Source organism: Gemmatimonadota bacterium (assembly GCA_040882465.1).
Taxonomy (GTDB): domain Bacteria; phylum Gemmatimonadota; class Gemmatimonadetes; order Longimicrobiales; family Gaopeijiaceae; genus JBBEBG01.
In genome coordinates this window covers 57,672-149,663 of sequence record JBBEBG010000009.1, presented here as the reverse complement: position 1 = coordinate 149,663, position 91,992 = coordinate 57,672, and the positions used below count along the sequence as shown (strand labels likewise).

General features: G+C 66.3%; 76 protein-coding genes (1 of these 76 cut by a window edge). 44 read left to right on the top strand and 32 right to left on the bottom strand.

What is annotated here, in order from left to right:
- Positions 1-204: 204 nt before the first annotated feature.
- Both WEG36_03585 and WEG36_03580 read right to left on the bottom strand, forming a co-directional pair.
- Entirely contained in the window at positions 205-2,085 is a 1,881-nt protein-coding gene (locus WEG36_03585) for an ATP-binding protein (protein MEX1256683.1), read from the bottom strand.
- Positions 2,086-2,136: 51 nt separating this feature from the next.
- Positions 2,137-3,315 (bottom strand): EAL domain-containing protein, encoded by a 1,179-nt coding sequence (locus tag WEG36_03580; GenBank protein ID MEX1256682.1) that lies wholly within the window; start codon positions 3,313-3,315, stop codon positions 2,137-2,139.
- Between the two features lie 1,321 nt (positions 3,316-4,636).
- Between WEG36_03580 and WEG36_03575 the strand changes: the two genes are divergently transcribed.
- From WEG36_03575 to WEG36_03565, 3 genes are all read left to right on the top strand, one after another.
- Positions 4,637-5,473, top strand: a complete 837-nt coding sequence (locus WEG36_03575; GenBank protein ID MEX1256681.1) for a carboxypeptidase-like regulatory domain-containing protein — start codon at positions 4,637-4,639, stop codon at positions 5,471-5,473.
- A gap of 73 nt (positions 5,474-5,546) precedes the next feature.
- A complete protein-coding gene (locus WEG36_03570; GenBank protein MEX1256680.1) occupies positions 5,547-6,713 on the top strand; it encodes an FAD-dependent oxidoreductase in 1,167 nt (388 codons plus the stop codon).
- A 42-nt stretch (positions 6,714-6,755) separates the two neighbouring features.
- A complete protein-coding gene (locus tag WEG36_03565; GenBank protein MEX1256679.1) occupies positions 6,756-8,642 on the top strand; it encodes a hypothetical protein in 1,887 nt (628 codons plus the stop codon).
- A gap of 15 nt (positions 8,643-8,657) precedes the next feature.
- Here the strand turns inward: WEG36_03565 and WEG36_03560 are convergent, their stop codons facing one another.
- Positions 8,658-9,107: a hypothetical protein gene (locus tag WEG36_03560; GenBank protein MEX1256678.1), complete on the bottom strand. Its 450-nt coding sequence runs from the start codon at positions 9,105-9,107 to the stop codon at positions 8,658-8,660.
- A 99-nt stretch (positions 9,108-9,206) separates the two neighbouring features.
- On the opposite strand from WEG36_03560, the gene WEG36_03555 reads away from it, so the two are divergent.
- From WEG36_03555 to WEG36_03545, 3 genes are read left to right on the top strand one after another with little or no spacing between them, the layout of a single operon-like run.
- Positions 9,207-9,569: a PadR family transcriptional regulator gene (locus tag WEG36_03555; protein ID MEX1256677.1), complete on the top strand. Its 363-nt coding sequence runs from the start codon at positions 9,207-9,209 to the stop codon at positions 9,567-9,569.
- A gap of 9 nt (positions 9,570-9,578) precedes the next feature.
- Complete coding sequence (locus WEG36_03550) at positions 9,579-10,082, top strand: cytochrome C oxidase subunit II (protein MEX1256676.1); 504 nt, start codon at positions 9,579-9,581, stop codon at positions 10,080-10,082.
- Between the two features lie 19 nt (positions 10,083-10,101).
- Positions 10,102-11,388, top strand: a complete 1,287-nt coding sequence (locus tag WEG36_03545; GenBank protein ID MEX1256675.1) for an amino acid permease — start codon at positions 10,102-10,104, stop codon at positions 11,386-11,388.
- 36 nt (positions 11,389-11,424) lie between these two features.
- Here the strand turns inward: WEG36_03545 and WEG36_03540 are convergent, their stop codons facing one another.
- The 6 genes from WEG36_03540 to WEG36_03515 all read right to left on the bottom strand — a co-directional run bounded on the left by WEG36_03540 (position 11,425) and on the right by WEG36_03515 (position 20,757).
- Entirely contained in the window at positions 11,425-13,884 is a 2,460-nt protein-coding gene (locus tag WEG36_03540; protein MEX1256674.1) for an ADOP family duplicated permease, read from the bottom strand.
- 545 nt (positions 13,885-14,429) lie between these two features.
- The gene (locus WEG36_03535) at positions 14,430-14,918 is read right to left on the bottom strand and encodes a carbohydrate binding family 9 domain-containing protein (protein MEX1256673.1); all 489 of its coding nucleotides are present in this window, start codon (positions 14,916-14,918) and stop codon (positions 14,430-14,432) included.
- Between the two features lie 90 nt (positions 14,919-15,008).
- Entirely contained in the window at positions 15,009-15,791 is a 783-nt protein-coding gene (locus tag WEG36_03530) for a GNAT family N-acetyltransferase (protein ID MEX1256672.1), read from the bottom strand.
- A gap of 364 nt (positions 15,792-16,155) precedes the next feature.
- A complete protein-coding gene (locus WEG36_03525) occupies positions 16,156-16,380 on the bottom strand; it encodes a hypothetical protein (protein MEX1256671.1) in 225 nt (74 codons plus the stop codon).
- A gap of 7 nt (positions 16,381-16,387) precedes the next feature.
- A complete protein-coding gene (locus WEG36_03520) occupies positions 16,388-19,042 on the bottom strand; it encodes a DUF5916 domain-containing protein (protein ID MEX1256670.1) in 2,655 nt (884 codons plus the stop codon).
- A gap of 38 nt (positions 19,043-19,080) precedes the next feature.
- Positions 19,081-20,757 carry a M1 family metallopeptidase gene (locus WEG36_03515; GenBank protein MEX1256669.1) on the bottom strand — a complete coding sequence of 559 codons (1,677 nt, stop codon included), beginning with the start codon at positions 20,755-20,757 and terminating at the stop codon, positions 19,081-19,083.
- Positions 20,758-20,883: 126 nt separating this feature from the next.
- On the opposite strand from WEG36_03515, the gene WEG36_03510 reads away from it, so the two are divergent.
- Positions 20,884-21,234: a type II toxin-antitoxin system prevent-host-death family antitoxin gene (locus WEG36_03510; protein MEX1256668.1), complete on the top strand. Its 351-nt coding sequence runs from the start codon at positions 20,884-20,886 to the stop codon at positions 21,232-21,234.
- The gene (locus tag WEG36_03505) at positions 21,231-21,641 is read left to right on the top strand and encodes a PIN domain-containing protein (GenBank protein ID MEX1256667.1); all 411 of its coding nucleotides are present in this window, start codon (positions 21,231-21,233) and stop codon (positions 21,639-21,641) included. The genes WEG36_03510 and WEG36_03505 overlap by 4 nt, the downstream gene beginning before the upstream one ends.
- A 154-nt stretch (positions 21,642-21,795) precedes the next feature.
- Here WEG36_03505 and WEG36_03500 read toward each other — a convergent pair whose 3' ends face one another.
- Both WEG36_03500 and WEG36_03495 read right to left on the bottom strand, forming a co-directional pair.
- Entirely contained in the window at positions 21,796-23,580 is a 1,785-nt protein-coding gene (locus WEG36_03500; GenBank protein MEX1256666.1) for a M14 family metallopeptidase, read from the bottom strand.
- On the bottom strand, positions 23,577-25,415 hold the full coding sequence (locus WEG36_03495; protein ID MEX1256665.1) for a M14 family metallopeptidase: 1,839 nt from the start codon (positions 25,413-25,415) through the stop codon (positions 23,577-23,579). Before WEG36_03495 ends, WEG36_03500 begins: the two co-directional genes overlap by 4 nt.
- A gap of 302 nt (positions 25,416-25,717) precedes the next feature.
- Here WEG36_03495 and WEG36_03490 point away from each other — a divergent pair, with 302 nt between their 5' ends.
- Both WEG36_03490 and WEG36_03485 read left to right on the top strand, forming a co-directional pair.
- Positions 25,718-25,924 (top strand): cold-shock protein, encoded by a 207-nt coding sequence (locus tag WEG36_03490; GenBank protein MEX1256664.1) that lies wholly within the window; start codon positions 25,718-25,720, stop codon positions 25,922-25,924.
- 109 nt (positions 25,925-26,033) lie between these two features.
- Entirely contained in the window at positions 26,034-27,059 is a 1,026-nt protein-coding gene (locus WEG36_03485; GenBank protein ID MEX1256663.1) for a fatty acid desaturase, read from the top strand.
- A gap of 317 nt (positions 27,060-27,376) precedes the next feature.
- On the opposite strand, the gene WEG36_03480 is transcribed toward WEG36_03485, so the two are convergent.
- Genes WEG36_03480 through WEG36_03465 form a run of 4 tightly spaced genes read right to left on the bottom strand, consistent with a single transcriptional unit; the run spans position 27,377 to position 33,063 of the window.
- On the bottom strand, positions 27,377-28,045 hold the full coding sequence (locus tag WEG36_03480) for a methyltransferase domain-containing protein (GenBank protein MEX1256662.1): 669 nt from the start codon (positions 28,043-28,045) through the stop codon (positions 27,377-27,379).
- 29 nt (positions 28,046-28,074) lie between these two features.
- A complete protein-coding gene (locus WEG36_03475) occupies positions 28,075-29,433 on the bottom strand; it encodes an amino acid permease (protein ID MEX1256661.1) in 1,359 nt (452 codons plus the stop codon).
- A 37-nt stretch (positions 29,434-29,470) separates the two neighbouring features.
- Complete coding sequence (locus WEG36_03470) at positions 29,471-31,714, bottom strand: DUF6351 family protein (GenBank protein ID MEX1256660.1); 2,244 nt, start codon at positions 31,712-31,714, stop codon at positions 29,471-29,473.
- 23 nt (positions 31,715-31,737) lie between these two features.
- On the bottom strand, positions 31,738-33,063 hold the full coding sequence (locus WEG36_03465; protein MEX1256659.1) for an OmpA family protein: 1,326 nt from the start codon (positions 33,061-33,063) through the stop codon (positions 31,738-31,740).
- 168 nt (positions 33,064-33,231) lie between these two features.
- Here WEG36_03465 and WEG36_03460 point away from each other — a divergent pair, with 168 nt between their 5' ends.
- Complete coding sequence (locus tag WEG36_03460) at positions 33,232-33,849, top strand: hypothetical protein (GenBank protein ID MEX1256658.1); 618 nt, start codon at positions 33,232-33,234, stop codon at positions 33,847-33,849.
- Positions 33,850-33,855: 6 nt separating this feature from the next.
- On the opposite strand, the gene WEG36_03455 is transcribed toward WEG36_03460, so the two are convergent.
- The 3 genes from WEG36_03455 to WEG36_03445 form a co-directional block, all read right to left on the bottom strand.
- A complete protein-coding gene (locus tag WEG36_03455) occupies positions 33,856-35,067 on the bottom strand; it encodes an amidohydrolase family protein (protein MEX1256657.1) in 1,212 nt (403 codons plus the stop codon).
- A gap of 161 nt (positions 35,068-35,228) precedes the next feature.
- On the bottom strand, positions 35,229-36,209 hold the full coding sequence (locus WEG36_03450) for an aldo/keto reductase (GenBank protein MEX1256656.1): 981 nt from the start codon (positions 36,207-36,209) through the stop codon (positions 35,229-35,231).
- Between the two features lies 1 nt (position 36,210).
- On the bottom strand, positions 36,211-39,054 hold the full coding sequence (locus WEG36_03445) for a 2-oxoglutarate dehydrogenase E1 component (protein ID MEX1256655.1): 2,844 nt from the start codon (positions 39,052-39,054) through the stop codon (positions 36,211-36,213).
- A gap of 205 nt (positions 39,055-39,259) precedes the next feature.
- On the opposite strand from WEG36_03445, the gene WEG36_03440 reads away from it, so the two are divergent.
- The 8 genes from WEG36_03440 to WEG36_03405 all read left to right on the top strand — a co-directional run bounded on the left by WEG36_03440 (position 39,260) and on the right by WEG36_03405 (position 46,916).
- A complete protein-coding gene (locus WEG36_03440) occupies positions 39,260-40,102 on the top strand; it encodes a methyltransferase domain-containing protein (protein ID MEX1256654.1) in 843 nt (280 codons plus the stop codon).
- Positions 40,103-40,108: 6 nt separating this feature from the next.
- Positions 40,109-40,894, top strand: a complete 786-nt coding sequence (locus tag WEG36_03435; protein ID MEX1256653.1) for a lipopolysaccharide kinase InaA family protein — start codon at positions 40,109-40,111, stop codon at positions 40,892-40,894.
- An 88-nt stretch (positions 40,895-40,982) separates the two neighbouring features.
- Positions 40,983-41,966, top strand: a complete 984-nt coding sequence (locus tag WEG36_03430; protein MEX1256652.1) for a MoxR family ATPase — start codon at positions 40,983-40,985, stop codon at positions 41,964-41,966.
- A gap of 49 nt (positions 41,967-42,015) precedes the next feature.
- A complete protein-coding gene (locus WEG36_03425; GenBank protein ID MEX1256651.1) occupies positions 42,016-42,960 on the top strand; it encodes a DUF58 domain-containing protein in 945 nt (314 codons plus the stop codon).
- On the top strand, positions 42,957-43,952 hold the full coding sequence (locus tag WEG36_03420) for a hypothetical protein (protein ID MEX1256650.1): 996 nt from the start codon (positions 42,957-42,959) through the stop codon (positions 43,950-43,952). Before WEG36_03425 ends, WEG36_03420 begins: the two co-directional genes overlap by 4 nt.
- Complete coding sequence (locus WEG36_03415; protein MEX1256649.1) at positions 43,949-45,010, top strand: VWA domain-containing protein; 1,062 nt, start codon at positions 43,949-43,951, stop codon at positions 45,008-45,010. Before WEG36_03420 ends, WEG36_03415 begins: the two co-directional genes overlap by 4 nt.
- On the top strand, positions 45,007-46,071 hold the full coding sequence (locus WEG36_03410) for a VWA domain-containing protein (protein MEX1256648.1): 1,065 nt from the start codon (positions 45,007-45,009) through the stop codon (positions 46,069-46,071). Before WEG36_03415 ends, WEG36_03410 begins: the two co-directional genes overlap by 4 nt.
- Positions 46,068-46,916, top strand: coding sequence for a hypothetical protein (locus WEG36_03405; protein MEX1256647.1), 849 nt, complete (start codon positions 46,068-46,070; stop codon positions 46,914-46,916). Before WEG36_03410 ends, WEG36_03405 begins: the two co-directional genes overlap by 4 nt.
- A gap of 7 nt (positions 46,917-46,923) precedes the next feature.
- Here the strand turns inward: WEG36_03405 and WEG36_03400 are convergent, their stop codons facing one another.
- The 7 genes from WEG36_03400 to WEG36_03370 form a co-directional block, all read right to left on the bottom strand.
- Positions 46,924-47,781: a hypothetical protein gene (locus WEG36_03400; GenBank protein MEX1256646.1), complete on the bottom strand. Its 858-nt coding sequence runs from the start codon at positions 47,779-47,781 to the stop codon at positions 46,924-46,926.
- A gap of 209 nt (positions 47,782-47,990) precedes the next feature.
- Positions 47,991-49,352, bottom strand: a complete 1,362-nt coding sequence (locus tag WEG36_03395; protein MEX1256645.1) for a cytochrome c — start codon at positions 49,350-49,352, stop codon at positions 47,991-47,993.
- A 297-nt stretch (positions 49,353-49,649) separates the two neighbouring features.
- A complete protein-coding gene (locus WEG36_03390; GenBank protein MEX1256644.1) occupies positions 49,650-50,981 on the bottom strand; it encodes a hypothetical protein in 1,332 nt (443 codons plus the stop codon).
- 297 nt (positions 50,982-51,278) lie between these two features.
- A complete protein-coding gene (locus WEG36_03385; protein MEX1256643.1) occupies positions 51,279-52,349 on the bottom strand; it encodes a hypothetical protein in 1,071 nt (356 codons plus the stop codon).
- A gap of 165 nt (positions 52,350-52,514) precedes the next feature.
- A complete protein-coding gene (locus tag WEG36_03380; protein ID MEX1256642.1) occupies positions 52,515-53,867 on the bottom strand; it encodes a cytochrome c in 1,353 nt (450 codons plus the stop codon).
- A gap of 248 nt (positions 53,868-54,115) precedes the next feature.
- Positions 54,116-54,847, bottom strand: a complete 732-nt coding sequence (locus tag WEG36_03375) for a cytochrome c biogenesis CcdA family protein (protein ID MEX1256641.1) — start codon at positions 54,845-54,847, stop codon at positions 54,116-54,118.
- A 106-nt stretch (positions 54,848-54,953) separates the two neighbouring features.
- On the bottom strand, positions 54,954-56,117 hold the full coding sequence (locus tag WEG36_03370) for a DUF6503 family protein (protein ID MEX1256640.1): 1,164 nt from the start codon (positions 56,115-56,117) through the stop codon (positions 54,954-54,956).
- Positions 56,118-56,419: 302 nt separating this feature from the next.
- On the opposite strand from WEG36_03370, the gene WEG36_03365 reads away from it, so the two are divergent.
- The gene (locus tag WEG36_03365; GenBank protein MEX1256639.1) at positions 56,420-57,865 is read left to right on the top strand and encodes a hypothetical protein; all 1,446 of its coding nucleotides are present in this window, start codon (positions 56,420-56,422) and stop codon (positions 57,863-57,865) included.
- Here the strand turns inward: WEG36_03365 and WEG36_03360 are convergent.
- On the bottom strand, positions 57,862-59,751 hold the full coding sequence (locus WEG36_03360; protein ID MEX1256638.1) for a class I SAM-dependent methyltransferase: 1,890 nt from the start codon (positions 59,749-59,751) through the stop codon (positions 57,862-57,864). The genes WEG36_03365 and WEG36_03360 overlap by 4 nt on opposite strands.
- Positions 59,752-59,973: 222 nt before the next feature.
- Between WEG36_03360 and WEG36_03355 the strand changes: the two genes are divergently transcribed.
- The 3 genes from WEG36_03355 to WEG36_03345 all read left to right on the top strand — a co-directional run bounded on the left by WEG36_03355 (position 59,974) and on the right by WEG36_03345 (position 64,990).
- On the top strand, positions 59,974-63,117 hold the full coding sequence (locus WEG36_03355; protein ID MEX1256637.1) for a transglycosylase domain-containing protein: 3,144 nt from the start codon (positions 59,974-59,976) through the stop codon (positions 63,115-63,117).
- Between the two features lie 120 nt (positions 63,118-63,237).
- Positions 63,238-64,410 (top strand): fumarylacetoacetate hydrolase family protein, encoded by a 1,173-nt coding sequence (locus WEG36_03350; protein ID MEX1256636.1) that lies wholly within the window; start codon positions 63,238-63,240, stop codon positions 64,408-64,410.
- Positions 64,411-64,519: 109 nt separating this feature from the next.
- The gene (locus WEG36_03345; GenBank protein ID MEX1256635.1) at positions 64,520-64,990 is read left to right on the top strand and encodes a MaoC family dehydratase; all 471 of its coding nucleotides are present in this window, start codon (positions 64,520-64,522) and stop codon (positions 64,988-64,990) included.
- A gap of 16 nt (positions 64,991-65,006) precedes the next feature.
- Here the strand turns inward: WEG36_03345 and WEG36_03340 are convergent, their stop codons facing one another.
- Together WEG36_03340 and WEG36_03335 are read right to left on the bottom strand one after the other, a co-directional pair.
- Entirely contained in the window at positions 65,007-65,939 is a 933-nt protein-coding gene (locus WEG36_03340; protein ID MEX1256634.1) for a cyanophycinase, read from the bottom strand.
- Positions 65,936-66,520 carry a NifU family protein gene (locus WEG36_03335; GenBank protein MEX1256633.1) on the bottom strand — a complete coding sequence of 195 codons (585 nt, stop codon included), beginning with the start codon at positions 66,518-66,520 and terminating at the stop codon, positions 65,936-65,938. Before WEG36_03335 ends, WEG36_03340 begins: the two co-directional genes overlap by 4 nt.
- Before the next feature lie 286 nt (positions 66,521-66,806).
- On the opposite strand from WEG36_03335, the gene WEG36_03330 reads away from it, so the two are divergent.
- From WEG36_03330 to WEG36_03290, 9 genes are all read left to right on the top strand, one after another.
- The gene (locus WEG36_03330; GenBank protein ID MEX1256632.1) at positions 66,807-68,141 is read left to right on the top strand and encodes a glycine--tRNA ligase; all 1,335 of its coding nucleotides are present in this window, start codon (positions 66,807-66,809) and stop codon (positions 68,139-68,141) included.
- A 99-nt stretch (positions 68,142-68,240) separates the two neighbouring features.
- Positions 68,241-69,755, top strand: a complete 1,515-nt coding sequence (locus WEG36_03325) for a sodium-dependent transporter (GenBank protein MEX1256631.1) — start codon at positions 68,241-68,243, stop codon at positions 69,753-69,755.
- On the top strand, positions 69,752-70,630 hold the full coding sequence (locus tag WEG36_03320; GenBank protein MEX1256630.1) for a hypothetical protein: 879 nt from the start codon (positions 69,752-69,754) through the stop codon (positions 70,628-70,630). The genes WEG36_03325 and WEG36_03320 overlap by 4 nt, the downstream gene beginning before the upstream one ends.
- Positions 70,627-71,481: a hypothetical protein gene (locus WEG36_03315; protein MEX1256629.1), complete on the top strand. Its 855-nt coding sequence runs from the start codon at positions 70,627-70,629 to the stop codon at positions 71,479-71,481. Before WEG36_03320 ends, WEG36_03315 begins: the two co-directional genes overlap by 4 nt.
- 8 nt (positions 71,482-71,489) lie before the next feature.
- Entirely contained in the window at positions 71,490-72,152 is a 663-nt protein-coding gene (gene nth, locus WEG36_03310; protein ID MEX1256628.1) for an endonuclease III, read from the top strand.
- Positions 72,153-72,199: 47 nt separating this feature from the next.
- A complete protein-coding gene (locus WEG36_03305) occupies positions 72,200-72,766 on the top strand; it encodes an HD domain-containing protein (protein ID MEX1256627.1) in 567 nt (188 codons plus the stop codon).
- Between the two features lie 8 nt (positions 72,767-72,774).
- Entirely contained in the window at positions 72,775-74,874 is a 2,100-nt protein-coding gene (locus WEG36_03300; GenBank protein MEX1256626.1) for a M6 family metalloprotease domain-containing protein, read from the top strand.
- The gene (locus WEG36_03295) at positions 74,871-75,359 is read left to right on the top strand and encodes a hypothetical protein (protein ID MEX1256625.1); all 489 of its coding nucleotides are present in this window, start codon (positions 74,871-74,873) and stop codon (positions 75,357-75,359) included. The genes WEG36_03300 and WEG36_03295 overlap by 4 nt, the downstream gene beginning before the upstream one ends.
- Positions 75,360-75,369: 10 nt before the next feature.
- Positions 75,370-75,480 (top strand): MetS family NSS transporter small subunit, encoded by a 111-nt coding sequence (locus WEG36_03290; GenBank protein MEX1256624.1) that lies wholly within the window; start codon positions 75,370-75,372, stop codon positions 75,478-75,480.
- A 78-nt stretch (positions 75,481-75,558) separates the two neighbouring features.
- On the opposite strand, the gene WEG36_03285 is transcribed toward WEG36_03290, so the two are convergent.
- Positions 75,559-76,233, bottom strand: coding sequence for a lectin (locus tag WEG36_03285; GenBank protein MEX1256623.1), 675 nt, complete (start codon positions 76,231-76,233; stop codon positions 75,559-75,561).
- A gap of 263 nt (positions 76,234-76,496) precedes the next feature.
- Between WEG36_03285 and carB the strand changes: the two genes are divergently transcribed.
- The 6 genes from carB (at position 76,497) to WEG36_03255 (ending at position 85,619) form a co-directional block, all read left to right on the top strand.
- Positions 76,497-79,799: a carbamoyl-phosphate synthase large subunit gene (gene carB, locus WEG36_03280; protein MEX1256622.1), complete on the top strand. Its 3,303-nt coding sequence runs from the start codon at positions 76,497-76,499 to the stop codon at positions 79,797-79,799.
- A gap of 33 nt (positions 79,800-79,832) precedes the next feature.
- The gene (locus tag WEG36_03275; protein MEX1256621.1) at positions 79,833-80,804 is read left to right on the top strand and encodes a histone deacetylase; all 972 of its coding nucleotides are present in this window, start codon (positions 79,833-79,835) and stop codon (positions 80,802-80,804) included.
- A 122-nt stretch (positions 80,805-80,926) separates the two neighbouring features.
- Positions 80,927-81,445, top strand: coding sequence for a cytochrome c-type biogenesis protein CcmH (locus tag WEG36_03270; GenBank protein ID MEX1256620.1), 519 nt, complete (start codon positions 80,927-80,929; stop codon positions 81,443-81,445).
- 16 nt (positions 81,446-81,461) lie between these two features.
- On the top strand, positions 81,462-82,370 hold the full coding sequence (locus WEG36_03265; GenBank protein MEX1256619.1) for a methyltransferase domain-containing protein: 909 nt from the start codon (positions 81,462-81,464) through the stop codon (positions 82,368-82,370).
- 40 nt (positions 82,371-82,410) lie between these two features.
- Positions 82,411-84,879, top strand: coding sequence for a primosomal protein N' (gene priA / locus WEG36_03260; GenBank protein MEX1256618.1), 2,469 nt, complete (start codon positions 82,411-82,413; stop codon positions 84,877-84,879).
- A gap of 104 nt (positions 84,880-84,983) precedes the next feature.
- Complete coding sequence (locus WEG36_03255) at positions 84,984-85,619, top strand: HNH endonuclease (GenBank protein MEX1256617.1); 636 nt, start codon at positions 84,984-84,986, stop codon at positions 85,617-85,619.
- 70 nt (positions 85,620-85,689) lie between these two features.
- On the opposite strand, the gene WEG36_03250 is transcribed toward WEG36_03255, so the two are convergent.
- Genes WEG36_03250 through WEG36_03240 form a run of 3 tightly spaced genes read right to left on the bottom strand, consistent with a single transcriptional unit; the run spans position 85,690 to position 88,675 of the window.
- The gene (locus WEG36_03250; protein ID MEX1256616.1) at positions 85,690-86,163 is read right to left on the bottom strand and encodes a hypothetical protein; all 474 of its coding nucleotides are present in this window, start codon (positions 86,161-86,163) and stop codon (positions 85,690-85,692) included.
- Positions 86,156-86,518 carry a hypothetical protein gene (locus tag WEG36_03245; protein ID MEX1256615.1) on the bottom strand — a complete coding sequence of 121 codons (363 nt, stop codon included), beginning with the start codon at positions 86,516-86,518 and terminating at the stop codon, positions 86,156-86,158. Before WEG36_03245 ends, WEG36_03250 begins: the two co-directional genes overlap by 8 nt.
- Before the next feature lie 9 nt (positions 86,519-86,527).
- Entirely contained in the window at positions 86,528-88,675 is a 2,148-nt protein-coding gene (locus tag WEG36_03240; protein ID MEX1256614.1) for an acetate--CoA ligase family protein, read from the bottom strand.
- Positions 88,676-88,873: 198 nt separating this feature from the next.
- Here WEG36_03240 and WEG36_03235 point away from each other — a divergent pair, with 198 nt between their 5' ends.
- From WEG36_03235 to WEG36_03210, 6 genes are all read left to right on the top strand, one after another.
- Complete coding sequence (locus WEG36_03235) at positions 88,874-89,230, top strand: hypothetical protein (GenBank protein ID MEX1256613.1); 357 nt, start codon at positions 88,874-88,876, stop codon at positions 89,228-89,230.
- A gap of 276 nt (positions 89,231-89,506) precedes the next feature.
- Positions 89,507-89,707: a hypothetical protein gene (locus WEG36_03230; GenBank protein MEX1256612.1), complete on the top strand. Its 201-nt coding sequence runs from the start codon at positions 89,507-89,509 to the stop codon at positions 89,705-89,707.
- Between the two features lie 173 nt (positions 89,708-89,880).
- Positions 89,881-90,459 (top strand): sigma-70 family RNA polymerase sigma factor, encoded by a 579-nt coding sequence (locus WEG36_03225; protein ID MEX1256611.1) that lies wholly within the window; start codon positions 89,881-89,883, stop codon positions 90,457-90,459.
- Entirely contained in the window at positions 90,456-90,833 is a 378-nt protein-coding gene (locus WEG36_03220) for a hypothetical protein (protein ID MEX1256610.1), read from the top strand. The genes WEG36_03225 and WEG36_03220 overlap by 4 nt, the downstream gene beginning before the upstream one ends.
- Before the next feature lie 10 nt (positions 90,834-90,843).
- Positions 90,844-91,272, top strand: coding sequence for a hypothetical protein (locus WEG36_03215; GenBank protein ID MEX1256609.1), 429 nt, complete (start codon positions 90,844-90,846; stop codon positions 91,270-91,272).
- A 243-nt stretch (positions 91,273-91,515) separates the two neighbouring features.
- A protein-coding gene (locus WEG36_03210; protein ID MEX1256608.1) for an ABC transporter ATP-binding protein crosses the window boundary here: on the top strand, positions 91,516-91,992 show its 5' portion. Its footprint extends 279 nt past the window's final position; only the first 477 of its 756 coding nucleotides appear in the window; the start codon lies at positions 91,516-91,518; its stop codon lies off the right edge, out of view.

Here is a 91,992-nt window from a genome sequence, read left to right as displayed (position 1 = left end):
TGAGATCATCCAGAAGATCGAACGTGGGCTAAGAACTTTAGAGGCGGTACACTAGTATTCCGACCGTGCACGGATGCCAATACGTTGCCGGCCAGCTCTTCTATTCATGGATAATGCGCTTCGGCGCTCACAACATGTGAGTCGGCTCCGGCGCTAGCGCGCCTCTCCTGTAACCCTTCGCGCTGTCATGGCTCATCAGGCTCCTTAGGGAACTCCAGCTCCATTGGCGGCAGCGTCCACCGGAGACCTAAACGCCTGGTTGATTGCTGCGGCGAGCTCATGTCGCACCCACGGTTTGCGAACTACGGTGGACTCTGTTCCCGGCCCCGCCATTTCAACCAGCGAGGTCCCCTCATACCCGGCGGTCGTGAAGATCACGGGAACGCTGCAACCCTGCTCCCGAAGTCTATGGAAGAGCTCGATGCCACCCATGCGAGGCATTACGATATCGGTGAACACGAGGTCGATCGATTCCGGTCGGCCTGCGAAGAACTCCAGTGCTTCCTCGCCGTTTCCTACCGTCATCACCGAGTAGCCCAACGACTCCAGATTTCGAGCGGCGGATCGCCTGAGGGAGTCGTTGTCCTCGACAACGAGGATCGTACCCGTGGTTTTCACCCCGGGCGTGTCGACCTGCAGGGGACGCGCGTTGATTTGAGACTCCGAAGCTGGGAAATAGACTTTCACCGTCGTGCCTATTCCCACCTCGGAATAAACATGCACGAATCCCTTGTGCTGACGCACGAGTCCGTAGGTCGATGTCATTCCAAGGCCAGTACCCTTGCCCGTCGGCTTGGTAGTAAAAAATGGATCGAAGATCTTCTGGCGCGTCGCCTCGTCCATCCCAACGCCGGTGTCAGTCACCCCGAGACAGAGGTACGCACCGCGGCGGGCGTCCGGATGATAGTCCAAGTCGTGGTCGTCGAGCTCCACGGATCGTAGCGAGATCGTGAGACAGCCGCCCTCCGGCATTGCATCGCCCGCATTCGACACAAGGTTCAAGAGGATCTGTTGAAGTGCTGTCCGATCGGCGATGAGGGGTGGAAGGCCATCGGGGACAACCAGCTTCAATTCGATCGCGGCAGGAAGGAGGCGCCGAATGACCTCGCCCTCATGCCGGACGAAAGAGGCCGGTTCCACGTTCTCTTTGACCGGCACGCTTTCCCGACTGAAGCCGAGGAGCTGTCGGGTCAACGCAGCCCCGTGGTGCGCCGCGTTCACGATGTCACTTGAGAGTCCGTGAATATCCTGATTCTCAGGTCCCACGGCCTCCTGGATGAGCTCGGCGTTACTAAGAATGACGCTGAGATTGTTGTTGAAGTCGTGCACGATCCCTGCAGTGAATCTCCCGACCGCCTCCATCTTCTGCGTTTGTCGAAGGTGGTCTTCCACTGCCTTTTTTTGAGTCATGTCGCTCACCACGGCATAAATCAACTCTTCACCCGGAACAGGCACGCAGTTCCAGGAAAACCATCTTACGGAACCGTCTCGGCAGACATACCGGTTCTCGAACTCAAGCGCTTGGTCCGGCGTGGTCGCGAGTCGTGATCCCTCCGCGATGGTGCGCTCTCGATCATCGGGGTGAACGAAGTCTAACCAGGGTCGAGAGGTCAATTCTTCGACGGAATATCCCAGGACTCGCTCCCACGCCGAATTGACTCTCCTGAAATATCCGTCGAAGCCCGCGATACAAAGAAGAGTGTTGGACAGCGAAAAGAATCGCTGTTCACTTTCCAAGATCTGGTTTGCCTCGTCCGCCATGGCATTGAACGAAGCCTCCAGCGTTCCGTACTCGTCAGCGCTGGCCACCTCGATTCGGTGGTCGAGCTGACCACGTGCCCGCCGCTTGCATGCCTCGAGGAGCGGCTTCAAGCGGGCCAGGGGTCGAAATGCCCCCAACGCGAGGAACGCCAATCCGATGAGAAACAAAATCGTGAGGAGTAAAAGTCGACCGACGCCCGCGCCCAGTAACAGAGATTCGCGTGCCTGCTCGATCCCGGCGTACGCGACCAGGGCCGTCCCGACCACGAATGCGACTCCAGACCGGATCGCGGTCCTCTGATACCAGACTGTCAGAATTCTCATTAGTGGCGCTCGTCGTCGTTGAAAAGAACTTCGATCACTGAACCCGAACGGCTACTCAAGTGGCTCCGGTCTGCCGATGAAGTATCCTTGAAAAAGATCGCAATCAAGGGCCAAAAGCATGTCGAAATCTTTCCCGTCCTCGATCCCCTCCGCGACTACTTGGATCCCAAGTTCGTGGCAAAGCTTGTTGATCCCGTATATGACGCGCTGTCTTTCTGCCTCACGACTGGCGCCATGGACCAGATTGCGATCCAGCTTGACGAATTGCGGACCGATTCGAGCGAACGACGACAGTCCGGAATAGCCCGCGCCGAGATCATCCACGGCAAGCCTGTATCCAATGGATTTGAGCTCGAGAATCGTTGCCTCGACGTTGCCAACGCCCCTCACGGGACTGTGTTCGGTCAACTCCAAGACCACTCGGTCAGCCATTTGGGCCAGTTGATCGTCCCTACGCGTGATGTAAGCACGGTCAATCTGACTCGGGTCGAGATTCAGAAAGAGGTGCAACTCCGGCCGTGAAACGAAGGGTTGAGGAGCCAAGCTTCGGATCTGCTTCCCCAACTCGTCTCCCGCGTCCACTTGGTCCGCCGCGGCCAGAAGTTCAACCGGGCCCCTGAACTCTCCATCCCGCCACCTCATCAGAGCTTCGTATGCGACGACTACTTTTCCCCGGTTCACGATCGGCTGGTATGCCAGCCAGAGCGTCCGGCGCGCACGCTCCACCTCATCCCTCAGCTTCTGAATCCCGTTGGGATCAGGCTGATTCGCGATGATGAGCGCTTCGCGTCGAATCTGCGCCATGCGGGCGTGGTGACTCGCGTCTCGTACGGTCTCTCTGAGAATCTCAGCAGTGAAGGGCTTCTGCAAATACTTGAAGGCGCGCAGCCCGACGGCATCGATGGCCGAATCCATCGACGGACTCCCCGTCACGAGGATGACGGGGATGTCGTCGGAGAGCCGACGAATCTGTTCCAATAGCACCAAACCGTTCATCGTCGGCATGGCGAGGTCGGAGATCACGACCTGGAAGTCCTCGGATCGGAAGGCTTCCATTGCGGCGTGACCGTCCGCAACCGTCGTCACATCCCACTCCGAGGAGAGGATGCGAGCGATCGTGCGACGCATCGCGTCGTCGTCCTCTACGACCAGGATCCGACCCCTGGCAGGAGGTCTCTCCGGTGTTGCAAGGACTGTCAAATGTTCTGTCGGCGCCAGCCGTGTGCTCATCTGGCTCTCCCTTGATCTGGGAACCATCGGGCGCGCGTGGACATTTCCCCCCAAATTGACTTCCCGGACTATTAGGAATGCACGAAACAGGCCACTAGGAATGCACGAAACAGGCCACGGCCGTGGAGGCAGCAGTGACACTCCGGACTCATTCCCTAGAGGCACGGATGGCAGGCCGCGGAGTGATTTTCCACAAGATCGAGGTGGGGGTCCACCAAAAGTTCGGAAGGAAGTTCGCAGGACCGGCGGAATTTCCGCGTTTGATGGCCTAACGCGAATGAATAGAGTAATTTACATAATCCATTACAAGCGGCACGTCGGCGGTTGGATCCGGGGTGGCTCCGCCCGGCAGGGGGTGGGGTCATGCTCGTGAGAAACTCGAGCTACCCCGGGGTCATCCTCGTGAGAAACTCAGCCCTTCGGTGGGGTCATGCTCGTGGGAAATGACAGGATCCGGGGTGGCTCCATATGGAATGCGTCACACGAGACCGCTTCGCCCACGTCGGCTTGCGGCTACGGCTGCATCTGGGGAGGGCCTTCAAAGTGATCACGACGAGTTCTTCACGGATCGCGAGCGCTTCAAGGCCTCGTTGTTCTTGCGGTTGTTGGGTGTGTGGCGGTGCCTAGACGTAGGGCCGCGCTCGAAGTCCAGATAGACACGATTGGCGATACCGTGATCGTGCATACTCGAGGAGGAAGCGGTTGGTCAGGTAGGGCGAGGCTGGAACCTGCGCAATGCGTTTTCTTGAATCGGAGGCTCCAATGGCGCCACGCGCGATGACTCTGGCCATGGTTTGGGTGTTCGCGGCCATGTCGGCAGAAGCTCAGAAGCCGCTCCACGATGTACAGGTCGTACCGATTCCTCCGACAAGTGGTTTCAACTCTCGCGCTTTGATCTCTTGGAACGCCGACGTCCAAGGAGCCAGCATTAACAGTCCGGAGGAGCTAGGCGAGAGAGCCGCAGAACTATTTCGCCAGTTGTTGAGAATGAGCGGCGTCGAACTGACTTCCTCCGATTCAAGGTTCGTTGCATGCAAAATTGAGCTCGGACGGGCGAACCGATCCGTTGTTGTGGCTTCGCGCGTGCAGCTAACGGAGGTCACGGTAGGCCCGCGCGCGCCCAATGCACAGCCGCACACTGCAATGCGGAGAAGGGAACAGGCAGGCACGAGCGGGCGGGACCGAGAACGCGCTGCGCTTGACTTCGCGCGTGCCGGCTCCAGGCCTAACGGCCCTCCGCTGTAGCCCCGCCTCCGCCACCCTCCGTGCGGCGCACGGGGTAATGAGCTGAGAGCTTCGGGCCCCCGTGTGGAGGCGTAGCGTGACACGAGTTCTTTGCGTGGTGTTGACCCTCGTCGCATTGGGTGCGGAGGCGGCGACGGGGCAGGCCATTTCCGGTCGTGTCGTCAATCCGGATCGCGAAGGAATTCAGAACGCGTTTGTCGAGCTTCTCACGGCGGATGACGAACAGCTTGCTGGGGTCTTCACCGACGGGAACGGGCGGTTTCGCATTCAATTAATGGGGCCGGTCGCACGGCACGTGTTGGCGATAGGTGCGATCGGGCACTCTCCGAGATCATGGGAGGTGCCCCAGGTCGCGCCGAACGATCTCTTAGACCTCGGAGACTTGCAGTTGCAAATACAACCGATTGCGCTTTCTTCTCTCGACGTTCGGGTGACCCGATCACGGCTCACGCCCGGCCGCGAATGGATACGGCGACGACAGCTCCTGGGGCGCGGCAAGTTTTTTCCGGGAGCGGTTCTGACAGCAGCTAATCCTCGTTCTCTCTCGGTCTATCTCTCCGAGCGGACGGAGCTCTGGGTTGAGTATGACATGCGTGGCACACCGTCCGTGTACGTCCCATCGGCCGACTGTACCCTGGTTTTCGTCAACGAGTGGCCCATGAATGCCAACGTTGGGAACTCCGTGCCTCGCCCAAGGGTCGGAGTCGAGTCCATCGATCGTCCTCCGGCGAACACGGCTCTTGAATTGCAGAACATGGGATTTCCCTCTCTGGACCACGTTCCATTGGAGTGGATCGCAGCCGTTGAGGTCTATGAGAGCCTGAGGGATGTGCCGCCGGGCAGGCTGCAATTCAGTTCGTCCGGCGCTCATTCCTGTGCGATCGTGAACGTCTGGACCTGGAATTCCTGGTAGGAGTTCTTCACGAATGCCGCGACATTGAGAGCCCCCTCAGCGAATGAACTACGCGAAGCCACGGAGTGAGCGAATGGGCGGGCGGACATTGATTTTGGGCGGTGGTTTCGGCGGCATCGCGGCAGGCATCGAGTTGCGGCGCCTGCTGGGCCCTGGACACACCGTGGTGCTCGTTGATCGCAAGCCTATGTTCGCGATGGGGCTGCGGAAGCTGTGGGAACTCGTCAGACTCGGAACGATCGCGGACGGGAGCCGGCATCGCAGCCTGCTCGCGCGGCACGGGATCGAATTCGTCGAGGCCGAGATCACTTCGATCGACGCCTCGGGACGCACCGCGGAGACTAGCGCGGGGAAGCTCGCCGGCGATCACCTCCTGATCGCACTCGGCGCGGTGTCTCGCCCCGATCTCGTTCCCGGGCTTCTCGAGCACGGACACGATGTCTGGACGTTCGCCGGCGCGACGGCCGCCGCCAAGGCGCTCGCCGGCTTCGACGGCGGTCGCATCCTGGTCCTCGTCGCGGGTGCGCCGTATCCGTGCCCGCCGGCCCCCTACGAATGCGTGCTCCATCTGGACGAGCACCTCCGAAGGCGCGGCCTGCGCGACCGCACCGACCTCGGCGTCACGACCCTGCAGCCGATGCTCATGCCGAACGCCGGCCGGGCGGGCTCCGACTGGATGGCCGCGCAGCTGGACGCACACGGCATCACGAGCCACGTCGGGGCGAAAGTGGAACACATCGAAGCTGGACGCGTCACCTTCGCCGATGGTGGCGAACAGCTGTTCGATCTGCTGGTCGCGGTCCCGCCGCACCGGGCGCCCGACGTGGTCTCCCGAAGCGGGCTCGCCGCCCAGCACGGCTGGATCGCCGTGGACGCCGGCACGCTGAAAACCTCGTACGAAGGCGTCTACGCGGTCGGCGACGTCACCCTGATTCCGCTTGCCAACGGGCTGCCTTTCCCCAAGGCCGGCGTCATGGCGGAACTGCAGGGGCTGAGTGTCGCCCGTGCGATCGCCGCGGAGGTCTCCGGCCAGGGGCCGCCGCCGCCGTTCGACGGCAAGGCATTCTGCCCCGTCGAGCTCGGCACACAATCGGCCGCCCGGGTGGACGGCGACTGGTACGCCACCCCGGAGCCGATCGTCACCATCGCCGGGCCGAGCACCGCACAGGCCGCCGAGAAGGGCGAGTTCGAGCGCGAACACCTCGAACGATGGTTCGGCGACCAGATGGCCGAGGAGTGATCGCTGGATCTCCTTCATGCGACGGGCCCGAAAGAAACCTACTTGGCGCACGAGGCACAGGCCCGGACGGACGCCGAGCGGCTGGAGCGACGGCTGGTCCGCATCGGCCGCTATCGGGTTGCCGCGTTCTTGGGGGCCGTCGTTTTCCTCTTCCTGATGGAGACCTCACCGCGAGAGTGGTGGACGGTACTGATCGGCAGCGCCTCGGTGGCCGGGGTATTGTTCTTCATTCTCGTAAGTCGGTATCGAGGCGCGGGAAAGGAGCTCCGCGTCGCACGCCTACGGGAGACGCTGAATAGAGAAGCCCTGGCGCGCCTGGACCGGAATTGGGACCTCCTTCCTTCGGCTCCCGTGCTCGCCGCTCCCCACGATCATCCGTCCGCGGATGATTTGGACCTCGTAGGACCGGCCTCCCTCTCTCGCCTCATCGGCCGCGTGGGGACAGTTCCCGGGCGGGCCGTGCTCGCGCGACTACTCCTCGATCCCTTTGCGCCTCTTCCTTCGGAGGCATCGGAGCTGCTCGCGCGCGTCGAGTCCGAGCCACGAGTTCCGCGCCAATTCCCGGGGCCGGGTTGGTTGGAGTCGCTCCTCGAACGGCAGGAGGCAGTGAAGGTACTCGCCGAGCACTGGGATATTCGCGAGGGCGTCGAGCGCGCCGCGAGGGAGAGGGAAGGGGGAGCGCGAGCCGACGATACCTCACGGTTCGTGGAATGGTTGACGCAGCCCACCTGGCTCGACCAGCATCGCTTCTGCCTCTATGCGGGTAGCGTCCTCGCGATCGTCACTCCTCTGAGTGCGGTGACTTGGTTCCTCGGCGTCACGCCGGGCGTCCTCCCCCTTCTCGGGGCCTTGGCGGCCCACGCCGTGCACCGTGTGGTTGGCCCCCAGGCAGCGATTCGTTTTGCCGCGGCGGAGTCAGGTGAGGGAGATCTCCGGATCTGGTCGGCCCAACTGGCGCTCGCCGCTCAACTGCCGGAGGGAGTCACTCTCCTTGACCGGCTCAGACGGAGTGTAGGCGAGCCGGCGCCGGGCGCGGTGCGCGCCATTGAGGGGCTGATCCGTATCGTGGACACCTCCCGGGTGCGGCACTCCTCGCTCACCCATTTCCCGTTGGTGACCCTCTTTTCGTGGGATGTGCACGTGCTCCATTCGCTGGAGCGTTGGCACGCGAAGCATGCGGCGGCGTCCGTACGATGGCTTCCGACGGTGGGCGAGCTTGAAGTCCTAGCCGCATTGGGCGGAATGGTACACGACCATCCCGACTGGACCTTCCCGGAGTTCGTTGGCGAACCCTCCGGAGGAATCCGGGCGAATGCCTTGGGACACCCTCTGTTGGCTCCGGAGAGATGTGTTCGAAACGACGTCGAGGTCCCCCCGCCAGGCCGGCTGCTCCTGGTGACTGGCTCCAACATGGCCGGAAAAACGACTCTCCTCCGAGCCATTGGGGTCAACCAGATTCTCGCTCTCATGGGCGCGCCCGTTGCGGCCGACCGGATGAGAACGAGACCCCTCCTCCCGTGGTGTGCGATGCGCGTGCGAGACAGTCTCGAGAGCGGTGTCTCTTACTTCCTGGCGGAGCTTCAGCGTCTCAAGCGGGTCGTGGACGCGGCACGCGCGGGCCCTGCCTTGTACCTGCTCGACGAGGTTCTTCAGGGGACGAACTCGGCGGAGCGTCGTATCGCAGCGCGAATCGTCCTCGGTAACCTGGTTCGAACGGCCGCCGTCGGGGCGATCACGACGCACGACCTCCGGCTCGCTGCGACTCCTGAGTTGGAGCGCCAGGCCGTGGACGTTCATTTCCGAGAGGAGGTCGTCGAGCGGGACGGCGTGCGAACGCTGGAGTTCGATTACCTACTCAGACCAGGGCCGGCGACTTCCCGAAATGCCCTGTTGCTCCTAAAGATGGTGGGGCTGGAAACCGATGAGTGACCTCGGCGCGGCCCTTCACCCCCCATGGTCCCTCGCCACGACCACCAGCGTCTCCACCATCCCCTTCCCATCGTGCCCGGCGATGGTGCAGATGACCTCGTATTCGCCGGGTTCGAGCGTGAGCTCGAGGAAGCGGTACTGCGCAGGATCTATGTCTTCGTCCATCTCGTAGACGACCGAGTCGCCCAGATGGAAGTCGAGGTTGTGGTGCTCGAATCCGAGGTTCTGGATGTGAAAGACCACCCGGCCCGCGGGAATCGTGTCCACGGCGAATCCAAATATGTATTCGTCCATCTTGACCTCGACGGTATCCCCACGCACTTGCAGGACCTCGCCCAGGTTGCCCGGACGGCTCGGGACCGCACCCCCGGCCTGCCCCGAGCCCTCGTCTCCCGAGCCGCACGCGACGAGGAGAAGGGTGAGGACCGAGGCGGAGTCCAGGATGAGGCGATGGATCGTGTTCATACGCGCGCGACTCGTCTCGGACTGGACGTGGGGTGGCGAACTCGTGTAATATCGAGGTGCGATATCGAATTACGATAACGAAGGCCGGCTTCTTCGGGAATGCTACACGGCTTCTTTGGCGGATTCATCCGGATCCATGTTCTGCACCACGCGGCGGAGGCCCCCATTTACGGCCTCGCCATGATGGACGAGTTGCGCCGTCACGGGTACGAAGTCGGCCCCGGCACCTTGTACCCACTCCTCCACGAAATGGAGGAGGCGGGGTTCCTGGCGCAGGAGGAACGTGTCGTCGAAGGAAGGGTCCGCAAGTACTACCGTGCGACTCCGGCGGGGACTCAAGCGCTCAGGGAAGTTCGCGAGAAAATCCGTGAGCTGGTCGGAGAGGTGCTGGAGGGGGAGGGACCGGTCCTTTTCGACGACTCGGTTCCCGCGAAAGTCCGGCCGACGACCCAAAAGGCCTGAGGAGATACGATGAGGGCGAAGATCTCTAGATTTGCGCCGGCGTTTTCACGGGGGGCGGCCGTCCTTGCGTCTTCGGTCCTCTTCGGCGCCTGCGGCGGAGAGAGCCCCGCACCGGAGCCCGAGGTGGTGTCCGAAGTTATGCCGCCAACGGAGGCACCGCTCCCCCAGCTCTTGGCCCCGCCCCCGGGCATGGGGGAACCAGGCGTCCGCCAGGTGGCGCCGGGCCGGTTTGAGGCCGTGATCTACGCTTCGGACCTGGGCTTCGAGCCGACCGAGATCCGGGTCCCCGTGGGTGCGGAGGTCATCTTCAAGCTGACTTCGCGCGATCAGCCCCACGGCTTCATGATCGAGGCCACTCCGGTGGCCTTCGACGTCTTCCCCGAAGGAATCGCAGAGGCGACCCACACCTTCACGGAGGTCCGCGAACATCTGGTGATCTGCCATGTGTACTGCGGTGGAGGCCACGAAGGGATGCGTGCCAAGGTGATCGTGGAGGCCGCGGACGACGGATGAGCGCTTCGCTTCGGGCCCCTTGAGCGGGGATCCGAAAGCTTCGGGCCCGGGATCGGGTCCTCGGGGCGAAAAGCTTCCGCGGAGCCTCGGTCTCCTCGACGCGGTCGGCATCGGATTCGGGGCCATCGTCGGGGCCGGCATCTTCGTCGTCACCGGCGTGGCCGCGGGGATCGCGGGTCCGGCCATGGTTCTCGGGCTGGCGCTCGCCGCGATCCCGGCTACGGCCAACGCCCTCTCTTCCGCCGAGCTCGCTGCCGCGTATCCCGAGTCCGGCGGGACCTACGAATATGGGTACCGTCTCCTCACTCCGGCCGCGGGGTTCGCCGCCGGGTGGATGTTCCTCGCGAGCAAGATCGCAGCGGCGGGGACGGTGGCGCTGGGGCTGGCCGGCTACCTGGAGTGGATCCTTCCCGGCCTTCCGCCCCGCGTCGTCGCCTTCGGATTCGTGGTCCTTCTCACCGCGCTGAACCTGTTCGGCGTCAAGCGCACGAGCCGGATCAACCTGCTCATCGTCTCCATGTCCGTGGGTGCCCTCCTCCTCTTTTCCTTCGCCGGTGCCTTCTCCTTCGACTCCGCGCGCCTCCGCCCCTTCCTCCCCGAGAGCCCCGCCGCCGTCCTTCAGTCGGCGGCGATTCTCTTTTTCGCGTATACGGGCTATGCGCGCATCGCGACGCTCGGCGAGGAGGTGCGGGAGCCGAAGACTACGATTCCCCGGGCGATCGTCATCACCCTCGCGGGCGCGGTCGTCTTGTACGGAGCGGTCGCCCTGGTGGCCGTAGGAAGTGTGGGCGCTCCCGCTCTCGCCGATTCGGCCGCGCCCCTTCAAGTGGCGGCGGAGGCGGCCGGGGGCAGGGTTCTCGCGGGTGTCGTCTCCGTGGGAGGGATCGCGGCGATGCTCGGCGTCACCCTCTCGCAGATCCTGAGCCTTTCGCGGATGTCGTTCGCGATGGCGCGTCGGGGTGACCTTCCTCGGACGCTCGAACATGTCCATCCCCGCCGTGGAATTCCGGACCGCGCGGTGATCCTCGTGGGGGTCATCGCCGCGGCGCTGGTGGCGGCCGGAACGCTCCAGGGACTCGCCGCCGCGGCCTCCTTCTGCATCCTCGTCTATTACGGGATCGCGAACGTGGCGGCGCTTCGTTTGCCCTCCGACTTCCGGCTATATCCGCAGGTCGTCCCGATCGTCGGGCTGGTCATCTGCGGGATCCTCGCCCTCTCGCTGCCCGTCCGGACGATGGCGACGGGGGCGCTGATCCTCGCGGTGGGTTTCGGGTTCCGGGAAGTGGTGCGGCGGATCGCGAAGTAGCGGGGTGGACGCCTGGGGAGACGCTTGTACCGGCCCTTACTCCTCGGCGAGGGCCGCCACGATCGTCGAGCGCGCGGCCTTCCGGGAGGGGAGCCACGCCGCGACGACGGTCACCGAAAGGAGGAGGGTCGCGCTCAGGAGGTACGAGAGAAGGTCCCGCGGAGGAAGTCCGTCGAGGAACCGCGTGAGAAGAGGCGCGCCGGCCAGGGCGAGAACCAAGCCGACGGCCATTCCCATCGCGGCCGCCGGGAGAGTCGGCACGAGCGAATGCACCATGAGGTCCCGCGGGGTCGCGCCCAGCGCCGCCCGAACCGCGAGCTCCCTGCGCCTGTGCACGGCCGAGCGCAGTGTCACGCCGAAGATTCCCACGGCGACGAGTAGGAGCGCCACCGCCGAGAAAACGTTGATCATGATCGTGCGGTACCGCTCCGAGGCGAGCGACCGGCCGATCAACCCGTCCATGGTGGACACCTCGCTCACGGGGAGTTCCGGATCGAGCTCGGCCACCGCGGCCCTGAGGAGGGCTTCCCCGTCCGCCGCGTTCCCTACCGTGCGGACAACCAAGTGCATCCGCCGTGGCGGTCCGTCGCGCGCGAGGTCTATGGGTACGTAGTACGCCCCTTCAGACACCTCCCTGAGATCGCGATCCCGAAGGTCTCCGACGACGCCCACGACCGAGTAACGCCGGTCTCGGAGCGCGATGCCGCCGTCGAGGGCGGATCCATCGGGCCAGAACCGCCGGGCCAGGGCCTCGCTCACGACGACCGTCGGAACATCGGACGACACCGGACCGAGGCGACCGGTGACCAGGGGCACCCCAAGCGCCTCGAGGGTCCCGGGGAGGATCACCCGCCGCTCGGCCTCCAGGCTCGGCTCATCGGGCGATAGGCCATCGGGACGGACAGACGTCGTTTCCATCCGCCCCGAGAAGGGCACCGTCGAGATCCCTCCGACCGCGGAGACCGTGGCCTCGGATTCGAGCCGCGATTGCAGACGTCCGAAGAACTGGGTGACCTCGAACGACTCGGGGTAACGGCTCTCCGGAATCTCGATCAGGGCCGTGAGCAGCCGATCCGTCGAAAAACCGGGCTCCAGAGCCGCGACCTGCAAGAGGCTCCGACCCAACAGTGTCGCGGCCGTGAGAAGGAGCGTGGCGAGCGCGAGCTGGACTCCCACGAGCGTCGCATGGGAGCGGCCCCGACCCCGAACCGAATGGCGCCCACCTTGCTGGAGCAGCGTCAGAGGGGGCACTCGCGATAAAGCCGCCGACCTCAACAGCCCAAACACCAGGGCGATCGCCACCCCTACACCGGCCGAGAAGAAGAGGACGCGCCCGTCTACCACGACTTCATCCAGTCGGGGCAACTCGGGCGGGGCGAGCAGTACCAACCCCGTCGTAAGCCCCTGCGCGATGACGACGCCGCACGCCACCGCCAGCGAGCAGAGGACGAGCGTCTCGACGAGGAGCTGGCGCAGGATTCGCCCTCGTCTTCCCCCGAGCGCGGTTCTCGTGGCGACTTCTCGTTCACGGGAACCGGATTCGCCGGCGAAAAGTGCGGCGACGTTGGCGCATGTCATGAGGAGCAAAAACGCCGCCGCTCCCATGAGAAGGAGGAGCGGGGGCCGGGCTTCTCCGACGACGACATCATAAAGGGGAACGATCCGGGCACCGAGCGTCTCCGGTGAGCGACCCCGGCGAAGAAGGACCTCGGTCTCTTGGAGCGCCATCTCCAGTTCGACGGGGTCCCGCAGTTTCCCCACCCCCGACAGGAAGTGGTTTTCTTCACTCAGAGGAGTCGAAGTCGAGCCCAAAGGAATCCAGAGGTCGGGGGGATCCGACGCCGCGGCGGCGAAGCGCATCTCCGGCGGCAGGACTCCGACCACGACGAAGGGAATTCCGTCCAGTCCGATCGTCCGCCCGATCGCCTCGTTTGACGCACCCCACAACCGCGCGGTCAGTCCGCTCGAGACGATGGCCACCTGTGGTGCGCCCGGACCATCCTCCCCGGACAGGAACAACCGTCCCTCGGACGGGCGCGTTCCCAGGAGGGGAAACAAAGAGACGGAGGCGAGCCCCACGGAGAGGCGTTCGGGGGAACCACTTCCGAGGGTGACCATCTCTACCGCATCGTAGGCCGCCACCGTTTCGAAGGTGCGTTGTCCAGTTCGCCAGGCATCGTAGTCCGTCCATGCGAGCGCGATCCGGTCCCAGCTGTCCTGGAGAATCGGTCGGCCTCTCCACTCCGGATACGTCTCCCACACCCGCACGATCCGATCGGACCCCTCGTACGGAAGCGGCCGGAAGACCACCCCGTCGAGCACGCTGAAGACGGCCGTACAAACGCCGACGCCGAGTCCAAGCGTGGCGACGGCCACGGCGGTGAATCCCGGTCTTCGCACAAGGATCCGGAGGGCCTGGCGAAGGTCCATCGAGACGCCCGAGAGCGCCCGTCTGACGAAGGCCGTGGAGGGGGATGGCTTTGGGGATTGGGCCACGCAAATCTCCTACGAGGAGAGGCCAGGGACCGCGAACCGCGCGTATCCTCCGAAATCAATCTCGGTGTAAGAAGCGTGCCACGAACGGTGGACCTCACCCCTCGGGGAAAACCCCCATCGCTGCCCGGACTTCTCGACGTACGGTGCGTCCTGGAGATGACCGGTCTCGGACACGGGTGTTCACTTTCGAACAGTGGGGCGTTGATCCTCGCCTTCAGGTCGGCTCCGACGTCGAAGGCTTGCGCCCGTCCGAAGTCACTGGCCCCCAACGCCTCCGTTTCGCTCCTCGCGACGAGATAGGGGGTCACTTCCAGCGTGCGCGAGCTGTTGAGCCCCTGGAGCTCCCCGAGAGTCCCGAGCTGAGATGCGAAACCCGGCCGGTTCCGGCTGAGGGCGGGCCAGCTCACCCGTTCCTTGTAGCGCTCGATTTCTCGAAAGACGCCGAGTCCGAAGGTGTGGGAGGGCGCGTCTGGATAACGAAGCTGAGAGAGCGGAATGCGAAACTCGGCGGTCCATCCCTCTTCGTGGATCGAGGTTTGGACCTCCTAGACCCCGTCCCAGGACGAGTCGCGATTCCCGTCGTTGCAAATGGTGTTGTCTCGTTTCACCCCATCCGGGTTCACCGCGAACTCGTAACCCGTGCGGCGGTCGTGGTACGAATCCACCGCCACGAGGATCTGATCCGACGGCCCGCGCACGTCCCGCCGGCTGAGGGCCCGGAGGATGCTGTCCGGGTCGGGGTCGAAGGCGCGCACGAGCACATAGAGGTTGTCCGCGTCGTAGGCTACCTGAAACTCAGTGGGGTGCGAAGGAGCCGCTCCCTCGTCCGGCTCAACCTGCGTGAAGCCGCCGATCCGCGTCGCGACGGACCAGATGGGGTCGCTCGCGAGACCATCGATCGAAGGCGGAGCGTCGGTGCGGGAAGCCGAAACCGTGACGGTCGGAGGGATGACTGGGGCGGGACTCTGAAGTGCGGAGAGGGGGAAGGGACCGAGGGTCATGAGGAGCAAGACTGAAGACGCGAGCGCTCTCATTCGCTCTCCCTCCGATTTCCGTCACGGGTTCTCAGTTCATGGGTGGCTACTTCCTATGACGAGATGGGGAGGAGAATGGTTTATTCGGAGTCAGGCGGGCTCAGGGAACGTGGGCACCGCACCCAGCTCACGAATCAGATACCGGTAGTCATACGCGAAGGCGAACCCGAGCCGTTCGTACATGCTCCACGCGGCCACATTCGCTCGAACGACTTGGAGGTAGGCCTCTCTCGCCCCGTGCGCAAATCCCCAACCGAGCAATGCCCGCACCAGCTCCGTGCCGAACCCACGGCGCCGGTGTTCCGGACTCGTGACGAGATCGAACAGTCCGACTCGATCGTTCTCGAGCACGGCCATCCCGCAAGCCACCGGATGCCTCACCTCCTTTGCATGGAGTGCGGCGAGCAATCGGGGCGGTTCGATTCGCTGGATGATTTCGCCCAGCGCGCGAGGCGGGTCATCCGTCATGCCGCTCATGCGCGCGAAGTGCGAGAGCCACTCCTCTAGATCGGGCTCGCGAAGCATCGGGTCCTCGGGGACCTCACGGAGAGCGAGATGCATCACCGAGGTGGGCTCGAGGAGCCGGTACCCGACCTCCGTCAGGTAAGGCTCGACCTCCGGATTAGTGAGGGGGGTCAGGCGAAAGATGCACGGGCGGCCCCGGCGGGCATACCACTCCTCGCAGCCGGACACCGCTTCCTTCAGACCGCATTGCGCGGCCCCGATGGGCTGGACCGAGTTCGCGCGTTTCGTGAATCCGTCCGAAAAGCGCACTTCCCATCCGCACACGGACTCGGACTCGCTCGCCGGCCAAGCCCGAAGCGCGGCCCGTTCGAGCCCGGCCACACGGTCGGGGGGGATCACAGGTCGCATCGAGGGACCGACGTTTCAGCTGAAACGCCTCGCGGGCGGCCCGATGTCTGAACAGGCCGCGGGCCGCTACCCCATCCAGAATCCCTTGCGATGACTGACACCGAGCACCTTCGCGCAGTGACTGCAGAAGTAAACGTAGCGCCGCCCGAACGCCGACGTCAGTTGTCGCGTCCAGATTTCGCGGAGCTCCCGTTCGCAGTGGGGGCAAACGGGGCTCCGGTTAGGCGCTTCGAGGCAAGAGATTTTCGGGGAGTCCATGGGCGATTCTCCGGTGCGGGCGGTGCATACGTTCAATCTGGCTACGCAGCGATCGCTCGCGCTCTTCACGCTTTCCCCGACAGGGATCCGCGCCGACGCGCCCTCCCTACGGAAGAACCACCGTCGCACTCACAGTTCCCCCGTTGAGCGCCGAATACTCGATCGTCGTCGGTCCCGAGCCGCGGACCACGCATTCAATCGTCCGCGTGGTCCGTCCCGGCGCCCCGGTGCGCAGGAGGATCCCGTCCAGCTCCTCCTGCCCAATGCGCTGCAGCGGCTCCGTCCGGTAGAGGTTTGCGTGGCCGCGAAGAATGCGAATAACCTCCGCCACCTCGACGTCAGAGTCCCAGCCAGTAGCTCACCTTGACCGCGAAGAAGTTGTCCCCCGATTCCCCGAGCGACCCGAAGACGTCGCCCACGCCGGCGCGCACGTCGCTGGTCAGTCGGCGGGACCTGTCCTGTTGCCAGACGAGGTAGAGGGTGCTCCCCGGGCGCCACTCCCAGCGCAGAACCGCGGTGCTCCGGAAGGAGCGGAGGTTAAAGTCCCGATTGGAGAGGACGAACGAGTCGGCGCCGTCGGTGACCGCCCAGCTGCCGCTCTCCGTCCGTTCGATCGTGGTCCCTTCCGCTTCGCCATAGGTGCGCAGGTAACGGCTGCGGGGCGCGAGGAGCTCGCCGAAGTCGCGGTATCGCCCGCTCGAGGCGAAGGGCTGCGCGTAGATGTCGAGGTTCACATCGGGCTTCAGCGTGAAGTTGACGCGCGTCTGCATGGACAGCGTCGTCCGGTCGATGAAGGCGAAGATGTAGCGTTCCCCGTAGGTGATCTCCGGCCCGCCGTCGAGGGCCGTGAAGTACTGCCGCGAGGTCACCTGACGTGAGAAGGAGGGGCTCACGGTCACCTGCCACCGGTCGCCCGGGAGGAGGGAGAGCTGCCCGTCCGCGCTGGCGCTCCACCCCCCGAACTCGTCTCCTCCGAAGCCGGTCGAAATGCTCCACCGCGTCTCCGCCGATCCGCTGTTCTGGAGCCGGAGCGAAGCACGCCACTCTCGAGGAGTCTCCATGGATGGCCCGCCACGCGTCAGCTGCCACTCCTGCGCGGGGAGGTCCAGGTTCAACGAGGCGCTTGCCGACCAGAAGTTGTCGAAGGTGACGTTTCCGCTGCTGGAGAGTTGGATCCACCGCGCGTCTCCTGCGTAGTTCCACTCCGTCAGGTGGGTGAACTGGATGCGGTAGTTCCGGAAAAGCTCGCCCGGCTGCGTCTCGCGGTAGGTGAGGCTCTGACGGGCCTGGAGGCCGTCCGCTCCGGAGAGGCGTCCGACGTCGTTGAACTCGACTCCCGGAGATTCGGCGTCCAAGAAGATCGCCCAAAGCCAGTGGGTCCCGGCCACCTTGTCCAGGGAAACCGTGGCCTTGTAACCGGAGAGGGAGGTGCGTTCCGGGTCGAGGTTCACGTGAGTCGCGTCGGGACGCTGGTAGTAGCGGGGAGCCGCGCGTTGCACGCGAAGAATGGCGTCGGGGTCGCCGTTCACATGGCTCACCCCGCCACTCACGCCGAGCTCGTATGTCCCGCCCGCCAGCCGCCAGAGCGACTCCGTGGCCACCGTGAGGGCCCGTCGGGGCTCGTATGCGGCGAGAGGATCGTCCTCGCCGAACTCGCGCTGCACCCCCGCGACGAAGAGGCTCGCGGTGGAGCCCGCGGTCCCGAACTCCTGCTGGACCCGTGCGACCCCCCAGGTGGCGAGCGGCTGCACGCGAACTCCTTCGAACAGCTCCTCGCCGGCGTCGTAGATACGGGCGTGCTCCTCGCCCGTCACCGCCGCGAGAACGCCGATGGAGGTCCCGGAGGGAAGCCGTCCGGTCACCTTGGCGGCCCCGAGGATCGGCGTTTCGCCGGGGTAGTCCACGTAGTCGCCGGAGGCTCGCCCGCCCGCGGGAGGAGCGCCGATGCGCCGGGAATAGAAGTAGTTGTTGATGCTTCCGCTCAGGAGCTGGCTTCCTTCGGTGAAGAAGGGCCGCCGCTCCTGATTGAACGTCTCGTTCACGCTCAGGTTCACGACGGCGGGATCCACCTCCACCTGACCGAAGTCCGGACGCACGGTCGCGTCCAGGGTGAGGTTCGGCCCGAGCCCCATCTTCAAGTCGAGCCCCATGCGCGCCTCGAGATTCCGGCCGTCGTCGAAGGGGTCGTCCGGGTCGCGGTCGCCGTGGATGGTCGAGCCCCCTGCCAGGTAGGGGAGGAGCTCCACCCGGTAGGAGCTCGGAATGTCCGCGATCCCCTGGAGGTCGCCGAAGCGCGATGCCCACCCCTGCTCGGTCCTCGGAACGAGGATCCAGTAGTTGTCCTCGTTCTTCGACGGAATCCAGCGGTGGACGTTCAGCCCCCACACCTGATCGTCCCGATCGTCGAAGCGGAGCTGCGAGAAGGGGATCCACATCTCGGCGCTCCAGCCGTCTTCGTCCACCGTCACCCGCGCCTCCCAGATGGGATCGAAGCCGCGGTCCACGTCGCCTTCATTGTCGGAACGGTGGAAGTGATCGATGCGGACGCCGGCGGCGGAGACCCCGAAGCTGTGGGCGGTCCGCCGGTCCAGATAGGTGTCGAGCGAGACGAGGATGTATTCGGCGAGCGCCACCTGGTCGCGGCGGCCCATCGGCGCCTGGATCGAGGCCGTGCCCCCTTCCGCCTCCATCCGCGCGCCCACGTAAAGGGCCTCGCCGTCGTACGCGAAGCGCACCTCGGTCCGCTCCGAAGGCGCGGCGCCTTCCGTCGGCTCCTTCTGGACGAGGTCGGAGAGCGGGAGGGCCGCACTCCACGCCGCCTCGTCGAGGACGCCGTCCACCTCGATGGCGCCGGATTCCACCCGTACGGCGGTGGCGATCCGCCGTGGCGCTGCCGCCTCGTCGGGCGCGGCCTGGGCGAGGACGGGCGACGCCATGCAAGCGGCGAGGAGCGCGAAGAGGACAGGTCCCCACGGGCGCCCTGCCTCCGTCATCGACTCTCGACTCGTCGAGGCTCCAATGTCGCGGACCATCAGGGCACGCGGTCCACGAGAATGTAGAGGTCCTCGTCCACCTGCACCTGGACCGACGATGGCAGCTCGACCGGCTCGGTCTTCCATTCGCCGGTCTCGGGATAGATCCAGGCGAATCGGTCGGGGGCGAGAGTGACGCGCACCGGAAGGTCGAATCCCTCCACCTCCGCCCGCCACCGGTAACTGAGCGTGCCGTCGCGCACGGCGAGCTCGAGGATCGGGAGGGACGCGCGCCGCAGGTACTGGTCGAAGACGGGACCGAAGTCCCGTCCCGCGCGATCGCTGACGTAGGCTTCCACCTCCGCCGACGTCACCGTCTCGTGCCGGAACGTCTCGTTCAGACCCCGCAGGATCGAGCGCCAGAGGTCGGTATCGTCCACCACCTGCCGGATCGTGTGAAGGAGGTTCGCGCCCTTCGGGTACATGTCACCGGATCCCTCGCGGTTCACCCCGTAGGGACCGATGACTGGTCCGTCGTTCGCGATCCCCGCGCGCAGGCCGCGGATGTACCGGGCGCCGGCCTCCTCCCCCTGACGGCACTCCACGAAGATCCCTTCGGCGTAGTTGCCGAAGCCTTCATGGACCCACATGTCGGCGATGTCGTCGGTCGTGACGTTGTTTCCCCACCACTCGTGCGCGGCCTCATGCACGATGATGTAGTCCCAGGAGAGCCCGAGTCCGGTCCCCGAGAGGTCCTGGCCCAGATATCCGTTCACGAAGCGATTCCCGTACGCGATCGCGCTCTGGTGCTCCATCCCGAGGTACGGGGACTCCACCAGCTTGAAACTGTCCTCGTAAAACGGGTACGGGCCGAACCAGGTCTCGAAGCAGGTGAGCACCTCGGGGACCTGCGCGAAGTGCCGACGGGCGTCCGCCAGGTGCGGCTCGAGCACCCAATAGTCCAGGCTGAGGGGACCGGCCTCGCCGTCGAAGGTCTCGCCAAAGCGGACGTAGTCGCCGGCGCTGATCGAGATCGAGTAGGTGCTGATCGGGTTCGAGACCGTCCAGGTGTAAGTGGAGGTCCCGCCCGGATTTGCGACGACGGGCCCGGGACGTCCGTTCGTGACGGCGATCATCGGATCGGGAACGGTCACCCGGATCCGCATGCTGTCTGGCTCGTCCGACTGATGGTCCTTGGTCGGCCACCAGACGCTGGCACCGGTCCCCTGCACGGCCGTTCCCACCCAGGGGGCCCCCCTCGGGTCCCTCGCCCAGACGAATCCCCCGTCCCAGGGGGCGTTCGCGGCAACGAGTGGCTTCCCGCCGTAATGCACCGCCACCCGGTGTACGCTTCCCGCGGCGCCGCCCGGGGCGCGCAGGTAGAGGACGTTTCCGTCGCGCCGCCACTCTGCAGGGGACCCGTTCGCGAGGATACTGTCCACGGTCATCGTCGCGGCCAGATCGAGCTGCATGTCGCGGTCCGGGCCTTCGGTGACCACCCGATACTCGATCACGTTGCTGCCCGCGATGGAGGAGCTGGCGGGGTTCACGTGGACCGCCAAGTCGTAATAGGCGACGTCCCACCAGGCGCGTTCCGGTGTGATGGTCCCCCGGAGGGTGTCGGCGCGGGTGAGCGGCGGCTCCTGCTGGGCTGCCGCGGCGGCGGGGAGTGCCGGGAAGATGACCGCCGCGAGAACGGCGACACGAAGGAGAGAGGCGAAGGGGAGATCAAGCATGGTCAACGCGATACACCGGGAAGGGTTGGACGCTCCGGTCGGCGACGGGGGCCTCGAGGCTGCGGGCACGGGCAACTTGCGCGGTGCACCCGATCCGGGTCGTCCTCCGGGAACGACGAGGACGCCATGCTTCTGTCAAAATGTAGCCTCAGTGGCTACATTATCGGCATGAGGACCGTCGGTATCCGAGAGATGAAGAATCGCCTCTCCGAATTCCTCCGGATCGTAGCGGCCGGGGAGGTCGTGCTCGTCACCGATCACGGACGCGTCGTGGCTCAACTGGGGCCTCCGCCTGCCTTCGCGCCGCCTCCACTCGAGGAAGAAGATGCCCTCCGGAGGCTGGCTGCGGCGGGCAAGATCAGGCTTGCCGCAGGTCGCGTCCCGAGCCCGGGGTCGGCGGCCGTCGAAGGGGTTCCGCGTGGGATCGACACGGGGGCCTTGTTAGACGCCACGAGGGCGGAGCGCTCCGACGCGTGATCTACCTCGACTCATCGATTCTCATCGAGCTCTATCTCGACGGTGCGCGGGCGAAGGAGGCGCGCGCGATCCTCGACGAGCCGGAGCCCAAGATCTCTTCCTTCCTCATGGCGGTAGAGGTACCGATCGTCCTCCGAAGAGCGCTTCACGAGCCAATGCAAGGTCGGGTGCGTGACCGGTGTCTCGCCCGATTCGATGCCGACCTGAGCGACGTTTCGCTTGTGGACTCCCTCACGGACGTGGCGCTTCGGGTGCGATCGGACCGCCGCTTCGCAAAATGCCGAGCCCTCGACGCGGTGCACGCCTGCACCGCCCTCCTCCTCCGCGAGTGGACGGGACATTCCGTCAGGTTTGCGACCTTCGACGATCGGCTCGGGGAGCTCGCTGGGGAGCTGGGACTGGACTAGGGAAGCCGCGCCGTCGCGCTCACCGTCCCGCTCTCGAGCCACCGAGCGTCTCCCCAAGCCCTTCTGAGGCTTGCGAAGTCGCGTTCCACAAACCTATGTTTTCAACCACCTGTGCGACCCTTGGACGCCGGACGTTTGCTTCCTTACCGGGTCTCTACGGGAGCACCACCGTCGAGCTCACCGTCCCCCCCTTCACCGCCGAATACTCGATCGTCATCGGGCCGGAGCCACGCACGAGGTACTCGATCGTCCGCGTGGTCCGTCCCGGCGCCCCGGTCCGCACGAGGATCCGGTCCAGCTCCTCCTGATCAATGCGCTGCAGCGGCTCGGTTCGGTAGAGGTTGGTCACCCACCCCGCCGCGATGACGTCCACGTTCCCATCCACCGTGACGATGTCGGGGCGGACCACCCGGTTCTGCCGCGCCCGCACGGTGACGGTCGGGATGAGGCGATCGTTCCGGAATTCGACCCGCACCCGATGGACCCCGCCGCCGAGCGATTCCACGGAGGTCTCCCCCGCCTGCATCAGGGGCATCTGGTCCGCGTGGTAGAGGGTGAAGGCCATGTTCCGGTGGAAAAGCTCCATGCTCATGAATCGCGGGTTCACACGTCCTTCGAGTTTTCCCCACCCCCCCAATTCGACCGGGCCGTAGTCCGGGTGGTCGAAGGGAGTCCACTCGACGAACGTGTCTCCCATCTCGAGGAAGTCGTTGAAGAAGAAGCGCCCGGGCTGCCCTGCGATCGGGCTGTCGGAGTCTTCCTGCTGCGCCTGGAGGAGGGGCGAGTTGAAGTACTGCCCGCCGTTCCAGAGCTCGTTCGAGAAGGAGACGATCCCGAGCCCGTCGTTGGTCCAGTCTATGGACCCCCCATGGACCGTGTAGAGGCCGCGCCAGACCACGAGGTAGTCGTAGTAGGGAAGCATCCGCTCCCCCCATTCTCCCAGCTCGTCGTAAACCCGGACGTCCTGCGCCGGATACTCGCCCGCCCAGGCGGCGCCGGGCCCGCGAAGGATCATCCCGCCCGAGTTATGGAAGGACTGGAAGCCGGCGATGTTCGGGCGCGCCATCATGAAGTCGTTCAGCGCCCGCGCCTCGGGAAGCTGGAAGGGGTAGTCCATCGAGCCGCCCTGGACGTAGTTCGGCTGCCAGTCCGAGGCGTAGTTCCGGTTTGGGTCGTAGCCGCCGATCGGGTCCTCGTTCACGCGTCCGTCCCCATCGTCGTCCAGGCCCTCGGATCCGAGGAGGACCCAGTCGCCCCGCTCCCAGGGCGCGACCTGCTCCAGGATCCGCGGATCGACCGCGCCCAGCCGGTGCGTCCCTTCCCCCGGGACGTACTTGCGCATCTGCTCGATGACCCCGTTTCCGTTCAGGTCGTTCGGGCCATCCTCGTCGAAGAGTCCGTCTCCGTCGCTGTCCACGGGGACGTGTCCCGTGCGCGCTCCGGCTCCAGTCCCGTCGAGGAAGTAGTCTCGCCCGTCGGGGTTCACGCTCGGGACCATGTAAAAGACCCGCTCGTCCACGAGGCGGGTCACGTCCGCGATCCGGCCGTAGTTTTCCATCAGGTACCAGATCGTGTATAGGATGACCTCGGCCCCCTGGATCTCGTTCCCGTGGACGTTGGCCTCGATGAACATCGCTGTCTTGTCTTCCTCGGGGCCCGTCTCAGGGTTGTTGATCGTCATGAGCCACATTTCGCGTCCACCGTGACTCATCCCGGCCGACTGGAGCGAAAGGAATTCGGGCCAGGTCTCCTCCATCAGTTGGAGGCGCTCGCCGATTTCGTCATGATCGAGCCACCGGTCCCAGGTCAGCGGGAGGGTGTGCGGGGGATCGGAGCCCCTCAGCTGGCCGACTGCAGGCGCCGCGAGGGCGGGAAGGAGGAGTGCCGCCGCGAGGAGGCTGCGGGAACTACCCGCGAGCCGAGAGAAGGCCGTCTTCATTCGTCGCCTCCGAGCAGTACGGTCACCGTGTCAGTGCCTCCCTTCTGCGCCCGTGCCCGAATCTCAATGGACTCGCCGGGAGTTCCCCGAATCACCCACTCGAAGCGCTGGCGGGTCCCCGACCCCGCGAGCGTCGGGATCTGGCTCGACTTCTGGTCCCCCGTCACGAGGTCCTCCAAAGGGACCTCGATCTGGACGGTGACGGGGTCCACCGACCCCGCGACGACGCCGTGGCGAAGCGCGGTCGGGAAAAAGCCCTCGTTCGCGACCTCGGCGGAGATGGTGAAGAGGCCGCCGCCATGGCTTTCGACCTCGGTCTCGACGATGGCGATCCGGGGGAGCAGCTCCGCGAGCCGGAGAAGGAAAGCTCCATGCGAATCGCCGAGCGCGGGAATCTGGTCCGCCGGAGGATTCGTGAGCGCGTATGGCCGGAACCCTCCGATCTCGACCGGGCCGAATTCGGGGTGGTCGAAGGGGGCCCAGTCCACGAACGCATCCACGCCGAGCGCTTCGAGTGCCCTGAGCGCCTCACCTTCGAAGCCCGGCGCGCCCGCTTCCTCCTCCTCTTGGTCCGCTTCTTCTACGTCTTCTTCGGGTTCGGAAAGCGCCCACCCCTGCGTCGTGAACGAGGGGACCCCGAAGTGGAAATAGCCGTATTGGAAAAAGGCGCCCTCGGGTTCGCGATTCAGGCTCACCCGTTCGATCCCGGTCACTTCCCGGTACAGCTCCGAAACCTCGGTGAAGTAAGGGATGTCGTCGTCATGCACCTCGGTCTCGGGACGGCGGCCGGACTCGGGGTTGTTGTCGGCGCCGACCTGGGTGCCGCGGAGCTGGATACCGCCGCTCGCCGTTCCGGCGCCGAAAATGCCTGTGTTGAAGATCTCGTCGAGAGAGGCCTGGGCGAAGGCGGGAAGATCGGGGACGGTGGCGGGGGCGAGCCCCCCGTTGTCCCGCACCGGTGACACGAGGTTGTCCGAGTGCCCGAAGGTGAGGATCGCCGCGATGTTCCGGTGCGCGATCACGAAGTCAATCAGAGCGCGCGACTCGGGTTCGCTCACCATATGAGGGCCGGCATCCCGTTCATAATACGGGTACACATGTTGGAAATTCCGGTTGAGATCCACACCGCCCACGCCGTCCTCATTCAGGAACCCATCCCCATCGGTGTCCGCCCCCTCCCAATAGAGGGTGAGCGTTCCCGCCCTCCCCGCCGCGGGATCCGCTTCCTGCACGAGCCGGGGGTCGTCCTCGTGGACCACGTATGCCCCGAGCGGATCGGGGACGCGCATCAGGGTGATGAGGCCATCCCCGTTCAGATCCCCGGGGGGATCCTCGTCCGTGCGGCCATCGTTGTCGTCGTCGAAGGGGCGGCGGTTCCCGCTCCCGTCCGCGAGGACCGACCCGAACATCCCCTCGGCCCCGTCCGGATTGAGGCGGGGCACGAGATAAACGACCCGGTCCGTCAGCGCCCCGGCGTCACTTCCGTCGCCCTCGACGAGGTCGCGCAGGATCTCCAGGGCGAGCTGGCTCCCGATCAGGTGGTCGGCTTCGAGGTTCGCGACCACGAGGATCCCAGGGCGCTCTGCCGCCGGCGCCGCTCCCGGTCCCAGGACTTCGACGAGCCAGATCTCCCGCCCGCCACCCGAGAGGCCGAGGGAACGTATCGAGGCCCGATTCGACGCATCCACGAGCTCTTCGAGCTCATCCGTGAGGGCCGCGAAGGGGAGGTACGCCGGCGCCTGTGCCGCCGCGGGGAGGGGAAGGGCGCAGGCCGCGAGGATCACGACCGCGGCCGCGACCTCGAGGGATCCGCGATTCCAGCGTGGCTCCAGCATTGCGCGGTCTCCAAACAGGGGGGACGAAGTGGGGCAAGGTGGCGTCTCCCACCCGGAGCGGCAAGCGGGTGGCGGCCCAAGAAAGTGTTGACTTTTCCAACGGAAACCGCGATTCTGACCCGTTAGCCCCGTATGGATCGGGGTGCCAAGTCTTTGATAGGGTGACGGTCCCTTCGAGAGTGGCCGTCACTTTTGAATTGTGGCCAGAGTGGTCACGCACCGCGCGGGGATTCCGCGCACATCGAGTAGTCGGGACGTACGTATCATCGTCACTCCGACTCACCAACCTAGGAGCGCGATCGATGCGTACCAGGGGAAAAGTAAAGTGGTTCAACGACCAGAAGGGGTTCGGTTTCATCACCCCTGAGGACGGGAGCAAGGATTGTTTCGTCCATCACAGCGCGATTCAGGCACAGGGCTTCAAGACCCTTGCCGAGGGCGCCACGGTCGAGTTCGACGTCGTGCAGGGCCAGAAGGGCCCGGCGGCCGAGAATGTGGTTCCGGTCTGAGTGACCGTCGAATCCACCGCACGCAGCGGGCCGTCCCGAGTTATTACTCGGGGCGGCCCGTTGTTTTTTAACGGGCGTCGAGGTCCCGCCCCCGCATGGGCACTCTGATTTGAACGAGCTCTCGCCCGAACGGACGCGCGTCGCGCAGATCAATGCGATGCTCGCTCCCTTCCAGGGACCCGAGCTCAAGCGGAGCGTGACTCAGCTCTCGGTCAGCGCGGCCGGCTTCTTCGGGTTCTGGTACGCAATGCTCCGGAGTCTCGAGGTCAGCTACTGGCTGACCCTTCTCTTAGCGATTCCGGCTTCCGGATTCCTTCTGCGGCTCTTCATGATACAGCACGACTGCGGGCACGGGTCGTTTTTTCGGTCGCGTCGCGCCGCTTCGATCGTTGGACACTGGATCGGAGTCCTCACCCTCCTCCCGTACGACTATTGGCGGAGGACGCACGCCTTCCATCACGCGCACTCCGGCGATCTCGATCTCCGGGGATTCGGAGACGTGGTCACGCTCACGGTGGAGGAATACCTGGCGCGACCCCCGTCCGGGCGCCTCGCCTACCGCATCTATCGGAGTCCCCTGGTGCTTTTCGGCGTGGGTGCTCTCTGGCACTTCGTCATCAAACAGCGTTATCCCCGGGAGGTGCCGAAGGATTGGACGCGGGCATGGCGGAGCATCTGGCTCACGAACCTCTCCATCGCCGCGGTCGTGGCCTTTGCCGTGGCCCTGGTGGGGTGGCAGAGCTTCCTCCTCATCCAGGTGCCGATCATCGTCATGACCTGTTCGGCCGGGGTCTGGCTCTTTTACGTGCAGCACCAATTCGAAAACACCTACTGGGAGAGGAAGCCCGAGTGGGATTTTTACGACGCGGCGCTGAAAGGGAGCTCGCACCTGGTCCTTTCCGCTCCGCTCCGATGGATCACCGCGAGCATCGGCCTTCACCACCTGCACCACCTGAGCCCACGGATCCCGAATTACAGGCTCCAAGAGTGCCTCGACGCGACTCCCGAGCTCGAAGCCGCGACGAAGGTCACCGTCATGACGAGCTGGAAGCTGACACGGCTGCACTTGTGGGATGCGGAAGCCAGCCGGCTCATCGGATTCCGCGAATTAAGAGCGAGGACCGCGGCCAGTTGAGTTGGTGAACCGCCGGGGCTGACGGCGCCCCCCCGGGGACCTCGCCCGACGGCCTCGCCGGACCCGAATTCTGGGTCGCCCCCCCCGCACACCGTCCTACCCTCCGACTGTGCCCGCTATGAGGGAGAGCGGCTGAGCCTAAGCGGGCCGCGCCCCCGGCACGAGCGAACCGACCCAGGCGAGGCCAATAAAGCCACGCGTCGACAGAACGAAGCCGACCTGAAGGAATCCGGCGGTCGAGTCATGCGCCCTCCTTCACGCAACATGCGAATCGGGAATGTCCCTCCACATGCTTGCAAATGAGGTGCCGACGTCGGTCAATTCGCCCGCGAATAAACCGCGAATAACTTCTCCTCGAAGAGGTCGAACTCTTCCGCCAGCTGGTAGCCCGCCGCGGCCATCCACGCCGTGACTTCCTCCTGGGAGATCATGAGCGTCGGATCGCTCTGGTGGGGATTTCCGTCGAGGTTTCGGTCGTAGTCCACGACGACGATGCGGCTCGCGGGCGCCATGTACCCCGCGAGCGTCATGATGTATTCGGCGCGTTTCTCGATGTGATGGAGGACGTCGTGGAAAAAGGCTACGTCCACATCGTTCCGCGGGAGTTTCGGGTCCTCGAACTCGCCGAGCACGGCCTGCACGTTGGCGACCCCCTCGGCGCGAGCCTTCTCCTGGATGATGGGGAGAAAGTCTGCGTCCACTTCCTGAGCGAAGACGACGCCGGAAGGGCCGACGACGTTCGCCATCGGGATGGAAAAGATCCCGGTTCCCGCGCCGATGTCCGCGACGATATCGCCCGGCTGAAGCATCATGCGCGCGACGACATTTTCGATGTCGAGGGTTGCGAGGCGCCGGCCGCTCTCCAGCGTGACTGCCCATTCCTCGGCGGGCCGGCCCCCGAGCTGCGCGGAAAGGGGGAGGGCGCTGACGAACAGGAGGCCCATGATCGTGGCCGTGAGAATCGAGGGACTGCGAGGCGTAAGCATCGAGTCTTTCCTTTGAAGTCGGGTCGCCTTCAGTTGGTCCCAGCCTTTCTCCGAGCGACGGTGACGGAGAAAATCAGCCCTCCGAGGAGGACGGTCAACAAGGAGAGGGTCGATTCCACGGGTCGGCCGCGGAAGGCCCAGTACATCATCCAACTTGATACCCCGAGGAAGAGGATCGGGCTCCACGGATATCCCCACGCCCGAAACGGCCGCTCTGCGGCCGGGCGCCGGAAACGGAGAACGATGAGACAGGAGACCGCGAGGCTCGCGAAGAGCGAAATCGTAAACCCCGCATACTGCTGGATCTGATCGACTCTCCCCGACATGATGATGATCGAGGTTACCACGCCCTGTGCGATGAGGGCGACGGCGGGCGCGCCTCCGCTCCGAACCCGGGCGAGGAAGGAGAAGGGGTGGAAGTCCTTCCCAAGCGCATAATAGACCCGGGGGCCCGCGACGGTCATGGCGGAAGCGGAGGCCAGGATGGACGCGCAGAGGACGACCGTGACGAAGGACACTCCCCACGTTCCGAACAGCGTCCGAGATGCCACGAGGCCCACCTCGACCTGCCCGGCGAGCTCGTCCGCCGTCGCACCATAGAAGTAGACGGCATTCAGTCCCAGGTAGAGGAGGATGACGAGACCCGTTCCGAGGAGGAGGGAGCGGGGAAGGTCCCTCTGTGGTGCCTGCATCTCACCGGCCACGTAGGCAGCCGCGTTCCACCCGGAATAACAGAACATCACGAAGATGAGAGAGGTCCCCATCGCGGAAAAAGTGTCCGTGCGGCTCAGTTCGGCGTACCGCGGTGACACCGTGGTCAGGTTCGCGAAATCTCCGGAACCGACCGCGAAGGCGCCCAGGATGATCGCCGCGATCCCGGCGACCTTGAGAACGGTGATGAGGTCGTTGAAGACCGTCCCCGATCGGACGGCCCGCAAATGCACGCCGACGAGAAGCCAGACGATCGCGATGGCGGTGAGGTCCGTCAGGGCGAGGGGGCCCAACGCGAGCTCGGAGTCGCCCAGGGCGGGCACGAAGTGGGCGAGGTAAAGGACGAAACCCTTCGCCGCCGCCGCGATCGGCGCGGAAAACCCGGCGATGAGCGAGACGAAGGCGCTCATGAATCCGACCGCCGGTCCGTAGGTCTCCCTCAGGTACACGTACTCGGCGCCCGCATGGGGCATCATCGCGCCGAGCTCGGCGAAGCAGAGGGCGCCGAGAAGGGCGAGGGCGCCCCCGACGATCCAGAGCACGAAGATGAGTCCGGGGTGGCCGAGGTCCGCCGCCTGGAATCCCGTGGTCGTAAAGATACCGGCACCGATCATGTTCGCGACGACGAGCGCCGCCGCCGACCTCATCGCGAGGTGGCGGTGGAGCGCGGGCGCCACCGCGGGTCCGGGGGAGGGTTTCGCCAACGCGCTCAGGTCAGGGCGCCGTCAGGTCGTAGACGAGATTCTCCGGTGCGGGCCCGAAGGAGGCCCAGGTGACGACCGGAGTCTGCTCCACGCCCGGCTGCGCCCAGTCGCAGACGCCCTCCGGGAAGATCGAGCGAAGCCTTGCCAACTCGGCGTCCGAGAAGGTCACGTCGTAGCCGGACGCGGCGATGGGCTTGAGGGCACACTTGAGCACATTTCCGTGGAGCGGGCCGCCCGCCTCTCGACGCGTGAACGAGTACGACGGAAATCGCTCGTTACAGGGAGTGCCGGGCTCGCTGGAAAAGGTCTGCGGCTCCGCGACGAAGCGGGCGGGCTCGCCCTCGATGTCGCTCGGAATCCAGCACCCGTCCACCGCTCGTTCAGGGCGGTTTCTCCGGAGCTTCTCCATGGCGCTGTCATCCGAAGGATCGGCGGCGATAGCCGCGAGCCAATCCATCATGACCCCCCAGGTCTGGCTGGCCGGCACGGAGCCCCGCCACAAGAGGTGGTTGTCGGAGTAACCGTTCGAGGCCTGGATCCGTTCGCGGACGGCGAAGTGGAACCACTGGTAGTGGTAGCTCCGCGTATCATTGTATCCGCCCGCATCGACGACCGGGATGGCAGCGAGGCCGCCCCCGCCCCCGAGCGTCACTCCGCTCTGGTAGGCGCGCCGGATCGCTCCGGCGTCTCCCGAGGAGCGGGGAGCGACGTAGTTGGCGTCGTCGTCGTAGCCGCCGATCTGTTCATTCAAGTCGAGGAAAGCGGTCGGCGTAATCGCGCCCGTGTTCAGGGCAGAGAGGCCGTATTGGACGCCGACGTTGTCAAAAGGACGTAGCGCGAAGCCGGTCACCGGGTCGACTCCGTAGACGTTGCGCGCAGCGTCGAAGACGGTGGGACGCGCTCCGGCAGGATTCGTGACGGGGTGATAACGGAGCTCCTCGGGGATGGAGGCGTGCCAGCGCGCGGAGACGTACCCCTCGATGTCTTCCCTCCCGGGGACTGGGTCGGTGCGCTGGCTCTGGTTCGCCGCGTCTTCGAAGGCCTCGACTCCCGAGTACCCGGTGATCGCCACTTTCTGCTCGTCGGTGAAGCGTCCCGGCTCCGTCGCCGCGAAATAGTGGGTCAGGAGGTGGGCGTCGAGCCCCGCGATCGCGATGGAGAGCGCGTCCGGAAAGGTGGAAGTCGCGATCACACCGTCTATGAGACCGGGAAAGGCGTCGGCGACCTGGAGGCCCGTGTAGGCACCCCCCGAACCGCCGATGCTCACCGTGAAGTCGGGCGCCCCGAACGTCTCGATGAAGCGTTCCTTCCCCATCATCGTCGTCTCGCCGGCGAGGAAGGCGTTACAGGAGTTCGTCGGGTGGTTGAGGGTGTTCGTAAAGACCGCATACCCTTCGCCGAGTCGGGCCACGTTCGCGCCCCCGAGCGGACTTACACCCATGGCGGCGCCCTGCCGGTACCATCCGGTCGGGCATCCCGAGCCGTGGACCGCGATCAGCCGCCGATTCCACGCGGGAGGTGCAGAGAAGGGGGTCGGCTCACGATCAGTCCGTGGGTTGTGGAGAATGGCATTCTGGTAGATTCCCCGGTTCATCGGGCCGGTCTCGATCCGCACGATGAAGGGGACCTGGATGCCGTCCGTCGTGGTGGTCATCGCCACGTCCCGCGGAAGTGGCGCGCCGGCGGGGAGGGGCATCCACTCATCCGTCGCCGCGGAGCGAAAGACGTGTTGGACCACGGTTGGGACCGCGCAATTTTCGTCGAGCGGCGCCCCGAGCGACGTTCCGTCGGGAAGGGTGAAGTCCTCGGACTGACAGATGAAGGGTTGGATGTGCGGACCGGACACGATGGGGCCCGACATCGGGTAGTTCGTGACTTCGAGCATCGCGTCGGGGGTGTCGAAAGGCCCTCCATCCACCCGTAGCATGCTCTTTCCGAGGGGGAGGCCGGTCACGAGGCCGACAAAACGGCCGGGCCCGTCCGTGGCATGGAAGGCCTCCGAGATGTCGCGATCGCCCGCGAAGACCGCGATGGGAGTGCCGGTTTCCCCTTCCGCGGACCGCGCCGCATCGACCGGCACGACCACCTCGACCAGAACGTCTCCTCCGCTCACGCGGTCCGGGTGCGTCGAGATCGTTGCGAGACCGACGAGCGAAGCGGACTCTCCCGCATCCCCGAGCTCGGAGCAACCGACGAGAATCGCAATCGCACCCGCCGTGGCCGCCATGCCGCCCACCCACCTGTTTGCGCTCATCGGTTCTCCTGGTCGTGTCGCTCTTAGTTGGGGCTGACTTCGACCCTCCGGTTCAACGCCCGTCCCGCGGACGATTCATTGTCCGCGATCGGCTGTCCTTCCCCACGGCCCACCGGCCGGAGCCGTGCGTCCGCTACGCCCCGCTCCACGAGCCATGCGTCCGCTACGCCCCGCTCCACGAGCCATGCGATGACCGCCTCGGCGCGGCGTTGTGAGAGATCCAGGTTGTGTTCATCGGTGCCGTCCCAGTCCGTATGTCCGGCGATCGTGACCGCGAGGGTTCCCGTCGCCTGGAGTGCCGCAAGGACGCGCTCTAGCGCCGGAGTCGCGTCCGGTCGGAGGACGTCGGAGTCCACGTCGAAGTTGATCCCGTGGATGATCGCGACTTCTCCGGCCTCCAACGCTTCCGCGATCGGGTCGGTCGCCTCGGGCGCCTCCATGCACTGTAGGGCGGCGCCGGGGTCGGGAGAAGCCCAGAAGTCGCTGAAGCCGGCGGTGAATCGGGCGCCCACCAGCTCGCCTGCCTCGGTGACGCTCGCGAGCACGGGTGTCAGTCGCCCGCCTTCGGGCGCGAAAAGGAGCTGGGCCAGACCATTCACGATGCTGCCGGTGACCTCCGCCTGGCGTCCCCCGGCGATCTCACAGCCACGGATCGAGGACCCTTCCTGGATGAGCTCGATCACGTTCGTGCCTGGGACGTCGTTGATTCCGGTCCGCCGAAGGCGCCAGCGGCCGGTGAACTTGTCGTCCGCGTCAGCGATCGGTTCCTGCGTTCCGTAGCCGATGAGCTCCGAAAATACGGTTTCGTCGAAGTCCGCGGGCGGGGGAAGGAGGCGGTCCACCAGTCGGACCCGAAGCCATCGCACGGGACGGGGCTCCGAGACCGGGAACTGCTGAGGTTCGGTCTGGTCGAGCTGGACCGTCAGAGTCGCCAGCGGGGTGAAACCGCCCTCCGGTCCTTCCACCGACCCCTCGATCTCGATCGTGCGGACGTGCCGCCCGCGCGCCGGCCCGAATTCATTGATGACCGGAATCGCGAAGGTGTCGAAGGTCGTGAGAGCGGGGAGCTCGATGACGAATCGGTGGGGGAGGGGCTCCCGCCGCGGAATTCCGATCCCGAGGGTGCGTGTGCTTCCGTCGATCGCGTTGCGAATGGTCTCGTTGGTTCCCGGTGCCTCGAGGCGGACCGCAAAGGCTCCCGTGCCCCAGCTGAGAAGGTCCGTTCTTCCCTGGGACCCGCCCGTCGTCGCCGTCGGAGTCTGCGCGATCGCTCGATCGACTCCGGGTCCGGCGAGGAAAGCGAGAACCAGTGCCATAACTGCGGCTTTCAGGACGGGGCGTCCCGACATTCTATTCTCCACGTGAAGGTCGACCTCGGACGGAGCGGTGGGAGGGCGGCCCGTCCGGTGACGCGGTTCCTGAGCCCCCGGGTCTGGCGCCTTGAGCCGGGAAGGCCCATAGTCCGCTCCCGGCGTGGAAAAGTCCATACCGGGGCATTTATGACGAGGAGAACGTTCATGATTCGGAACAACCGAGCTCTTTGGATCGCGGCGGTCGTGTTTCTGGTGGGTTGCGGCGGATCCGGCCAGACCGATGCCGACACGCAGGACGGTGCGCCGACCACCGTGGCGGAGGCCATGCAGGCGGCAGCCGGCGCGATGCAAGACATGCCCGGAATGGCGGCGAACACGAACGCGCCGAGCTTTACGCCGGAGCAGCTCCGGGACCGGATGCCGGAGACGGCGGCGGGGCTCCCACGGACCGAGCTTTCCCTGACGAACACGGGCATGCCCGGGATGACGATGACCAACGTCCAGGCGACCTACCAAGCGCCAGGCGCCGGCTCGATCGACGTCATGATCACGGACCTCGGTGCGATGCCGGGGATGGCGATGGGGATGGCAGCTTGGTCCATGACGACCTTCGATCGCTCCACCGCCAACGGGTTCGAGCGTACGACAACGTACGAGGGCTACAAGGCGTTCGAGTCTCAGGAAGTTCGGGGAGCAACCACGGACTCCGCGTTTCATGTCGTGGCGGGAAACTACCTGGTGCAGCTGATCGGCGACAACGTCCCGCTCGAAACGCTGAAGGACGTTGCTGGCGACCTCGGCGTGCGCGCGTTGGGGGGGTAAGGTTCCTTACTGCGGGAAGGCGGCCCGCGGAAGGCTGGGGAAGATCCGGAGCGCGTTTTCGTAATAGACCTTCCTGAGCACATCATCGGGGAGGTCCGCCCCATAGAGCTTCCAGAAGGCGTGGTAGTCGCGGTAGTAGTCGAAGTACTCGTCCGCGGTCTCCAACACGCGCCAGTAATAAGGATACTCGCTCGGCTGCCAGGAGTCCTTCCCGAAGAGGATCCGGTCCTGGTAGCGGGTGAAGAAGTCGCGAACCGCCCTGGGTTGGCGGCCCAAGTCGTAAAGAACCGCTCCCATTTCCACCATCACGTTCGGGAACTCATCGAGCATCTGGGCCGCGCGGCCGAGATCGTTCGTGTGCCAACCGAAATGGGCCGCGATGAAGGTGGTCTCGGGGTGGCGGCGGAAGACGTTGTCGCGCTCCTCCATGAGCTGGTCGAAGGTGACGCCGTCCGGGTCGTAATTCCGCCGGTCCGCGAAGAGCGCGAGCTCGAGCCAGCGCTCGTTTTCGAAGCCGATCGGCTGGAAGAATTCCTGCGGCTCGGCCGTGTGGATGAAGGCCGGCACATCCAGCCGGGCGAGCGTCTCCCATAGTGGATCGAGGCCGGGGTCGTCCACCGCGAGCCGCGATCCGTCGGCCTTGAGGGTGGTGAGGCCGAAGCTCTTCGGAACTTCACCCACGCCGATCGCGCCCGCCGCGATGTCCGCCTCGAGCTGCGCGACGGCGCGCTCTTCCCACCCGGGGGCACCGACACCCTGGAGGTCCAGTCCGGCGAGGACGCGGAAGCGGTCGCGGTGGTCGCTCGCGGCAATCGCGTCGAGGGTGATTCGAAGCCTCTCTCCCGAAAGGTTATCCGCGGAGATGTAGAGGCCGATGTTCAGCTCGTCGAGCGAAACGACCATCTCCTCGATCGTGCCCGGGTTGGCGAGCCCCTGGGCGTGCCCGTGAACGTCCACCACGGGATACCGCGCGCGCGGCACGGGATTCTCCTCCACGACCAGCGTGGAGCGCGGGCGGTAGTCCAGGATGCTCGGCGCCTCGAACTCGGGCGCGCGGCACATCAGGGGCCGCCACTCGGTCATTCCGGGAGGGCATTGCTCACCCGGTTGAATCGACGTTCCGCCGCGCCCCCCCTGCGCGAGCGCCGTTTCCGGCGCGAGCGCGATCGCCATGGCGCCGGCGATGAATAAGGCGGCGAAAGTTGGGATGCCGCGCATGATCAAGCTCTTTGGTTCGGGGAGTGTGGCCGATCAGGTTATACGGCCGAAGACGTGCGTTGGATCCATACTTCGAAGGCCCGTCGAAGCTAGACGGCGCCCACGAGGCGGGTCAAGGCGAGTCTCGACGAGGTCCGGTTCGCCGCAAATCACCGGCTCCGCTATCGGTAGCCGTGTCCCAGCACCGGCCTTGGCACGTAGTGGGCCTCCAGCCGTTCGATCTCGGCGGGCGCGAGCTTCACCTCGAGCGCACCCAGGGCGTCTTCGAGATGCTTTATCTTCGTCGCGCCTATGATGGGGGCCGTGATCCCGGGTTTCGCAAGCAGCCAGGCGAGGGCGGCCTGCGCCCGCGTGAGGCCCCGTTCCGAAGCGACTTCCCCGACCGCACCGATGATCCGGTCGGCCTCGGGATACGAATAGAGCTTGACCGCGTAGTCGTCCACCTCGCCACGCGCCGTGGAGGTCTTCTCTCCCGTGGGTCGCGTCAGGTACCCGCGCGCGAGCGGACTCCAGGGGAGTAGTCCAATCCCCTCGGACCGGCAGAGTGGGATCATCTCGCGCTCCTCCTCCCGGTAGAGGAGGTTGTAGTGGTTCTGCATGCTCACGAAGGGCGTGGTCCCGCGGAGGTTCGCCGTGTGGAGCGCTTTCGAGAACTGCCAGGCGTACATGCTGCTCGCTCCGATGAAGCGGGCGTACCCCGCCTTCACCACGTCGTGGAGCGCCTCCATCGTCTCTTCGATCGGTGTGTTGTAGTCCCACCGGTGGATCTGCAGGAGATCCACATAGTCCACGTCGAGGCGCCGGAGCGCGTCTTCGATGGCATGAAGGACGTGTTTGCGGCCGAGCCCGCCCCGGTTCGGGAGCTCTCTCATCGGAAAAAAGAACTTCGTGGCGAGGACGACCTCGTCGCGGCGCGTGAACTCCTTGAGGAGCTTTCCCGTCACCTCTTCGCTCGCGCCCATGGAGTACATGTCGGCCGTATCGAAGAAAGTGATGCCGGCCTCGACCGCGCGCTTCACGAAGGGGCGTGCCTCGTCGGGCGGGAGGACCCAGCTTCGCCACTTCGGGTCTCCGTAACTCATCATTCCCAGGCAGAGGCGCGAAACGACGAGGCCGGTGCGGCCGAGGTTCACGTACTCCATTTCACTCCTCCGGGAGTCGCATGAAGGGCTGGCGCAGGTCGTCGGTCTTCCAGGTGAGCGCCTGCTCCACCAGGAGTTCCTGCTCGAGTTGGTGCACCTTCAGGTGCCCCGTCGCGGGGGAGGCCGCCGCGGGGCGTCCCGCAAAGATCGGTCGCCGCATCTCGCGGCGGCCTTCGTCTTCGTCTTCGAGGATGTATTCGATTCTTCGCATGACGAAGTGCCATCCGCCCATGTTCGCCGGCTCTTCCTGGCACCAGACGATCTCCGCGCGAGGGTACTTGGAGAGCTCGCGGTGCACGCCGTCACGGGGCCAGGGATAAAACTGCTCGACGCGGACGACCGCGACGTCGTCGAGCCCGAGGGCTCGCCGCCGGTCGAGGAGATCGTAATAGACCTTTCCGGAGCAGAGGACGACGCGGCGCACGCCTTCCCCGTCCGCGATGGATTCCGTTTCCCCGATGACCCGCCGAAATCCGGTACCCGGACCCAAGTCTGTGAGCTTCGAAACCACGAGCTTGTGGCGGAGCAGCGACTTCGGGGCCATCACGACGAGGGGCTTCCGAAAGTTTCGCCGCATCTGCCGGCGGAGCGCGTGGAAATAGTTCGCCGGGGTCGTGCAGTTTACGACCTGCATGTTTTCCTGCGCGCACTGCTGGAGAAATCGCTCGAGCCGCGCCGACGAGTGCTCGGGGCCCTGCCCCTCGAAGCCGTGGGGGAGGAGGACGACGAGCCCCGACATACGGAGCCACTTCGTCTCCCCTGAGGAGATGAACTGGTCGAAAATCGCCTGCGCGTTGTTCGCGAAGTCTCCGAACTGGGCTTCCCACGCAACGAGCGTGTGTGGATCTGCGAGTGAGTACCCGTATTCGAAGCCGAGGACCGCAAATTCGGAGAGAGGGGAATCCATCACCTCGAAGGGGGCCTGCTTTCCGGGCGCGATGTTCGACAGGGGGTAATACCGCCGCTCATCCTCCTGGTCCACGATTGCCGCGTGCCGCTGGGAGAAGGTCCCGCGACAGGTGTCCTGCCCGGAGAGACGCACCGGCGTGCCTTCGATGAGAAGGGTGCCGAGGGCGAGTGCCTCGGCCGTCGACCAATCTATCCCGCTCCCGGACTGGATCATCTTCCTCCGATGATCGAGTTGGCGGACGAGCTTGGGATTCGTGTTGACCCCCTCCGGGACGCGGGAGATCGCGAGACCGACTTCCCGGATGATGTCGAGCTCCACGGCCGTCGGGTCGTCGTGCTTTTCCTCTTCCCCGACGAGGCGGGTGAGCCCTTCCCACTGCCCCTCCATCCAATCCGCTTTGCCGGGGCGATACCTGGCCGCGCCTTCGAACTCCGCGTTGAGGTGGGCACGAAACGTGTCGGAGATCGACTGGAGCTCTTCGGCCGTGAGGACCCCCTCCTGCACTAGGCGTTCACCGTAGATCTGGCGAGTCGTGGGATGCTCCGCGATCGCCCGGTACATGATCGGTTGGGTGAACATCGGTTCATCGGCCTCGTTATGGCCGTGGCGCCGGTAACAAAAGAGGTCAATCACGACGTCCCGCTTGAAGCGTTGGCGGAAGCGGGCCGCGAGGTCGGCGACCCGGTTCACCGCGTCGGGGTCGTCACCGTTCACATGGAAGATCGGAGCGTTCAGCCCCTTCGCCACGTCGGTCGCGTACGGGGTCGAGCGCGAGGCGACGGGACTCGTCGTGAAGCCGATCTGGTTGTTCACGATGACATGGATCGTCCCGCCGGTTCGATATCCGCGCAGCTGAGAAAGGTCGATGGACTCGGGAACGACTCCCTGGCCCGCGAAGGCGGCGTCACCATGGATGAGGAGCGCAACGACCCGCTCCCTGGCTTCGTCTCCCCTCTGCGCTTGCTTCGCCCGCACCTTTCCGAGGACGACCGGATTGACCGCCTCGAGGTGGGAGGGGTTCGCCGCGAGGGAGAGGTGCATCGGTCGCCCCTCGATGTCGCGATCGGCCGACGCCCCGAGGTGGTACTTCACGTCGCCGGAGCCGAGGACGGACTCGGGCTGAGCGGGGTTCCCCTGGAATTCGGCGAGGATCGCCTGGTAGGATTTCCCGAGCGTGCGCGCGAGTACGTTCAGCCGCCCGCGGTGGGGCATCCCGATCCCGACCTCTTCGACGCCGAGGGAGGACATCGTCCTGAGGAGCTGTTCGAGGCAGGGGATCGTGCTCTCCCCACCGTCGAGACCGAAGCGCTTTGTCCCCGGATATTTCACATGGAGGTAACTCTCGAATCCTTCGGCATGCGCCAGCTCCAGGTAGATCTGCCGCCTCGCCTCCGGTGTGAGGCGGGACCGCCAATCTGCTTGTTCGACATGCTGTTGGATCCAGGCGCGTTCCTCGATCTCCTGGATGTGCATGTACTCCACGCCGATCGTCGAACAGTAGGATTGGCGGAGGACATCGAGGATCTCGCGGAGGGTCGCCGTTTCGAGGCCCGCCAGGCTCGCGTATCGGTCAATGAAGATCGGGGTATCGAGGTCCCCTTCCGTGAAACCGTAGGTCCGATAGTCCAGGTCCTTGTGGGGCTCAGGCTTACGGATCTTTAGGGGATCGAGGTCAGCTTCCAGATGTCCGAGCATCCGGAAGCACCGGATCAGGATGCGGGCGCGGACGGAAAAGGAGGAGGCGCGCCGGACCGCCTCGGGGGAGACCCCGCCGCCCGCCCGGGCCCGGAGCGCGGGATCCCGCTCGGTCAATTCGGTGAAGAGGGTGCGCCAGTCGCCCTGTACGCTCCACGGGTCTTCGAGGAATCGCTCGTATTGCTCGGCGACGAAGCCGCCGTTGACGCTCGAAAGGAGGGCGTCGAGAGTGTTTGCCATGGATGAATATACGTTAGAATCCCGCGGGCGGGCTGGGAAATGAAGCGTGTCGAAGCGGCCGGCCGGGGTACTTTCGGGGCGCTGAGGAGACTACGTTGAACGGGCTCGGCGCGGTAGTGGGGGAAGGGGGCCGGAATTCCCGCCCCCAAGGGATGGAAAGGTCGAACCCCGGATGAACCTTGAAGTTGCGGAGGATTGAGTCGGCATGGCCTCACCGGACCTCGTTGGCGCGCTTCCCCGGATCCTCGACCGGATGCGTTGCCCCCACTGCTCGGGAGCCCTTTCCGTGGCGGGTGAGGCGCTCGTCTGCGCGGACTGCGGCACCGCCTTTCCCGTTCGGGAGGGGATCCCCCTCCTTGCGGTGCATGGGACGGCCGAGACCTGGGCGGCGGACACCTCTTCCTACACGAGCGCCGACTACCAGCGAACATACGAAGACCTCGGCGAGGCCAGCGGATACAACGAGGCGTATCGGCGGGAGAGGACCAAGCGGTGGAGCACGGAGCGGGAATACCGGATCCTATCCACCTTGCTCGGGACGCAACCCAAGTCTGAGGTCCTCCTCGACCTCCCGAGCGGAGGGGGGCGACTGAGCGCGGCTCTCTCCTCCCACACCGACCTTCTCGTCGAGGCGGACATCGGCTTCGGACAGCTCCTCTACAACCGCGGAAACCACTCCGACCGCGAGGACCGGGTCTGGTTGACGGCGTCGGCGTTTCACATCCCCTTTCGCGATGCCGCCATGGACGGGGTCGTTTGCTGCCGTCTCTGCCACCATCTCCCGACACCGGAAGAAAGAGAGCGGCTCGTCGCCGAGCTCCTCCGAGTGGCCCGCCGCTTCGTGATCATGACTTTCTTCGATCGCCACTCGGTGAAAAATCTGCTTCGCCGGGCTCGGGCGCCCTTCAACAAGAAGCCACCCAAGATGACGATGACCGTCGCTCGCGTGGGCGAGCTGGCCGCGGCGGGCGGGGCGAAGTTGGAGGCGTATCCCCCTCTCTCGCACCTCTTCTCGGGGCATCGGTATGCCCTGATGGTCAAGCGTTGACGAGGAATGCGCGGCCCCGAGCCCCGCGATCTCGTCGCCACGCTGGCGCCCTCCGAGGCGGCTCTCCTCAAGCGCGAGCCGGGGACGCTCGTCTGGCGTGAAACTCGCGCCGACGGCGCTCGCGTCGTCGCGAAGCTCTACCGCCGCCGCAGTCGGCTGACCTTCCTCCGGTCGAAGGTGACCCGCTTTCGGGCGGAACGGGAGTTTCGCCGACTGCGCCACCTGCATCGGGCGGGCATTCCCTGTACGGAGCCGCTCGGTTGGGCGGAGGGGTCGTCCAGGGAACACGGATTCCACGAGCTCCTTCTCATGCGGGAGGTCCCCGACGCGGTCCCGCTGGACGAGGTCCTGCGTGAGCAGGGCGCGGCCGTGCAGCTGGCCCCCCTGTACCGGGTCGTGCGGCGAATGCACGAGTCGGGGTTCTGTCATCAAACGCTCTATGCCGCAAATGTTCTCCTCAGCCGAAGCGCCCCGCCGGGCGCCGAGTTTTTTCTCTCCGACGTTCCCCGCTCCTGGACCTTTCCCAGGAGCCTCGTGGGGACCCGTCTTGCCCTCTGGGACCTCCTGGACCTCGAGGTCACGATCGGGCGGGCTGGGGGGCGCGTGGGCCCGGAGGCGTTGGCGGCGTACGGCCTGGACGACGCGACCGCCGAGCGGCGCGCTCGGGAGATCGGCCGCGACTCCACCACCAAATGGCGCCGCCTTCTCCGCGACCTGGCGGCGCGCGGGCGCTGGATCGGGGCCTGGAGCGCCTTCTGGAAAGGGCGCGGGGCGGTAGCCGAGTCCCGCTGATCCCGCCTCTTGTTTCCCGGAGCCGCTCTCCCTACCGTCCGTCCGATGGGCTTCCCGCCCTCTCCGCTTCCGCCGAGCAACGGACTTCGTGACCGCACCTCCCCGCACCGCTGGACGACAACTCCTCCAGGACGTTTCCGACGCCGTTCACCTGCGGGTGGTCGGCCAGGACGAAACCGTCGAGGGGCTGATGATCGCGCTTCTGACCGGGGGACACCTTCTTCTGGAAGGACTTCCGGGGTTGGCAAAAACTCTTCTCGTGCGGTCCCTCGCCGGCGCCCTGAACACGACCTTCCGCCGCATTCAGTTCACACCGGACCTCCTTCCCGGCGACGTCGTCGGGACGCCGGTTTATCACCAGGGGAGCGGGGAGTTCCGGGTGTACAAGGGGCCCATCTTTGCGCACGTCGTGCTCGCGGACGAGGTGAATCGGGCTCCTCCGAAAGTCCAGTCGGCGCTCCTCGAAGCGATGGAGGAGGAGCAGGTCACGATCGACGGGATCACCTACCCGCTTCCTTCGCCCTTCCTCGTCCTCGCCACGCAGAACCCGATCGAGCAGCAGGGGACCTATCCCCTCGCCGAGGCGCAGCTCGACCGCTTCATGATGAAGCTGAAGATCGGTTATCCGCGGAGGGAGGAAGAGAAGGAGATCTTGCGGCGCGTCGCACTTCACGACCGGAATGGTGCGGCGCCCCTCCCGGAGGGGTCGGTGGGGGAGACGGACATCCTCGCCGCGCGAGACGAGCTCGCGAAGGTGCATGTGGATCAGCGGATCCAGGACTACGTCGTCGAGCTGGCCTTCGCGACCCGTGAGCCGGAGACGGTGGGACTTGGCGATTTCTCGAAACTCGTCGAGTTCGGGATCTCGCCCCGGGCCTCGATTTTCCTCACCCGCGCCGCCCGCGCCCGCGCCTATCTTCACGGGCGGGACTTCGTCCTCCCCGACGACGTGAAGGCCATGGCGCTTCCCGTGCTCCGCCACCGGTTCCGAACGACGTATGAAGCGGATTCCCGAGGCATTGACGCGGACACCCTGATCGGGCGTGTGCTCGGCGCCGTCCCTCCCCCCTGAGCGAGAAGAGTCCTGGGGGCCGCGGGATGCCGCGCCCGGGGCGCCGCGCGTGAGATTCTGGCCCCGGCGATGGCTCCGGAAGTCCGAGGAGCCGACACTCCAGGCGGATGAAGACCTCCTCCGCAGGGTGCGGCGGCTCGAGTTTCGCACGCGCACCTTCGTGGACTCCCTCTTCACCGGAGAGTACCACTCCGTATTCATTGGCCGGGGAACCGAGTTCTCTCACGTCCGTGGATACCAGTCCGGAGACGACGTGCGCACCATCGACTGGAAGGTGACGGCGCGGCGCGGCACCCCCTTCGTGCGCAGGTTCGTCGAGGAGCGGGACCTCCTGGTGACGCTGGTCGTGGACGTCTCCGCCTCGGGCCGTTTCGCCCCGGGGGAGCGTTCCGTTGCCGAAGTCGCGACCGAGATCGTGGCCGCCCTTTCTTTCGCGGCGGCCCGAAACAGCGACCGGCTCTCCCTCGTCCTCGCGAGCGACCGTGTGGAGCGGATCGTTCCCGCCGGATCCGGTCGAAGGCACTCGGTGAAGCTGATTTCCGAGCACCTCTCTCACCACGAGGAGGGGAGGGGGACCGATCTGGTGCCGGCATTGGACCTCGTGGCGCGCGCGCGCGGCGGACGCGCTCTCGTCTTCCTCGTCGGTGACTTCATCCTCAACGAGCCGCTCGATGCCTTCGAAAATGCGCTCGGCCGGGCCGCGAGGGCGCACGACATCGTCGCGGTGCGCATCGCCGGGCCGGCGGAGGCGGAGGAGCTCCCGGCGCTAGGCTGGGTGGAGATGACGGACCCGGAAAGCGGGGCGCGGACGATTCTGAACACTGGGCGGCGAAGCGTTCGGAGGCGGTACCGTGACTCCGTCGCGGGCGCGCGGGATGCGGTGGGGGAAGCACTCGTGCGCGCGGGCGCGGAGGTTGTAGAGGTGGACACGAGCGCCGATGCGCTCGAGGTGCTCGCGCGCTTCCTGACGCGCCGCCGCGGAGCCCCGCGATGAAAAGCCCAGGCGTGAGGGGGCTCGCACTGATGTTCGCATGTCTCGCAGGGGCCGGTGATGCACTGGCGGTGCCCCCGCAGGCCATCGACTCCACACCCGAAATCCTCCTCGTCGAGGTCCGGACCGAACCGGCCCGGCCTCCCTTCGGCACCCCTTTCGACCTCCACTTCGTCCTCCACCTTCCGCGGGCGATGGGCGCCCTCCTGTCGGACACACTCCTTCCGGCGGCGGGCGCCGAGAGCCGCGGAGTGGGGCGATGGTCGGAAGCGCCCCTTCCGGGGGACTCGGTCGAGGTCCGAGCGGTTTTTCCCATCATCGCCTTTGCCGAGGGAACGGTCCTTCTCCCCACGCTGGAGCTCTGGATCCGCCCCCTCGCTCCGGTAGGCTCAGGACGCGGCTCCGGGGGATCCGTGGGAGAACTTCCCGAGCTCGAGCGCCGTACGCTGCGGCTCGGTGCGGTGCAAGTGGATCCGCTCGTCGGAGAGGAGGGAGAGGGGTCTCTCCAGCCGAGGCCCGCGGCAGGTGTGTTGGGAGGAGAGTGGAGCATCTGGCGGATGCTTGCGCTCGGAGCCTGGTCGGCCGCAGGGCTGGCGGCGGCGAGCGCGGTGGGGGTTCGGCTTCGCAAGAAGACGGCGCTCGAGTCCACCCCGGCTCGCAATCCCGGGGCGGAGGCGCTGCTTCGCCTGGACGAGCTTAGGCGCGGCGGGGCTCATCGAGAGGGCCGGCCCGAGGTCTTTTATGCGACTCTCACCAAGATCGTGCGCTATTTTGCGTCCCGCGTGGACCCTGGGGTGGGGAGCGAGCTGACGAGCGGCGAGCTCCTGGGCCGAATCGAGGAGCGGTGGGGACGAGAGGCGGTAGGCTCTCTCGGCGAGGTGATCGAGGTGGCCGAGCGGGTGAAGTTCGGGCTCCACCGTCCGAAGGCAGAGGTGGCGGAGGGGGATTGGGAGCGGACCGCGGCCTGGATTCGCGCCACACCGGAGACGCGATGATCGCCGATTTCATGGAGGGCCTGCGCGCTTTCGTTGGGGCGGTCGCGACCTCCGCTCCCGGCTCTCTCGAGTTCGAATCTCCGGGGGTTCTCTTTTTTCTCCTCGTCCTCCCGGTCTGGTGGATCCTCCTCTGGCCGCGCGCCGGCCACGGGCTCGTGTTCGCGCAAGCGGACACCGCCGCCCGTCTGGGCGGACGGTTCGGGGTCGGGCGAGGCGCACTTCTCGTACTTCCGCGCATTCTTCGGGCCGGGGCCTTCGCCGCTCTCCTCCTGGCTCTCGCCGATCCGCACGGCGTGGAGAGCTACACGGAGGTCTCGGTCGCGGGGCGGGGAATCGCGCTTGCCGTGGATCTCTCCAGCTCCATGCTCGCCCGGGACATGGAGGGAGGGGCGAGCCGGATCGAGGTCGCGCGGGACGCGGCGGTACGCTTCGCTGAGAGCCGCCCTCTCGACGAGCAGACGCTCGTCGGATTCGCCGCGCAGTCAGTCACTCGCGTGCCTCCGACCATGGATCCCCACCTCATCACGGCCGGAGTCGAATCGCTCGACGTCCAGCTCGTGCGCGACGGAACCGATATCTCCGGGGCCGTGCTCACCGCCGCGGCTCGCCTCCTCGACTCGGAGCGGGAGCCGCGAGTGGTCGTTCTTCTTACGGACGGGGCGCACAACGGGGTCAGGGTTCCCCCGCTCACGGCGGCGCGCGCGCTGGCGGCGCTGGACATCAGGGTCCATTCGATCAGTCTTCAGGGACCGGAGAGCCAACTCTCGGCTCTCCTTTCGGCCGGAAGACCCGGGGGGGTCGCCGGACGAATCGCGCTGGAGATGAGGACGGTGCTCGAGGGGATCGCCGAGATCACCGGCGGGCGGTACTTCCATGCATCCAGCGGAGAATCGCTCGACTCCATCTACCGCGAAATCGACCGGATGGAGGCGCCCGTCCAGGAGGTGACCGAGTTCGAGCTTCGATTTCCGCTCCGAGGGTGGCTTTTCGGTATGACCCTTCTCCTTCTCGGTACCGAGGCGCTGCTGCGCGGATCCCGCTGGGGGGTCATTCCATGATCTTCGCGAGCCCCATCTTCCTTCAGATCGGCGCGGGGATCGTGGTTCTCGTGGTCCTCGGGCTCGTGAGCTACGCGCGGCGGCGTAGGAAACTCGGCGACTTCCTGGGCGGACGGCGCGCCGGCGTGCGCCTCGTGGCGTCCGATCTCAATCGGGTTCCTTGGGCGCGTATCATCCTTCTCGTCTTGGCCGCGGGAGGGACAGCTCTCGCCGCCGCCGAGCCGCGCTGGGTCGTCCCCGAGCCCGATGCGGTCGAGCCGGCGCCGATTCGAGAGACGATCGTCGCCATCGACGTCTCCGCGTCCATGCAGGCCGCCGACGGGGCGGCGGAGTCGTCGCGGCTCGCCGGCGCCGTGGGAATGACCGAGACCCTCCTGGACCTCCTTCCCGATCACCGGGTCGGACTCCTTCTTTTTGCCGGGCAGGGATACCCATTGGCCCCCCCAACGGAGGATCACGAGGCGCTCCGGTACCTCCTCTCCGGCGTCGTGCCGACGATCGCGAGCGCGCATGACCCGGGCACCCTTCATTCCATCGCGATCGCGGAGGCCGAGGCGCTTTTCGGTTCCGCCGACGGGCTCGCGACCGATCGGGCCATCGTGGTGATCGGGGACGGAGAGGCCGGAGAGACCGAAGGTGCGGCGCTTGCGGCGGTACGCGCCACGGCCGAGCGAGGCGTGCGGATCCATGCCGTGGGAGTGGGTACGGTGGAGGGCGCTGGAGTCGTCATGCCGGCAGCCCCTTACCAGTTGGGGGGAGTGGTCGTGGACGAAAACCGGCGTCCCGTGGTCTCCCGGCTCCGCGAAGAGACGCTCATCGGAATCGCGGCGGCGGGAGGGGGGCGCTACGCGCGGGCGGACGACACCGCCGCCCTGGACGAGCTTCTTCGTGCGGTGGCGCGTCCTGAAACCGTGCGGGAAGCGGTGGCCGACGCTCCGTCTCCCCGCCGCGACCCCGGACCGGTCCTCGCCCTCACGGCCCTCCTCCTCCTGTGCGCGGAGAGTCTCTTCGATATGCGGCCTTTCCGTCCCCGTACGCGTGGGGAAGGGAAGCGAGGATGAACCCAACCGCGCACTCGAAGGGAGCGGACCCGCGCCTGGGTCCACCGGCTCTCCTGCGGAGCGCGATCCTCGTTGCCCTCGCGCTTGGCGCCCTCTTCTTCTGGCTGGACCGCGGCTCCCTGGAGCGGGGAAACTGGGTCGCTCACGAGGGAGACTTATCCGAAGCGGCCACGCTCTACCGCCGTCATGCCGACGACCCGGAAAACGTGGTGGCCGCCTTCAACCTGGGAACGGTCCTCCTCGACACCGATCCGGAGCAGGCCCGCGAGAGGCTCGCCGCAGTGGCGGGGGCGAGCGTGGACACGCTCGTCACCCAGAGGGCGCACTACAACCTCGGGCACGGCTTTCTCACGGCCTCGGGCGCGGGAATCGAAGCGGACTCCGCGGTCGTCCTCCTCGGCCAGGCCGTCGAGAGCAATCGGGCCGCGATTCGCCTGCGTTCCGGGGACTTCGATGCGCGATGGAATCTAGCCGTCGCCCAGCGGATGCTCGATTCGCTCGGACACCGCCCGCTAGAGCCCGACTATCAGGTCTCCGCGGGAGAGGACGAGACGCGCGTGGACCTGAATGCGCTCGTGCGATCAGAGACCGGGGACGGCGCTTCGGGGCTAGAGCCTGACACGCCGAATCCCGGGGAAGTCTTCGGCGAACGCTCCGCTCCCCGTCAGGGAGCCCGCGAATCCTGGACCAGCCAGGACCCGGGACCCCTCGAGGGCCCCGCGGCCCTGCGCTTCCTCTCCGACGTCCGCGACGGCCCCGAGCAACTGATTCGCGGGCTCCTCTGGTCCCACCGTCCCGACGTCGCCTGGTGGAATTCAGCCCCGTACCCGGGCGGCGGCTGGTAGCGGCGGCCTATTCCGGGGTGACGGTCACCCGATAATAGCCGTTCGACCAACAACACTGGTCGCCGGCCCCGCTGTCCGGAGCGTCGAAGTTGTCGGCCTGCGCCCGGAGGACGTATTCACCAGGCTCGCTGAAGGTGACCGTGACCGTGGCTTCGCCTCCTCCCGGCTCTTCGGTCATCACCTCGTCCGTGAAGGTGGCGACCGCCGGCCCCTGGTGGGTCACCCACGAGACGCCTACGGGGAAGCTAGCGCCGGTCGCCCGCATGGACTCGTCAGTGGCCCAGAGCCGCAACGTGAGCGGGGCACCCGCCGTCGCACGGAAGGTCATCGGCGACATAATCCCTCGCGGCCCCCGTCCTCCCTCGCCTCCAGCCTCGAATCGGATGACGGGCGGAAGGGAGCCCATGGCCATCGGCCCATATGCGAGCTCGTACGAGAGAATGCGCGCGCCGGCGGGGACGGAGAGGGTGTCCCCGCGGTTGATCAGAGTCCAGGTGACCCGCTGTCCGGCCTCCACCATCTCCGCCGGGAGGGTGATGGTGAAGACCCCCCGGACCCGACGGGGCGGGAAGTGCTCGGGTTGGAACCCGTCGAACTCCGCGGGGACGATGAAGTTGTCCGGTCCCCTCGGGATGTAGAGCGATTCGCGCGAGTTCCGATTGAAGTAGCCGAGTGACACGTCGAAGGTCCCGTCGGGGTTCGCGAACCATCCTTCGAAGAAGGGCGAAACCGTGAGTCCCGTCGGAGGATTGGGTGCGAGGGGAAAGGCCGGCTGCTGGGCCTCCACCGTTGCGGCCGAAACGGCGAGCGCGAAGACGAGAGCCGGGGTGGCGGCGGAAACCCGGGCGGCCGGGCGGATGGACATCGACTCCTCCAGCATTTCAGTGTTGTGGGCGTGCGATGGTTCAGTCGAAAAGGCTGTGGGGACCGAAGTCCTCTCTCTGCCTGTCAGATAAAGAGGGCTCCGATCCCCACCGGTGATTCTCGCGCCAACTCTTTTCAGCGCACTACTTTTGACAACCCCTGCCCGCCGGTCTCGGCCTACGGGCCGACGGCCCCCGCGTGAGTTCCGGGTCAGTCCGTCGTGGGCGTGGCCTTCGCCTCACGCTCCGCGACAATCCGCTCGTACCCTTCCTGGTCGAGGTGCGTGACCGCGATCCAGTTGTGGGACATTTCGTCCGTGGTACGCGATCCCCGGCCGACCCAGACCGTCGGGTCGGGGTTGATCGGGTTATTGGCGGTGTTGTCGTACCACTGGGTCAGGACCATCACAGCGCCTGCGGGGAGGAGGGGCGCAACGTCTTCGTCGTACACGTGGCTATGGTGCCAGAGAGCAGTCCACCGGCTCACCATGCTGATGAGCTCGCGCCGTCCCGTTTCCGGATAGAAGAACTCGAGGGACCCCGCGACCATTCGAAAGTGGCCATGCGGCTGCCAGCTGTCGATCCGAACCGGATGGTCGAAGGAGTGAAATCCCTGCGTCATCGCGGTTCCGCCCGGAGCGAGGTCAATGTCGCCCTGCAGACCGTAGGTCCGGAGATCTTGGCGGTAGCTTCCCGCGTAGTCTTCGGGGTAGAGCCAGATGCCCACCTCGACGACATGATCTTCGACGTCGACTCCGCTCGGATAATAGTGGATGTCCCACCGAACCTGAGATCCCGCGGGCGCGGTCCGGCATGCGCCTTCCGGAATAATCTCCCCGAGCTTCCCGAGCGCGTATTCGGAGAGCCGGCCGCCCTGCGATGCTGCGCCATCGTCGTCGTCCGACGCATCCGCATCACCCGGCATGACGAAGACGGAGTTCGCGTGGTGCGTCATCGCGCGTCCGGAGAGGACGGGCTTCGTCTGGATTGCCCGCATGCACCGGCTTTCGGTGATGCCGGTGTCCACCGTCGGCCGCCACCAGGTGTCCTGGCCGTTGGCCGGGATGTCGAAGGGCGCAGAGCGAACAATGATGTCCGGAGGTCCGTACAAGTCCACGTAACCCCATGCCGCCGCATCCGGCCAGGCGACGGGCGGTGGAGCGTCCGCGGGGTCGCCCTGCGGCGCGCCAGCGTCCACCCAGGCCACGAGGGTCTCGATCTCCTCTCGGCTCAGGCGCATGTCGCTCTGGAGCTCCTGAATCCCCACCCCGGTATCGTACTGATACGGGGGCATCTTTTGGCTCAGCACCGCTTCACGGATGAGGGGCGCCCAAGGCCGGACTTCCTCGTAGCTCGTCAGGGCCATCGGTCCGATCGCGTCCGGCTGATGGCAGACCTGACAATTTTCCTGGAGGATGCGCTCCACGTCCTTCGTGAAGGTAATCACCTCGTCACCGGGATCGTTCGCCGCCAGGGCGGAACCCGGAAGGGCCAAGACCGCGAGAAGGGCCAGAATGGAAAGTCGGGTCCATCCACTCAGCCACGAATCACACGGGGGCGTGGTGTGTTGCATGTCGCGCTCTCCGGGACGGGTGTCCATGAATCATCGATGCGCCGTACCAGCGTGCCCGACCCCGCGAAATGCCCCTCAGGGGCCTCCAGGCGCCGCACGGAATCCTAAGGCAAAATGGGGCTGCAAGGGCCCAAAAGTCAACAAAATTCTTCAAAGGTCAGAAGGAGGCAAAAAAACTGGGAGGCCCCCGGTTGGAAGCCTCCCAGTCTCTCGCGCCGAGTTTCCTCAGCGCAACTCCGTCACCAAGCCTGCCGCCGGTTCCAGCCTAAGGGCCGACGGCCAGTTGCCGGGTCCAGCTCAGTCGGTCGTGGGCGTCGCCTGAGCCTGACGCTCGGCCAGAATCTTCTCGTACCCTTCCTGGTCGAGGTGAGTCACCGCGATCCACGAGTGGGACATCTCGTCCGCAGTCCGGTCGCCGATTCCCACCCACTGGTCCGGGTCCGGGTTGTACCGGTTGTTCGCGGTGTTGTCATACCACCCCGTCAACAGGAGCTTGTCGCCCACGTCGAGGAGGGGCGCCACATGGTCCTGATAGATGTGGCTGTGGTGCCAGAGCGCGCTCCAGTTCGAGACCATGCTGACCATCTCGAGGCGGCCGTTAGCCCGGAGGATCTGCATGGACATCGCCACCAGCCGGGTGTGCCCGTGCGGCTGGAAGGAATCGATCCGGACCGGAGTATCGAATCCGTGGAAGCCCTGGGTCATCAGCGTCCCGTGGGGCGCGATATCGAAGCCCCGGCCGCCCTGGAGCCCGTAAAGGCTCAGCGTCTGGCGGTAGGTGCCCTCGTAGTCTTCCGGATAGAGCCAGATTCCGATCTCGACCGTCGCGTCCACGATCTCGACGCCGTTCGGCCAATAGTGGATGTCCCAGCCCACCCGAGAGTTCGCCGGCGCGGTGCGGCAGGCGCCCTCCGGGATGATCTCACCGATCTTCCCGATCGCATACTCGGAGAGCCGGCCACCGGCGCCGCCTTCCACCCGGAAGGAGGAGTTGGCGTGGTGAGTAACCATCCGCCCTTCCACCGAAGGTTTGGTCTCGATCGCCATGATGCAGCGATCCTCCGTGAGCCCGGTCTCGACGACCGGCTGCCACCAACGGTCCTGGCCGATGGCGGGCACCGTGTAAGGCGTCGAGCGAACGATCAAGTCGGGCGCGCGGCCGAACCGCTCGATCAGGCGGAACTGCGCCGGATCGGGCCATTCGACGGGCGGGGGCATTTCGGCGGGATCACCCATCGGCATCCCGTTGTCCACCCACGCCACGATCGTCTGGATTTCCTCTTCGCTCATCCGGGGATCGTACTTCAATTCCTGGATACCGACGTCGGTGTCGTACTGGTAGGGAGGCATATCACGATGTACCACCCGCTCCTTGATCACCGCGCCCCAGGGGCGAACCTGTTCGTAGGTCATCAGCGCCATCGGACCGATCGAGCCCGGCTGGTGGCAGACCTGACAGTTCTCCTGGAGGATCAGGGCGATGTCCGCGGTGAACGTCACATCCTCGTCGTCTCCCGGATCGAGAGCGAGGGCTTCTTGCTGAAGGACGGGGAGTCCCACCAGCGCAAAAGCCACCAATCCCGCCCAGAGCCCCCGGCCAAGCAAAGCGCTCAACCGATGATCGTTCATGTTCCACTCCTTAGGCTGGTGACGGCGACCCACAGCTGCGAGCGGCGCCCGCAATAGCGGATCGCGAGTGGTACAACCTTCATACCCCGACCTATGTATTCTGTGGCGCCTGTCCGGGGCCCGTCAAGAGTTGTCCCTGGCCCTTGGTGCGCCCCGGGGGTCCCGCGGGGCCGAACACGCCCGTCCCCGCTCCTTCAAAATCGTTCCCTGCAAGAAAGGGGCCCTCCGGTGGGCGGAGGGCCCCTTCTCTCACAATTTTTGGCTCTCACAACTCTTGGGTCGGAAACCGACCCGAACCTATTCGGTGACCACTACCCGAACGTAGGCGTTCGACCAGCAGCACTGGTTCCCCGCCGAACTGTCGCCGGAGGTGAAGTTGTCGATCCGAACGCGGATGACGTATTCGCCGGGCATGTCGAAGGCCGCCGAGAACTTGCCCTGGTTCGGCGCCGTTCCCTGCAACGGAATGCGGACCGGCTGCTGCGGCGTGAGCGGTCCCACGGGCCCCCCCAGATTCTGTGCGCCGCCGCGCCCTCCGAAGCCCGCCGCGGCCCCGCCCCCAGGAGCCGCGCCGCCACGACCGCCCGCCGCGGCTGCATCCGCACCACCGGCGGGGGAAGGCTCAGCCTCCGCGGGAGGAGGAGGTGGCGGGGGTTCGACCATGGAGACGAATGAAATCTGTCCCCCGACCGGTCCCTGGTACTTCCAAAGCGTCATGTTCACGTCTCGGAGCTCGCGGTCGCCGCGGTCGTACGCCCACACGGTGACCGCGATCGGTTCGCCGACGGAGGTCCGGTACGTCTCGGGCGCCCAGACTCCGAGCGGTCCCCATGAGGTGTTGTCTGGGGAGAAGCCGACCAGGGGTCGCATGGACCCTTCGGCCATCGGGGTGGTGCTGAGCTCGTAGGCTCCCTTGATAACCGGCCCCGGGGAATAGAGCCTACCCGGAACCTTCGTCGAATAGTCACCCGTCGTGAGGTGCCACCAAACGTCGCCCGTGAAGTCCGCGGGGACGACGACGGCGAATACCCCGCGCTCGCGCGGTCCGCCAAAGCCACCGTAGCTCACCACGGGGAAGGACGTGGGCTGCACTCCGTCATAGATCGCCGGCTCGATGAAGTTGTTCGGTCCCAGGGGGATCTCGACGAGATCATCGGCGTTCCGGTTCATGAAACCGAAGACCATCGTGTACGAGCCGTCCTCGTTCAGGTACCACCCGTCGAAGTACGGAGCGACGAAGTTCCCCGAGGAATTGCTGGGCGCCAACGGAAATTCGCGTTGCGTCCAGTCCTGCGCCTGAAGGGGTAGAGCACTCAGCCCTATCAAGGCGACGGTCGCACCGCCAAGGGCCAAACGAATCCTGGTCATTCGAATCTCCTTCATGATGAAACCGCCACCACTTCTCTTTACTTGTCCGCCTCAGACCACTGAAGGTAAACGAGGGAGCCCCCCCAGTGCCACTGGAGAGGCTCCCCCGATCACTGCCCCCTTTTCCTGGCACGCTCCGAGGGCCAAGGGAGAGCCGGCCGGCTCTCAGTCGGTCGTGGGCGTCGTCTGCGCCTGACGCTCGGCCAGAATCTCCTCGTATCCTTCCTGATCGAGATGCGTCACCGCGAGCCACGCGTGCGACATCTCGTCCGCCGTTCGGTCCCCGATGCTGACCCATTGATCCGGGTCAGGGTTGTAACGGTTGTTGGCCGTGTTGTCGTACCAACCGGTCAGGACAAGCTGGTCGCCGACGGCGAGGAGCGGCGATGCGTGATCCTGATAGATGTGGCTGTGGTGCCAGAGCGCGTTCCAGTTCGAAACCATGCTGACCATCTCGAGACGGCCATTGGCTCGAAGAATCTGGAGCGACATGGCGACCAGCCGGGTGTGTCCGTGCGGCTGGAAGCTGTCGATGCGGACCGGAGTGTTGAAGCTCCGGAAGCCCTGCGTCATCAGCGTGCCGTGCGGAGCGATGTCGTAACCCCGTCCGCCGACTCCGCCGCTCAGCATATAGAGCGTCAGGTCCTGCCGGTAGGTCTCGACTTCGCGCTCGGCGGGGTAAAACCAGATCCCGATCTGGACGACGGCGTCGTCGATGTCCTCGCCGTTGGGCCAGTAGTGAATGTCCCAACTCACTTGCGAGTTGGCGGGTGCCGTGCGGCAAGCGTCCTCGGGGACGATCTCGCCGATCTTCCCGATCGCGAACTCCGAGAGCATCGCGGCCTGACGGCCATTCACGCTGAAGTACGAGTTGGCGTGGTGCGTCACCATGCGCGCCGCGACCGCGGGCTTGGTCTCGATCGCCATGATGCACCGGTCCTCGGTGATCCCCGTCTCGACGGTCGGCTGCCACCAGCGGTCCTGGCCGATCCCGGGCACGTCGTAAGGCGTCGAAGTCACGATGACGTCGGGGGCGCGGCCGAATCGCTCGGCGAGGCGGAACTCGGACGGATCGGGCCAAACGGCGGGCGGGGGCATGTCCGCCGGGTCACCCATCGGCATCCCGCTGTCCACCCAGGCCACGATGGCCTGGATCTCCTCGTCGCTCATCCGGGGATCGTATTTGAGATCCTGCACGCCGACATCGGTGTCGTACTGATAGGGCGGCATCTCGCGATGGACTACCCGATCCTTGATCACGGCCCCCCACGGACGAACCTGATCATAGGTCATCAGCGCCATGGGCCCGATCGAGCCGGGCTGATGGCAAACCTGACAGTTCTCCTGGAGAATCCGGGCGACGTCCTTCGTAAAGGTCACATCCTCGTCGTCGGGATCCTGAGCGTGCTCCGTGGAAAACGCCTCCCCGTGCAGCGCAAATACCGCGAGCAGCGCGATCACCGGGGCCGAGTACCGGAGCTGCGACCAGCTCCAGCGGCGCGTCGTTCCGTCTTGCATTGCCTGTTCTCCTCAATCCCAAGTACGTGGATTCACCGACGTTCGTGGAAATCTCCAGCATTCTGAGTATCACGGGCGGGTGAAGCGGGAGTCAAGTGCGAACGGCCTCCTCGAACCCGTCCCGGTGCGCCCGCGTCACGCGTCCCCATGCGTTACGCCGGCCTGACCTAAAGGACACGAGACTCGGACATATTGTTGAATACCCCGTTCGCTCCCCCGCGGTCCCATCCCCGAGTCGCGGCCGTCCATCACATCCAACGCAGGAGGAAGTCCGGGGTGACCTGAGCCAGCGCCGCGGCGATCCGGGTGAACTGACCGGTGATAAGGAGGGCCCCGAAGATCACCATCGCGATTCCGCTCACCCTCTGAATCCAGGGGAGCCACGGTCCGATGCGGCGTCGAAGCGTGAGGAAGCGGGAGAGGCCGACGGCGGCCAGGACGAAGGGAAGCGCGAGTCCGAAGGAGTAACCCCCGAGAAGAAGCATTCCGCGCCCCGGAGTCTCTTCGCCGGCGGCCAGGGTGTAAATGCCTCCGAGGATGGGTCCGATGCAGGGGGTCCATCCGAAGGCGAAGACCATCCCCACGAAGAGCGTTCCGAGATTTCCCGCCGGGCGATCCTTCATGTGGACGCGCCAATCGCGCATCGCCCACGGAAGCTTCACGATCTCCGAAAGGAGAAGCCCGAAGAGGACGAGGAAAATCCCGCCGGCGACCTCGAACACGCGGCGTGAGGTGATGAGGAATCCCCCGATGAAGCTCGCGGAGGCGCCCATCAGAACAAAAATGAGCGAAAATCCCGCGATGAACAGGAGCGCGTGTCTCAGGACTTCGGGCGAAAATTTGCGGTTGGAGTCGGTGAGCTCGTCGAGGCTCGCCCCGGTGATGAACGTCACGTAAGCCGGAACCAGGGGCAGGACACAGGGCGAGAGGAAGCTCACGACGCCCCCCAGGACGGCGAGGAGGAGGTTGAGCTCTACCATCGGGTCACCTCGCTGTGGTCTTCTTCGAGTCCGGACTCCGGAGGTAGAGACCCGGTCCGAAACGGGGACGTTCCGGTCGCGTCTGGCGGTTGCTTCCCGCGCGACTTCAGGGGACGACCCGGAAGGGAAGCACCGCCGGCAGAGGCGCACCCGAAGCGGGAAGGCTTCCCTGCAGGTAGTACGATCCCGGGGCCGCGGGTGCCGTAACGGACGATTCGAAGTGGAGCGTCCCGCCCGGTGCGAGCGCCTCTTCACCGGTCACCTGAGCAAAAAGTTGTCCCTCGCTCCATCGGGCTTGCGGCTCGCCGCCTTCATCCAGCACCACGAGGTCGAAGCGTTGCGCGCTGGCAAAGCCGAGCGCCCGCTCTTCGCCGGAGCGATTCACGAGGTTCATGACTGCGTGAATGGAATCGCCCGGGGAGTATTCGGAACGCTCGATCCCAAGCTGGAGCTCGAGTCCCTCCCCGGGGGCCTCCCGAGGGAGGAGGGGATCCACCTCCGCGAGGCCGCGCGCCCGCGTGACCTCGACCTCTTCCAGGGCGACGAGGGAAAGAAGATCGAGAGATCCCTCTTCGAAGTGCCGTGCAAGGTCCGCGATGTCCTCCACGGCGTCCGCGGGAGCGTAGTTCTCGAAGTCCTGAACGAGAATTCCGCCGATCTCGCGCCGGTTCACGGCGCGCCGGAAACGGACCCCTCCCCCGTCCCGGGAATAGCGATATCCGAAATAGTCGAGGGTGAGGGAGTCCTGGTGTATCCAGTGCACGAAGCGCACATCCGAGTCCACTCCTCCTCCTTCCGCGTCGAAGGTGACTTCGATCCTATGGTACGGCGCGCCCTGGACGGTGTCGCGGGCGAGTGTCTGCAGCCGAGCCGCGGGATCGCGGAGCCGGAAGGGGAGGAATCCGAAGTAGATGACGGAATTCACATCATATTCGACCTGCATGCGCTCGTCGTCGGCCAGCGCCACCGCGCCGCCGTTTTCGAGCCTTCGGGTGCCGTCGTTCACCATCACCTCGTTCACGACACTTCCGAGGGGATCACGAAAGGTTCGCTCGTACCGAAATGCGCCTCCGTCGCGGAAATACTCGAATCGTGTCCCACGGAAGGTGAAACGGATGCGGCTGTTCTCGAAGAGATCGCCACCGTGCTGGGCGATCGCGGCGTCCACGATGGCGGTCGGACTGTCGGATGAGACCGCGCAGGCGGAAGCACCGAGTAAGGAGCCCATGTAAAGAATCGTGGCGGGTCGTCGGAGTCGCGGAGGATTCATCGAAGGGCTCCGATGCCGGGGGCAAGGCGTGAGAGGGATCCCGGGTGCCGGCGCGGCGGGGGATCCGGATCCGCCGCGCCACACCCCGCTTCCTCTCTTGTCAGGGAAGCGATTCGGAACGTATCGTTCCAAGGTGGTAAACTTCCAGGGGGGCCCACCTTGTGCGGACCTCCCAACTCCTCCGCTCGGTCCCCCCACGGCCCCGCGAACATGCTTCCGAACCGAGGTCCGTACCGGAGGGTGGGTCACCGGACGAACCTGCTGGACCCACCGGTTCTGGTCAGACCTCCTACGCACACTCGATGAGCGGGACCACTCCCACCGCCCGCTTTCGGATTCGGCTCGAAGACGGATCCGAGGTCCTCGTTTCTTCGGTCGAAGCGTTGGCGCGTCGCGTCCAGCGCGGGGATGTCGGTCCCAACACGCCTCTCTTCGACGGGAGTACGGGAGCCTGGAGCCGGGCAGGGGACGCGCCGGTCGTGCGCTTCATCCTGGAGGACATCGAGGCTGAAGGCGGTGAGCTCCCTCCCGGTTGGCAAGATCCTACAGTCTCCGCCCCGCCTGGCCTGGCGGCCGGAGCTATGGGGCGAGAGGGGCCCGACGCGGCACCGCTCGGCACCGTTGACCCCGATCGCGGTGGCGACGACCCGCTCGATTTCGGGATCACCGTCGTCCAGCCGCCCGCCGATCCCGCGGACCTCTTCCCATCCGCGCCCCATCCTCCCGAAAGAGTCGCGGACCCCAAGCCCACGCCGCTTCAAACTCGCGAGTGGCTCACGCATCCCGGAGCCGACGAGCTACATCCGGCCAGGCCCCAACCTCCTCCGCCGAGCGAACGCGGGGTCCGCCGCGCCGAGCCGGCAAGCCCTCTCGGGGATACAGTGCGCGCTCCGGCCGCTCCGCGCCCGAGCGCGGGGCGCCCGCGGGAAGAATCTTCCGTCCGGAGGGGGCCGCGGCCGGTCCTCTTCGTCGCGGTGGCGGGGGCGGTACTTTTCGCCGGAGTACTTCTCTTCTGGGATGGTTCGGGAGACGGCGACTCATCCGAGGATGCCTTTGCCGGACGTGGAGGAATAAACGGGCAAAGCCTCGTCTCGGTGCAGGCGGCCGCGGCGAGCCAGGCGCCGCCGCCCGCCGAGCTCGCTCCCGATGCCGCGCGCGCCCTCGACGTGTTCGCCCTGCGGATCCAGAACGCCGTGGACTCGCTTCGCGCCGCCCACGGAATCGGAGGTGCACCGCCCCCGCAATGGCTCGGCGGACCTTATCTGGCCGACGCCGGCGACTACGCCGAGGTCCGGAGCTTCTGGGAGGGATACATCCGTCTGGTGGGCGACCTACGCGCGCTCGACCGCGCGATCTTCCTTTCCGTGGTGGACGAGGCCGCGGCGCGGATGGGCGACCGCCCCGCGGACGCGGGTCAGCTCCGCGACTATCTCGCCGGGCGCTACCTGGGGATGGAACCGAGTCGCGGGGGGCGTGCGGCACAACTCATCGAAGCCGCCGAACATGCCGTCGCGCTCCATGACTTCCTCGTGACAGCTTCGGCGGAGTTGCGCTACACGCCCGCGCTCGGTGCCGCGGTGCCGCGCGACCCGGTGCTCGAGGTGGGGACGGACAATCCGGCAGTCCTCCAGGCGCTCAACGATCATCTCGACCGCCTTTTCGACGCGCTCGACCGATCGCGGGGTGGGGGGGCTCTCTCTCAGGGCGGACTGCGCGAGGATCTCTTCCTGGGCTTCGGCGTCCTTTAGGGAAGGGGCGCGGGAGCCCCGCGCACGCCGCGCGGCCGCAGCACGAAGAGGTGGTGACGGTGTCCGACTCGGTTGAGACGCCGGGATTCCAGCACTTCCGCGCCAGCCTCCGAGAACGCTCCGAGCCAGCTGCCGACGGTTCTGAAGTGGAGCGTCGCGCCGCCTCCGGCTTCTTTGGTCTCCATCCCTCTCCCGCGGTTCGCCCAACGGTCGGCCACCTCCAGCGCGTTCCTCTCCCAACCCCATCGGTAGGTGGATTCCGTGACGAGGACTCGCTTCCGGGCGACCCGGAGCGCTTCGGCGAGGACGCGGTCGGGGTTCTCGGCGTGATGCAGGGCGAGGGAAAGGAGAACCGTATCCACCGCGCCGTCGCGCAGTGGCACGCGCGACCCGTCGTACACGACGCCGGGGAGGGGAACCTGAAACGAAGGACGCACGTCCATGAGGTAGATCGTCCGATCCGCGCGGCGAAGTTCGGCCGCCACGTAACCTTCTCCCGCACCGAGATCGAGAAGGCTTCCGTCCTGAAGGACGTCTTCGAGTTGCCGCGCCTTCCTCCGGCCGGCCCACCGGAGGAGCCGGTCCCGGATCGCGCCCTCGAGATCGCGCACCAAAAAAAGCGCGACGCCTCCCCAGAAAATCGCCGTCAGAACGCCATGCGGCCCGCCGGCATAAGTGAAGTAGGTGAGAAATGCCGCCCACGATGCCCAGAGCCAGGGGCCGCGAATGAAGGAAGTGAGGGGGACGAGCGCGAGTCCCCAGCCGAGGTACCAGGGATGGACCGTCGTGGCGGTCGCGAGATAGAGGCCGAAGAGGAGGAGCGCCCCCTGAAACCAGTCCTCCGCGCCGCGGACCGGCCAACGAAGGGAGACGAGGAGTGCGATCCCCAGGAAGAGCCATCGCAGTAACGGCCCGATCGTCCGGCCGTAATCCTCGCCGGTGAAGGCGCGCACCACCTCCTGCGCGAGAAGGTAGAGTCCCCCGTTGAATTCGAAGAGGCGAACGTAAAGGTCGAGGGAGGATATGACGCCCGCGAGCGCGCCCGGAGCGATAACGGGAAGAGCGAGCGCCAGGGCGAGCAGCGCCGCCGGCCAGGCGTCCCCGAGCGCCCGTCCACTTCCCCCGGCCTCCTTGAGCCGCCGGAAGAGGAGCGGTGCGAGAACGATCGGCACTCCCTTCGATGCGGCGGCGAGGACGAGGCCGCACCAGGCCGTCTTCCCCCGGCCGGACGCGACGCCAAAGGCGAGGAGGCCGAGGGCCGCCGTCAGCCCGCCCTCCGTGTGTCCACTTCCCGCGATCGTGACAAGGACGAGCGGATTCCAGGCGTAGAGCGCGAGCGACGCACACTCCCGCCCCAGCGCCCGAAGAGCGAAAAAGATCCCCGCGATCCCCGCCACCTCGAGGGCAAGGAAACCGCCCTTTACGACATACGCGGCGGCGGGCCATCCGAGGTGTTCGTACGCGGCGCCACCCGCGAAAAAGACGACCTGAGAGAGGGGCGGATAAACCGAGTGGTAGGCGGCCGAGTTCAGCGCCAGGTAGAGGGGCGATCCCTGCCAGGCCGCGAGCGCGGGATCGGCGGGCGGGTACAGATAGGGATTCATTCCCGAGAAGGACAACCACCCATCCCAGACGTATCGAAAAAGATCGTCCGAGAGGTCGGGGAGCGCGGGGAAAAGGGTGACTCGGAGGAGAACCGCGCCTCCGAGAAGGACACGAGGATCGTCGAGGTAGGCGCGATGGCGCCGCCAGAGGTGGAGGAGGGCGAGGAAGGCGGATGTATACGCGACGGTGGCGGGCCAAAGGGTCGCGCGATCGGGTCCGAGCGCCGCGAGAACCGCGACGGACCCCCAGAGGAGGAGGGCGAAGGTGTGAGGGGAGCGCACGGCGGGATCCTACCTGCTGGTCCCCGACCCTGCCAGGGTCCGAGATGCGGGAGATCTTTCCGGTCGAAGCGGCTCATCCGCGCTCGGAATTCCCGGCGGTTCGCCGTCGCTTGACCTCGCCCATGTACTTGTTCGAGCTTGCTCGTTGAAGAGAGCTTTCGCTTCCGGTTCCGATCCTGACGCGGGGGGCGACGGCGGACCCGGGGGTTCGATTGGAGTGAGATGACGCGCTGGCGCGGTGATGAAGAGCCGGCCCGCGGGGGCCGGTTTCCCCGCTGGGCCCTCGTTTCCCTTATTCTCGCGGTCCCCCTCTTGCTCCTGGCGGTGGCAGCGTGGTGGGAGATGAGGACCTCCACGCTCCAGGCGCGGTGGCTCGCGCCCCTCGCGGCCGAGCTGACCTGGGCCGTAGAGGAGGGCCCTTCGCCCCGCATCGTATTTCCCGGTGAAGGACCTTACGACCGGCGCCTCGGCTACGCTGCCCTCCCCGGGATGATCCGGGGCGCGGAGAGCCGGGGATTCGGGGTCGTCGAGCAGGCGCGGGTCTCGGAGCGCTTCGCGGAAATGGTCGAGGTCCACGACCTCTTCCCGATCTACGGAGAGAAATCGCGCGCGGGGCTCACCGTCTTGGACCGAAACGGCGGGCCGCTCTTTTCCGAGCCCTACCCGGCGCGTGTCTTTCCTTCGTTCGAAGCGATCCCGCCGATCGTTTGGCAGACCCTTCTCTTCATCGAGAATCGGACGATCCTCGACCCCGACCGTCCGAAGCAAAATCCGGCGGTGGAGTGGTCGCGCCTGATTCGAAGCGTCTTCGAGCTCGGGCTGCGTTTCCTCGGGCGTGAGGGGAACGTCGCCGGGGCGAGCACACTCGCGACGCAGCTCGAGAAGTTTCGCCATGCCCCGGACGGGCTCACCGAATCCCCTCGCGATAAGCTGGTCCAGATGGCGAGCGCCTCGCTCCGCGGGTATCTCGGAGGGGAGGAGACCCTCCCCGCACGCCGAAAAATCGTCCTCGACTACCTGAACTCCGTTCCCCTCGCGGCACAGCGCGGGGAAGGTGAGGTGACTGGCCTCGGAGACGGGCTCTGGGCTTGGTACGGAAGGGAGTTTGCGGAGGCGAACCGGCTGCTCGCGGCTGTCGAGCCCGGTGGGAGCCCGCTCCTTCCGGATCCGGCACGCGTGTTCCCTCCGGGTGCCTCGGCGGCCGCCACCTTCTGGGATGGGCCGAACGGCGAGCGGGGCGTGCCGCCCATCTCGGAGAGCGGAGCGGCCTACCGAGAGGTCCTGAGCCTCCTCATCGCCCAGCGTCGCCCGAGTTATTACCTCACGCAGGGGGAGGGACGCGAAGCGCTCGCACAAGCGACCGATCAGTACATCGGTCTCCTCGAAAGCGAGGGGGTGATCCCAAGGGCGCTCGCGGCGGCGGCGCTCGAGGCCGCGAGCGAGGTCCGTTCGCTCACAGTGGAGCGCCCGCCCGTTTCCTTCGTGGACAGGAAGGGGGTCAACGCCGTGCGAACCCAACTCCTCGGCCTCCTCGGGGTCCCGCGCCTGTACGATCTCGACCGGCTCGATCTCACTGTGAGGACGACGCTCGATGGCGACGCCCAGCGCGCTGCGACGGACTTCCTCGTGGCGCTCTCCGATCCGAATTTCGTTCGCGAGGGAGGATTCGACGGCCCGCGGCTTCTCGACCGCGGCGAGCCGGAGCTCGTCGTGTATTCTTTGGTTCTGCACGAGCGGACGGATCGGGGAAACCTCGTGCGGATTCAGACGGACAACCTCGACGCGCCCTTCAACCTGAATGAGTCGGCGCGGCTGGAGCTCGGCTCGACCGCGAAGCTGCGTACGCTCGCGAGTTATCTGGAAGTCGTCGCAGAGCTGTACGGCAGTTATGAATCGTTGACGCCGGACTCACTCCGCGCGCTCCCACTTTCTCCGAATGACGGGTTGGCCCTCTGGGCTCGCGCCCAGATCCTCGGAGAGCCGGAGGTGGATCTCACGACGTTTCTCCGACGGGCCATGGGCCGCACCTATTCCGCGAATCCTTCCCAGCGATTCGTGACAGGGGGAGGGGTGCAGACCTTCTCGAACTTCGACGACACCTACGACGCGCGCTCCCTCACCGTGACGGAGGGATTCCGGCAATCGGTGAACCTCGTCTTCGTGCGGGTGATGAGAGACGTGGTGAACCACTACGTCTACCGGGTGCCCGGATCGACGGCATACGTGCTCGAAGAGCCGGATTCGCCGCTGCGGCAGGATTATCTGGAGCGCTTCGCGGACCGCGAGGGGATCCAATTCCTGAATCAGTTCATCCCCAAGTTCCAGGGAAAGTCACGGAGCGAGATCCTGCAGGCGCTCGTGGCCGACCGGCGGCTCACCCCGCAGAGAATCGCCTGGGTCTACCGCGCCGTCGCGCCCAATCCGACGCCCGATGAATTCGAGTTCCTCCTGCGCGCGAATCAGCCCGAGTCGGAATTCAGCGTCGCGACGGTCGCGGACCTGTACGCGCGTGCGAATCCGGAGGGCCAGCTCCTCGCGGATCTCGGATTCCTCGCCTCCGTGCATCCACTCGAGCTATGGGCAGCGCGGCACCTTATCGTGAACCCCGAGGCGACGCGGACCGAGCTGATTGCGGCAAGCGAGACGGCGCGGCAGGACGTATACGCCTGGCTTTTCCGGACGAACCGCCAGAGCGCCCAGGACCAGCGAATCCGCTCCCTCCTCGAGGTCGAAGCGTTCACCGAAATCCTCGCCGGGTGGCGGCGCCTCGGGTACCCGTTCGAGAACATCGTTCCCTCGCTCGGCACCTCGATTGGGAGCTCGGGTGACCGCCCCGCCGCGCTCGGGGAGCTCGTGGGAATCATCCTGAACGGCGGAGTCCGGCTTCCGACCTACCGGCTCGAGGAGCTTCACTTCGCCGAAGGGACTCCCTTCGAGACGCGGATGCTTCGCGAAGGTTCCGAAGGAGAGCGTGTGATGGCGACCGAAGTGGCCGCGATCCTCCGCGAAGCGATGGTGGATGTAGTGGAGGAAGGCACCGCGCGCCGGATGCGGGGCGCCATCGTGGGCCCGGACGGGGTCCCACTCGTCGTCGGTGGGAAAACGGGGACCGGAGACAATCGCTACCGGGTCTTTGCCCCGGGAGGACGGTTGATCGAGTCGCGGAGCGTGAACCGGACCTCGACCTTCGTCTTTTTTATCGGGGATCGGTACTACGGGGTCATCACCGCATATGTCCCAGGAGAAGACGCGGACCGCTACTGGTTTACGAGCGCACTTCCCACACAGATCCTTCGTGCCCTCGCGCCCGCCGTGCAGGGATTGATGGAGGAGGAAATGGTGGAGGCCGAAGCGCCGGCGAGCTGAGGGGGCACTCACGACGGGATGCCACGGAATCCGGTTTTTCTTGACAGCCAGTTGGGTTGGCTCGACCATGCGAACTGAACCCACCGCCGCACCTGTCCAACAAATCAGACGGGGGACACCATGCCCAAGTCCACCTTCTCTTTCGTCCGCGGCCTCCAGGCCGTAGCTCTGATTGCTGCCGCGCTGGTCCCGGCGAAAGTCTCCTCTCAAGCCATGCAAAGCGTCGAGCCCTTCAAGGTCGGCACCTTCGAAATCGGGGGGGAGCCGACGGTCGGGCTGGTGCTCCGCGACGCCCTCATCGTGGATATCGCGGGCGCCAACCGGAACCTGCAGCGGGATCCCGACTTCGTCCGGATTCCGATGCCCGACAACATGTTGGACCTGATTGGGCAGTACGAGTACGGACTCAAGTTCCGGCTCTACGAGATTGTCAATCATCTCGTGGCGGAGGGGCAGCTCGACGCGAACCCCCGCCCCGCGTATATCCACGCCGTGGAAGACGTGCGGATCATGGCGCCGATCCAGTACCCGAGCAAAATCATGAACGCGGCGGTGAACTTCTACACACACGCATGCGAGGGATGTACACCGGAAGAGCTCCAGGCCCGCACCCTGGAGCGCCAACAGAACCGCGGCGTGCCTTATCTCTTTCTCAAGCCGACGAGAGGCGCGATCATCGGCGCCGGCGACAACATCGTCATTCCATACGGGCGCGACCGCACCGACTGGGAAGTCGAGCTCGCGACCGTGATCGGGCGGCCAGCGAAGTACGTCTCCGCCGCCGAGGCGGAGGACTATGTCTTCGGATACATGGTTTCGATCGACGTCTCGGACCGCGGTGGCCGTCCCCCGGGGGGGTATTCGTCCGGATCGGACTGGTTCGTCGGGAAGGGTCACGACACCTTCGCGCCCCAAGGGCCCTGGATCGTCCCGAAAGAATTCTATGGAGATCCGATGGAACGGCTGCACCAGCTCCTCACGATCGACGGGGTGGTCGTCCAGGAGGCGAGAGCGGGAGACATGATCCACTCCCTTTGGGAGCTGATGGAGTATGCGTCGTCGCTCATCACCCTTTACCCCGGCGATGTACTGAACAGCGGGACCTCCGGCGGCACCGCATCCGGCGCCTTCGCGCAGGACACGCGGAGTGGCTACCTCCAGCCCGGAGAGACGATCGAGGCCACCATCTCGGGAATCGGCACTCTCCGGATGCCCGTCGTGGCCGAAGAGTCCGTTCCCGCAGACCTCACGGGAGCTCAGCTCCCGCCGGTCTCCAGCTACCGGGGGAACTGATCCCCCGCCCTTCGCGGGAGTGGCATCGGGGCGCCGGCCGGATCTTTCAGGCCGGCGCCCCGATTTTTAGTGTTTCGTGAGCCCCCACCTACTCCATGAGAGATGATGTATGTCCAAGGAGATCGTGCTGGAACAGCTCCGGCCCCAAGTCGGTCGGGAAACCCTCGTCAGCGACTGGGCCACGGTGGACCAGTCGCGCATCGATCTCTTCGCGGAGGCGACCGGCGACCACCAGTGGATTCATGTGGATGTGGAGCGCGCCAAACGCGAGTCACCCTACAAGTCGCCCATCGCACACGGCTTCCTGACCCTCTCCATGCTTCCCATGCTGACGTCCGCGGGGATCGGCGCCCAACCACCCCTTCCGGGCGTGAGGCTGAGCGTGAATTACGGGCTCAACCGGGTGCGCTTTCCTGCGCCCGTGAAGGCCGGGGCGCGGATCCGGGCGCGAAGCACGCTGAAGGAAGTCGCCGAGGTCGCCGGCGGATTGCAGATCGTGCGGGAAGTTACCGTGGAGATCGAAGGAGGCGACAAGCCCGCTTGCGTGGCTGAAACGGTGAGTCGGCTGTACTTCGAGTAGCCGGCATCCTTGTCTCTCAGTGCGATGCCGCCGCCGCCCCTGCGGTCTCCAGGTTCACATCACCTGTGAGCGGGATTCGCTTCAATAAGTCGAAGAGGTCTCCGCCCTCGAGCAATTCTCGCCGCCGCTCCGGTCCGGTGGCGTCGTAGAAGATGACCTGGCTCGTCCCGAGCACCTCGGCCACATCCCCCTGGACGACGACGGCGGTCCCTTCGTCCACGCCGATGCCTAGGAGTTCGGGACGGAGATCCAGGACCGACCAGAGGTCCTCCTGGCGGCCGCGCGCGAGGAGGTGTTGGTCCACGGCCGCGCGGTCGAGGAACCCGAATCCGGTTCGGTACTCGGCGGACATGACCCGCTCGTTTGTCTCCGGGTCCCCGCGGACGAGGAAGGAGGCCAGGATCGAGGCGCCCGCCGAGCTTCCTCCGACGATCCCGCCCCGTTGGAGAACTTCGAAGAGCGCCTCCTGCACGCGCGTGTCCAGATACGCCTCCACGAGGCGGTGCTGGCGCCCCCCCGAAATCCAGACTCCGGTGGCCTCCCGCAGCGGGGCGACGAAGGACTCCGAATCGGCGAGGGTGCGATCGCGGGTGTGGAGGACGACGACGGAGGTGGCGCCCGCGTCCGAGAGCGCGCGGAGGACCGTCGGATCTCCCGCGAACTCTTCGTCCGTCGCAGCGGTGGGAATCAGGACGATGCGGGAGGCTTCACCACCCGCCTCGTCGACGAAGCGCGCCCAGATCTCGGGTCCGAGGGTCCCTCCGCCCGCGGCGAGGACGACTCCCTCGAGGGGGCCGACCCGGGGCACCGCGAGGGCGGCGGTCGTCTCCTGTGCCCCCGCCCATGCGGGCGAGAGGAGAAGGGCCGCCGCGAGGAGGGCGGCAACGCGCGCCGCGGGGCGCCGTCCCGGATGATCGGGAGGCAGGGAAGCGCGTTGCCGGAGCTTCACTCGGAAAAGTAGGGGTTCTCGCCGGAGGCGTGGTCGGTGACGTCGTGGATCGCGGTGATCTCTGGGATCGCCTGGCGAATCGTGCGTTCGACGCCCTGCCGCAGAGTCATCCGGGACATCGCACATCCCTGGCACCCCCCGGTCATCTCCATGTAGATCTCCGTTCCCTTCACGTCCCGGAGCTCGATCCGCCCGCCATGGGCCGCGATCGCCGGATTCACCTGTTCCTCCAGGATTGCCAGCACCTTTTCGGCGAAGGGGCCTTCGGGAAGCTTGCGGGTCGGTGCGACGCGGGCCGGCGTGATCTCGAAGCCGCTTTCGTTCACCCGCTCGACGAAGTCCACCGTGGCCTCTCCGAGCCTCTCCGCGCTCTCCGAATCTACGAGGACGGTGAAGCCGCCTCCGTCCACCGTCAGATCGGATTCTCCCCGGTCGCCGTCTTCCACGAGCGTCATCTCGAATGAGGGGGCCATCGGGCTCCCCCCCTGGCTCACATGGATTCGGAGGGCCTTGAGTTCCTCGCCCCCCTGATCCATGAACTCGAGCACCATCTCGCGGGCCTTATCTGTAAAGGTCAGCACGCCTCGTCGCTCCTCTCGGGCCCCCGGGTGGGGGCGGGAATCCTGCGAAGTCACGGTGTGCGGCCGATCCCTGGCCGTACCCGCCAATCCTATTTCTACCCTGCTCTCCGCCTCCGGTTCGGCCTCGTGGTGCGATCCTCCCCGGCCGGTTGCTCGGGTTTCGCCCCCTCTCTATGATTACCTCCCATGGGCAGGTCGCGCGACCTGCCAGACTTCCCCCGGGTCCCGGACCTCGTCGCTCCCGGGACCCGCATTCGTTCAGACCCCAGGAGCTCGAAGCACTCAGATGGCGGATCTCGATGTGATGGAAAAGCTCGTGTCGCTCGCCAAGCGCCGCGGGTTCGTCTTCCAATCTTCTGAAATCTATGGCGGAACGGGCTCCGTGTGGGACTACGGCCCGCTCGGGATCGAGCTCAAGCGCAACGTGAAAGAGGCCTGGTGGAGCCGAATGGTCCTCCAGCGCGAGGACGTCGAAGGCCTCGACGCCGCGATCCTCATGCACCCCAGGGTCTGGGAGGCCTCCGGCCATGTCGAAGGGTTTACCGACCCTCTCGTGGAGTGCAAGGTCTGCAAGAAACGGTTTCGCGAGGACCAGCTGGAGTCGAGTGAGTGTGGGAACAAGCCTTCGGTCGGCCCGGGGAAAGACGCACAGTGCCAGCTCAGCGAGGCGCGCCTCTTCAACCTGATGTTCAAGACCTTCATGGGACCGGTGGAGTCGGATTCCTCCGTGGTTTATCTCCGGCCCGAGACGGCGCAGGGCTCCTACGTGAACTTCCTGAATGTCCAGACGGCGGCGCGCCAGAAGGTCCCCTTCGGGATCGCGCAAATTGGAAAGGCGTTTCGGAACGAGATCACTCCGGGGAACTTCATCTTCCGGACGCGCGAGTTCGAGCAGGCGGAAATGCAGTTCTTCGTCGAGCCCGGCACTGACGAGGAGTGGTTCGAGAAGTGGCTCGTGGAGCGGCAGGACTGGCACAAGTCCCTCGGCGTGAAGCCGGAGAATCTGCGCCTGCATGAACACGGCCCCGACGAGCTCGCACACTACGCGAAAAAAGCGGTGGACATCCAGTATCAGTTTCCCTTCGGTTGGAAGGAGCTGGAAGGGGTGCACAACCGCACCGACTTCGACCTGGGCCGCCACGAGCAGTATTCGGGGAAGCGATTGGAATACATCGATTCGGGTGAGGGAAAGCGATTCGTTCCCTACGTCGTCGAAACCGCAGTGGGGGTGGATCGGACGGTCCTCATGCTCCTCTGCGACGCGTACCGCGAGGATGAGGTGGAAGGGGAGACGCGCGTCGTACTCGGATTCTCCCCTCGCATGGCCCCGGTGAAAGCGGCCGTCTTTCCCCTAGTGAAAAAGGACGGGCTCCCCGAAATCGCGCATGGAATCGTGAAGGAGCTCCGCGCCGCGGCGATCCCCGCCTTCTACGACGAGTCGGGTTCTATCGGGCGCCGCTACCGCCGCCAGGACGAGGCGGGGACCCCCTGGTGCGTGACCGTGGACGGACAAACGAGCGCGGATGGGTCGGTTACGATTCGCGACCGGGATTCGCTCGAGCAGGTGCGCGTGGATGGCTCGAAGGTCCGCGAGTGGATCACGGAGAGGCTGAGCGGGTGAGGGGCCGGGGCGGCGGAGCGCAGGGCACCCCGGCGGGCTTCCCCGGATGCCGCCGCCCTCGACCTCCGGCGAGCCGCGACCGGCAGAGGGCATAGGACCGTGAGCGCCGGGGGAGTGGGCGGAGGGGTCGGAGGCGGCCTCAGCGGGGCGGGGTCGGGATCCGGTGGCGCGTCGGGTGCGCGATCCCCCTCGTCCGTCTTCACGACCCGGTGGGGAATGCTTCTCGCCATGATGGGGATGGCGGTCGGAACGGGGAATGTCTGGCGTTTCCCCCGCATCGCGGCAACCCAGGGCGGGGGATCGTTCCTCGTGGCGTGGATCGTCTTCCTCCTCCTCTGGTCCGTTCCCCTCCTCATTCTCGAGTTCGGCCTTGGGAAGGGGACCCGTTCGGGCCCGATCGGGGCCTTCGTGAAGACGCTCGGTCCGAAGTTCGGATGGATGGGCGCGTGGATTGCCTGGACCGCGACCGCGATCATGTTCTACTACTCGGTCGTGATGGGATGGACGCTCCGATTTCTCGCAGCTGCGGTGTTCGGCGAGGTTCCCTCCGACCCCCCCGGCGCGCTCTGGGAGACGTACGCGGGGAGTCCCGCAGCGCTCGTCACACACGCGATCGCGATGGGGATCGGTGTCTTCGTCGTCTCGAAAGGGGTTCGCGGGATCGAGAAGGCCGCGCGCATCCTGATCCCCTCTCTCCTGATCCTCCTGGTCGTCCTTGCCATCCGAGCGATCACCCTTCCAGGGGCGTCCGCGGGGCTGGCCTTCCTCTTCACGCCCGACTGGTCCCGCCTGGCGACACCCGATATCTGGCTCCAGGCGCTCACGCAGAATGCCTGGGACACGGGCGCCGGATGGGGACTCGTCCTCTGTTACGCGATTTACATGCGGAGCCGCGAGGACACGGCGCTGAACGCCTTCGTCATCGGATTCGGGAACAACGCGGTCTCGCTCCTCGCGGGGATCATGGTCCTCTGCACCGTCTTCTCCGCGATGCCGGGTGCCGCCGACGAGATCGTGGGGGCGGGGAACACCGGGCTCACCTTCATCTGGGTCCCGCAGCTCTTCGCGACGATTCCTTTCGGGCGATTTTTCCTCGCCCTCTTTTTCCTCGCCCTCGTTTTCGCAGCCTGGACCTCGCTCATCGCGATGATCGAGTTGGCCTCCCGTGTTCTCGTAGATCTCGGGATCGAGCGGCGGAGAGCGATCGCGATCGTGGGGATTGCGGGCGTCCTCCTCGGGATTCCTTCCGCTCTCTCGAATGGATTCTTCGGAAACCAGGACTTCGTGTGGGGCGTGGGCCTCATGCTTTCCGGATTCTTCTTCGCCGTCGCCGTACTTCGTTACGGCGTGACCGAGTGGCGCGCGAAGTTCATCAACACGGAGAACTCCGACGTCCACATCGGAGCCTGGTGGGATTGGGCTATCCGGCTCGTGGCCGTGCAGGCGATCGTGCTCATCGTCTGGTGGCTCTGGCAGGTGCGCGGTGCGGACTTCGCCGGCAACTGGAATCCCTTCGCCGTCGAAAACATCGGAACCGTTCTCGTGCAGTGGGGGATCGTCCTCGTGGTCCTGATCGCCTTCAACGGAGCACTGGCAAGGCGGACGCGGGTGTGACCTTCGAAGAATTCGAGGCCGAGGCCCATCGGATGTGGGATGAGATCCCCGCCGAGTACAAAGAGGGGATTGACGGAATCGTCGTGAAGCGCGCCGCGGAGGCGCACCCGGACCACGACGACTACTACACGATGGGGATGTGCTTCACCGAACCCTACCCGTCGGATTACGGTGGACCGGAAACGACTCGCTCGATCCTCGCCCTCTATTACGGTTCCTTCCGAAAGATCGCGAAAGGCGATCCGGACTTCCCCTGGCGCGAGGAGCTCTGGGAGACGATCACGCATGAGCTCCGGCATCACCTCGAATTCCTCGCGGACGACGACGCTCTCGACGGAGTGGACTACGCTCTCGAGGAAAGCTATAAGCGGGAGAAGGGACTCGACTTCGACCCCTGGTACTACCAGCGCGGGATTCCGCTCAGCGCGAGAGTCTTCCGGGTTGAATACGACGTCTACGTCGAAGAGCGGTGGCGGGAGGAAGCGTTTCAGAAGGCCGAGGTGATCGAGTTCGATTGGGACGGAGGGCGGTGGACGATTCCCCGCCCGGAGGCGCTCGGCGACCTCCACTATATCTTCGTGGAGGCGGTCGAGACCGGCGGCGGGTGGCTCCAGATCGTCCTGGTTCGCGAGGTCCCCTTCTTCGAGCAGCTTCGGCATCTCTGGAAAAAATCGTCTCCGGAGCTCCTCGAGTCCGAAGCAATCGCCACACGTGTAGGGGAGGCGCCCGGCTCCCCCGGAGCCGACGATGGCCGGCCGGGGAGCGGGGGGGGAGGGCCGCCGCGTCGAGCCGGAGACGCACCGCCGGGCCCGCCGCGAGACGTCCCCGACGCGGGTGGGCCCGGGGAACGCCGGAAGGGCGGAGGGAAGTCGTGAACCGGCGTGATCTCTGGGCCCGGATGACCCCGTACGAAGTGGGCATTCCAGGGCGGGACTTCGCGGACAAGACCTTTGCCGCGATTCGGGAGGAGGCCGAGGTTCGGGGAGTGGACCCATCCGACCCCGGGGCCTTTTTCCAGCTCGGCGAGGTGGGCCGTGCGATCCGCGCGATCCAGGGGGAGGAGCGGGGAGGAGAGGTGATCGAGCGTTTTGGTGCATTTCTCTTTCATGCTTTCCACTTCCACCGCGCGGGGGAGCCGCTCTACCTCCTCGGAACAAAGACCGCGCGCGAGCTCGTGGAGCACCCCTCTCCATCCCTCCGGTGGGACGGGAGCCTTCCCACGGAGGCCGGATACCTGCAGCTCCCCCTCCATCTCTTCTGGTCGCGCTCTCTTCCGTCGGAGGGGCCGGCGGAGCCCCTGGACGGGCTCTTCTGGGCCCGTGGGTCGGCGGACACCCTCGCCCTCATGGTGGCGCTCGGAATCCGGGGGGACCGGCCCGGGATCTCCGTCGTCGAGCTTCCTCCACTTCCCCTGGGAGAGGCGGCGAACTGGGTGGGCGGAGGGACGCGGGAGCAAGGAAGCGACTTCGAGACGACGCTCCCCGGGGGAGAGCTGGACCGGCTGTATTCGGTGGTCACCCTGGGTGAGGTCCTGACCCTCGCGGCGCGGGTCTTCTCCACCCTCGCCGCCGATCCAGGTGCGATGGGAGAGGTCGAGCGTGCGCCCAAGCCGAACGGAGGCGGGCCCGCGGCCGAGGGAGCGCGGCCGAGCCTCCTCTCCTTCCGGCGTATCGGTGCTTCCGGGGACGAGCGTCCGCCCGAACCCCTCCCCCAATTGGACGCGTGACCGCCGCGATGGGTAGGAGAAAGGGAAGGGAGGGGAAGGCGGCTCGAAAGGAACGTGCGAGTCGAATTTTCGAGCTCCTGGCGGACGCGTATCCGGACGCCGCTTGCGCCCTCGCGCACCGGGACCCCTACCAACTCGCTGTCGCCACGATCCTCTCCGCACAGTGCACGGACGCGAGGGTCAATCAGGTCACTCCGGCGCTCTTCGCGCGTTTTCCCGACGCGCGTGCGCTCTCCCGAGCGGGCCAGGACGATCTGGAGGGGATAATCCGCTCGACCGGATTTTTCCGGAACAAGGCGAAAAACCTCATCGGGATGGCGCGGGAGGTCGTGGCGCGCCACGACGGAGAGATCCCGCGCACGATGGAGGAACTCTCCTCTCTTCCTGGGATCGGGCGGAAAACTGCCAACGTCATCCTGGGCAACGCGTTCGGCGTGGACGAGGGAATCGTCGTGGACACCCACGTGCGGCGCCTGTCGAATCGCCTCGAGCTCTCACCCCACTCCGACCCGGTCAAGATCGAGCGCGACCTCGTCGAGATTTTCCCTCGGGACCGGTGGACCCTTCTCCCGCATCTATTCATCTTTCACGGGAGGGCGGTGTGTGTGGCGCGCCGTCCGCGGTGTGACATCTGTGCGTTGGCGCCGGATTGCCCGTCGTCCCGTGTCTGAGAAGTCCGATTCCCGGTGGGAAATGGGAATCATCCCCAGGAGTGGCGATGCCCGACCGAAACGACGCCCTGGCCCTCCTGGACGAGTGGGTCGGGAATCCCGGCCTCCGAACCCATATGCGCGCCGTCGAAGCGGCCGTCCGCCACTACGCGCGCCAGAGAGGCGCGGATGAAGAGCTTTGGGGATTGGCGGGGCTCCTCCACGACCTCGACTGGGAGAGGCATCCCGACGATCATCCCCTGAAGGCCGTTGAGAAGCTCCGCGGCCTCGGATTTCCGGAGGAAGTACTCCACGCGATCCTGGCGCACCGCTCCGACTTCACCGGCGTCGGGCCCGAGACCGAGCTCGACCGCGTCCTCCGGGCCTGCGACGAGTTGTCCGGCCTCGTGGTGGCGTGTTGTCTTGTGCGGCCGAACGGAATTGACGACCTGACCCCGAAGTCCGTCACCAAGAAGCTCAAGGACAAGGCCTTCGCGGCGGGTGTGGACCGGGAGGAGGTGGAACGGGGAGTGGAGCTGATCGGAGTGGACCGGGCGACCCACATCCAGAACGTCATCGACGGCTTGCGGGCCCGGGCGGCGGACCTCGGGATCCGTGGGGAAGATGTAAGGTAAGAATGAGCATGCCCCTTCCCCGTTCCCGGTTCGGCCTCGTCCTCCTGGGGCCGCTTTTTCTCGCCGGTGGGCTCCCGCTGGCTGGGCAAGACATCGAGCTTCTCGGCGAGTATTACGGGACCCGTCCCCCCGACGCCTACTATGAGTTGATCCAGAGGGACCCCAGCGCCTTCCGGTTTTCACAGGAGGGACCGGCCCGCCTGGAACGGCTTCGAACTTCGTCCAACTTGCGGCAATTCGGGCCGGGGGCGCCGGGCGGGGTCATCGGGCTGGCGATCGGTCCCCGCGACGATCCGGTCGTCGGAGAGTTCCGGTTCCCCCTGATCCTCGGCCTCTTCTCAGACGGACCCCAGATAGGTCCTTTTCCGCCCGCCCAGATCCAGCAGGAATTCTTCGACGGGCCCAACTCCCGCGTCCAGACGATCCCGCAGCTCTACTCCGAGATGTCGCGCGGGCTCCTCCAGTTCAAGGGAACCACTTTCCCCTGGGTGCAGACCGGGTTGACGCGGCAGGCCGTGACGCAGAACGCCAACGGCCTCTCCCCCAGCCTCACGCCCGGCGTGGGCGTCGGTTCTTTCATCGAAGCGATCCTGGAAGAGCTCGACGACGGCTCGATCGACTGGAGTCAGTTCGACATGGACGGAGATGGGTACGTGGACTTCATCACCGTCATGCACCCGTACCGGGGTGGCGAGTGCCTCGGCGCGGACGGGCTTCACATCTGGTCCCATCGGTGGAGCCTCACGGGCGCCACCTCGAATCGCCTGGGCCAGGGCTTTGTCACCAGGACCCCGTACGAAGGGGGAGGCTTCATCCGCATCAACGATTACACGATCCAGGCGGTTCTGGACTGCACCTCGCCGGAGCCTTCCTCCCCGGGGCTTCTGATCAATCGCATCGGCGTTTTCGCCCACGAGCTCGGGCACGCTCTCGGCCTCCCCGATCTCTACAGCACCGGCGCCGCGAACGGCCAGATCTCGGGTTCGGGAATCTGGGATCTGATGGGAACCGGGGCCTGGGGGTGCGGGCGGGTGAACGACGCGGAGCGACCCTGCCACATGGGCGCATGGAGCAAGGCCGCGCTCGGGTGGGTGGACGTCGAGGAAATCGGTCCAGGAGAGGACCGGGTCGAGACGCTGGCGCCCGTCGAAATGGCGGGGCGCGTCCTCAAGATTCCGGCTTCGGACGGATCTCGCGAGTATCTCCTTCTCGAAAACCGCCAGCGGATCGGCTCCGACGTCCATCTTCTCGAGCCGGGGCTCCTCGTCTGGCATATCGATCCCGAAATGGTGGATCCTCGCTGGCCGCAAAACGCGGTCAACGCGGTCCCGTCCCGATTCGGTGTTTGGCTCCGGCAGGCGGACGGGAAAAACCACCTCGCCCTCGCGAGCGGCGGGCGCGGAGACGAAGGCGATCCTTTCCCTGGATGCATTCGGGACGACCACCTGAACCCCTCCCTCCCCTGCGTTCGCAATCCGGAGTTTCACATCGGCACCGTGCCCCGTGCCGTCACGCACGAGGGGCGTGCAATGGGAATCGCGCTGAGCGAGATCGAGCTTCTCGGCGCCGAGCCTCACGACGTCCGCTTCCGAGTGGACACCCAGTTCGGTTGGGATACGCTCTATGTGGACGCCGAGGTCGAGGCCGTCAAGGACGAAAACCTCTCCTTCGAAATCGCCGGTGCTCCGGCGGAGTCTCTCACCTGGCGGCTCGTCGGGGGATCGCTTCCGGCGGGGCTCACCTTCCAACCGAGCACCGGTCGCCTCCAGGGGTTGACGTTCGAGACCGGGAGCTTCGATTTCGTCCTCGGCGCCGCGAGCAGCCCGAATCAGGAGACGCACGTCGTGGTCGCCCTCGAGGTCGTCCCACCGGTCATCGCTCGGGACGAGCTCGTCGCCGAGTTTCTCGGATTGCCGAACACACTCTCCCTCCCGCTCCGGATCTACCTCGACGCGCAAGGAAACCAGAACGGCGGCTTCGCCGACTTAGGAGACATCCGCGCCTACCTCCAAGCGAATCCGGGAGCTCCGGAGAGCGCCGGCGTCTCGGCGTCGCCCTCCCGGATCATCGTGAGCCCCTGGAGTTCCCGGCGGAGGCTCGATCCATGATGCGGGGCACGCAACGCCCAGAAGGTGCTCTCGAACGCAGCGCCGGGCCGGGCGGCCGAGGTCGGGTCGGTCTGGCTCGCCTGCGGCGGGCGCGCGTCGGATTCGCGCGTTTGGGGATTGCGGCCCTCGTGGCCTCGGGCGCGGGCGCCTGCGACTCTGATTCGGACGGGAGCGGGCGGTACACCGTCGCTGTCGAGTGGGACGCGGACGTCGCCCCTCTCGGCGGCGCGCTCGTTTTCCTCGGCGCCCCGGGGATGGGCGCGGCCACCGCAGGGGGGGGAGAAATGATCTGGCAAAACACACCGCCGGGCGAGGAGGGAGGGTTGCGCGTCCTTCTGATTCACACCGGGGAACCCACTTCGCTCCAATTCACGATCGAGGCGGATGCGAGGCCCACGGCCACTTTGCTCAACCTCACGACCCAGGCGAACCTACCGCTCACGCCTGCGGAGGGATATCACGTGCGCGTCTTCCGTTCGCAATGAGGGCCCTCGCATGACCGTCGCCACCTGGGTCACGATGATCGTGATCGTTTCAATCGTCTGGGGAGGGTTCGCCTTTGCCCTCAGGACCGCCCTCCGGAAGGAATCCGAGAAGGGAGACTGACTCCCGGACCCGTTCCGGAGGTCCGAACATCACCGGCCCCTGCGGTTGCGCCGCCGCGGCCGGCATCGCCCGGTCCGGTCAGTCCGCCGCGAAGCAGTAAAAGAGCCCCGCCCCGCCGGTCGCCACCAAGTTTTCCTGCCCACATCCGTTGCTCGCATGCACCGCGTTCCACGAGGCGTTCGCTCCGCCGAGGCGGTCGTGGTGCCCGAGCATGGCCCGCCCTTCGGGGGCGTTACTCGTCCAGTTGTTGCAGGTCGTGACGGCCGCGGCGCCGAGGAGGAGCCGGCCGTGCGAGTCGGAGCCCGTGAGGATGTCGTGCTGGTTCGGCTGGTCCCCCACGCCGTTCACCTGCTCGCCCCGCTCGTTCAGCGCAGCCGGCTTTCGGATGTTGTTCGAGTCGCGCTGGTAGTCGCCGTGAAGGTCCGCGACGTCCCAGGCGATGCGCTGTCCGGACGCATTGAACCAGGGTCCGCTTCCGATCCGATCGCGCGCGTTCACGGGGGGCTGGCCCCCTGCCGCCGCCGCGCTCAGGTAGGCGCGCCAGGTGCGGTTCCCTGCGCCGGCCGCCTGCGCGAGCGCCTGGCAGTGGGCATCCGCCCCGGCCAGGCCGCCGAGGTTCGCGCCGTCCCCGAGCCCGACGCTCGTGATGAAAAATCCCATGGGCTGCTGCTGTTGCTGCGCGCTCACGGCCGCGGGGGCCAACAACAGGGCCGCGGCAATCGCCACGGCGAAGGTTTCGAATCGACGATTCATCGCTTCTCTCTCTCTCCTCTTCAGTCTGGATCGGTCCCCTGCCTCCGGAGCTCCGGAGCGCGGCGTGGATGGGCCCGACTTCCTGGGAAGTGACAGGATACGAAGACGGAGTGGCCTCACACAACCAGACGCAGACGGCGGGGGATTGCCTCCCCGGCGCTCGCCTTGATTTCACTCCCCATACGGACGAGCTTATCGCCGCCACACCCGAGCCGAGCTCGTCCCGCTCCCGCCTTTTCCGCTCACATCCCGGTTGACCTCGCGTGCCTCGACGTGACGACCTGCACACGATCCTGATCCTCGGCTCCGGCCCGATCGTGATCGGACAGGCTTGCGAGTTCGATTATTCGGGGACCCAGGCGGTTCGCGCGCTCAAGGAAGAGGGGTACCGGGTCGTCCTGGTGAACTCGAATCCCGCCACGATCATGACGGATCCGGATCTGGCGGACCGAACATACATCGAGCCACTCGAGGTGGACTGGGTCACCCAGGTCATCGAGCGCGAGCGCCCCGACGCCCTCCTCCCGACGATGGGAGGGCAGACGGCGCTCAATCTCGCGATGCAGCTCCACGAGCGCGGGATCCTCGAGAAATTCGGCGTCGAGCTGATCGGAGCGAACGAGCGCTCCATTCGCATGGCCGAGGACCGCGAGGAATTCGCGGAAGCGATGAGCCGGATCGGGCTGGCCGTGACCACGGGCGGCTTCGCGCGTTCCATGGAAGACGGACTGCGGATCGTGGATGAGAGCGGTTATCCCGCGATCATCCGGCCTTCCTTCACCCTCGGGGGAACGGGAGGTGGAATCGCCTACAACCGCGAGGAGTTCGAGACACTCCTTCGCCGGGGCCTCGACGCCTCGCCGATCGGCGAAGTCCTGATCGACCGCTCGGTCATCGGTTGGAAGGAATACGAGCTGGAGGTCGTCCGCGACGGGGACGACAACGTGATCGTCGTCTGCTCGATCGAAAACTTCGATCCGATGGGAGTCCACACCGGGGACTCGATCACCGTGGCACCGGTGCAGACGCTCAGCGACGTCGAATACCAGCGGATGCGGGATGCGGCGATCGCGATCATACGCGAGATCGGGGTCGAGGCGGGGGGCTGCAACATCCAGTTCGCGGTGAGTCCCGAGACCGGGGAGCTCCTCGTCATCGAGATGAATCCACGGGTGTCCCGCTCCTCGGCGCTCGCGTCCAAGGCGACGGGATTTCCGATCGCCCGGATCGGAGCGAAGCTCGCCGTAGGATTTCGCCTGCACGAGCTCCCGAACGACATCACGAAGACGACGCCGGCTTCCTTCGAGCCCACCCTCGACTACGTCGTCGCGAAATTCCCGCGTTTCGCGTTCGAGAAGTTCCGCGAAGTGAATCCCGTCCTCGGGGTGCAGATGAAGGCCGTGGGCGAGACGATGGCGATCGGTCGGACCTTCAAGGCCGCCTGGCAGAAGGGGCTTCGCGGCCTCGAGATCGGACGCATCGGCTGGGTCTCCGGTGCGACGCTCCAGGACGACGGGCTCGTCGCCGATGATCGCCGGGCTCTCCTCGCGGCGCTCCGGCGCCCCACCGCGGATCGGCCCTTCCAGCTGAAGCGCGCGCTGGACGCGTTGGTGGACCGAGGCGACCTCGGAGACGAGGACGAGCCCGTCCCCGCCTCCCTCGAGGAGATCCTGGAGGCGACCGGGATCGATCCCTGGTTCCTGGACCAGCTCCTCGAGTTGGTGGAGCTCGAGCGGTGGTACCGGACACTCCCCGACGTCACGCGGGAAGCGACCCTTCGCATGAAGCGGAACGGATTCTCCGACGCACAGCTCGGGCGCCTCCGGGGCGAGAAGGAAGGGGACGTGCGCGCTCGCCGCCACGAGTGGGGAATCCGTCCGACCTTCAACGTGGTGGACACCTGCGGCGGAGAGTTTCCGGCCGAGACGCCCTACTATTACTCGTCCTACGAGACCGAGGACGAGGTCCGCCCTTCGGATCGCGCAAAGATCGTCATCCTCGGGAGTGGACCCAACCGGATCGGACAGGGAATCGAGTTCGACTATTGCTGCGTCCAGGCCGTTCTCGCGCTGCGGGAGGCCGGATTCGAGACGGTGATGGTGAACTCGAACCCGGAAACGGTTTCGACCGACTTCGATGTCTCCGACCGCCTCTACTTCGAGCCGCTCACCCTGGAAGACGTCCTCGAGATCATCCATCGCGAACAACCGCTTGGGGTAATCGTTCAGCTCGGCGGGCAGACGCCGCTGAACCTCGCCGAACGCCTCGAGAAGGCCGGGGTGCGGATCCTGGGGACTTCGGTGGACGCGATCGATCGCGCGGAGGACCGGGAGCGATTCGAGCGCGTCTGCCAGAAGATCGGCGCCCTCGTGCCCCCGAACGGGACGGCCGTCACGATCGAGGAAGCGCTGAAGGTCGGAGCCGACGTCGGATACCCGGTCCTCGTGCGTCCCTCGTACGTGCTCGGCGGACGCGGGATGGAGATCGTGTACGACGACGCCACGATGAAGGACTACTTCGAACGCGCGGTGAAGGCCTCGCCCGATCATCCCGTCCTGATCGACCGCTTCATCGAAGACGCCTTCGAAGCCGACGTGGACGCCCTCTCCGACGGTGAGGACGTCGTGATCGGCGGGATCATGCAGCACATCGAGGATGCGGGGGTGCACTCGGGGGACTCCGCCTGTGTTCTTCCTCCCTACAAGCTCGGCCCGGAGGAACTCGACCGGATCCGCGAGCTGACGCGGGCCTTCGCGCTCGAGCTGGGCGTCGTCGGCCTCCTGAACGTCCAGTACGCGATCCGCGACGGGAAAGTCTACGTCCTCGAGGTGAATCCGCGGGCTTCGCGGACGGTTCCTTTCGTGAGCAAGGCGACGGGGGTGCCACTTGCCCGTCTTGCGGCTCGAATCATGGCGGGTGAGAAGCTGAAGGATCTGGACGTTCCTCCCGAGCCCCGCGTCCCGGGAATAGCGGTAAAGGAGGCGGTCCTCCCCTTTAATCGCTTCGATGTGGACATCCTTCTCGGACCCGAGATGCGCTCCACCGGAGAGGTGATGGGTTTCGACGACACGCTGGGGATGGCGTACGCGAAAGCCCAGGCCGGTGCGATGAACGTCCTTCCCAAGGATGGGGGCACGCTCGTCGTGACGGTGAACGACCGCGACAAGGCGACGGTCTCTCCCCTCCTCCGGCGCTTTCACGAGCTCGGCTTCACCCTTCTCGCGACGGGCGGGACCTACGAATACCTGACGAATCAGGGGATCCCGGCGGAATTCATCTTCAAGGTGGGGGAAGGACGCCCGAACATCGTGGATGCGATGGTGAGCGGCGAAGTGGATCTCCTCATCAACACCCCGCTCGGGAAAAAGTCGCAGTACGACGACTACGCGATGCGCCGCGCGGCGATCACCTACAAAGTCCCCTACCTGACGACGATGTCGGCGACGAGCGCCGCCTGCGACGCGATCGTGGCGCTCCGCTCCGAGCCGCTGCGCGTCCGGTCCCTCCAGGAGTGGAACGCTCTGGCCGCGGAGGCCCGGCGGACCCAGGCCGCCTCGCGCGCCTGACACGAAGGCGTGCGCGGCCAGGACGGAGGCGCGATGACTGATCGGGCGACTGGACTTTTCATTCCTGCCGCGGCCGCGCTCCACGATCCTGGGTGGGGCCATCCGGAGCACCAGGGTCGTCTCCCCGCACTCGCCGACGCGGTCGGGCGCGCCCTTCCTCTCCTGCATGGCCGGGTCGAACAGCTCGAGGGGCGCCTCGCGACGCTGGAGGAGCTTTCCCGCGTACATCCGCCTGTGCATCTGGAGCGGGTGCATGAGGCCTCGGCACGCGCTGGGGAGACGGGGAACCCGGTCCTCGCGGGAGAAGAGGTGCCACTTTCCGGAGCCTCATGGGAGGCGATCCTCGGCAGCGCGGGGTGCGCCCTCGAGGCGTCCGAGCGGATTGCGGCCGGCCGGTTGCGGAACGCCTTCGTGGCGACGCGTCCGCCGGGGCACCATGCCTCCGCGGAACGCGCGATGGGGTTCTGTCCAGTGAACCATGTCGCGGTCGTGGCGCGCCACCTCCAGGCGAGTGGCGCGGCGGAGCGCGTCGCGATCGTGGACTGGGACGTCCACCATGGGAATGGGACCCAGGACATCTTCTACGAGGATCCCTCGGTTTTTTACCTCTCGCTCCACCAGTGGCCCTTTTATCCGGGGACGGGGGGAGAGGATGAGCGCGGTGCCGGAAGGGGGAGGGGGACGACATTGAACGTGCCGATCGGCGCCGGAACGAGCCGAGAAGTTTACGCAGAGGCGTTCGCCGGTGCGCTCCAGGAAGCGGAGCGGAGCTTCACACCGGACTTCATCCTGATCTCGGCCGGGTTCGACGCCCTGGCCGGCGACCCGCTCGGCGGGCTCCTCCTGGAGCCGGAGGACTTCCATGCCTTCGCACGATCCGTGATGGGATGGGCCGGGCGGGGCTGCGCCGGAAGGGTCCTCGCCCTCCTGGAGGGGGGGTACGAGCCCGTTCGTACGGGAATGGCCGCAGTGGGCACGCTCACCGCCCTGGCGGGGCGTGCCTGAGTAAAAGAAACACCAGCAGGGGCGCCATTTCCGCATCGTTCGACTTGAGCCCGCCCTCCAAACCCCTCATCTTTCAACTTATCGCCTCATCCCGATCCGCATTTTGATCCGGGAGCCTCCCGATGCGCGCGTTCCTTCTCGCAGTCCTGGTTCTCGTCCTTTCGGGGCCGGCCTTCCTGGCCGGCCAGATCCCCGAGGGGATGGAGGGTGAGGCGTTTCGGCCGCATCCCGAGGCGACCGAGGCGATTTCCCGGCTCTACTCTCCGTTTTGCCCGGGATTCATGCTCGAGGTCTGCACCGCCGCCCAGTCCGTTGCGCTTCGGGACTCGATCCAGGCGTTGGCATACCAGGGTTGGACTTCAGAAGAGCTCGTCGAGTGGATGCTGGCGAACCATGGCGAACGGTATCGAGCCGTCCCCCAAGGGAGCGGCTGGGGGCTCTGGGCCTGGCTCCTCCCCCCGATCGGGCTGGTCGTCGGCGCGGTGGTCGTGGTCACGGCCCTCCGGCGCTTCGGGCCCCCGCGGCGGGATGGGGGTCCGGCCTCATCCTCAGGGCATGCAGCCCGTATCTCGCAGGACGAAGAGGAGCGGCTCCGCTCGGCAATTCGCGAGATCGAGCTCAACGAGGATCCGTCGTTCTGAAGGCGACGCCTCCGTCATGAACGCGTCGTACGCGAGGCCGCTCGCCGCGGGCGCCATCCCGTCTATGCTGGACCTGGTCCGGCTCAGCCGCCGGACCCTCTTTCCGCCCGGAGGGAAGGAGCTCTACCACCAGATCGCCCTCCTCACCGAGCTCTCCCAGGGGAACGAGCTCCTCGTTGCGGCATGCGGGCAGGGGACGACGCTCACCTACTTCGTGGAGGAGTTCGGGGCCCAGGGAGAAGGGGTGGACGAAGATCCCGAGCTCGTCGAGGCCGCCGTGGCGCGCGCGAAGGCCAAGGGGCTCGGCGAACGCCTTCACTTCCAACGCGGCTCGATGGAGGATCTCCCTTACCGGGACGGGGTCTTCGACGTGGCCGTGGGGGAGATCGGCCTCACGGCGAGCGCGGATCCCGAGACGGCCGTGACCGAGCTCGTGCGCGTAACCAAGCCCGGCGGGCGGATCGTCCTCGTCCAGCTCGTCTGGCAGGCGCCGGTGGACCCGCGTCGCCAGACCGTTCTCACCCGGCACCTCGGAGCGCGCCCCCTCATGCTCGTCGAGTTGAAGAAGATCCTTCGAGCCGCCGGTGTGGAGCGCCTTCATACCGAGGCGTGGTCGGACGAGGACACCGCTTTCCGCTCGCATCTCACGAAGCCCTTCCCCGATTTCGCGGAGATGTTCACCCTGGGTGAAAAGATCGGGATCCTCCGCCGCGCCTGGCGTCGGTGGGGGTGGCGCGGCGTCCAGGCGGCGCTCGCGCGCGAACGGGAGGTTCACCGCCTTCTCACGCGCGAGCGGGTCCTCGGACTTGACCTGATCACCGGGTGGAAAACGGCGGGAGCCAACGACGGTGAGCCGGCGGAGGCCGGGGCACCACACGCGGAGACCGTGGACCTTCCTCTCTTCCTCCAGAGCGGGGAGCGGTGACGCTCGGGCTCGCGGGAAAGCGGGAGACCCCCTCGACCCCATGACGAGCCACGTGGAGGTGGCTCTCCCCCTCCCGCTCCACCGCACCTTCACCTACCGTCTCGAAGGGCCGGTTCCCCCCCCCGGGACCCGGGTTCTCGTTCCGTTCCAGCAGTCGGAAAAGGTCGGCTGGATAGCGGGCGAAGGGGACCCGGAGGGAATCTCCGGTATCCGGCCGGTACGGGATGTCCTGGAGCGCGTTCCTTCCGTTCCCCCGGAGCTTTTCGCGCTGGCGCGCTGGGTGGCGGACTACTACGTGGCGCCGCTCGGGATCACACTCCGCTCTTTCCTTCCCTCTGTCCTCTCCGATGGGGCACGCGAGGTCGTTCGCCTCACCCCGGCCGGCCGGCATCGTCTCGAAGTCTCGGAAAAGGAGGGCGGACTTCCGGCGTCGGCGCGCGAGCTGCTCGAGGCGGTCGGACGGCGGGGCGGGGAAGCGCGGGTGGGAGCACTCCGGCATGCGCTCGCGAAGCGGGCCGTCTGGCCCGCGCTCCGCAGATTGACCGGGGAAGGGCTCCTCGAGCACGAGACCCTCCCGCCGCCGGATCCGCCGATCCGGACGCGCAAGGTCATGCGGCTCAAGCACTGGATCCCAGACCTCGCCGAGAGGGACGAGCGATTCGGACGGGCGGGGCGTCAACGGGCGTGTTACGAGCTTCTGGAGGCGTCCGGGGGCGCCTGCGAGCTCGGGGTCGTCCTCGACGACGAGGGGTTCTCGCGCTCGGTCGTCTCGGCTCTCGAAGACAAGGGCCTCGTTGCGGTAGAGGAGGTCGAGGTCATGCGCGACCCCTTCCACGACGGCGACATTCCCCCGGTTCCCACGCACGATCCCACTCCGGCCCAGTCCGCCGCGGTCACCGAAATCGTCGGGGCAGCCGACACCCGAAGGCCCGCACCCTTCCTCCTGCACGGAGTGACCGGGTCGGGGAAGACCCTCGTGTACGGGCGGATCCTCGAAGAAATCGTGGGACGCCGCGGTAAGTCCGCGATCGTCCTCGTCCCCGAGATCGCGCTCACTCCCCAAGCGGTGGCGCGATTCAGGGGATGGTTCGGGAGCGAAGTGGCGGTGCTCCACTCGGCGCTTTCGGCCGGAGAGCGGTTCGATCAGTGGCGGCAGATCCGCGCCGGGGCGAAGCGGGTCGTGGTGGGCGCCCGCTCCGCGCTATTCGCGCCCGTACCCAACCTCGGTGCGATCGTCGTGGACGAGGAGCACGACACCTCGTACAAGCAGTCCGAGGCACCACGTTATCAGGCGCGCGACGTGGCCGTCGTGCGCGCTCGACTGGCGGGAGCCCTCTGCATCCTCGGCAGCGCGACTCCCTCACTCGAGAGCTGGCGAAACGCCGAAACGGGGAAGTTTCGGCTTCTCTCCCTCCCCGATCGGATCGGGGGGCGCCGTCTTCCCCCGGTCGAGATCGTAGATCTGAGAAGGGTCCGTCCCGCGGCGGCGGGATCGGACGGGGGGGAGGGGATTCTCTCGCCCAGGCTCGTCGCGGCGGTGCGGGAAAGGCTTGCCCGCGAAGAGCAGACGATCCTTCTCCTGAACCGAAGAGGGTTTGCTTCTTTCGTGCAGTGCCGCGCGTGCGGAGAGGTTCAGGAGTGTCCAAACTGCTCTGTCTCCCTCACCTACCATCGCGCGCGAAAGCGGCTCCTCTGCCATCACTGCCGCCACGAAGAGGCCCCGCCCGAAAGGTGCCGCTCCTGTGGAAGCCAGGAGGTGTCGCTCCAGGGGGCCGGGACGGAGCGGGTGGAGCGGGCGGTGGCGATGACCTTTCCAGCAGCGCGGATCGCACGGATGGACGTGGATACGACCTCGGGACGTTGGTCGCACCACGAGATCCTTGGGCGGGTCGAGCGCCACGAGGTGGACATCCTCCTCGGCACCCAGATGATCGCGAAGGGCCTCGACTTCCCCCGGGTCACCCTGGTCGGAGTCGTGAATGCCGATGTCGGGATCCACCTTCCGGACTTCCGAGCCAGCGAACGGTCCTTCCAGCTCCTCAGCCAGGTCGCCGGACGGGCGGGGCGCGGGGACCTTGGAGGACAAGTCGTCATCCAGACGTCGCTTCCCGAGCACTACGTCATCCAGACCGCCCTCGCGCACGACGTGGTGGGATTCGTCAGGCGGGAGCTCGAAGAGCGGAGAAGCCCACCTTATCCACCCCACGTCCGGCTGGTGAACGTCGTAGTAAGCTCACCCGATCGGGCTCTCGCCGCCGACGCCGCCGAGCGGGTCGTAGGCTGGCTCCGGGAACGGATGAAGGGGCCGGAGGGGCGAGGTCTCGAACTGGTCGGCCCGGCCCCCTCTCCCATCGAGCGGCTTCACGGCCGGTGGCGCTGGCACTTCTTCCTGCGGGGCCGCCTGGCCGGGGGAGTGACGACCCTGCTGCGCGCCGTCCAGGATGAGTTCGCCCTCCCGGCCGGTGACGTGCGCCTCGTGGTGGACCGGGACCCTGTGGCCCTCCTCTGAATCGCACGGGGGCCCGGCCGGCCGGCTGGACCGGGAATGTTCACCCGGGTAGCTTTCTCGCAACCGCCGGACGGTCCGCGGGGTATTATGCGAGCGGCGGGTCCGTGCCCACGGGATCCCCGCCGCCATCTTCGCTGGAGGGAGCGATCTCGATGGGGTGCCTCGCGCTGAACGCTTCGTTCGAACCCCTCACCCTCGTCCCCCCGCGCCGGGCGATCCGCCTCGTCCTCGACCGCAAGGCCGAGGTCCTCGAGGTGGACGAAGCGCGCCGATTCCGCTCCGAAAGGGACGACCTCCCCTTTCCGGCGGTGATCCGCTTGGTGCGCTTCGTCCATGTTCCGCGGCGGTTCAGGCGCCAGGTGACGAACACCTTTCTCTTCGCCCGCGACGACTATTCCTGCCAGTATTGCGGCCGCCACCGGCGGGAGTTGAAGGGGCGCCAATTCCTCACCCGCGACCACGTGATTCCGGTATCGCAAGGAGGGGGAAACGGTTGGTCGAACGTCGTGACCGCATGCTCCACGTGCAACAATCGGAAGGGGAATCAGACGCCGGGGCAGGCCCACATGCCGCTCCGCGGCGTTCCCGGCGAACCGAACTACGTGCACCTGGTCTGGGCTGTCCGGCGCGTCACCGAGACCCAGGCGCGTTGGATCGCGATGTTCTATGGGCAGGATGCGCTGGCCCTGATCGCTGGAACGGACATGCATTCGGCGGTTGCCGGCCTCGCGGGACTCTAAGCCCCCACCCTACGCGACCTCTTGTAGGAGCGCATGGCGCCACGTCACGCCACTTCGCCGTGCCCGCCGGTTATTCGTCCAACCAGGCGTGGGGGCGCTCGCAGAGGTGGCCCGCTCCCCGCACGGTTCCGTCCGCCGTGACCTGCTTCCAGTGGACGACCCAGCCGCGCACGGGGTCGTGCGCGGTCTCGTAGGAGAAGCCAGGGGCGCTCGCCCGCTCGGCGAGGAATCTCGCGAGGGCGGCAGGGAGCTCGTCTCGCACTGCGGACGAGGGCTTGCCGCGAGCGGTGATGAGCTCGCGGCGGAGCTCGGATTGGCAGTACTGCACGGCCTGGATCGCGGTCCCGAGGGTGTCGGCGGCCTGATTCAAACCTGCCTCCACCTCGTCCGACGCCTGACCACGGATCCGGGCGAGGAGCGACCGGGTGACCGGCGCATCGGTTTCCATCCGGGCCTGCTGAAGGAGCTGAAGTGCCCGATCCTGTTGCCGGAGGAGCTGGACGCAGACGGCGGCCCGATCGGAGGGGAGGGAGACGTCACTCACGCTCGTCGTCCTCCTCGGGTGGGACTCCATCCCATTCGCGCACCATCTCCTCGCTCCTGCGGAGCGCCTCGCGCACGACCTTCAGCGATTCCTTGAGAACGGGATCCTCGGCTTCCGTAACTCGTGCGGACCCCCGGCTCTCCGCTCCTTCAAACTCCCCCGGCGGATCGGTGGCCAGCCGGCTTCGTCGCACTTCGTAGGCGAAGAGCTTCTGGCGAAGATCTCCGAGCAGGCGCTGGAGGTCCGCAGGGGAGGTGAGGACCCCGTCCTCTGAATCCAATCGAAGGATGAGCCGGGCAAAGGCCACCAAATCCGCTCGAAGTCGAGACTCGGAGATATCGTCGTATTTTCCCATGGGCGGCCCTCAGGGCTCCGAAACACCGCTTCTCACGGATTGTTCGGGCGCGGGAGCGGCGATTCCGATTCGGGCGTCCAACACACTCACTCCCTCTGCGGTCGCGAGGAGGGGATTCACATCCACCTCCGCGATGGACGGATGATCCTGCACCAGCTGCGAGAGGCGCTGAAGCGCCTCGACGATCGCGTCAATCCGGACGCGCGGTTCCCCGCGGGACCCATCCAGGAGGGGGAAGCTTCGGATCGAGCCGATCATTTCCTCGGCGTCCCTCTCCGTGACCGGGGGGATGCGGAATGCGACGTCCCGGAGCGTTTCGGCATGAACGCCGCCAAGTCCGAAGGAAAGGACCGGCCCGAAATCCGGGTTCGTCGTCATTCCAAGGAACAGCTCCCGCCCCCCGGCCGGGACCGGCGCGATGAAAAGCTCGGCGGCCTCTTCGCCATTCCCGCTCGCCGCGCGCCCCGCCAGCCTCTGATACTCGTCTCGAACCCTCCCCGGATCCCGGAGCGGAGAAAGGGGGGGATCCGCGTCTCCACCATATCCAATTTGGGGGGAAAAGGCCTTGAGGACCACCGGGTAACCCAGCCTTTCCGCGGCCCCCACGGCCTCCTCGGCCGAGGCGATGGGGATGGGCCTCCGGGTCGGGATCCCGTAAGCCTCGAGAACGTCGAGTGTTTCCAAGGCGCGGAGGGCCGTCCGCCCCGCCCCGAGAGCCTTGTCGAGGAGGACCTGGATGCCCTGGACGTCCACCGCGAAGGTCGCGGCAGCCTGGACCGGCCGTTCGAGCCATCGCCCGTGGCGACAGAGTGCCGCGAGCGCGCGCGCGGCCGACTCCGGAAAGATGTAGACCGGAATGCCGGCCGCCTGGAGCTCCGCCCGCCTCTCGGTCAGCCCGTGGCGGCTCATGAGAACTGCGAGCACGGGCGTCTCCGGGTGGTTCCGGGCGGCGCGCACGACGCTCTGGGCGAGGCTTTCCTGGCGCGCGCCGAGAGGCGGAACGAAGGCCGCGATCGCCGCGTCCACGCCCGGGTCGCCCAGGACGTGGTCCAGCGCGACGCCATAGTCCTCGGCGGAGGTGGCCGGCCCCATGTGAACCGGATTCTCTACCTGACCCTCTCCTCGCACGAGGGCGGCGATCTCTCGGCGGCTCGCGGGCCCGAGCTCGGCGACCGTGAGCCCCTCGGCCTCGCATCCGTCTGCGATGATTGCCCCGGGACCGCCCGCGTTCGTCACGATCCCCACGCGGTTCCCGCGGGGAGGGGCGAGGGCTCCGAAGGCCATGGCGAGGTCGAAGAGCTCCTCGACCGAATAGGCGCGGTGCACGCCGCACTGGGCGAGGAGGGCACCGGCGGCGGCGTCCGCCCCGGCGAGAGCCGCCGTTTGGGAGCGGGCGCGCTGGCCCTCCCGAGCCGCCGGCCGCCCCGGTCGCACGACCACGATCGGCTTTTTCCGCGCGACTCTCCGGGCGATGCGGGTGAACCGACGGGGGTTTCCGAAGGTCTCGAGATACATGAGGATGACCCTCGTCTCGGGATCGGATTCCCAGTACTCCAGAAGGTCGTTTCCACTCACGTCCGGGCGGTTGCCGACGGAGACGAACTGGCGGATCCCGATTCCGTATTCGGCCGCGTAGTCCAGGATCGTGACCCCGAGCGCGCCGGACTGCGAGAGGAAGCTGATGGGGCCGGGGGGCGGCATGGTCGGCGCGAAGGTCGCGTTCATGGAGACGCCCGGGTCGGTGTTCAGAACCCCCATGCAGTTGGGCCCCACCATCCGCATCTCATAGCGGCGCGTGAGATCCACGAGCTCGCGCTCGCGGCGCGCACCCTCGGCGCCCTCCTCCCGGAATCCGGCCGAGATTACGACGATGGAGGTGATTCCCTTGGCCGCGCACTCGTCCACGACTTTGAGAACCGACTCACCCGGAACGACGACGATGGCGAGGTCCACCTCGACCGGGATCTCCCGGACGGATCGCCACGCCGGAAACGAATGCACGGAGCGGGCACCCGGATTCACGGGATAGACCGTCCCCAGAAAACCGTGGCGCACGAGATTGTCGAGAATCTGCCATCCGATGGTTCCGGGGGTCCGGCTCGCGCCGATCAGCGCCAGAGTGCGCGGCTCGAAGAGCGGGCGAAGCGAGGAAGTCATCGGGACCGAGTCGTGACCTTTCGGGGGCAGAAGGGAGGGATTGGTGGGGGGCGTGGGGTCCCCAAGCGCAAAAAGTGTAACCACCCCTCCGAGGCATCTCCAGAGCGGGGCGGGCCCGGGGCCGAGACGATCGGGGTTGGAGGCCCTTCCCCTTCCCCTCATCTTTCGGGGTGGCCCCGACTCCCCAGAGGTGATCCTGTGACACTTCCCGCCGGCGAACCCAGCCAAGCGCCGCGGCCGACGCCGGTCCGCTCCCTCATGCAGGCCGAGCCGGCACCGCCTCCGGAAGTCCCGGCCGAACCGCCGCCCCGCATCGTCGAATCGGAAGCCGAGCGCTGGACGGTGCGCGAAGCCGGCGCGACGCGCAGTGGATCGGGCGTCGACCGTGGGGCGCCCCTCCTCCTCGTTCACTTCGACCGAGTGGAAGGGCCCGAAGTGGCGCCGAGGGAGGGGCTCACCGTGGCGACCTCTCTCGACGAGTTGCACGACGAAGATCTGATCGAGCTCCTCCGGCGGTCCCGCCCCGTCCGCACTCCGGAAACTCGTCCCTCCTGAGAGAAGCTGGGAGCCGGGCACCTCCCCACGGACGCATCCCCCTTCGCCATGGCCGATGGTGTGTCGTAGGTACACACATTCCGTAGTCAATCAGACACGAACAAGAAGAAAGGCGACTCCATGTGAAAGTTGTAAATAACAAAATGCCAATGGATTATACGCTTGGACTCCGGTGGCACACATGCTGCACTTCTCACTGGTCATGGCGGCAGGATGCAGCCGCCAGAGAGATCCTTGAAGGACGGATCGAAACCTGGGGCCACGGAGGAGGGGAAGATGGCGATGGAGAAGAACCTGGGGACCGGAATCAGGGGGCGCGGTGAGCGGACGGACGAGGTCCCCGGAATCGTGATCGCGCACGGCGGGTGGACCCCGAAGACGGAGTCGCTGAAGGCGGGTCTCCGCGCCTTTGTATACGGCGAAAAGCTCCCTGCGTCTCCAACCCTTCCGTTCGGGCGGTGGAAAAGAGCTTCATGACCCTGACAGGGCGCTGACCTTCGTCGGGAACCTTTCTCCTTCACTTCTCGTAGATGCACGCGGCGCTCCTTAAGGAGCGCCCCGTTTTTTTCCCCCCCCACCCGGCGCCCCCCACGGAGCGGCGCGTCCGCCCGCCGCACGGTTCAACAGCCAACTCCACTTCGGTGTCTAATATGGGTGAGCGAACGGATCTCGGGGATGCGGAGTTGGTGGTCCGCACCCGGGCCGGCGATCCCGAGGCATACGGAGAGCTAGTCTCGCGTTATCAGAGGTCCGCTTACGCACTCGCCTTCGGGGTCACCCGAAGGCACGAGGATGCCGAAGACGCGGCGCAGGAGTCGTTCGTGGTTGCCCTTGAGCGCCTCGACGAGTGCAGAAACCCGGAAAAGTTCGGGGGGTGGCTCCTGGCGATCGTGAGGAACCGCTCGCGAAATCTGGTTCGGCGGGAGACATTGCGCGCGGGCGAGGCCCTTCCGGCGAGCCTCGCTTCCGCCCGCCCCGGGCCGGATCGGGACACGGAGCGGGGGGAGCTGCGGGAACGGCTCACCGAGGCGCTCGCGGAGTTGACCGAGGTCCAGAGGGAAGTCGTTCTTCTGCACGACCTCGAAGGGTGGAAACACAGGGAGATTGCCGGTGTGTTGGAGATGCCGCCCGGCACGGTGAGATCGCACCTCCACTATGCTCGGAAGAAGTTGAGAGCGGCGCTAGGCGGGTCCCCGGAATCGGAACCGGACGAGGGAGAAGACGAATGAGCGACATCGAACCGAAAGTCCCGCTCGGAGACCTCGATCCCGGGCGGCTCGACTCCGGTTATTGGAGCCGGTTCCACGCCCGTGTGATGGAAGCGACGGGGCCTCACTTCGCGCTTCGCCATCTCGCCCCGATCACGGTCGGCGACACACTTCTCTCATGGAGCCGGCTCGTCCTCCCCTTCGCTGCGACGGCGGCCGCCGTCGCAGCCCTGCTGCTCATGCGTGCGCCGCAGGTGGACGACCTGGCCGACGTGGCTGGGCTCGAGGAACTCCTCCACCAGCCGGACGACGGCGAGATGGCCCTCCCTTCGTTCCTCTATCGGGACGCGGAAGTGGATCGGAACATGATCCTCCTCGCGCTCGAGGAGTTCTGAGGGACTTTCGATGAGCCTCATGCAACCCACGCCCACGCGGGTCCGCCTCGCCGCCGGCGCGATCCTCAGCGCGGCCTTCCTCGGCGGGCTGGCTCTCGGGTATGGACTCGACCGGGGCGTCGCTCAGGCAACTCCGGGTGAACTCGCGCGCACCGACGACCGACGGGGTGACTTCGCGCCGCCCCCTAGCGGCTGGATCATCGATCGCCTGGGGATGTCGGACGCGCAGCGTGTCGCCGTGGACTCGATCATCGCGCACTTCGCATCACACATGGGTGAGCTCCAGCGCGAATACCGCCCTCGTTTCCAGACCGTCGTAGACTCGGCGAACCGCGCCGTGCGGGATGTGCTGACGGCGGAACAGCTCGCGCAGTACGACTCCCTCCAGACGGCGGTCCGCAGTCGGAGGATGCGCGGGAATCCGCCGGGGCCGCGATGACGTACGGTCTTTAACGTCCCCGGCTCACAGGTCGTCCGGTACCTCCGGAGACCCCGATGATCGAGGTCGCTCGCATCCGCGTCGGAGGAAGTCGCTTGCTCTCGGTGGCAATCACGGTGTGGGAGGGCGCGGATCCGAGAGCCAAGACTTCGGGCGGTGCCGGCGGACGGACTCGAGGACTGCATGGCCGGTCCGGGCCAGACAATGTCGAACGCGGAGGATGCATCGGTGAGTGAAGAGCGAATGGGGATGCCGCAGGCATCGGGCGACGTAGTGATCGAGACCCGGGGACTCAGGAAGGACTACGTCCTCGGGGCGGAAACCGTCCGGGCGGTGCGAGGCGTGGACATGATCGTCGAGCGGGGCGAATTCGTCGCGCTGATGGGTCCTTCGGGATCCGGGAAGACGACCTTCATGAATCTCTTGGGATGCCTCGACACGCCGACGGCGGGAGAGTATTGGCTGAACGGCCAGAATGTAAGCCAGCTGTCGGAGACACGGCTGGCGAGGATTCGGAACAAGGACATCGGCTTCGTCTTCCAGACCTTCAACTTGCTCCCGAGGGCAAGCGCACTCGCCAACGTCGAGCTCCCGCTCATCTACGCCGGCGTGAGCTCCTCGGTGCGGAAGGCGCGGGCAAGGGAGAGCCTGGAGAAGGTGGGGCTCGGCGACCGGATGGATCACAAGCCGCCGGAGCTCTCGGGAGGGCAGCGGCAGCGC

Bases quoted from the DNA above. Each gene is read 5' to 3' on its own strand.
- WEG36_03415 (MEX1256649.1), top strand. From the start codon at position 43,949: ATGATCGCCGATTTCATGGAGGGCCTGCGCGCTTTCGTTGGGGCGGTC.
- WEG36_03290 (MEX1256624.1), top strand. From the start codon at position 75,370: ATGACCGTCGCCACCTGGGTCACGATGATCGTGATCGTTTCAATCGTC.
- WEG36_03420 (MEX1256650.1), top strand. From the start codon at position 42,957: ATGAAAAGCCCAGGCGTGAGGGGGCTCGCACTGATGTTCGCATGTCTC.
- WEG36_03405 (MEX1256647.1), top strand. From the start codon at position 46,068: ATGAACCCAACCGCGCACTCGAAGGGAGCGGACCCGCGCCTGGGTCCA.
- WEG36_03350 (MEX1256636.1), top strand. From the start codon at position 63,238: ATGCCCAAGTCCACCTTCTCTTTCGTCCGCGGCCTCCAGGCCGTAGCT.
- WEG36_03455 (MEX1256657.1), bottom strand. From the start codon at position 35,067: ATGCGCGGCATCCCAACTTTCGCCGCCTTATTCATCGCCGGCGCCATG.
- nth (MEX1256628.1), top strand. From the start codon at position 71,490: ATGGGTAGGAGAAAGGGAAGGGAGGGGAAGGCGGCTCGAAAGGAACGT.
- WEG36_03410 (MEX1256648.1), top strand. From the start codon at position 45,007: ATGATCTTCGCGAGCCCCATCTTCCTTCAGATCGGCGCGGGGATCGTG.
- WEG36_03495 (MEX1256665.1), bottom strand. From the start codon at position 25,415: ATGCTGGAGCCACGCTGGAATCGCGGATCCCTCGAGGTCGCGGCCGCG.
- WEG36_03450 (MEX1256656.1), bottom strand. From the start codon at position 36,209: ATGGAGTACGTGAACCTCGGCCGCACCGGCCTCGTCGTTTCGCGCCTC.
- WEG36_03355 (MEX1256637.1), top strand. From the start codon at position 59,974: ATGACGCGCTGGCGCGGTGATGAAGAGCCGGCCCGCGGGGGCCGGTTT.
- WEG36_03230 (MEX1256612.1), top strand. From the start codon at position 89,507: ATGGCGATGGAGAAGAACCTGGGGACCGGAATCAGGGGGCGCGGTGAG.
- WEG36_03465 (MEX1256659.1), bottom strand. From the start codon at position 33,063: ATGTCGGGACGCCCCGTCCTGAAAGCCGCAGTTATGGCACTGGTTCTC.
- WEG36_03510 (MEX1256668.1), top strand. From the start codon at position 20,884: ATGCTTCTGTCAAAATGTAGCCTCAGTGGCTACATTATCGGCATGAGG.
- WEG36_03225 (MEX1256611.1), top strand. From the start codon at position 89,881: ATGGGTGAGCGAACGGATCTCGGGGATGCGGAGTTGGTGGTCCGCACC.
- WEG36_03490 (MEX1256664.1), top strand. From the start codon at position 25,718: ATGCGTACCAGGGGAAAAGTAAAGTGGTTCAACGACCAGAAGGGGTTC.
- WEG36_03570 (MEX1256680.1), top strand. From the start codon at position 5,547: ATGGGCGGGCGGACATTGATTTTGGGCGGTGGTTTCGGCGGCATCGCG.
- WEG36_03445 (MEX1256655.1), bottom strand. From the start codon at position 39,054: ATGGCAAACACTCTCGACGCCCTCCTTTCGAGCGTCAACGGCGGCTTC.
- WEG36_03385 (MEX1256643.1), bottom strand. From the start codon at position 52,349: ATGACCAGGATTCGTTTGGCCCTTGGCGGTGCGACCGTCGCCTTGATA.
- WEG36_03275 (MEX1256621.1), top strand. From the start codon at position 79,833: ATGACTGATCGGGCGACTGGACTTTTCATTCCTGCCGCGGCCGCGCTC.
- WEG36_03265 (MEX1256619.1), top strand. From the start codon at position 81,462: ATGAACGCGTCGTACGCGAGGCCGCTCGCCGCGGGCGCCATCCCGTCT.
- WEG36_03440 (MEX1256654.1), top strand. From the start codon at position 39,260: ATGGCCTCACCGGACCTCGTTGGCGCGCTTCCCCGGATCCTCGACCGG.
- WEG36_03550 (MEX1256676.1), top strand. From the start codon at position 9,579: ATGAGGGCGAAGATCTCTAGATTTGCGCCGGCGTTTTCACGGGGGGCG.
- WEG36_03500 (MEX1256666.1), bottom strand. From the start codon at position 23,580: ATGAAGACGGCCTTCTCTCGGCTCGCGGGTAGTTCCCGCAGCCTCCTC.
- WEG36_03480 (MEX1256662.1), bottom strand. From the start codon at position 28,045: ATGCTTACGCCTCGCAGTCCCTCGATTCTCACGGCCACGATCATGGGC.
- WEG36_03370 (MEX1256640.1), bottom strand. From the start codon at position 56,117: ATGAATCCTCCGCGACTCCGACGACCCGCCACGATTCTTTACATGGGC.
- WEG36_03585 (MEX1256683.1), bottom strand. From the start codon at position 2,085: ATGAGAATTCTGACAGTCTGGTATCAGAGGACCGCGATCCGGTCTGGA.
- WEG36_03330 (MEX1256632.1), top strand. From the start codon at position 66,807: ATGGCGGATCTCGATGTGATGGAAAAGCTCGTGTCGCTCGCCAAGCGC.
- WEG36_03435 (MEX1256653.1), top strand. From the start codon at position 40,109: ATGCGCGGCCCCGAGCCCCGCGATCTCGTCGCCACGCTGGCGCCCTCC.
- WEG36_03580 (MEX1256682.1), bottom strand. From the start codon at position 3,315: ATGAGCACACGGCTGGCGCCGACAGAACATTTGACAGTCCTTGCAACA.
- WEG36_03400 (MEX1256646.1), bottom strand. From the start codon at position 47,781: ATGTCCATCCGCCCGGCCGCCCGGGTTTCCGCCGCCACCCCGGCTCTC.
- WEG36_03390 (MEX1256644.1), bottom strand. From the start codon at position 50,981: ATGAACGATCATCGGTTGAGCGCTTTGCTTGGCCGGGGGCTCTGGGCG.
- WEG36_03365 (MEX1256639.1), top strand. From the start codon at position 56,420: ATGAGCGGGACCACTCCCACCGCCCGCTTTCGGATTCGGCTCGAAGAC.
- WEG36_03460 (MEX1256658.1), top strand. From the start codon at position 33,232: ATGATTCGGAACAACCGAGCTCTTTGGATCGCGGCGGTCGTGTTTCTG.
- WEG36_03285 (MEX1256623.1), bottom strand. From the start codon at position 76,233: ATGAATCGTCGATTCGAAACCTTCGCCGTGGCGATTGCCGCGGCCCTG.
- WEG36_03520 (MEX1256670.1), bottom strand. From the start codon at position 19,042: ATGACGGAGGCAGGGCGCCCGTGGGGACCTGTCCTCTTCGCGCTCCTC.
- WEG36_03305 (MEX1256627.1), top strand. From the start codon at position 72,200: ATGCCCGACCGAAACGACGCCCTGGCCCTCCTGGACGAGTGGGTCGGG.
- priA (MEX1256618.1), top strand. From the start codon at position 82,411: ATGACGAGCCACGTGGAGGTGGCTCTCCCCCTCCCGCTCCACCGCACC.
- WEG36_03395 (MEX1256645.1), bottom strand. From the start codon at position 49,352: ATGCAACACACCACGCCCCCGTGTGATTCGTGGCTGAGTGGATGGACC.
- WEG36_03295 (MEX1256625.1), top strand. From the start codon at position 74,871: ATGATGCGGGGCACGCAACGCCCAGAAGGTGCTCTCGAACGCAGCGCC.
- WEG36_03300 (MEX1256626.1), top strand. From the start codon at position 72,775: ATGCCCCTTCCCCGTTCCCGGTTCGGCCTCGTCCTCCTGGGGCCGCTT.
- WEG36_03240 (MEX1256614.1), bottom strand. From the start codon at position 88,675: ATGACTTCCTCGCTTCGCCCGCTCTTCGAGCCGCGCACTCTGGCGCTG.
- WEG36_03560 (MEX1256678.1), bottom strand. From the start codon at position 9,107: ATGAACACGATCCATCGCCTCATCCTGGACTCCGCCTCGGTCCTCACC.
- WEG36_03530 (MEX1256672.1), bottom strand. From the start codon at position 15,791: ATGCGACCTGTGATCCCCCCCGACCGTGTGGCCGGGCTCGAACGGGCC.
- WEG36_03215 (MEX1256609.1), top strand. From the start codon at position 90,844: ATGAGCCTCATGCAACCCACGCCCACGCGGGTCCGCCTCGCCGCCGGC.
- WEG36_03375 (MEX1256641.1), bottom strand. From the start codon at position 54,847: ATGGTAGAGCTCAACCTCCTCCTCGCCGTCCTGGGGGGCGTCGTGAGC.
- WEG36_03380 (MEX1256642.1), bottom strand. From the start codon at position 53,867: ATGCAAGACGGAACGACGCGCCGCTGGAGCTGGTCGCAGCTCCGGTAC.
- WEG36_03345 (MEX1256635.1), top strand. From the start codon at position 64,520: ATGTCCAAGGAGATCGTGCTGGAACAGCTCCGGCCCCAAGTCGGTCGG.
- WEG36_03470 (MEX1256660.1), bottom strand. From the start codon at position 31,714: ATGAGCGCAAACAGGTGGGTGGGCGGCATGGCGGCCACGGCGGGTGCG.
- WEG36_03535 (MEX1256673.1), bottom strand. From the start codon at position 14,918: ATGAGAGCGCTCGCGTCTTCAGTCTTGCTCCTCATGACCCTCGGTCCC.
- WEG36_03220 (MEX1256610.1), top strand. From the start codon at position 90,456: ATGAGCGACATCGAACCGAAAGTCCCGCTCGGAGACCTCGATCCCGGG.
- WEG36_03245 (MEX1256615.1), bottom strand. From the start codon at position 86,518: ATGGGAAAATACGACGATATCTCCGAGTCTCGACTTCGAGCGGATTTG.
- WEG36_03555 (MEX1256677.1), top strand. From the start codon at position 9,207: ATGCTACACGGCTTCTTTGGCGGATTCATCCGGATCCATGTTCTGCAC.
- WEG36_03270 (MEX1256620.1), top strand. From the start codon at position 80,927: ATGCGCGCGTTCCTTCTCGCAGTCCTGGTTCTCGTCCTTTCGGGGCCG.
- WEG36_03515 (MEX1256669.1), bottom strand. From the start codon at position 20,757: ATGCTTGATCTCCCCTTCGCCTCTCTCCTTCGTGTCGCCGTTCTCGCG.